General features: G+C 68.3%; 105 protein-coding genes and 1 pseudogene (1 of these 106 running past the window's edge). 54 read left to right on the top strand and 52 right to left on the bottom strand.

What is annotated here, in order from left to right:
• Window positions 1-532, bottom strand: the beginning of a protein-coding gene (locus D0Z08_RS19660) for a tyrosine-type recombinase/integrase (protein ID WP_118926961.1). 602 nt of this gene lie to the left of the window's left edge; the window shows 532 of its 1,134 coding nt (coding positions 1-532); its start codon is at window positions 530-532; its stop codon lies off the left edge, out of view.
• A 1,505-nt stretch (window positions 533-2,037) separates the two neighbouring features.
• On the opposite strand from D0Z08_RS19660, the gene D0Z08_RS19655 reads away from it, so the two are divergent.
• Genes D0Z08_RS19655 through D0Z08_RS19645 form a run of 3 tightly spaced genes read left to right on the top strand, consistent with a single transcriptional unit; the run spans window position 2,038 to window position 6,051 of the window.
• Window positions 2,038-2,877: an aldo/keto reductase gene (locus tag D0Z08_RS19655; protein ID WP_118926960.1), complete on the top strand. Its 840-nt coding sequence runs from the start codon at window positions 2,038-2,040 to the stop codon at window positions 2,875-2,877.
• Window positions 2,870-3,493, top strand: a complete 624-nt coding sequence (locus D0Z08_RS19650) for a histidine phosphatase family protein (protein ID WP_118926959.1) — start codon at window positions 2,870-2,872, stop codon at window positions 3,491-3,493. The genes D0Z08_RS19655 and D0Z08_RS19650 overlap by 8 nt, the downstream gene beginning before the upstream one ends.
• Window positions 3,490-6,051, top strand: a complete 2,562-nt coding sequence (locus tag D0Z08_RS19645) for an SIR2 family NAD-dependent protein deacylase (protein ID WP_118926958.1) — start codon at window positions 3,490-3,492, stop codon at window positions 6,049-6,051. Before D0Z08_RS19650 ends, D0Z08_RS19645 begins: the two co-directional genes overlap by 4 nt.
• 75 nt (window positions 6,052-6,126) lie before the next feature.
• On the opposite strand, the gene D0Z08_RS19640 is transcribed toward D0Z08_RS19645, so the two are convergent.
• Genes D0Z08_RS19640 through D0Z08_RS19630 form a run of 3 tightly spaced genes read right to left on the bottom strand, consistent with a single transcriptional unit; the run spans window position 6,127 to window position 8,482 of the window.
• Entirely contained in the window at window positions 6,127-6,648 is a 522-nt protein-coding gene (locus D0Z08_RS19640) for a hypothetical protein (RefSeq protein ID WP_118926957.1), read from the bottom strand.
• Window positions 6,633-7,676 carry an FAD-dependent monooxygenase gene (locus D0Z08_RS19635; protein ID WP_118926956.1) on the bottom strand — a complete coding sequence of 348 codons (1,044 nt, stop codon included), beginning with the start codon at window positions 7,674-7,676 and terminating at the stop codon, window positions 6,633-6,635. Before D0Z08_RS19635 ends, D0Z08_RS19640 begins: the two co-directional genes overlap by 16 nt.
• The gene (locus D0Z08_RS19630) at window positions 7,676-8,482 is read right to left on the bottom strand and encodes a macro domain-containing protein (RefSeq protein WP_118926955.1); all 807 of its coding nucleotides are present in this window, start codon (window positions 8,480-8,482) and stop codon (window positions 7,676-7,678) included. Before D0Z08_RS19630 ends, D0Z08_RS19635 begins: the two co-directional genes overlap by 1 nt.
• Before the next feature lie 202 nt (window positions 8,483-8,684).
• Between D0Z08_RS19630 and D0Z08_RS19625 the strand changes: the two genes are divergently transcribed.
• Entirely contained in the window at window positions 8,685-9,623 is a 939-nt protein-coding gene (locus D0Z08_RS19625; RefSeq protein WP_147381485.1) for an aldo/keto reductase, read from the top strand.
• 15 nt (window positions 9,624-9,638) lie between these two features.
• Here the strand turns inward: D0Z08_RS19625 and D0Z08_RS19620 are convergent, their stop codons facing one another.
• The 3 genes from D0Z08_RS19620 to rfbA all read right to left on the bottom strand — a co-directional run bounded on the left by D0Z08_RS19620 (window position 9,639) and on the right by rfbA (window position 13,637).
• Window positions 9,639-10,835 carry a cytochrome P450 gene (locus tag D0Z08_RS19620; protein ID WP_147381484.1) on the bottom strand — a complete coding sequence of 399 codons (1,197 nt, stop codon included), beginning with the start codon at window positions 10,833-10,835 and terminating at the stop codon, window positions 9,639-9,641.
• A gap of 5 nt (window positions 10,836-10,840) precedes the next feature.
• The gene (locus D0Z08_RS19615) at window positions 10,841-12,619 is read right to left on the bottom strand and encodes a ribonuclease J (RefSeq protein WP_118927000.1); all 1,779 of its coding nucleotides are present in this window, start codon (window positions 12,617-12,619) and stop codon (window positions 10,841-10,843) included.
• Window positions 12,620-12,752: 133 nt separating this feature from the next.
• Window positions 12,753-13,637 carry a glucose-1-phosphate thymidylyltransferase RfbA gene (rfbA, locus tag D0Z08_RS19610; RefSeq protein ID WP_118926952.1) on the bottom strand — a complete coding sequence of 295 codons (885 nt, stop codon included), beginning with the start codon at window positions 13,635-13,637 and terminating at the stop codon, window positions 12,753-12,755.
• A 156-nt stretch (window positions 13,638-13,793) separates the two neighbouring features.
• Here rfbA and D0Z08_RS19605 point away from each other — a divergent pair, with 156 nt between their 5' ends.
• A complete protein-coding gene (locus D0Z08_RS19605; protein WP_118926951.1) occupies window positions 13,794-15,197 on the top strand; it encodes a sugar nucleotide-binding protein in 1,404 nt (467 codons plus the stop codon).
• A 446-nt stretch (window positions 15,198-15,643) separates the two neighbouring features.
• Here the strand turns inward: D0Z08_RS19605 and D0Z08_RS32240 are convergent, their stop codons facing one another.
• The gene (locus tag D0Z08_RS32240; RefSeq protein ID WP_182481396.1) at window positions 15,644-15,817 is read right to left on the bottom strand and encodes a hypothetical protein; all 174 of its coding nucleotides are present in this window, start codon (window positions 15,815-15,817) and stop codon (window positions 15,644-15,646) included.
• A gap of 216 nt (window positions 15,818-16,033) precedes the next feature.
• Between D0Z08_RS32240 and D0Z08_RS19595 the strand changes: the two genes are divergently transcribed.
• From D0Z08_RS19595 to D0Z08_RS19570, 7 genes are all read left to right on the top strand, one after another.
• Window positions 16,034-16,918: a hypothetical protein gene (locus tag D0Z08_RS19595; protein WP_118926949.1), complete on the top strand. Its 885-nt coding sequence runs from the start codon at window positions 16,034-16,036 to the stop codon at window positions 16,916-16,918.
• Between the two features lie 12 nt (window positions 16,919-16,930).
• A complete protein-coding gene (locus D0Z08_RS19590; protein ID WP_118926948.1) occupies window positions 16,931-17,722 on the top strand; it encodes a hypothetical protein in 792 nt (263 codons plus the stop codon).
• Window positions 17,723-17,725: 3 nt separating this feature from the next.
• On the top strand, window positions 17,726-19,438 hold the full coding sequence (locus tag D0Z08_RS19585; RefSeq protein WP_118926947.1) for a hypothetical protein: 1,713 nt from the start codon (window positions 17,726-17,728) through the stop codon (window positions 19,436-19,438).
• 89 nt (window positions 19,439-19,527) lie between these two features.
• On the top strand, window positions 19,528-19,662 hold the full coding sequence (locus tag D0Z08_RS33465; RefSeq protein ID WP_281271759.1) for a hypothetical protein: 135 nt from the start codon (window positions 19,528-19,530) through the stop codon (window positions 19,660-19,662).
• A 295-nt stretch (window positions 19,663-19,957) separates the two neighbouring features.
• Complete coding sequence (locus D0Z08_RS19575; RefSeq protein WP_118926945.1) at window positions 19,958-21,076, top strand: CHAP domain-containing protein; 1,119 nt, start codon at window positions 19,958-19,960, stop codon at window positions 21,074-21,076.
• Between the two features lie 138 nt (window positions 21,077-21,214).
• Window positions 21,215-21,337, top strand: a complete 123-nt coding sequence (locus D0Z08_RS33460) for a hypothetical protein (RefSeq protein ID WP_281271758.1) — start codon at window positions 21,215-21,217, stop codon at window positions 21,335-21,337.
• Window positions 21,338-21,461: 124 nt separating this feature from the next.
• Entirely contained in the window at window positions 21,462-22,082 is a 621-nt protein-coding gene (locus D0Z08_RS19570) for a hypothetical protein (protein ID WP_147381483.1), read from the top strand.
• Here the strand turns inward: D0Z08_RS19570 and D0Z08_RS19565 are convergent.
• The 7 genes from D0Z08_RS19565 to D0Z08_RS19535 are packed head-to-tail and all read right to left on the bottom strand — an operon-like array spanning window position 22,079 to window position 27,556.
• Entirely contained in the window at window positions 22,079-22,432 is a 354-nt protein-coding gene (locus D0Z08_RS19565; RefSeq protein ID WP_147381482.1) for a hypothetical protein, read from the bottom strand. The genes D0Z08_RS19570 and D0Z08_RS19565 overlap by 4 nt on opposite strands.
• Window positions 22,429-23,106, bottom strand: coding sequence for a hypothetical protein (locus tag D0Z08_RS19560; protein ID WP_118926942.1), 678 nt, complete (start codon window positions 23,104-23,106; stop codon window positions 22,429-22,431). Before D0Z08_RS19560 ends, D0Z08_RS19565 begins: the two co-directional genes overlap by 4 nt.
• Entirely contained in the window at window positions 23,103-23,897 is a 795-nt protein-coding gene (locus D0Z08_RS19555; protein WP_118926941.1) for a hypothetical protein, read from the bottom strand. Before D0Z08_RS19555 ends, D0Z08_RS19560 begins: the two co-directional genes overlap by 4 nt.
• The gene (locus tag D0Z08_RS19550) at window positions 23,897-24,169 is read right to left on the bottom strand and encodes a hypothetical protein (protein ID WP_118926940.1); all 273 of its coding nucleotides are present in this window, start codon (window positions 24,167-24,169) and stop codon (window positions 23,897-23,899) included. The genes D0Z08_RS19555 and D0Z08_RS19550 overlap by 1 nt, the downstream gene beginning before the upstream one ends.
• The gene (locus tag D0Z08_RS19545) at window positions 24,162-24,431 is read right to left on the bottom strand and encodes a hypothetical protein (protein WP_118926939.1); all 270 of its coding nucleotides are present in this window, start codon (window positions 24,429-24,431) and stop codon (window positions 24,162-24,164) included. The genes D0Z08_RS19550 and D0Z08_RS19545 overlap by 8 nt, the downstream gene beginning before the upstream one ends.
• A complete protein-coding gene (locus D0Z08_RS19540) occupies window positions 24,428-27,223 on the bottom strand; it encodes an FtsK/SpoIIIE domain-containing protein (RefSeq protein WP_118926938.1) in 2,796 nt (931 codons plus the stop codon). The genes D0Z08_RS19545 and D0Z08_RS19540 overlap by 4 nt, the downstream gene beginning before the upstream one ends.
• Window positions 27,224-27,556 (bottom strand): hypothetical protein, encoded by a 333-nt coding sequence (locus D0Z08_RS19535; protein WP_118926937.1) that lies wholly within the window; start codon window positions 27,554-27,556, stop codon window positions 27,224-27,226.
• Window positions 27,557-27,714: 158 nt separating this feature from the next.
• Between D0Z08_RS19535 and D0Z08_RS19530 the strand changes: the two genes are divergently transcribed.
• The gene (locus D0Z08_RS19530) at window positions 27,715-28,029 is read left to right on the top strand and encodes a DUF5663 domain-containing protein (protein ID WP_118926936.1); all 315 of its coding nucleotides are present in this window, start codon (window positions 27,715-27,717) and stop codon (window positions 28,027-28,029) included.
• A gap of 13 nt (window positions 28,030-28,042) precedes the next feature.
• On the opposite strand, the gene D0Z08_RS19525 is transcribed toward D0Z08_RS19530, so the two are convergent.
• Window positions 28,043-30,535, bottom strand: a complete 2,493-nt coding sequence (locus D0Z08_RS19525) for a type IV secretory system conjugative DNA transfer family protein (RefSeq protein WP_147381481.1) — start codon at window positions 30,533-30,535, stop codon at window positions 28,043-28,045.
• A 397-nt stretch (window positions 30,536-30,932) separates the two neighbouring features.
• On the opposite strand from D0Z08_RS19525, the gene D0Z08_RS19520 reads away from it, so the two are divergent.
• The 10 genes from D0Z08_RS19520 to D0Z08_RS19475 all read left to right on the top strand — a co-directional run bounded on the left by D0Z08_RS19520 (window position 30,933) and on the right by D0Z08_RS19475 (window position 42,374).
• Window positions 30,933-32,084, top strand: a complete 1,152-nt coding sequence (locus D0Z08_RS19520; protein WP_147381480.1) for a hypothetical protein — start codon at window positions 30,933-30,935, stop codon at window positions 32,082-32,084.
• The gene (locus D0Z08_RS19515) at window positions 32,081-33,934 is read left to right on the top strand and encodes an AAA family ATPase (protein ID WP_118926933.1); all 1,854 of its coding nucleotides are present in this window, start codon (window positions 32,081-32,083) and stop codon (window positions 33,932-33,934) included. Before D0Z08_RS19520 ends, D0Z08_RS19515 begins: the two co-directional genes overlap by 4 nt.
• Complete coding sequence (locus D0Z08_RS19510) at window positions 33,913-34,554, top strand: 4Fe-4S single cluster domain-containing protein (protein ID WP_118926932.1); 642 nt, start codon at window positions 33,913-33,915, stop codon at window positions 34,552-34,554. Before D0Z08_RS19515 ends, D0Z08_RS19510 begins: the two co-directional genes overlap by 22 nt.
• Window positions 34,542-35,126, top strand: coding sequence for an FHA domain-containing protein (locus D0Z08_RS19505; protein ID WP_182481395.1), 585 nt, complete (start codon window positions 34,542-34,544; stop codon window positions 35,124-35,126). Before D0Z08_RS19510 ends, D0Z08_RS19505 begins: the two co-directional genes overlap by 13 nt.
• Window positions 35,123-37,627: a protein kinase domain-containing protein gene (locus D0Z08_RS19500; RefSeq protein ID WP_182481394.1), complete on the top strand. Its 2,505-nt coding sequence runs from the start codon at window positions 35,123-35,125 to the stop codon at window positions 37,625-37,627. Before D0Z08_RS19505 ends, D0Z08_RS19500 begins: the two co-directional genes overlap by 4 nt.
• The gene (locus D0Z08_RS19495; protein ID WP_118926930.1) at window positions 37,624-38,385 is read left to right on the top strand and encodes a PP2C family protein-serine/threonine phosphatase; all 762 of its coding nucleotides are present in this window, start codon (window positions 37,624-37,626) and stop codon (window positions 38,383-38,385) included. Before D0Z08_RS19500 ends, D0Z08_RS19495 begins: the two co-directional genes overlap by 4 nt.
• Before the next feature lie 6 nt (window positions 38,386-38,391).
• Complete coding sequence (locus D0Z08_RS19490) at window positions 38,392-39,180, top strand: hypothetical protein (protein WP_118926929.1); 789 nt, start codon at window positions 38,392-38,394, stop codon at window positions 39,178-39,180.
• A gap of 91 nt (window positions 39,181-39,271) precedes the next feature.
• Window positions 39,272-40,042 carry a hypothetical protein gene (locus D0Z08_RS19485; RefSeq protein WP_147381479.1) on the top strand — a complete coding sequence of 257 codons (771 nt, stop codon included), beginning with the start codon at window positions 39,272-39,274 and terminating at the stop codon, window positions 40,040-40,042.
• Between the two features lie 62 nt (window positions 40,043-40,104).
• Entirely contained in the window at window positions 40,105-41,088 is a 984-nt protein-coding gene (locus tag D0Z08_RS19480) for a hypothetical protein (protein WP_118926927.1), read from the top strand.
• Between the two features lie 56 nt (window positions 41,089-41,144).
• A complete protein-coding gene (locus tag D0Z08_RS19475) occupies window positions 41,145-42,374 on the top strand; it encodes a hypothetical protein (protein ID WP_118926926.1) in 1,230 nt (409 codons plus the stop codon).
• Here D0Z08_RS19475 and D0Z08_RS19470 read toward each other — a convergent pair.
• A complete protein-coding gene (locus tag D0Z08_RS19470; protein ID WP_118926925.1) occupies window positions 42,334-42,633 on the bottom strand; it encodes a hypothetical protein in 300 nt (99 codons plus the stop codon). The two genes, D0Z08_RS19475 and D0Z08_RS19470, sit on opposite strands and share 41 nt — an antisense overlap.
• Window positions 42,634-42,802: 169 nt before the next feature.
• Here D0Z08_RS19470 and D0Z08_RS32235 point away from each other — a divergent pair, with 169 nt between their 5' ends.
• Complete coding sequence (locus tag D0Z08_RS32235; protein WP_182481393.1) at window positions 42,803-42,970, top strand: hypothetical protein; 168 nt, start codon at window positions 42,803-42,805, stop codon at window positions 42,968-42,970.
• Between the two features lie 197 nt (window positions 42,971-43,167).
• Here the strand turns inward: D0Z08_RS32235 and D0Z08_RS19465 are convergent, their stop codons facing one another.
• From D0Z08_RS19465 to D0Z08_RS19455, 3 genes are read right to left on the bottom strand one after another with little or no spacing between them, the layout of a single operon-like run.
• A complete protein-coding gene (locus D0Z08_RS19465) occupies window positions 43,168-44,412 on the bottom strand; it encodes a vWA domain-containing protein (RefSeq protein WP_118926924.1) in 1,245 nt (414 codons plus the stop codon).
• A 10-nt stretch (window positions 44,413-44,422) separates the two neighbouring features.
• A complete protein-coding gene (locus D0Z08_RS19460) occupies window positions 44,423-45,553 on the bottom strand; it encodes a MoxR family ATPase (RefSeq protein WP_118926923.1) in 1,131 nt (376 codons plus the stop codon).
• 37 nt (window positions 45,554-45,590) lie between these two features.
• Window positions 45,591-46,700, bottom strand: coding sequence for a hypothetical protein (locus tag D0Z08_RS19455; RefSeq protein ID WP_118926922.1), 1,110 nt, complete (start codon window positions 46,698-46,700; stop codon window positions 45,591-45,593).
• 296 nt (window positions 46,701-46,996) lie between these two features.
• Between D0Z08_RS19455 and D0Z08_RS19450 the strand changes: the two genes are divergently transcribed.
• Window positions 46,997-47,305 (top strand): hypothetical protein, encoded by a 309-nt coding sequence (locus D0Z08_RS19450; protein WP_118926921.1) that lies wholly within the window; start codon window positions 46,997-46,999, stop codon window positions 47,303-47,305.
• A gap of 417 nt (window positions 47,306-47,722) precedes the next feature.
• Here D0Z08_RS19450 and D0Z08_RS19445 read toward each other — a convergent pair whose 3' ends face one another.
• From D0Z08_RS19445 to D0Z08_RS19425, 5 genes are all read right to left on the bottom strand, one after another.
• Entirely contained in the window at window positions 47,723-48,148 is a 426-nt protein-coding gene (locus D0Z08_RS19445) for an NADAR family protein (RefSeq protein WP_220454263.1), read from the bottom strand.
• 38 nt (window positions 48,149-48,186) lie between these two features.
• Window positions 48,187-48,843 carry an acetate and sugar kinases/Hsc70/actin family protein gene (locus tag D0Z08_RS19440; RefSeq protein ID WP_220454262.1) on the bottom strand — a complete coding sequence of 219 codons (657 nt, stop codon included), beginning with the start codon at window positions 48,841-48,843 and terminating at the stop codon, window positions 48,187-48,189.
• Between the two features lie 454 nt (window positions 48,844-49,297).
• Window positions 49,298-50,341 carry a DUF2510 domain-containing protein gene (locus D0Z08_RS19435; protein WP_118926919.1) on the bottom strand — a complete coding sequence of 348 codons (1,044 nt, stop codon included), beginning with the start codon at window positions 50,339-50,341 and terminating at the stop codon, window positions 49,298-49,300.
• Between the two features lie 214 nt (window positions 50,342-50,555).
• A complete protein-coding gene (locus D0Z08_RS19430; RefSeq protein ID WP_118926918.1) occupies window positions 50,556-52,289 on the bottom strand; it encodes a DUF2075 domain-containing protein in 1,734 nt (577 codons plus the stop codon).
• Window positions 52,270-52,596: a nucleotide pyrophosphohydrolase gene (locus D0Z08_RS19425; protein WP_118926917.1), complete on the bottom strand. Its 327-nt coding sequence runs from the start codon at window positions 52,594-52,596 to the stop codon at window positions 52,270-52,272. Before D0Z08_RS19425 ends, D0Z08_RS19430 begins: the two co-directional genes overlap by 20 nt.
• 242 nt (window positions 52,597-52,838) lie before the next feature.
• Between D0Z08_RS19425 and mobF the strand changes: the two genes are divergently transcribed.
• From mobF to D0Z08_RS19395, 6 genes are all read left to right on the top strand, one after another.
• Window positions 52,839-55,493 (top strand): MobF family relaxase, encoded by a 2,655-nt coding sequence (mobF, locus tag D0Z08_RS19420; RefSeq protein ID WP_245994143.1) that lies wholly within the window; start codon window positions 52,839-52,841, stop codon window positions 55,491-55,493.
• A gap of 220 nt (window positions 55,494-55,713) precedes the next feature.
• Window positions 55,714-55,962 carry a PLC family EF-hand domain-containing protein gene (locus D0Z08_RS19415; RefSeq protein ID WP_118926915.1) on the top strand — a complete coding sequence of 83 codons (249 nt, stop codon included), beginning with the start codon at window positions 55,714-55,716 and terminating at the stop codon, window positions 55,960-55,962.
• Window positions 55,955-56,152, top strand: coding sequence for a helix-turn-helix domain-containing protein (locus D0Z08_RS19410; protein ID WP_118926914.1), 198 nt, complete (start codon window positions 55,955-55,957; stop codon window positions 56,150-56,152). Before D0Z08_RS19415 ends, D0Z08_RS19410 begins: the two co-directional genes overlap by 8 nt.
• 322 nt (window positions 56,153-56,474) lie before the next feature.
• A complete protein-coding gene (locus tag D0Z08_RS19405) occupies window positions 56,475-58,178 on the top strand; it encodes an SIR2 family protein (protein WP_118926913.1) in 1,704 nt (567 codons plus the stop codon).
• Window positions 58,178-58,771: a hypothetical protein gene (locus tag D0Z08_RS19400; protein WP_118926912.1), complete on the top strand. Its 594-nt coding sequence runs from the start codon at window positions 58,178-58,180 to the stop codon at window positions 58,769-58,771. Before D0Z08_RS19405 ends, D0Z08_RS19400 begins: the two co-directional genes overlap by 1 nt.
• Complete coding sequence (locus tag D0Z08_RS19395) at window positions 58,758-61,193, top strand: AAA family ATPase (RefSeq protein ID WP_118926911.1); 2,436 nt, start codon at window positions 58,758-58,760, stop codon at window positions 61,191-61,193. The genes D0Z08_RS19400 and D0Z08_RS19395 overlap by 14 nt, the downstream gene beginning before the upstream one ends.
• Window positions 61,194-61,747: 554 nt before the next feature.
• On the opposite strand, the gene D0Z08_RS19390 is transcribed toward D0Z08_RS19395, so the two are convergent.
• The 7 genes from D0Z08_RS19390 to D0Z08_RS19355 form a co-directional block, all read right to left on the bottom strand.
• Window positions 61,748-62,743 carry a Dyp-type peroxidase gene (locus tag D0Z08_RS19390; RefSeq protein ID WP_182481392.1) on the bottom strand — a complete coding sequence of 332 codons (996 nt, stop codon included), beginning with the start codon at window positions 62,741-62,743 and terminating at the stop codon, window positions 61,748-61,750.
• Complete coding sequence (locus D0Z08_RS19385) at window positions 62,716-63,477, bottom strand: hypothetical protein (RefSeq protein WP_118926909.1); 762 nt, start codon at window positions 63,475-63,477, stop codon at window positions 62,716-62,718. The genes D0Z08_RS19390 and D0Z08_RS19385 overlap by 28 nt, the downstream gene beginning before the upstream one ends.
• On the bottom strand, window positions 63,474-64,412 hold the full coding sequence (locus D0Z08_RS19380) for a hypothetical protein (RefSeq protein ID WP_147381478.1): 939 nt from the start codon (window positions 64,410-64,412) through the stop codon (window positions 63,474-63,476). Before D0Z08_RS19380 ends, D0Z08_RS19385 begins: the two co-directional genes overlap by 4 nt.
• Window positions 64,413-64,866: 454 nt before the next feature.
• On the bottom strand, window positions 64,867-66,105 hold the full coding sequence (locus D0Z08_RS19370; RefSeq protein ID WP_147381477.1) for a hypothetical protein: 1,239 nt from the start codon (window positions 66,103-66,105) through the stop codon (window positions 64,867-64,869).
• Between the two features lie 47 nt (window positions 66,106-66,152).
• Window positions 66,153-67,907: a ferritin-like domain-containing protein gene (locus D0Z08_RS19365; protein WP_118926905.1), complete on the bottom strand. Its 1,755-nt coding sequence runs from the start codon at window positions 67,905-67,907 to the stop codon at window positions 66,153-66,155.
• Entirely contained in the window at window positions 67,904-69,259 is a 1,356-nt protein-coding gene (locus D0Z08_RS19360) for a radical SAM/SPASM domain-containing protein (RefSeq protein WP_118926904.1), read from the bottom strand. Before D0Z08_RS19360 ends, D0Z08_RS19365 begins: the two co-directional genes overlap by 4 nt.
• A complete protein-coding gene (locus tag D0Z08_RS19355) occupies window positions 69,256-71,073 on the bottom strand; it encodes a hypothetical protein (protein ID WP_118926903.1) in 1,818 nt (605 codons plus the stop codon). The genes D0Z08_RS19360 and D0Z08_RS19355 overlap by 4 nt, the downstream gene beginning before the upstream one ends.
• Before the next feature lie 183 nt (window positions 71,074-71,256).
• Here D0Z08_RS19355 and D0Z08_RS33455 point away from each other — a divergent pair, with 183 nt between their 5' ends.
• On the top strand, window positions 71,257-71,394 hold the full coding sequence (locus tag D0Z08_RS33455; protein WP_281271756.1) for a DUF255 domain-containing protein: 138 nt from the start codon (window positions 71,257-71,259) through the stop codon (window positions 71,392-71,394).
• 67 nt (window positions 71,395-71,461) lie between these two features.
• The gene (locus D0Z08_RS19350) at window positions 71,462-72,058 is read left to right on the top strand and encodes a DUF255 domain-containing protein (RefSeq protein ID WP_281271755.1); all 597 of its coding nucleotides are present in this window, start codon (window positions 71,462-71,464) and stop codon (window positions 72,056-72,058) included.
• A gap of 205 nt (window positions 72,059-72,263) precedes the next feature.
• Here D0Z08_RS19350 and D0Z08_RS19345 read toward each other — a convergent pair whose 3' ends face one another.
• From D0Z08_RS19345 to D0Z08_RS19330, 4 genes are all read right to left on the bottom strand, one after another.
• Entirely contained in the window at window positions 72,264-73,982 is a 1,719-nt protein-coding gene (locus tag D0Z08_RS19345; protein WP_118926902.1) for a M4 family metallopeptidase, read from the bottom strand.
• 20 nt (window positions 73,983-74,002) lie between these two features.
• A complete protein-coding gene (locus tag D0Z08_RS19340; RefSeq protein WP_118926901.1) occupies window positions 74,003-74,473 on the bottom strand; it encodes an HAD family hydrolase in 471 nt (156 codons plus the stop codon).
• A 583-nt stretch (window positions 74,474-75,056) separates the two neighbouring features.
• Window positions 75,057-75,797, bottom strand: coding sequence for a UPF0158 family protein (locus D0Z08_RS19335; RefSeq protein WP_118926900.1), 741 nt, complete (start codon window positions 75,795-75,797; stop codon window positions 75,057-75,059).
• A gap of 11 nt (window positions 75,798-75,808) precedes the next feature.
• Window positions 75,809-77,557, bottom strand: coding sequence for a hypothetical protein (locus tag D0Z08_RS19330; protein WP_118926899.1), 1,749 nt, complete (start codon window positions 77,555-77,557; stop codon window positions 75,809-75,811).
• A 186-nt stretch (window positions 77,558-77,743) separates the two neighbouring features.
• On the opposite strand from D0Z08_RS19330, the gene D0Z08_RS19325 reads away from it, so the two are divergent.
• Window positions 77,744-78,253 carry a hypothetical protein gene (locus D0Z08_RS19325; protein WP_147381476.1) on the top strand — a complete coding sequence of 170 codons (510 nt, stop codon included), beginning with the start codon at window positions 77,744-77,746 and terminating at the stop codon, window positions 78,251-78,253.
• A gap of 9 nt (window positions 78,254-78,262) precedes the next feature.
• Here D0Z08_RS19325 and D0Z08_RS19320 read toward each other — a convergent pair whose 3' ends face one another.
• The 3 genes from D0Z08_RS19320 to D0Z08_RS33450 all read right to left on the bottom strand — a co-directional run bounded on the left by D0Z08_RS19320 (window position 78,263) and on the right by D0Z08_RS33450 (window position 79,046).
• Complete coding sequence (locus D0Z08_RS19320; protein ID WP_118926897.1) at window positions 78,263-78,631, bottom strand: DUF5615 family PIN-like protein; 369 nt, start codon at window positions 78,629-78,631, stop codon at window positions 78,263-78,265.
• Window positions 78,628-78,858 (bottom strand): DUF433 domain-containing protein, encoded by a 231-nt coding sequence (locus tag D0Z08_RS19315; protein WP_118926896.1) that lies wholly within the window; start codon window positions 78,856-78,858, stop codon window positions 78,628-78,630. Before D0Z08_RS19315 ends, D0Z08_RS19320 begins: the two co-directional genes overlap by 4 nt.
• 65 nt (window positions 78,859-78,923) lie before the next feature.
• The gene (locus D0Z08_RS33450; protein ID WP_281271754.1) at window positions 78,924-79,046 is read right to left on the bottom strand and encodes a hypothetical protein; all 123 of its coding nucleotides are present in this window, start codon (window positions 79,044-79,046) and stop codon (window positions 78,924-78,926) included.
• A gap of 97 nt (window positions 79,047-79,143) precedes the next feature.
• Here D0Z08_RS33450 and D0Z08_RS19305 point away from each other — a divergent pair, with 97 nt between their 5' ends.
• Complete coding sequence (locus D0Z08_RS19305; protein WP_220454261.1) at window positions 79,144-79,560, top strand: helix-turn-helix domain-containing transcriptional regulator; 417 nt, start codon at window positions 79,144-79,146, stop codon at window positions 79,558-79,560.
• 3 nt (window positions 79,561-79,563) lie between these two features.
• Here the strand turns inward: D0Z08_RS19305 and D0Z08_RS19300 are convergent, their stop codons facing one another.
• From D0Z08_RS19300 to D0Z08_RS19285, 5 genes and pseudogenes are all read right to left on the bottom strand, one after another.
• Window positions 79,564-80,001 (bottom strand): hypothetical protein, encoded by a 438-nt coding sequence (locus tag D0Z08_RS19300; protein ID WP_118926996.1) that lies wholly within the window; start codon window positions 79,999-80,001, stop codon window positions 79,564-79,566.
• A gap of 56 nt (window positions 80,002-80,057) precedes the next feature.
• Complete coding sequence (locus D0Z08_RS19295) at window positions 80,058-81,026, bottom strand: tyrosine-type recombinase/integrase (RefSeq protein WP_220454260.1); 969 nt, start codon at window positions 81,024-81,026, stop codon at window positions 80,058-80,060.
• A 48-nt stretch (window positions 81,027-81,074) separates the two neighbouring features.
• Window positions 81,075-81,248, bottom strand: a pseudogene (locus D0Z08_RS33825) (hypothetical protein); the annotation flags it as partial.
• Between the two features lie 515 nt (window positions 81,249-81,763).
• The gene (locus D0Z08_RS19290) at window positions 81,764-82,462 is read right to left on the bottom strand and encodes a carboxymuconolactone decarboxylase family protein (protein WP_245994147.1); all 699 of its coding nucleotides are present in this window, start codon (window positions 82,460-82,462) and stop codon (window positions 81,764-81,766) included.
• A gap of 112 nt (window positions 82,463-82,574) precedes the next feature.
• Window positions 82,575-83,504, bottom strand: a complete 930-nt coding sequence (locus D0Z08_RS19285) for a TIR domain-containing protein (protein WP_118926894.1) — start codon at window positions 83,502-83,504, stop codon at window positions 82,575-82,577.
• 121 nt (window positions 83,505-83,625) lie between these two features.
• Between D0Z08_RS19285 and D0Z08_RS19280 the strand changes: the two genes are divergently transcribed.
• Entirely contained in the window at window positions 83,626-84,243 is a 618-nt protein-coding gene (locus tag D0Z08_RS19280; RefSeq protein WP_118926994.1) for a maleylpyruvate isomerase N-terminal domain-containing protein, read from the top strand.
• 78 nt (window positions 84,244-84,321) lie between these two features.
• Here the strand turns inward: D0Z08_RS19280 and D0Z08_RS19275 are convergent, their stop codons facing one another.
• Together D0Z08_RS19275 and D0Z08_RS19270 are read right to left on the bottom strand one after the other, a co-directional pair.
• Complete coding sequence (locus D0Z08_RS19275) at window positions 84,322-84,876, bottom strand: dihydrofolate reductase family protein (RefSeq protein WP_118926893.1); 555 nt, start codon at window positions 84,874-84,876, stop codon at window positions 84,322-84,324.
• 60 nt (window positions 84,877-84,936) lie between these two features.
• Entirely contained in the window at window positions 84,937-86,502 is a 1,566-nt protein-coding gene (locus D0Z08_RS19270; RefSeq protein ID WP_118926892.1) for an MFS transporter, read from the bottom strand.
• 142 nt (window positions 86,503-86,644) lie between these two features.
• Here D0Z08_RS19270 and D0Z08_RS19265 point away from each other — a divergent pair, with 142 nt between their 5' ends.
• From D0Z08_RS19265 to D0Z08_RS19250, 4 genes are all read left to right on the top strand, one after another.
• The gene (locus D0Z08_RS19265) at window positions 86,645-87,682 is read left to right on the top strand and encodes an RNA polymerase subunit sigma-70 (RefSeq protein WP_245994138.1); all 1,038 of its coding nucleotides are present in this window, start codon (window positions 86,645-86,647) and stop codon (window positions 87,680-87,682) included.
• A gap of 49 nt (window positions 87,683-87,731) precedes the next feature.
• A complete protein-coding gene (locus tag D0Z08_RS19260) occupies window positions 87,732-88,169 on the top strand; it encodes a VOC family protein (protein ID WP_118926891.1) in 438 nt (145 codons plus the stop codon).
• 46 nt (window positions 88,170-88,215) lie between these two features.
• A complete protein-coding gene (arr, locus tag D0Z08_RS19255) occupies window positions 88,216-88,650 on the top strand; it encodes an NAD(+)--rifampin ADP-ribosyltransferase (protein ID WP_118926890.1) in 435 nt (144 codons plus the stop codon).
• Between the two features lie 128 nt (window positions 88,651-88,778).
• The gene (locus tag D0Z08_RS19250) at window positions 88,779-90,371 is read left to right on the top strand and encodes a calcium-binding protein (RefSeq protein ID WP_118926889.1); all 1,593 of its coding nucleotides are present in this window, start codon (window positions 88,779-88,781) and stop codon (window positions 90,369-90,371) included.
• Between the two features lie 68 nt (window positions 90,372-90,439).
• Here the strand turns inward: D0Z08_RS19250 and D0Z08_RS19245 are convergent, their stop codons facing one another.
• A complete protein-coding gene (locus D0Z08_RS19245; RefSeq protein ID WP_118926888.1) occupies window positions 90,440-91,006 on the bottom strand; it encodes a calcium-binding protein in 567 nt (188 codons plus the stop codon).
• A 140-nt stretch (window positions 91,007-91,146) separates the two neighbouring features.
• On the opposite strand from D0Z08_RS19245, the gene D0Z08_RS19240 reads away from it, so the two are divergent.
• Both D0Z08_RS19240 and D0Z08_RS19235 read left to right on the top strand, forming a co-directional pair.
• Entirely contained in the window at window positions 91,147-91,941 is a 795-nt protein-coding gene (locus D0Z08_RS19240) for a PIG-L deacetylase family protein (RefSeq protein ID WP_118926887.1), read from the top strand.
• A gap of 134 nt (window positions 91,942-92,075) precedes the next feature.
• On the top strand, window positions 92,076-92,654 hold the full coding sequence (locus D0Z08_RS19235) for an AMIN-like domain-containing (lipo)protein (protein WP_118926886.1): 579 nt from the start codon (window positions 92,076-92,078) through the stop codon (window positions 92,652-92,654).
• Between the two features lie 58 nt (window positions 92,655-92,712).
• Here D0Z08_RS19235 and D0Z08_RS19230 read toward each other — a convergent pair whose 3' ends face one another.
• The 4 genes from D0Z08_RS19230 to D0Z08_RS19215 form a co-directional block, all read right to left on the bottom strand.
• Window positions 92,713-95,400: a putative bifunctional diguanylate cyclase/phosphodiesterase gene (locus tag D0Z08_RS19230; RefSeq protein WP_147381475.1), complete on the bottom strand. Its 2,688-nt coding sequence runs from the start codon at window positions 95,398-95,400 to the stop codon at window positions 92,713-92,715.
• Between the two features lie 50 nt (window positions 95,401-95,450).
• A complete protein-coding gene (locus tag D0Z08_RS19225; RefSeq protein ID WP_118926884.1) occupies window positions 95,451-97,187 on the bottom strand; it encodes a S8 family peptidase in 1,737 nt (578 codons plus the stop codon).
• 276 nt (window positions 97,188-97,463) lie between these two features.
• Window positions 97,464-97,979: a VOC family protein gene (locus D0Z08_RS19220; RefSeq protein ID WP_118926883.1), complete on the bottom strand. Its 516-nt coding sequence runs from the start codon at window positions 97,977-97,979 to the stop codon at window positions 97,464-97,466.
• The gene (locus D0Z08_RS19215; RefSeq protein ID WP_118926882.1) at window positions 97,976-98,638 is read right to left on the bottom strand and encodes a nitroreductase family protein; all 663 of its coding nucleotides are present in this window, start codon (window positions 98,636-98,638) and stop codon (window positions 97,976-97,978) included. Before D0Z08_RS19215 ends, D0Z08_RS19220 begins: the two co-directional genes overlap by 4 nt.
• 92 nt (window positions 98,639-98,730) lie before the next feature.
• Here D0Z08_RS19215 and D0Z08_RS19210 point away from each other — a divergent pair, with 92 nt between their 5' ends.
• Window positions 98,731-99,831 (top strand): heparan-alpha-glucosaminide N-acetyltransferase domain-containing protein, encoded by a 1,101-nt coding sequence (locus tag D0Z08_RS19210; protein WP_118926881.1) that lies wholly within the window; start codon window positions 98,731-98,733, stop codon window positions 99,829-99,831.
• Here D0Z08_RS19210 and D0Z08_RS19205 read toward each other — a convergent pair.
• Complete coding sequence (locus D0Z08_RS19205) at window positions 99,828-101,687, bottom strand: adenylate/guanylate cyclase domain-containing protein (RefSeq protein ID WP_118926880.1); 1,860 nt, start codon at window positions 101,685-101,687, stop codon at window positions 99,828-99,830. The genes D0Z08_RS19210 and D0Z08_RS19205 overlap by 4 nt on opposite strands.
• 165 nt (window positions 101,688-101,852) lie before the next feature.
• Between D0Z08_RS19205 and D0Z08_RS19200 the strand changes: the two genes are divergently transcribed.
• The 11 genes from D0Z08_RS19200 to D0Z08_RS19150 all read left to right on the top strand — a co-directional run bounded on the left by D0Z08_RS19200 (window position 101,853) and on the right by D0Z08_RS19150 (window position 115,199).
• On the top strand, window positions 101,853-102,674 hold the full coding sequence (locus D0Z08_RS19200; RefSeq protein ID WP_182481391.1) for a class II glutamine amidotransferase: 822 nt from the start codon (window positions 101,853-101,855) through the stop codon (window positions 102,672-102,674).
• 128 nt (window positions 102,675-102,802) lie between these two features.
• Window positions 102,803-104,740 carry a 2-oxo-4-hydroxy-4-carboxy-5-ureidoimidazoline decarboxylase gene (gene uraD / locus D0Z08_RS19195; protein WP_118926878.1) on the top strand — a complete coding sequence of 646 codons (1,938 nt, stop codon included), beginning with the start codon at window positions 102,803-102,805 and terminating at the stop codon, window positions 104,738-104,740.
• Window positions 104,741-104,768: 28 nt separating this feature from the next.
• On the top strand, window positions 104,769-106,238 hold the full coding sequence (locus tag D0Z08_RS19190; protein WP_118926877.1) for a xanthine dehydrogenase small subunit: 1,470 nt from the start codon (window positions 104,769-104,771) through the stop codon (window positions 106,236-106,238).
• A complete protein-coding gene (gene xdhB / locus D0Z08_RS19185; protein ID WP_118926876.1) occupies window positions 106,235-108,682 on the top strand; it encodes a xanthine dehydrogenase molybdopterin binding subunit in 2,448 nt (815 codons plus the stop codon). Before D0Z08_RS19190 ends, xdhB begins: the two co-directional genes overlap by 4 nt.
• 18 nt (window positions 108,683-108,700) lie before the next feature.
• Window positions 108,701-109,555 carry a xanthine dehydrogenase accessory protein XdhC gene (gene xdhC / locus D0Z08_RS19180; RefSeq protein ID WP_118926992.1) on the top strand — a complete coding sequence of 285 codons (855 nt, stop codon included), beginning with the start codon at window positions 108,701-108,703 and terminating at the stop codon, window positions 109,553-109,555.
• Window positions 109,552-110,835, top strand: coding sequence for a guanine deaminase (locus D0Z08_RS19175; RefSeq protein WP_118926875.1), 1,284 nt, complete (start codon window positions 109,552-109,554; stop codon window positions 110,833-110,835). Before xdhC ends, D0Z08_RS19175 begins: the two co-directional genes overlap by 4 nt.
• 164 nt (window positions 110,836-110,999) lie before the next feature.
• Complete coding sequence (locus D0Z08_RS19170; RefSeq protein ID WP_118926991.1) at window positions 111,000-111,869, top strand: aromatic ring-hydroxylating oxygenase subunit alpha; 870 nt, start codon at window positions 111,000-111,002, stop codon at window positions 111,867-111,869.
• A gap of 5 nt (window positions 111,870-111,874) precedes the next feature.
• Entirely contained in the window at window positions 111,875-113,614 is a 1,740-nt protein-coding gene (locus D0Z08_RS19165) for a Rieske 2Fe-2S domain-containing protein (RefSeq protein ID WP_118926874.1), read from the top strand.
• Window positions 113,615-113,623: 9 nt separating this feature from the next.
• The gene (locus D0Z08_RS19160) at window positions 113,624-114,268 is read left to right on the top strand and encodes a glutathione S-transferase family protein (RefSeq protein WP_118926873.1); all 645 of its coding nucleotides are present in this window, start codon (window positions 113,624-113,626) and stop codon (window positions 114,266-114,268) included.
• A 412-nt stretch (window positions 114,269-114,680) separates the two neighbouring features.
• On the top strand, window positions 114,681-114,893 hold the full coding sequence (locus D0Z08_RS19155) for a hypothetical protein (RefSeq protein ID WP_118926872.1): 213 nt from the start codon (window positions 114,681-114,683) through the stop codon (window positions 114,891-114,893).
• Between the two features lie 6 nt (window positions 114,894-114,899).
• A complete protein-coding gene (locus D0Z08_RS19150; protein WP_118926871.1) occupies window positions 114,900-115,199 on the top strand; it encodes a transposase in 300 nt (99 codons plus the stop codon).
• Window positions 115,200-115,343: the final 144 nt, after the last annotated feature.

Here is a 115,343-nt window from a genome sequence, read left to right as displayed (position 1 = left end):
GCTTGGTCGAGCCGCCCCCGCGGATCTTGGCCGGGTTGGCAGTGTTCAGGATGCCGCGGTCGACGGCCGTGCCGAGGATCGTGCGCAGGAGCGAGTACGCGTGCGCCTGGAGCGTCGGAGCATTCACGGCCGTCCGCTCGTACCAGTCGTCAACGGCCTCGTGCGTGATGTAGCGCAGCGGCACGTCACCGAAGGTCGGGAGGATGTGCTGGTCGAGGAGGGCGCGGTAGTGCGCCCGCGTGCGGGCGGCCAGTGGCTTGCCCTTCACCTTGCGGGTCTCGAGCCACCGCTCGGCGTACTCACCGAAGGTCAGCGACGCAACGCGCTTTCCCGGTGGCCGCCAGGCCTCGGGGTTGTCCTCGATCCCCTTCACCTCGCGGTCGAGCCATAGCCGGGCGGCCTTGACGTCCTCGAACGTGATTGGGGCGGCGTACCGCTTGCCGTCCGGGCCGGTGAAGCGGACGCGGTACTTGCCCGACGGCAGCGTCTCGACCGTGCCGCTCTTGGGCCGTCCGGTCTTCGGTCTCGCCACGCTCGCACCCCTGTCCGTGGACTCATCGTGGACAGAACACACGCTATCCGATTCCGTAGACTTCCGCTCGCTGCCGCGCTACTGTTCAGCGTATTCGCAGGTCAGGACGCTGAAACCGCAGGTCAGGACCAGTGACGCTAGATCTGCTGGATACTGGTTCAAACCCAGTATCGCCCACCACGTTTCCGCAGGTCAAAGGCGGTTTTCTCGAAACCAGATCTCAGACGGGGAACATACGAGGAACAAGGAGCGGCCAGGTCTGGCCGCTCCTGATCTGCACTTGCGGCGTCGCGCCACGCCAGCGCCTGGCTGTGAGGGAGTTGTTCGCCCACGACTGCCGAGGCATGCGCGCCGACGGCGGCAACCCTCCGACCAGCCGGGCCACATGCTAACGGTCAGGTCTGTGGTGACCTGCTCTCCGGACGTGCGCTCAGGTGCGCTGCCAGTGGTTGGTACTTCCCCGGCATTCGGAACCTTCATTGAGCCGATGCTCGGGACGCTACGCGAGCTGGACGCGGAACACGTGCGGGAGGAGGCGGAGGCAGCGAACTACCCGTGGGCGGAGCCGGAGGCGGAGGCGGCATGCTCATGGAGCCGGAGCCTAACTGGCTCGAGACGCGGCGGGTTCAGGCCGCTGCAAGCAGCGCAAGCAGCCACCAGGAATGACGCGAGCGCCACCCGAGATCGCAACATTCCAGGCTCCTCCGAGTCGGCGCATGGTGATGCTGAGTGCTCGACGATACGCCCGATTCCGATGCCTAGACCAACACGAACCTTGAGCCACTTCGACCACACCTCGACCTATCGCCTCTCCCGTTCCTCCATCTCAAGCACACGCGCGTGCGCGAATGGACACGCAATCCAGCGTGGACTTTGCGGCGTGACCACCGCTAACAGCGGCGGCGTGCCTGTGGAGAAGGTGCTACGAAGCGTCGGCTCTGAATCGGCTCGGCGCGTGCGAGCGAAGGTTGGGTCGGCTGTCGTCAAGCTCGGCCATGAACCGCGCGAGGTCGTTGCGCGGCACCCCGCGACCTGCCGACCTTCACGGACCTCAGCTCGCCGCTGGACATCAGCTCATACACCTGGTCTGGCCGACGGCCAGCCGCTCCATCACCTCGGGGATCTTCAGCAGAACCATCTCCATCTCCCACTCCTCGGGATCGGGACCTCGCGCATGAGGCCGATCGAGTGGACATCCGAACTGGACAGAGTGGCACTTTCGGCGTCTCGCCGATCTCCTGAAACACTTGCCAACAGACGTCTCCTAAAGGTGCCGCCGAACGGATTGGGATGCGCCTGGCCGTCTTCTAGGAGCGGCGCTCGCGCACATCGACAACAACCGGCGTAGAGAAGAAAAGTCTGGCCTCGACCGCACGACCGTACGACCTCTGCCAATATTGCGGTGGTCGATGTCGTGGGCGCGCGACGACCCGCGTATCAGGTGACGTGCCTGGTTGACTTGTGTAGCGGCCGGACACTGACCAGCAACCAGCTGGAGGGCATGCATGGCGAACGGGTTAGAGAGTCTGGCAGAACCGCGGGTCGAGTTTTGCGATGGCGCGAGCGCGCCGCAACTCGGACTTGGCCTGTACCGAGTCCTCCCGGGCGACACCGAGCGCGTCGTCGACGACGCTCTGGAGTTGGGATACCGGAGATTTGATACGGCGCCCTATTACGGCAACGAGCGCCAGCTAGGACTGGCGCTGCGTGCGGCTTCGAAAACAGACGTCTTTATTACGACCAAAGTGCCGAACGAAAGCCACGGCTTCCGCGAGGCCATCGTGGCGGTGGAGAAGAGCCTGACCCGGCTCGACCGGACCTCGCTCAACATGGTGCTGATCCATTGGCCACAACCGCGGCTCGACAGGTATCTAGAGACGTGGTCGGCGCTTGAGTACCTGCAGTCAATCGGTCTCGTCCGTTCAATCGGCGTCTCCAACTTCACTTGCGCGATGCTGAGCCGCCTTTGCGCAGCGGCGGCGGTAGTTCCCGCCGTCAACCAGGTGGAACTCCACCCCTACCTACTCCAATCCGAGTTGCGCGCTTGGCACGCAACCCTAGGGGTAGCAACGGAAGCCTGGTCGCCGATCGGCCGTGGGCGAGAGTTGCTGCACGATCCGAAGGTTGTCGCCATCGCGCGCCGCCATGGCTGTACTCCGGCGCAGGCGGTCCTTGCCTGGCACTTGGGACTCGGCACAATGGTGATCCCCAAGTCGGCGCACCGAGAGCGGATGCGCGAAAACTTCGCGGCCACGGAAATCCGCCTGACACCAGCCGCCTGCGAAGAGATGTGCTCGCTCGGCACTGAGACCCGTTACGGACCCGACCCGGACGACCATGGCTGACGAGGACGTGTTGCGCTGCCTACTAATCCGTCACGGCCACACCGAGTCGAACGGCACTGGCTCGTACGTCGGCGTTGACGACCCGCTGAGCGAGTTGGGTCGCGAACAAGCCCGCCTGCTGGGAGCCGCGCTGAACCGAAGCTGCCTCGACACCATTGTGCACAGTCCGTGCCTTCGGGCAATCGAGACGATGATGCCGATCCTTGACGGCGTGTCCGTCCAGCATGTTCTGGCGGAGGCCCGGCTCAGGGAGGGCGATGTTGGCGAGTGGACCGGGCAGCCCATGGGCCTCCGGGCGAAGATGGTGAACGCGACCACCCCGTTGTGGGCCGTCCGACCACCCGGCGGGGAGTCGTACCTCGACATCGACGCCAGGCTCGAGCCGGTAGTGCGGGCAATCCGGGAGGGTGACTATGGAAGCTCGGTAGCGTTGGTCGCGCATGGCCGAGTTAACAGCCTGATCCTGCGCCGGATGCAGGACGTGCCGTGGGAGGACTACGTCGGCAAGCAGATGCGGCACGCGAGCGTCACTGAGTTCTTATTCGGACCGGACGGCTACCGTCTGGTGCGACTCGAGGACGTGGCACACCTCGAGCCGAGCATGGTGACAGTATGACGAACCTCGACGCCTTGGTGAGGTCCGCCGCCGCGCGGCAACTGGTGCCATTCGTCGGCGCCGGGATATCGGAGTCCTTGATCAACCAGAACACCGGCAAGCCTCTGATGCCTTCGTGGCGGGCGTTTCTCCGAGGGTGTGCGATGGACCTGTCGGTCGAGAATCGTGACGCAGTCCTGCAACTCGTCCGCGAGGAGGAGCTGGCACAGGCTGCGTCGCGCGTCAAGCTGGCGGTCGGTACGGCGCACTGGATCGAGCGGCTCAGGACCACGTTCGAGGTGAGCCGCTCGAGCGCGCAAGAGTCCGATGTCGACCTGCTCCACAAGATTTGGAAGGTCTCGCGCGGCCTTGTAGTGACCACCAACTACGACGAGACGTTGCTGTGGGGAAGGAGAGAGAGCGAGCCGCTCCCGACGGTGTACGGGTTGCACGCTCCAGCAGACCTGAGCACCCTGCTTGAGGCGAACCGCGAGTCTCCCGTCTTGTGGCACCTCCACGGAACGATCACCCATCCAAACTCGATCGTGCTCGAGCAGAAGGAGTACGCCAGGCTGTACGACGGCATCAACGCAGAACTCAGTGAGGATGACCCTCCGGCGGAGTTGCGACACCAGGCTGCGTTCATTTGCCTGCAGACGATGGCAGCCTGCCAGAGCCTCCTCTTTCTCGGCTTTAGTCTCACCGACCCGAACGTGAACCGGGTCTTGCGCGACATGCACGCGCTATTCAGCGAGGCACGGGTCGGTCACTACATGGTGTGTCTCGCCGAGGAGGTTGACCACCTCGAGCGGCGGTTTGCCGACGAGCGACTGGAGCACATCAACCTTCTTCCTGTGAGTTCGTTCGGCGAGCCGGTCCGCCGTCTGCTTGACGACCTCCTCGCAGGCGAGCCCTCGGCGATCGACCTCAAAGTGACTGAGCAGGCCTGGATCCGCCGGCGCTGCCGCACGGTCGTAGCTGGCGGCGACGAATTCGTCGCCAGGATGCGACCGCTCATCGCTGAGCATTCCCCTGCTGACGCCGCGGTGCGCCTCTCCGACATCATCATGGACCCGGCCGCCACGCCGTTCCAGCGGGGGATCGCTTCGGCGCTCTGGTCTGAGTTCGAAGTCCAGCTCGAGCGAATGCGCGACAGCACCGCTTCGGCCTTGGCGAGCGAAGGCCTCACCTCCGTCGAGAGGCTCAACCTACTGCTGTTCCAGGCGCTTGCGATGGAGAAGCTCGGACCCGGGACCCAGGTGAGCGCGGCGAAGGTCACCCTCGAGTCGATCATCAACGCCCCGGAGGCGCCGGACGAACTGCGGAGATGTGCCGAGTTCAACCGGGACGTCTGCCGGGAGAAGCTGAACGACCCGACCCTGTCCTTCGCCCCCTACATGTCGGACCGGAGATTCCGATTCAGCTCGCGTGAGTTCCTCTGGACAAAGGCCTGGAACATGGAATTGGTGCGGTGCGGGAGGCGCGGCGAGGCGTTCAGATACGAGTCCATGCTTCAGGACGTACTCAGTGCCGAGATCGATGAAGCGTCGACCGGGTTCGCCAAGACTGTTGCGAATTGGGGCAAGTTCAAGAGGGATCCGCTCGACGAGTCACTCCTCGAGCGGATGCTCGACGTTGCGCGTCGCTCCACGCCGACGCAGAGGGTGCCCCTGCTGTTGTACCTGGAGTCGGTGACCGGTGACCACACGTTGCGCCAGGCGATCAACGATGCCCTGGAGCGGTCCGGCAACAGTGCGACCCTGCGGCGACTGATCCAGACCCGTCGGGTCAAGGGGAGGTACACCCTTTACGGCGAGTATCTGATGCACACGAAGGCCTGGGGTTACGTCGCGCCGACCCCGATGTATCTACAGGGCGCACCCGAGAGCGTCGACGTAGGGCTGAATTGGCTAGGCGAGAGCGACCGGACGCGCACGCTGGTGCGTTCGCTCGGACTTGATGTCCTCGATGACGTAAGTGGGTCGCTGCCGATGGGGCAAGGATTCGCGAGCAGCACGGTTCTTGCCGTCCTGCACTTGGGTGACCAGGTTAGTGCCGAGAAGCGAGCGCAGCTATTGGAGGTCTTCGACTGGCTGTCCCACGGGTTCCCCCCGAGCGGCGTCGACAGCGCGTCTGTCCTGGCTCAGGAGCCCGGATTCTATTTCCGCAACACCTGGCGTCGCGCACCCAGCATTCCCATTAACGCCGTCTTCGTAGCATCGGTGGGGGAACCCACAGTCGCGCTTGCCCAGGCACGGTCGCGCGTCGAGGAACTGAGCAGCCGACTCAAGCCTCTCGCCGAGCAGATGACCACCACGATCAGTTCCGATCAGACCCTTGACCTCGACGCCTTCGCGTCGTACTGCGCACTGCTCCGGACTGCTGGGATCTACACCGACGACCAGATGAACACGTTGGCGGAGGCGACGAGCCTTGGCTTGCATGCCAAAGCCATCGGGGGGCTGGCCAACAAGGCGATGCTGGTCATCGGTGACGACGCACGCCTCGACCAACTGGTAGAGCGTTTCCCGACCGATCGGATCATCGGGCGGCTGGGAAGTTCGGCCACAACCGCTTGACACCCTCGGGCTCCCTACACTTCCGGTGTGCGGTCCTCAAGGTGGCAAGACGAGCGTCGCTAGGAAGCGGCAGCGTCACGGCTCATCCGGGAGCGCGGTCCCGTCAGCGGCGACCCGGAGATGCCACCCGGCGCTCGAACGGACGTCGAGGACTCCGGCGGCGAGGTCCAAGTCGAGCTCCTCCAGATTCCCATTGCGGGGGTCGTAGTAGGCGCGAGACGAGACGTGAGGACAGTCGTGCCGTGCGGGCTGAGGTTCGCGTCCAACCGCATCGAGGTCGGGCCCGGCTACCTTGTCTGGGATAGTGTGCGGCCCGACCGCAGGCAGGAACTTCAGAAAGAAGAAGTTGCCGGTCTGAACCGGCCCGAAACGCACGCGCGGCTCGACGATGACCAACTTGCTTGACGTCCCCAAGGGTTCGATTGTCAGTCCAACAGGGCTGAAGATCAGGTCGACGAAGTGGCGGTGCGCGTGCTCCTCGTACAGTCCGGCCCGGCCTATGCCCATCTCGAGTCCATGAGTCTCAAGTGTCCAGGCGTACGACTTGGCCGAGTCCTGGGACAGCTCGGTGTCGACCAGGATCAACTGAGTGCCCATGCCCGGAGTTCACCCCATTCGAGCTCGTGCAGGTCTACGTAACGGCCAGCGGCGTTACGGCCGAACCGGAGGATACCCAACTCGCCGCACGCGTCGTCCAGCGCTGTCTTGGACGCTGCGTCCATGCTCTCGATTGGATACGCAGAGTGATAAGTCAGGCGCTCGCCAAAGCGGACCAGCCGGGCGCCGAGAAGGTCGCCGAGGGCGTCGGCGATCTGCAAGGGCGCGGCAGCGGCATCCCCCCTGTAGGCAAGAGACTCTTGGACGACCACCACGTGCTCACTGGCGACGAAGGCCCTGAAGACTGGGCTGTCGCGAGAGAGGTCATAGACCAATTCGTTGCGAACGAGGCGCGCGTCGGTCGCGAGCGTCGTGAAATGTGCTGGCGCGCGGCGCGGGATGGCAACGCGGGTACCGATTGCCTCTGAGAGCCGCTCCGGGTCCGATGCGTAGACAAGCTTGTTGTACTCGAGTCGCGCGGTAGTGCCGCTCAGCTCCAGCAGTCTGTCGTGCGGATTCCAGGTCCGGACGGCGGTCACCCCACCGCCGCGCTGAGCGAGGATCTCGAGCATCGGCGCGAGGTACGGCGACAGGCCATCGATGTAGCCGGCGCGCCGGGTCGGCCGGCCCCGGTAGGCGCGCCTCACCTTTTCCTGGACCTGGTCCAGTGGATCAAACAACGCGCGCTCACCGAATTGTTTGACGGCCATTGCGGCAGCGTCGATGTCAGGGAGGAGCATTTCGACGAGCGACGAGTCAGCGACGGGCTCCGCCCTTATCCAGGCTGGCGAGCCCGACCGGCGCACTTGGAGAGCCTGCCTAGTAGGGGTGCTAGGCGGGTAGGTCGGGGCGGGCAGTGTCGGAAAGACCGGGACCAGCGTGATCGGGCCGCACGGCGACTCGACGGGCATGATCGAGGCATCGGTGAAACTCCCGACCAGCACGACGTCGACTCCACTTCTTCGGAGGAGCTCGTAGGCAAAGATGCCGGTGGGGCCTCCGCCGATGATCACGACATCGGTGCGCATCAGTGGCGGTACCCGAGTTCCGCGAGCATCGCGCGAGCGGAACGATACATACGCGGATCGAAGTCGGACTCGTGGATGACTATTCGCAATCGCGAGGTCACGCGCCGTTCGAGCGAGCTGCCGTGGAAGCTCAGGAGAAGGAAGGTCAATGTCCCTCTCGCCGAAAGGTTGGTTCCGGCAAATCCCGCTCCGATGATCGGACAGGTCACCTCCTGCAGGTTGCCCGCACGCAACTGCTCCCAGAGGCGACCGTAGGCCGTGGAAAGGTCGTGCCAGGTCGTCCTGGAGCCGTGCTCGGTGCGTTCGGCGAGGCAAAAAAGCCAGGCCCTCTTTCCTTGAGGACCGCCGAATGAAACGAGCTCACCAAGATTCACCGGGGTGCTTCGGGAGGAGGCGGCCAGCGCCTGTTGTATCTCCGCTGTCAGCGCAGCGTCCGAGCCGTCGTACCACTGTTGGCTCACCTGTCCCACCAGGGATCCGGTGCCGACGTCGCTAGTGAGCGTGGACACCGACCGGTCGGCTGTGATGACGCAGCCGTTGTCGTAGTCGAGAAGGTTGCCCCGGACGAGTTCGATCGACCAGTTGCCCTGCTCATGGACGTACACCGCGGAGGACCCGGGAAGGCTCCGGACGACGGCAATTAGGAGCACCACCGCGCCGAGCGCCAGCCAGATCTGCCACGGTACGTCGCCGGTTTCATCGGGGAACGCGACCGACGAGATGCCCACGGCCGTACCGACGAAGGTGACGAATCCGTAGGCACGGCCGGCAAGCCCGTTGTGATAGGCCTCGGTCAACGCGCCCATACCGCGTCGTCCGCTCAAGTACAACCTCCCAGGACGCAGTCGATCGACGCTCGGGCCATGCGATGGCGCGCTAAAGTACCACGATCGAGAGCCACATCCAGTGACTTAGCGAGCCCGAGGAGCATAGTTGCCCAGCGCGAGTACGCCTGCCCGGAACACGGTCGCCATCCCGCTTGCAGATACGGTTGCCACCGTTCGACGGGTGGGTTTCGGGACGATGGCGTCGTCGGGCTCATACGGCCCCGTCTCCCAGAATGAGGCCCGTGCCGTCGTCCAGGCGGCCATCGAGGCCGGCGGCTGTCTGATCGACACCGCGGACGTCTATGCGGACGGTGATTCCGAGCGCCTGATCGGCTCCCTCCTCTCCAACTCCGAGGGTGCACTCGTAGCGACGAAGGTCGGCCTGGTTCGTGATCCAACCTCGCCTTACGGAGTGGATATCGTGGGGCGGCCAGAGTATCTACGAGAGGCGGTGCAGAACGCTGCACGTCGTTTGGCAGTGCCGCACATCGACGTCGTCTTCCTTCACCGAATCGATCACCGCGTACCCATCGAAGAATCGGTCGGCTGTCTGTCCGACATGGTCGCCGAAGGTCATGTCCGTGGCGTCGGAATCTCCGAGGCCAGCGTGGATTCGATACTGCGAGCCCACGCCACCCACCCGCTGTCCGCGGTCCAATCCGAGTACTCACTCTGGTCGCGCGACGTCGACTCGAGCGGCGCACTCAATGTGCTTCAAGAGCTGCAGGTCCCGTTCATTGCGTCGAGTCCGCTCGGCAAGGGCTTCCTCACCGGCGCGCTGAAATGGCCACCTAGCGAGGGTGCCAAGGACAGCCGGCAGAAGCTTCCTCGTTTCGCCCAGGAGTCTTACCTGGCGAACCGGTCGATGCTACCGACGTTGCGAGGTGTCGCCGAGCGACTCGACGCCTCGATGGCGCAGGTCGCGTTGGCTTGGGTGGCAGCCAAGCAACCGCGGACGGTGGCCATCCCCGCGACCCGGCGAGTCGAGCGGCTGCTCGAGAACCTGGCGAGCGAACAGGTTCAGCTCGATGCGGCGGACGTCTCCCTCCTCGATGAGTCGTTTGCGACCGTCCGAGTCGCGGGCGAGCGCTACGCCGACATGACCTTCGTCAACCGCTGAACTGCTGGCCCGCCGTCACGCGAACGCCATGACCAGACGATCGACCGTCACCGTGGTGCCGCCGTGGAAGCCAAGGTGATCCACGCTCCAATTGGCCCGCGCGGACGCCCGTGCGCGCAGCGCTTCGAGGGTCGCGCGAATCTCTAGCCGGGCCAGCGCGCTTCCGATGCATCCATGCGTCCCGGGCCCGAAGGTCAGATGTCGGTTGGGAATGCGGTCCAGCCGCAGGACGTCAGGATCCGAAAAGACTTCAGGGTCTCTGTTCGCGGCGGCGATAGATGCAATCACGCCTGAGCCGGCAGGCACGAAGACGGCGCCGATTTGCATGTCCTGGGTCGTGGTCCGCAGGGCTGAGTAGCGGGGCACGCAGGTCAACCTTAGGATCTCCTCAGTCGCTCGTCGGAGGTCGAGCGTGTCGTCGGTCAGGAGCCGGTCGAGCTCCTCCACGTCCGTCGCTAGAGCCAGCATCATGAGAGCGAGGGTGTTGCGCGTCGTGAACAGCCCGGAGGTGAAGAGCAGGCCGAAGGTACGCGCGACGGCGACACGATCGATGATCCCTGCCGCCGCGAGACTCTCGATCAGGGATGACGTCGTATCCGACCAGCCGCGGCCGGAGTTCTTCGTCAGGCGGTGCGCGAAGTAGTCCTCGATGACGCCTTGCAACTGCTCAGGCGACACCGAATCGTCCGTCAGACTCGCCCACGATTTCGCCGGGAGCAGGAGCTCCTCGGCCTCGCGGAGAGGCACGCCAAGCCAATGGGCCGAGGTCTGCAGCGGCAGCGGTTCAGCCAGAGTCGTGACGACGTCGGCGGCCCCGTCACGCAGGGTCTCCTCTACGCAGCGCCGTGCGATGGCTCCGACCACCTCAGCTAGGCGGGCGACTGCGTGCCTTCCCAGCGACGGCTGAACCGCGCGGCGGTATCCAGTGTGCTCCGGCGGATCCATTCTGACGAATGCCTGCTGGCCGCGCTTGGTAGCGAGGCTTCTGGAAGTCGGGGCCGGGTAACCCGCGTGGGCGGGCGCGGCTGAGAGCGCCGGGTTGCCCAGCAACTCCGCCACAAGTCTATGCCTCGTCACGAGGTAGGCCGTTGCGGAATTGCGCACCTGGACGAGTGCGGCGTCGGCTGAGCGCCGGGCTTTCGTGTAATCCTCGTGGAGAGCGAGCGGGTCGGCGGACTCAAAGGGCCACGCGCGGAGCTCCCAGGAATCCACGACGTTCACCCGTCGTGGGACGCAGTTTTCGCGCTCCGAGTGTCGAGCAACGACGCAGACACATGGATGGCCGGCATCCGGCGGTGCTCGGACCTGAGCCACCGAACGACCTTGCGCGAAATGGCCACCTCTAGCTCCTCGCGTCCCGGCGCGCCGCTTTCGGTTCCCATAGCGTCATCGCACACCTCTTCGGCGATCTCCCGGACCCGGTCGAGGAAGTCATCGTCACGGTGCAGGCCGCGTAGCGACACACGCGGATGCTCCAACAAGCGGCCGCTGGCCGCGTCAACGTCGACTCCGATGACGAGGATGCCGGCGAGCCCCATCACCCGCCGGTCTCGGAGGATCTGGTCGTCGACCTTGGCGGGTGAGGTGTGGTCGACCATGACGGACTCGACAGCTACCCTGCCAGCGATCCGAGCCTCACCGTCGGTGAACTCGACAACGGTCCCGTTTGGTGCGAATAGCACTCGCTCCGCGCCCAAACCTACTGACTTGGCGATGGCAGCATGGGCGCGCAAGTGGCGCCACTCGCCGTGCACGGGCATGAGGTAACGCGGCTTGATGAGGTTAAGGACCTGTCGCAACTCCCCGGCAGGCGCGTGCCCGGAGGCATGGATGTTGGCGTTGCCGCCGTGGAGCACGGTCACACCGCGTTCGGACAATCCGTTGATAACGCGAAAGACGTCGGTCTCGTTGCCAGGGATCAGGCGCGCAGACACAATGACGACGTCGCCTTCGCCCACCTTGACCTTGTGGTTGTCTCGCGCGAGGCGTGAGAGCACTGCCATGGGCTCGCCCTGCGAGCCGGTACACGCGATGACGAGTTGGGATCTTTCGACCTTATGGATCTCATTGGGGGCAACCAGCAAGCCGTCGGGCACCTGGAGAAGGCCGGCTGCCTGCGCGAGCTTCATGTTCCGCTCCATCGAGCGGCCCACCAGCGCCACGCGTTTGCCCACCTCTGCGGCGCAGGAAATGACCTGCTGGACGCGGTGGACGTGGCTCGCGAAACAAGCCACCAGGACCAGTCCGGGTGCCTCTTCGAAGATGTGAGTGAAGTTGGGCGCAACGTCAACCTCATCGGGCAGATGACCGGGTACATCTGCGTTGGTCGAGTCGGAAAGCAGAACGTCCACGCCCTCCACGCTGGCCCGCGCGAACCCAACGATGTCCGTCAGCCGCCCGTCGAGCGGCTGTTGGTCTAGCTTGAAGTCGCCGGTGTGGAAGATGCGAAAATCGTTGACTTCCACTGACACGGCCACGCCGTCCGGTACCGAGTGGTTGACGGCGAAGAACTCGCAACTGAACGGACCGACGTTAATCACGTCGCCCTCGCTGATCTCGCGCAGGTCAGCGCGGGTTCGGTGCTCTGCAAGCTTCGCGGCCAGCAGGGAAAGCGTGAACTTGGTGCCATACACGGGAATATCGGGCGCGAGCTTTAGCAGATACGGGACGCCGCCGATGTGGTCCTCGTGGCCGTGGGTGAGAACAAGCCCGCGAATGGACTCAATACGATCCTCGATCGGAGCAAAGTCAGGCAAGATGAAGTCGACACCTGGCACATCGCTGGACGGGAACAATAAGCCACAATCCACCACCAACATCCCAGCCGCGGAATCAACCACGGTCATGTTGCGCCCGATCTCGCTGATACCACCCAATGCCAATATCCGCACTGTGGAGCCGACTGGCGGCTCGAGTGGGAGTTCAAGTCTCAACGTAACGTCCTCAGAAGATCGTGAACCGGTCGCGCGCAGCCAGGAACGAGGTGCGTCGGTCATGGCCGTCATTGCGGATTGGCGACGGCACACGGGAACTCCCTCGCCTGCGCTCTCCACATCTTTGCAGACCGCGACGACGGGCCCATCCGCGGCCACGCCCGACAGAGGGCCGACGCAGGTTCGGACGCGCCTCTCAACGGGGCCGCCCGGAGCTCTGCTCCTCCAGCAGTTCGAGCAAGTAGGCGCCGTAGCCACTCTTCAACAGAGCTGTTGCAAGTTCGCGGAGGCCATCGTCGTCGATGTACCCCATCCGCCAGGCGACTTCTTCCGGTGCGCCGATCTTGGTTCCCTGCCGGGCTTCGAGCGCTCGGACGAAGTTGGAGGCGTCGTTGAGATCCTCGAACGTGCCTGTGTCGAGCCATGCCGTGCCACGAGGCAGTACCTCGACTTGCAGGCGGCCCTCCTCGAGGTAGGTCCGGTTGAGATCGGTGATCTCAAGCTCACCCCGCCTGGATGGTCTGAGCAACTTGGCGCGCTCAACAACGTCGCTGCTGTAGAAGTACAGGCCTGGTATTGCGAAGGGTGACCGCGGTCTCGCAGGCTTCTCCTCAAGCGACAGCGCGCGTCCGCTCTTGTCGAACTCGATCACGCCATACTCCGTCGGATTGGCGACGCGGTAGCCGAACACGGCGGCGCCGTCGAGACTGTCGAACCGACGCAGCCGGCTGCCCATACCCGGGCCGTAAAAGATGTTGTCGCCAAGGACGAGTGCAGCGCGCTCCCCAGCGAGGTGGTCTTCGCCGATAAGGAAGGCCTGGGCCAAACCGTCGGGCGAGGGTTGCACCGCATAGTCGACCCTGATCCCGAATCGCTCTCCGTCGCCGAGCAGCCGTCGGAACTGGTTGACCTCGTGCGGTGTGGTGATCAGCAAGATATCCCGGATCCCCGCCAGCATGAGCGTTGAGAGCGGATAGTAGATCATCGGTTTGTCGAAGATGGGCATCATCTGCTTGCTGACGGCGAGCGTGATCGGGTGGAGCCGGCTGCCCGTCCCGCCGGCGAGGATGATTCCGCGCATCAGTCCCCCCAGAATACTTCAGGTCGTACGCACCGTTGCCGAACCGAGTGTTCCCCATATCGTGGGCGCCGTGCGGAAAATGGAGGTCGGCGGCGGTTCCGGACTAGCCAGGCGAGAACTCGGCGGCGGCCGAGGAAACGGGCGGAGCGTGACGGAGTGAGCGTGGGTCCGTCGGTCGCGACAACGCCGATCCCGGGTCTGCTCGTCCTCCGCCTTCCAGTTCACGGCGACAGCCGCGGCTGGGTCAAGGAGAACTGGCAGCATGCGCGGATGACCGCTCTCGGCCTGCCCGACTTCGGGCCCGTGCAGAACAACGTCAGCTTCAATGCCACACGCGGCGTCACGCGCGGCATCCATGCCGAGCCGTGGGACAAGCTCGTGTCGGTAGCGTCGGGTCGGGTGTATGCAGCATGGGTCGACCTCCGCGCAGGCAGCTCGTTCGGCACCACCTTCGCCATCGAGGTTGGTCCGGATACTGCCGTGTTCGTGCCGCGGGGGGTCGGCAACTCCTATCAGGCCCTAGTCGATGGCACCGTCTACATCTACCTCGTTAACGACCACTACGTACCTGGCGGCAGCTACCCGGCGCTGAACCTTGCCGACGAAACGGTTGCGATCTCGTGGCCGATACCGCTTGCCGAAGCAGAGGTGTCCGACAAGGACCGCTCCAGTCCACGACTCTCCGGCGTCCAGCCGATGGAGCCACGGAAGGTATTGATCCTCGGCGCACAGGGGCAACTGGGCCGCGCTTTGACCGCGCTGTACCCGACCGCGACGTCGCTCGACCGCGGTCAGCTCGACCTGACGAACGGCGCGGCCGTCCGAGCTATTCCTTGGCATGACTATGACGTCGTCGTGAACTGTGCCGCGTACACGACTGTCGACGAAGCCGAGACGATCGCGGGACGACGAATCGCCTGGGAAGTGAACGCGGCCGCTCCCGCCGTTCTCGCCCGAACTGCCGCCGAGCACCGGCTGACGATCGTGCACTACTCGAGCGACTATGTCTTCGACGGGAGACAGCTTGGTGGTGGGTATAGCGAGGACGATCCCGTCGCGCCGCTCGGCGTGTACGGACAGACCAAGGCCGCCGGTGACTTTGCTGTTGCCACCGCTCCGCGGCACTACATTCTGCGCACTTCCTGGCTCGTCGGTGACGGCAACAACTTCGTCCGCACGCTGCAGCGGCTCGCGCGCGAAGGCGCCTCGCCGCAGGTAATCGACGACCAGGTCGGGCGCCTGACGTTCAGCGACGAGCTCGCCCGCGCAACCCAGCACCTGCTGACGTCGGGTGCGCCCTACGGGACGTACAACGTCACGAACAGCGGCACCCCTCGAAGCTGGTCAGAGTATGCGCGCCGAGTGTTCACCCAAGTCGGGCGCAGCCCGGACGACATCACGCCGATCAGCACGGAGGAGTACTACGTCGACAAAGACGGAGTCGCGCCCCGCCCTCGATTTAGTGTGCTGTCGCTAGCGAAACTCACAGCGAGCGGGTGGGTGCCGACGGATGCAGACCAAGCCCTTGACGCCTACCTCGCCAAGAAACCGGCGAGGTGACGGCGCTGCTCTGAAGCTGGCTGAGTCTGGGACCGAATGCTGCACCAGCATTTGTCGACCAAGCCTTCTCGAAGCTGGCACCCCGCATCCAATCTGCGCTTCGCGAGTGGCACTCCGCTGCGGGGCCGTCGAGGTGTCCTCAGGTGGGGACGCGGTACGGGAGGTCGTCAATAACGATGACCTGGACCTCGGCGTCCGGGATCCCGCCATCGCGGAGAACCCGTGCGAGCCAATCCTCAGCCTTGATACGAAGCGCCTCGCTAGCAGACCAAGGATCTGTGCTCTCCCAGGCTGCTTGGAGAGCCTCCACCGCGGCAGCGCGCAGGGCCGGCGTCAGGGTCAAACCCCTGGTCTCCAGTCTTGGAGGGAAGGGCTGAGCAGCCTCAGACCCGTAGCGGCCCAAGACTCCAACCACAACACCACTGCCGACTGCCACGGAAGGCAGCCTAGCGCGGCGTCGCATCAACCCCGCACGCGCTCCCGTATCCCCCGATCCCGGGATTCGCGACGCGCGGGAAACGGAGGCGCGCCACGTGCTCGTCCACGCCGCTTCCGGTCCTGCCGTCGAACCTGCCGACGTCGTCGATCGGGACGCACTTGCCCTCCTGGGACGGCGTCATGGGAGGTCTCCATGGCGACTCCGAGGCCTCGGCCAGCGGACGGCAGCGGCGACCTCACATACCGGCTACACCCTCACTTGCGCCGAGCGATGAAAGACCACCTCACCCCACTGCGTGACACCCCAGACTGGCCGGAACGCCCACCTCTAGCATGGGAAACTCGGTATGCTCCGACCGCTCGCGATTTCATCGCATCCCAGGTTGGAGAAGAACTGAATGGTGGGGTCCAGCTCATCTCGGGGTAAGGGCAAGAAGAAATACGCCGGGAAGGGCGGGAAGAAGCCGGCGCGTGGCGGCTCGGGGCAGTACACCACTTTGTACATCGGCGTCGTCGTGGGTGTGCTCGTAGTCGCCGCGATCTTTGCATTCCTGTTCTTCCGTCCGAAGGACGGTGAGACGCAGGGTGCTGCGTGCGCGATCGTCGTTGATCGTACGGGCTCCTCCGTGAATGAAGTCACCCGCGCCAGCTATATCGAGCAGGCGACTCAGATGGTCGACGCGTGCCGAGAGCTGCGCGCGTCGTTCGCGGTGTTCTACTTCGACAACCAGAACGCCAAACTGCAAGAAGCCAGCGACGAGCCCTTCGAACTCTGGCGGCCAGCGACTCGCCGTAAGTCCGTTGGTGAAGAGGAGGTGGCGGAAGAGAAGGAATCGGCGATTGCGGCCGTCGAGTCGGTCTTCGAAACGGATCCTGAGGCGAGCACCGGAGGCCACGGCAGTGACATCGTCACCGCGTTGAGCCTCGCCTCCCAAAGCCTCCACCAGCAGGCGGCGGTCGAAGGAGTGGACGAGACGTACCTCGTCGTGCTGACCGATGGCTATCAGACGGGCGACCTGAGTATGCGGCGAGCCTTCCCCGACCGCGACGCGAAGGTCGGCCCACTCCTTGAGCACACCAGAGATCTCGACCTCATTCCTCAACTCGACGGCGTGGCCGTGAGCTTTGGAGGCGTTGGCGGCGGCGTGGCAAGCGACAGGGCCCAAATTCCCCCGTGGTTCGAGGCGCTCGTGAAGCAGTATTGGACCCAGTTGATTGAAGAGGCCGGGGGCGGCATGTGCGTGTACAACGTCGAACCGGCCTATCTGCCCGGTGTCTGCTAAGGGGATCTGACTGTGCTCGAGCGCTTCACTGTCGACGTCCTTGCTGAGCACGTCGCGACCCAACTGTTGGAGGGCGAGCCGACACCGAAGCTGGTGCATCGGTTCTTCCGGAAGGGCCGCCGCGACGGCAAGCGCGCGCTCGACCACGCCTCCGTCAGCAAGCTCCTTCAGGATGCCGTCCAACTGGCAGCGAGCTCCCTTGTCGAGGAGTTGGTACGGGCGCAGAACCAGACCGAACAGCGCATCGCCGACCTGCAAGCTGAGGTCGACGCCCACGATGAGCTCATCAAGCCGCATGTGCCGTCGGGTTCTTCGACTTTCGAATCACCTGGACCTGACACGACGTCGGAAACGGATTCGGGGCCGTCGGCCGTCGCGGACGTCGCCGACTCCTCGCAACGGCTGTTGGACGCACTCGCGAAGAAGAAGTCTCTGAAGGTCGCTCGGCTCAAAGAAGCCGAGGCGGCCGAAGTCAAGGCGCGAGAAGCCGCCAAGAAGACCGCGCTGGACCTCGCAGAGGAGAAAGCGACGGCAGCTCGCGCTGAAATCCCGCGCCTCCAGCAACATCTCAAGTCGCTCCCGGCAGAGTTCTCGCAGCGATTCGAGAGCATGAAACACACCGGTGAGATCTTGTGGTCGCGCTACTGCAACGGCTTCGTACTCGGCGAGTCCAAGCGCGGGAGCAGGTCCTCGGACGTGGAGACACCTGCCGGCGCATTGAACTTCACGACACCGCCGCCCCTCCAGACAACGACATCCGACGGCACCGCGAGTGCTGACGCGGCGACAACGCCAGGAGAGTGACTCATGGGCCTTCTCGACTTCCTTCGGAGAGGTGAGCGCGGCAGCGGCGGAGGCGGTGTCGACGGCCCCGTCGGCATGGGCACTCACGAGCCGATCCTGGACGAACCGGGCGAGGGCGGCCCCTCGATCTTCATGCCCGACCTCGCATCTCTACGGTGGGCGGCCCAACAAGAGGCGGTCAATGTTGGCCGGATGGACCTCGACCCCGAGCGGTGGACCGGCGGGCGGATGGCGTTCGAGTACGAGCACCAACTCGCGCATGACCACGAAGGGCTTCGCGACCGGCTATCCGACTTCGTCTCTGCCGCGTCGCGTGACGTGCTCACGGATCTCCACGAGATCGCCGCCCGCGTGGCCGAGACACGCGACGACCTTCGGGTGGCGGATCAAGACCTCGCGGTCGTACTCGATTCTTGGAATCGTACGTATCGCGAAGTCCACGAAGACGAGCTCGAGCTGGGCAGGTACTTCCGGCTCAAGTCGAAGCCGTATCAGCTGGGGAAGTGGCTCGTCGCGCTCGCGATCTTCGCCGCCGAGCTGGCGATGTCTATCGCCCTGTTCGACGACGTGATCAAGACCGACGTTCCCGCGATGCCGGTGCTCTTCGCGGTCGGCCTGATCCTGATTCTGATGGTCGTTCCCCACTACGCGGCCATCGGACTCAAGGAGGGAATCCTCCACTACCACGAGGCCGAGCTCGACGCCTACGAGAACTCAGACATCTACACACCGGCGAAGGTGCGCAAGAAGGCCCGACTGGAAGAAGTCGAGGACTGGGGTACGAAGTTCGCGGCCGCAATTCTGGGCTTGGTACTTGTCGCCCTCTTCATCCCGTTGTCCTCACTGCGTGCCAAGGAGCTCGGGACCGAATCAGAGGAGGCGTTCTGGTTCTGGACCTTCATGCTGGTTCAGTTCGCCATCTCGGGCTACTTCTTCGTCCGGGAGTGGTGGGACTACGGGACGGCTTCGGCCAACCTGAAGCATCACGACCTGGCAAAGCGAGATGTCGGACTCGTCAGGGCAAACGTCTTTGCCACCTACACGCAGGTCGTCGGGGAGTTCATGGCCCGGGCCGAGGACCTCACGTTCCTGTACCGCCAATCCCCCCGCTGGGACAGCTACATCATTCAGTCGTACCTGGCGACGGTGCACTACTTCCGGCATTTGGTGACGGTGCAGAATCCTGACCTCGATGTATTCATCAATCTCGCGACGATGCCGTACCTCGGGACGAACTCCGATGAAGAGATCAAGGGGGATGGGACGGACCATTCCCCCGTGTCCGACGAACACCAAGAACTCATGGCCCGCAACGACGCATTCAGTCGCGGGTGGTGGCTCAAGCAGGTCAACGCCGCCCTCGTCGACCCGGTCGGCACCCAAGGCACGGGCACGGCACGGCCAGAGAAGACTGAGCCCACGGACGACGCATCCGAGGCTCAGCGGCCCTGGGCGTTCGAAAGTCCCGAGCGCATGCTCGCGGAGCTACTCGACCGCTATCACCACCTCAAGTTCCCGTATCGGCGGCCCAAGGTCCTCGACCACATCGAAGAGGTCGACGACGACATCGAGCCACGTCCCACCGACGGCGATCCGGACAGGGTCGCTAGTCGCGGTGACAAGGGCGGTGGCGGCCCCGGTGACGCAGGAGTAGTGAAGCTCCGTCGCGGAAGACGCCGCACCACGGAGCCGCCGACCCAAGCGGCGGATGACTGATGTTCTTCAGCAGGTACCCGCGCACCAAGCTCGTCCACACGCGGGTTCTCCAGTGCTTCGGGAGAGAACGTGGTCTCTCAATCCTTCCGGTGCCCGGTCCCCCCGTTGAGCCGCCCGAGGTCATCCACCAACACAGCGCCGTCGTGCACTCGCTTGAACCCGGCATCGTCTATGTCGTCGAGTGGACCGGCGACCAGGTCGAGCTGCACCACGTCCGCCTCTAGACCTGGATTGAGCCTGGAGTCGATCTTGAGCAGGTCGAAAGCCACACAGTAGTCACTTGGTCATGGCTGCGTCTCCCGGCTACGACCCGTCCTGATCGTAATGGTCATGATCCCTTGCATCCTTTCGATCGGTGTGCGCACTCTTCCGCAGCAGCAGACGTCCGGCCCAGACCGCAGCCGGGGAGTTTGCCCCCCGGCGGGGCGGAACCTTCCCCGGCACGCCGAGGTGGACGGTCCCTAACGTGCTGACTCCCGCCAGATCGGCGGGACCAGACACGAAGGTGGGATCCACACCATGGGTACCGTTTCGAAGCTCCTCCTCCGGTCACTGATCGTGGCGCTCTCTGTGGCGCTGTTGGTCCCGACATCGCTGGCCCGGCCGGCGGGGGCGACGGCCGGCTACGGCTACGACCACGCGCGCGACTGCTCGAACCAGTTCGGTCTTTACTCGTGGTGCATCGAGGAGGACGGCCGCGCGGGGTTCACCGACGCCGAGCAGTGGTCGCCGTACGGATTCGGCTACCGCAACTGCACCGACTGGGTCGCGACCCGCGTCCGGCATTTCGGCATCGCTTTCTCGAACGGGATGGGCGGCGGGCGGTTCGGCAACGCCCGCAACTGGGACGACAACGCGCGGACCCTGGGCTGGACGGTGTCCACGACGCCCCGGGTGCGCTCGATCGGTGTCAACGAGTCCAATCACGTCGCGTTCGTCGAGACGGTGAACGCGGACGGCACGGTCAACATCTCCGAGTACAACCGGGGCGGTACGGGCCAGTACGGGACGCGGAACGGGGTGCGGTTCGACTCCTACATCTACGTACCGGGCCTGACCCAGGCTCCCCCGCCGCCGCCGTCGGACCTCTCGCGCTACCGCATCACGATCGTGAAGTGGAGCGGCAGCTCGACCACGGCGTGGTTCGTGACGCCGGACCTCAAGCGGCTCTGGATCCCCGACGGCGGCACCTACAACCAGCTGCGGGCGCGCGGCTTCGCCGGCCCCTACGTCTTGGACGCGGGCACGCTCGACCGCATGCCTGACCAGCGCGACCAGTGGGTGGCGTCGGGCTCGTCCTGGGGTAAGAACCGCACTCTCCGCCGGGGTATGTCGGTCCGCTCGAGCGACGGCCGCTACCTGTTCGCCATGCAGGACGACGGCAACCTGGTGCTCTACGCCCCGTCCGGACGTGCGCTGTGGTCCACCGACCGGCTCACCTCGGCTTGGCGCTCGCAGGAGTTCGTGATCTTCCAGGGCGACGGCAACCTCGTGACGTACGGCGGCGGCCGGGCGATCTGGGCCTCCGGCACCGCCGGTCGCGGCGGCGACCACTTCGAGGTGCAGGGGGACGGAAACCTCGTCGTGTACGCCGGCAGCAGGCCGTTGTGGGCGTCCAACACCGCCGGCCGGACCTGAGCAGGTCTGCGGGTGGGTCGGCCTGGGGGACGACCCACCCGCCGCGACGTCCTGGATTCCCGAAACCGGGCACTCGCCCCCGCCGCCCCCTCTAGGCTCGCCATCACCGGCGCGGATCGACGACAAGGAACATGGACGATGACGATCAGACTCACGATCACGCCGACCCGGGCGCCGAACGTCTGCCGCGGATGCGGCACCGCGATTGCCTATCCGGATCGGTTCCGGAAGTGCCCGGTCTGCGGGATCAAGTACAACTGAGTTGACCCAGGAGCCCGGCGCCCGCGGAGCGTCGTCACGGATCTGCCCCGAGTGCGGCGAGTACCTGGGATCTCGCGGCGTCTGCGCCCAAGGCCACGGATCTGCACCGGTTCCGCTGCAGCCCGTGCCGACCTGGACGCCGGAGCCGCCGGTGGTCCCGCTCCACGACTCCACGCCCCGGCCGCTTCGAGCGCCCACAGGGTCGCTGGCGCGCGGTCCACTGCGCGGTGTCGTTGTCGAGGCGCGGCGTACGTCGGCCGGCGCAGCCTTCGGTGCCCGCCCACTGATGTGGACCGTGGTGACCCTGGCAGTCGTTGCCCTGGCCGTCACCTGGGAGGAGAACGCGGTCGCCGTCGCCACCTCGCTGGTCGGCTGTCTCTGCCCCTTCCTGGTCCTGATCGGATTCGGGATGATGGGGCGCCACCTCATTCCTGGGGCTTCGTCGCTCGGCGGGGGCTTCGGACGCGGCTTCGGCGGACGGGGGTGGTGGCGCCGGGACCCCGTCGCGTGGGACGTGCTCGTCGACACCGGGGCAGGGGTCGCGGCAGGACGGATCGCGGCGAACACTCCCCTCCAGGGCGGCGAGCGGATCACGGTCCGCGGACCGCGTGTCGGATCGGTCAAGCACGCGTGGCTGGTGCGTGTCAGCGCGCCCTACCGGCGGACACGGCTCGGCCGCGGGCTGATCCGCGCCGGCATCGTGACGGCGTTCGGCCTCCTCGCGATCCTCGACCTGCTCGCCTAACCGGCAGAGGCTCCGAGCAAGGCGGCAGCCACCGCGCCGAGCAGAACGAAAGCATCGACGGGGTCCGAGCCGAGCACCTGCCGTGCCCGACCGAGGTCGCTGGAACGCAAGGCCGAGACAACTCGTGCGACAGCGCCAAGGTCAGGCATCCGCCTCGAGGTCACCCCGATGAGCTCGGACTCCGCGCGACCTTCGGCGAGCTGAAGGACAGCCGAGCCCAGCCAGCCGACCACATCGCCCGGAGGGTGCGCCAAGAGAGCCGCCGCGTCGACGACGGGCTGCACGTCGTCAGCGGACGCCAGCGAGCGGACGAGGCGCTCACATGCCTCGGGGAGCTCAATCGAGGTCACCGGCGCCACACATCCCGGAACCGACGGACAACCTCGGAGATCTGAGCCGGCACCACCGGTGCAGCGGTCTCGACTGCGTCCCTGATCCCGCTGTCCCAGCCCTGCGGCAGATCGACGCGAGCACCAGCACTGAACAGCTCCGGGCCCAGCGCCCAGGCGAGCTCTACGCCGACGGCCTTCGCCATCATGACTCCGGCCTGGCGCTGGTAGCGGCCGCCAACGCCGTGCCGGATGCGAGCTTCCAGCGCCTCGACCCCGACGATGCTGCCGGTACCGGCTCCGGCACGTCCAGCGAGCGCGAGCGCCCGCGCGAGCCCGCTCTCGCCTGCCGACAAGGCGGAGCCGACCTCGCCCGCGATCCGGTCGGCCGATCGAAGGGCCTCCTCGCACCGATCGAGAAGCTCCTGCGCATCCGCGATCCGCGCATCGCCCTCATCGACCTGGCGCGCGACCAGGTCACACAGCTCGTCCACCTGGGCATGGACCTGGCTCTGGCGTTCCACGGCGGACCGGAGCGCTTCCATCTGGTCGGCGACGCGCTGCAGGTCCACCTCGGCTCGTCGAGCCGCACCGTCCTGCCACTGGACCCCGATGGCTGACCGAGACTCGCCGAAGTCGGCGAGGGCGGCCGCGGCCGCGCTTACAACGTCGTCGTACGACGTGCGCGCGCTCATCCGAAACCCCGGTCGATGATGATCAGCCGGTCGACCGCCTGGTCGATCGCAGTCTCAGCAGTGCTCGACGCATCGGCCACCGCGTGGGCGGCCTCGGCGCCTTCCCGTTCCGCGTTCGCGACGGACCCGGCCGCGTCGCCGGCCTTGACCGCGTTCTGCCCCGCCTGGTCGGCGAGCGCCTCCGCCGCCGCGACCTCGGCGTTCGACTGCTCGGACAGACCGACCGCATCGTCCAGCGCCGCCCGTGCGCGGGCCGCGCTCTCGACCGCCTCGGCGGCGTGACGCTGCGCGCTCGCGACGATGCCGAGCGCCTGACGGCAGTCCCGTACCGCCTTCTCACACGCGGCCGTCCGCGCGGCGGCCCGCTGCTGCCGTACCCGCGCGGCGGCCCGAGCAGTCGGAGGCGCCACCGCCGCCTGACGAGCGGCGGCTTGCTCCTCCGCGCGAGCAGCCGCCAGCTCTCCCTGCCACCTCACGAGCTCGCGGTCGATCACACGATCGGCTTCGGAGGTCCGATCCACGAGACGCCGTGCCCGGTCGGCCAGGTTCACATGATCGCGCTCGGCCTTCTCCATCCGCGGCTGCACGCCTTCGCACTGGACCCGCTGATCCTCCGCACGGTTCCGCGCCCCGTCGGCGGTCTCGTCCACAGTGCTCGCCGCCGCGTGGGCGTCGTCCGCCAGGTCGCCGAGCGCATCGACGACGGCCTCAGCAGCCCGTCGCGCGTCGGGCAGGGCACCGTTCGAGAAGTCCCGCAACCCTAGGGCGAGCCGGCCGGGATCGACACCCATCAGTCCGCCCGATCGATCGCCGCGAGCTGGTCGATCTTGTCCCGGAGCTGCTCGAGCAGGACCGGGACTCCCTCGTCGTAGGACCTGAACGCATCGGATGCCATGTCCCACGTCCGGCGGAACTGTTGGGCGCCGTCTCCCCCGTAGACGTCACGCAGCGCGGCGTACGCCGACTCGACCTCGCTGAGCGCGTCCCGGACGGCCGCCTGCTTCTCCTCCAGCACCGTGGCGTAGTCCGCGAGCGCCCTGCGGAGCTGGGTGATGTCAGGCACCGGAGAGGTACCCCCGTATGAGCGTGATCTTGTCGTCGAGGAACTCCAGGAGCCCCTCCGCTTCCCCAGTGAAGGTCGCGACCGGAGCAGCGAGCTCGTCGTACTTCGCGACGAACTGGTCGCGGAAGCTGTCCTCCCAGAGTCCGGCGAGCGTCTGCTCGGCCTCGGCCTCGTCGTCGGCCGTGGCCCGGAGCAGGTCGATGAACTCGGACAGCGCATCCCGGAAGGCGATGAGCCGGTCCAGGGTGGCATCGAGCGTCACGCCCGTTCACCCCCGACGTTCACGAAGTCCCGGAGTGCGTCGACGAGCGCGTGGCCCGCCGCGTAGGGCAGGAAGCGGTAGTGCACGCCGGTCTCCCGATGCTGGTACGCCGCCCGCTGCTGCCCGTCGATCCCGGCCGGCGTGACCTTGTTCGCGTGCGAGGCATTGAGGAGTGCGCGGGAGTCGTCCGCCGACATCTGTTGGAAGAACCGGTGGACGAAGTGGCGGTAGGCCTTGTCCGGCATCACCTGGACCCACTGAGCCCGCGAGGTCGTGGCAAGGACCGCATGCACCCCGACGTACGGGCCGGCTGTCAGGACCTGGCGCAGATGCCCGCCGGCTTCCGACGACTCGGGGCCGTACCGGCCGTCGACATTGCGGAATGCCGAGATCCGTTCGAGGCCCGCCGCGACAACCAGGTAGGGGCCAAGCGCGGCTAGCTCGATCGGGGGAAGCGCGTTGCGGCGTTCGATCTCCTCGACCGCTTTCGCCGCCAACATCGCTGCGGACTCGGCCGACTGCGCGACGCGAACGAGGTGGCCGCGTGCCCCCAACAGCTCGGGGAGGTCCCTGGTGAGCAGGCCCGCCCACGCGCCCGGAGGAGGGAGCTCGCTCAGCACGGAGACCGACATCGTGGACCGCGCGGAGGACATCCCAGCCGCCACAAGGCCGGTCAGCATGATCCCGCCGAGCACCTCGGCATCGTTGGCGACCACCATCACGTTGTGATCGGCAGCGCGGTCCACCTTCGCAAAGGCCGATCCGTAGATCGAGAAGCTGCGGCCCGCAAGGAAGGCGAAGGGGTTGTCGTACGGCTGCCACTCGGTGGCGGCCAGGCCGCCACCCCGCGCGTCGGACTCCGCCCATCGCTCCACCGCAGCAGCGTCAGCCACATCGACGGACGCGAGCCGACCCAGCGCCCGACTCGTCCGCGGCACCGCAGGCCTCCTGGCGTCGAAGACCTCCGGCGTCGACTCGAGTCCCGCCACTCGTGCCTTGTCGCGCAGCAGGTCGACCCAGACCTTGCGCGCATCGGGCTCGGCGAAGGCGACGTACCCGGCGACGCTGTGACCGGCAGCACCGCCGGCGTCGTTCCTGACGACTCGTCCACGCTCGGAGCAGTGGCGACGGATGAGGTCGCGCCCCTCGCGATCGAACTCGTCAATCCGATCGATCGCGTCCGTCGGCATCCGCAGGCAGAGCCTGGTCTGGATGTTGTCGAAGAGAGCACCCTGGTTGAGCAGTCCAGTCGCGTGAAACCTCTGCGACGCCAGGAGAAGGTGCACCCCGACCTTGCGGCCCTGCGCTGCGATCTGGCGCAACGCACCGATCGCGACGTCCTCACGGTCGTCCGCGAGAAACGTCTGGTACTCGTCGATCACGACGACCAACCGGGGCATCTCGGTGCCGGGCCTGGCTGCGCGATACTGCCCGATGCTCTCGACCCCCGCCTGCAGGAGCAGAGCGTCGCGGCGACGCAGCTCACTCCCGACGTCCGCTATCACCTGCCGCGCGAGGTCAGACGGCGTCTGGATGCTGACCAGATCGGCGTGGGGAAGCCCGACATAGTCCTGCATGGTCACGCCCTCCTGACCGTCGATCAGGATGAATCGCAGGTCGTCCGGGCGGTAGCGCGTGGCGAGGCTCAGAATCGCCGAGTGGAGCAGGACACCCTTGCCGGCGCCCGGCTCTCCCGCCACGACCATGTGAGACCGCGACGTTCCGCGACCGTCCTGGCCGAAGGCCAGCTCCAAGGGCTGGCCCGCCGTGTCCCGGCCGACCACCGCGCGGGCCTCTCCCGCTGCGGACTCGGACCACCAGAGAGCCGGGTCGTCGGGGTTCACGGCCGCCCATCCCACACTCCCGTCGGAGTCCGCGGTGTTCACGGAGACAGGCAGCCCTTCGCTGATCGCGCCCAGGACGCCGGCATGCGGAGGATGGTCGGCCGGTCCGGAGAGGCTTCCCCAGGGTCCGCTGACCGATCCGGTCGGACCGACATCGATGACGACCGGGTGTTGGAGCCTCAGACCTTCGCCGGGTTCGGGCACCGTCAGGTCGTGGTGGACGATCAGCTGGACACCAGCGGGACCCAGGCGCGCGATCTGGTTGAGGTGCTGGTTGGCCTGGTGACCGTAGCCGCGCGGGTAGTCCATGGCGAGGACGACGTGGAGACTCTCCGCATCGATCTCGCCTCGAGCCAGGTCACGGAACGCGCGCGCGTCGTAGCGGCGCTGGAAATCGAAGCCGGCCTTGATCACCGCGTCGAGGTCGCGTGCGACGTCAGCCGTCCGCGGGGCGTCCTGCGGGAGCGAGGAACGCTCGGGGAATCCGAACCCGCCCTGGTGGGGGTCGATGAGGTGCAGGACCACGCGGTCGCCCATCGCCGCTGCGAGGCGGACGGAGATCGAGCGGAGCACACCTCGCGCGTGTTTCGCGGCTTCCTCGGACTCGGTGGCGATGACGATCGTGGGTTCTCCGAAGATCGGCACGGTCGCCGGGAGCGCACCGCCGGGGTGGGCGATCTCGCCGACCCGGATCTCATCCGGGACCCGACTGGGGCACCGCCAATTCAGCCATCGCCGATCCTCCCAGCTGGCGAACTCCTCGAACCCCTCGCTGACGACAGCGCCCGCCGTCCGTCTGAGCTCTGCCTCGGCCTCCGCGTCCCGCTGCTTGAGTACGGCGACCGCCCCGCTCGCACGTCCGAGCGCGGACGCGATGCCTGCTCGTGCGGCGGCCTCAGCATGCTGCAGGCCGACCACGGCGCCCCGTGCATCCCCCAGCGCACCCACTCAGGCCACCAGCCCCAGCACCAGGAGGAGCGCCACCAGCAGGACGACCCCGAAGCCGACCAGGATGATGCGGCGGTCCTTGACCGCCCGGTCGAGGGCCGCCAGAGCGCCAGGCAGCTGCTGACTGACCAGGGACAGCTGCTGCTGTGCTCGCCAGGCGTCATCGAGCGCCGTCCGAGCGCCGTCCGCCGCACGATCAGTCGGCCCGTCGTACGGGACCTGGGGCGGGAGGCCGTGCATCGCCACCAGCTGGGACAGCTCGTCGTCGAGCCGGCGCGTCCCGGCCGAGGCATTGTCGTCCCCCATCGCGCGCAGCACCTCGTAGAGCCCCACGTGGTTCGGTCCTTCCGCTGGGTGTCGAGCGCAGCGTAGTGGGATTCGTACGGCGGCAGCGGTGAAATCTCCGGGTCCCTGACCGGTCGGAAGCACTAGGGTTTGCCCGCCGGCCGCGCGGTGGGTCGCGCGCGGTTCCGAGCCGAGGAGGCAAGCCGGTGTTCCATCTCAATGACGACCTGCTGGTCGAGCTCGGCCTGGGCGCTCTGGGCGCGGAGGACAAGCGGTCGATCCTGGCGCACATGTACGAGACCCTGGAGCTGCGGGTCGGGATGGAGCTGGCGCGGCAGATGACGAACGCGCAGCTCGACGAGTTCGAGGTCTTCATCGACAACGACGATCAAGAGGGATCGCTCGCCTGGCTGAGCGAGCACTTCCCTCACTACAGGCAGGTCGTCGCCGAGACGTTCGACGACCTGAAGGCCGAGATCAAGGGACAGGCAACGGCGATCCTCGCCGAGGCGGGCTCCTGACCCGCGTCGGTTCCTACACGTCGTCGGCGCCTTCGCTCCGCTTGGCCTTCCAGGAGCTCAGGAAGCTCGGCTCGCTCGGGGCGGACGCACGCGGCTCCTCGACGGTGCGATGGTCGCGGTGTGCCTTCGCCTTCGCTGCAAAGGAGTTGGGAACGGCCGCCCAGCGCTCGACGAACTCATCGGTGATCTGCCCGACAGGGCGGCCCCATCGGGCACGGGACGCGCTGCGCACGTCGTCTGCGGATGTGGCTGACCGGGCGCACGGACCGCAGGTCTCGATCAGAACAGGCGCGGTCGGGATCCCACCCGGAGACAACGCGGCCACGAGATGGTGGTTCGGGAGTCTGCTCAACTCGTCGGGCTCGACCTGCGCCCCGAGCCACTGCGCGAACGCCGGTGCATCGTGCGGTCCGAGCCGGAGTGCCAGCTTGGTGCCGACGTTGCCCAGGAGAGCGTTGCGCGTGTTGACCGCGAGCTGGTCGAAGAACTGGTTGGCCAAGGTCAGGCCGACGCCGTACTTGCGGCCCTCGGCCAGCATCGTCGCCAGCGAATCGGTCGTGACGTTCTGGAACTCGTCGATGTAGAGGAAGAACGGCTCCCGGTCCTCGGCCGCGCGGTTGGTGCGCTCCAGCACAGCGGCCCACAGCTTCATCACGATCACGTGACCGAGCAGCCGTGAGTCGTACTCGCCGAGACTCCCCTTCGAGAGGTTGACGAGGAGGATCTGCTTCTTCTCGAGTACGTCGGAGAAGGAGATCGTCGACCGTGCCTGTCCGATCACGGCGCGGAGGGCCGGACTGGTGCGGAACACCTCGAACTTGGACCGGAACCAGGCGATCACCTCGCCGGCCTCGTTCGATCGCTGGCTGGCGGGGAACTCGCCGAGCCAGAACTCCGCGAGCTGCGGGTCGCTGATGCGACGGGTCAGGAACTCCCGAACTGCCGGATCACTGAACACCGTGGCGACGTCGAGGAAGGAGCCGGGGATGTCGCGGACGTGCTCCAGCAGCAGCATGCAGTTGCGCATCATCGACTCGAAGCGCGGCCCGACGATCCCCTGACGCGTCGGATCGAAGAGCGCGTACATCATGTTCGCCGTCTCGCTGACCAGGTAGCGCTTCTGCGCTTCGGTCTCGGCCTCGATCAGGTTGACGCCAGGGACGGCCACGGCATCTGCCGGGTCGATGAGGACGACGTCGTCGATCCGGTTCGACGGGATGCGCCGCAGGAGGTCCTCGACCAGGTCGCCGTGAGGATCGATGACGCAGACGCCGTGCCCGGCGTCGATGTCCGCCGACGCGAGGTTGAGCAGCAACGTGCTCTTGCCGGTGCCGGTCTGACCGACGACGTAGGTGTGGCGGAGTCGGTCGGTGTGGTCGATCGCGACCGGACGGTCGCGGCCGGCGAGGCTGCCGATCTGCGCACCGTCGGACGGGAGCGCCTGCAGGATGCCCCGGAGCTTCGGCCGATCGTCGAGGTGGTGGCCAGGTGCACCGTCGGATCCAGCGACGGGCAGTCGGAAGAGGTTCGCTGCCTCCCACGCGCCGAGGAGGTGCCGCAGCCGTTCCAGACCCGGCGCTGCGAGCCCGCCACCGACACTCGTCGTCCCCAGGTCGGTGTACGCGGCTCGCAGCGCTGCGCGCTGGGTCTGCCGGACAACGGTGTAGCCACCCGCGAGCACGCCGCGGGGCTCGTGGTGCGGCGTCGGCTCACTGAGCGTGTGCCCGATCATCGACAGCAACGACGCGCTCAGCGGGTCGGGGCTCGCGACGACACACGACGCTTCGAACAGCGGGCGCAGGTACAGCATCGTCTCCAGCGTGTGCAACGACGCCTGGACGGACAGCTGCCTCTCGGAAGCCGCGCCCTGCCGGGAGACCAGGTCCTCCAGCAGCTCGACCTCCTGGGTGGTCAGGTCTGTCGGCGCGATCGTCATCCGAACGCACACCGGCGCCTCCTGCGCGAGGAGCGCTGCGCTCATCCGATGGGTGTCCTGGGACGGCGGACCGAGGGTCCACATGCTCCACAGGTCCGGACGCGGCTGCGGTCTGCGGGTGCCGGACGCCCCGAACCCGAGCGTGGCCGACTGGAGGTCCGGTCGGAGCGGCGCCTCCCTTCGCACGATCCCTGCGAGGTGCGTCGGCACGATCGGGTCCAGCAGCACGGCCAGCGCCAGCTCGTCCTCGACGACCTCGAACCGCCACACGCCCGGCGGTCCGTTCAGCAGGTCGACGACGTCATCAGCGACCTCGTCTATCCGGTCCGGCAGCGACCCGCCGTTGAAGGCGGTGAGGACTGCGACGTCGATCACGCCGTCCTGGGGATCGTTCGGCCGCGGGTCGCACATCCACTGAACCGTGAACGAGCAGTCGGTGTGCCCTTCGAGAGCCGTCACCACCGCGACCAGGTCACGCCGGATCTCGTCGGGGTCGGCGTCGTCGACCGTCCGCATGGAAACCAGCCGGTGGGCGATGATCAAGCGACCGTCGACCTGCTGCACCGCCACCTTCAAAGCGCATCCCCTCGCTCGGTGCGCAGTACAGTAGCGGCGCGATCACGGGCTTGGAGCCGATCGCGGATATCCCTGAGCGGAGGATTCCCTATGTCGGAGGAGCACCCCGAGGATCGCTCCGGTCACGAGCCCCAGACCGCGCCTGACGCTGATCGGCGACGGGGAGCGTTCCTGCTCCGACTCCGACCCGACAGCGATGGTCCGCTCGTGAGGATCGATCCGGCGCCCACGCGCTGAAGATCTCCACCGCCGGAGCTCTCCGATCATCGGCGGTGGAGATTTCCCCGATGAGGGCGGCGTTCGATCGCTACGCTTCGGCTGCCGGACGCTGTGGGGGCGTCAGAAGGGGACGAATCGTGGGGGCTCAACAGGTCGACGGTCGGTGGCGCTCATGAGCGGCCCCAAGGGGTTCAACGCGGTGCTGGCCGAGCGGCTGCGCCGCGAACGTGAGCTGGCCGCGCGGCGCCGTACCTGGCTGCAGATCGTCGAGCAGCTGACCGCCACCGACGCGCGCTGCCGGGCGGCGGGCCTCGAGATCGACGTCTGGCGGGAGCTGGCGGCCGTGGGCTACGACCGATCCCGACTGCAGCGGCCCTCGGATGCCGACCTCGACGCGGTCGTCGATCTCGAACGCGGCCGGGCCGCCGTCAGCCGCCGGATCGAGGAGGCCGCGACCGCCCGCGCAGCCGCGCGCGCCCAGGTCGCGTTGGATCGACTCCGCTCGGCCCTCGACGCCAACGGCGAGCTCGTGGTGACGGCCCTGGCTCCGGTTGCGGCGGCCGCCCCGACCCTGAGCGCGGTGAAAGCTCCCGTCGAGCTCCTGTCGAGCCTCCTGGGGTCGACCGGCGGGCGGCAGGCACAGCTGACCGACGAGCTGGAGCGACTGCTGGACTCCGACCGGGCCGCCGGCCGCCAGGACTGGCTCGAGTACGCCGCCCGCGTCGCCGACGGCGTCCGGGCGGAGCGGGATCGTCATGACCGTGCCGTGCTCAGGGACGAGTTCGTCGCCATCATCGCGCGCGTCTCGGGCCCGGCTGCCGAGACCTTGATCGCGCGGGTCGACGGCGCGCCAGACCGGGCCTCCCTAGAGGCGCTGCGGCCCACCGTTCTAGCGGCTGTGCGTGCGGCCGAGCTCAACGCCGAGCGCGCGTTCGTCATCGCGCAGGCGATCGAGGTGTGGCGCGAGCTCGGCTACGAGCCCGGGCCCGAGTTCAGCGAGGTCGCGCTCTCCGGTGACGCCGCCCTGCTCCCCCACCGCGACTGGACCGCTCACGCCCTCCAGGTCAGGTTCGACGAGGACGGCCTCGGCCTTGCCACCAATGTGGTGGCCACGTCGGAGACCGACCCCCTCCGTGACAAGGAGATCGAGGACGACCACTGCGCCGACATCGCAGCATTCACCGAGAGTCTCGGTACCCGCGGGGTGGACGCGTCGCTCGTCCGGCGGGTCGCAGCCGGCGCGCTCCCGATGCAGCACCTCGACGCCGAGGCGGTCACGGCCAGGCGACGGCGGCGCACGGCCGCGCGGAGGACGAGCGGATGACCCCCGAGGAGCGACGTGAGGTGTTGGGGCGGTTCCCCCACTGGCTCCGGGACGTGGACGCCCACCTGCCGATCTGCGCGCAGTTCATCCTCCACGGCAACGTCCGCGACGACCATTTGGTGCCGGACGGCGAGCACCACCGGTTCCGTCGTACGGTCGACGCGATCGACGCACTGTTGACCCTCAACACGTTCGAGGCCGTCCTCACCTACGACCCGGTGGCAGGACTCCGCGCCAACGAGCCCGAGACGGCCCAGCGAGCACTCCACGATCTCTCCGGCGACGAGACCTGGTCCGCGCCGGACGGGCAGCTGCTGTCGATCGAGCGCCTCACCGAGCTGGTGCGCGTGGTCCAGCCGACGATCCAGCCGAAGCGCCGGATCGCGCTGATCGTCGATTACGTCTCCCAGTTCGCCCCGACCGGCGAGCCTCTCTCCGAGGCGCACCACGCGCTGTTCCGCACGGCTCTCCAGCGGGTGCACAACACCCAGCGCACCTCCGGCGCTGCCATCGGGCGGGCCCCTCTCTTCAACCCGGTGCTGTGGATCGTCGACCGCCCGTCCGATCTCCCGGGGTGGATGGTCGGCACGAGTGACGGCATCCACCAGGTCCCGATCCCGCTGCCGACCCTCGACGCGCGCTCGCAGGCCGCGGGACAGATCGCGGTCGGCCTCGCGCAACAGCCGGCCCCGCCCGGCCCGATGTCGGGCGAGGAGCTGAGCATCTTCGCGACCCGCACCGAGGGGATGACGTTGCGCTCGATGCGGGAGGTGGTGCGCCTGGCCCAGGACCAGCGGATCTCCTCCGGCGACATCGACGACGCGGTGCGCATGTATCGGGTCGGCCTGCTCGAGAACCCTTGGAGCCAGGCGTCGCTCAAGGACAAGATCCGCACCGCCGAGGACTACATGCGCGGCCGCGTCCTCGGCCAACCGAGCGCGATCCGTCGTTCGCTGGACATCCTCATGCGGTCGACCACCGGCATGACGGCAGCGCACGCGGGAGGCACGGCGGCCGGCCCGCGCGGCGTCCTGTTCTTCGCCGGACCAACGGGCGTCGGCAAGACCGAGCTGGCCAAGACCCTCACCGAGGTCATCTTCGGCAACGCTGACGCCTACATCCGGTTCGACATGAGCGAGTTCGGGCACGAGGGCAGCGATCTGCGGCTGATGGGCGCGCCTCCGGGGTACGTCGGGCACGAGGCGGGCGGCGAGCTGACCAATGCCATCCGGCAGCGTCCGTTCAGCCTCGTGCTCTTCGACGAGATCGAGAAGGCCGACCAGCGGATCATGGACAAGTTCCTCCAGATCCTCAGTGACGGGCGCCTGACCGACGGCTCGGGAGCGACCGTCCACTTCAGCGAGTCGCTGATCGTGTTCACCTCGAACAAGGGGATGGCGGACCCCCTCCCCTCCGGCGAGCTGCCCCACCCGGACATGACGTACGACGACCTGGACGACCACGTGCGTCGGGCCATCGGACGTCACTTCACCGAGCACCTGGGCCGACCCGAGATCCTCAACCGGATCGGCGACAACATCGTGGTCTTCGACTACATCCGCCCCGATATCGCCGCCCACCTGCTCGAGGTGTTCGTCCGCAACGCGATCCGTAGGGCGAAGACGCTCCACGGCATCGACGTCCGGCTCTCCGAGAAGGCGATGGCCGTGCTGGCCGAGCAGTGCTGCGCCCATCTCGAGATGGGCGGACGCGGGATCGGGCAGCGGGTCGAGTCGGTGCTGACCAACCCCCTGGCCCGCGCCGTGTTCTTCCACGACGACCCGAACCGGCCGATCCAGGTCGATGACATCGTGCAGGAGGAGGGCGCGTGGAACCTCGTCGTACGGTGACCCTCAGCCGGATCGTCGCCCCGCTCACTGCGCTCGGTCCCGGGCTCCGCGTCGGCGTCTGGGTCCAGGGATGCACCATCGGGTGCTCCGGGTGCGCATCGGTCGACACGTGGGACCCCAGCGGTGGTAGCTCACTCGAGCTCGCCGAGGCGGTCGACCGCGTCGCCCGGGCCTTGACGGACGACATCACGGGCATCACCGTCACCGGCGGCGAGCCGTTCCAGCAGGCACCCGCCGTCGCCGAGCTGCTCACCCGCCTCCGGGAGATCGACCCGCTCCGCAACCACGACGTCCTCGTGTTCACCGGCTACACCGCCTCGCGGGCAGAGCGGCTCGGCCCCGGTCTGTGGGAGCAGGCCGACGCACTCGTCTGTGGTCCCTACCTTCCAGGCCGTGGCGCCGGCGGCTGGCTGCGCGCGTCCGACAACCAGGAGCTCGTGCTGCGCACCCGACGCGGGCAGCACCGCTTCGCCGTACCCGCCGCTCCCGTCGTCCAGGTAGCAGCAAACGACGGCGACGTCACGCTCGCGGGGCTGCCGCGGTCCGGCGACCTCGATCGGTTCCGCCAGCTGATGCACGCGCGCGGCATCGACTTCGAGGAGGTCTCGTGGCAGAGCTGAGCACCGGCTACACGTGCGTCAACCCGGACTGCGACATCGTCTTCAACGTCGATCCCGGCGACTGCATCTGCGGGGCGACCAGCTTCGTGCGGGTCGGCGAGAAGGTACGAACTCCTCCGCCACCACCCCCACCCGTCCGCCACTGCGTGCGGCCCGATTGCGGTCAGGCCCTCCCGGACGGCGCGGGGGCGTGCCCCTACTGCGGCACACCGGTCGACGCCGAGGTCGCCCCGACGGTCGACCCGGCCGTCGAGCCGGCTCCGCCCGGCGGCCTGGCGCTCGTCGCCGCCGACGGGACCCGGATCACGCTGCGCGAAGGCGAAGAGGTGATCCTCGGCCGCGACCCCGGGCAGAGCCCCTGGGCGCGGTTGACCGAGGGCAGCCCCGGTGTCTCCCGCCGCCACGCCAGCATCACGATCTGGCGCGGCGACCTCCACGTGCGCGACCTCGGATCGTCCAACGGCACCTGGGTGAACGGGATCCGGATCGCCGGTGCCGCAGAGCTGCCTGTCACAGATGGGATCCGGATCGGGCTGGGTCGTCGGTTCGAGATGGAGGTGCGGTCGTCGTGAGTGGTGGTGAGCGGACGGAGCTGGAGAAGGGTCCGGGCGGGATCCAGCCGACCGCGCTGGAGGGCGCGGGAGGGCCGGCGGGGCCGACCGAGCTGGAGGACCGGCCGGGAGCGCCGGCCGGTGGGTTCATCGCGCACAACCTGCCGGCACCCTTGGCCGAGGAGTACCGGATCGTACGACGGTTGGGGCTGGGCGGTCAGGGTTCGGTCTACCTGTGCGAACGGATCGTCGACGGGCACCAGGTCGCGATCAAACTGTACTCGGTCGCGATGTCCCGCCTGGACGCGACGGTGATCGAGAAGCTCGCGACCGCACCTGCCGAGCACATCGTGCCGACCACGTTCGGGCAGTGGGGCGAGGAGTGCTGGGAGATCCAGGAATACCTCCCCCTGGGCACCATCGGCGACATCCGCCAACACTTCGCCGGCACCCTGCCCGACGCCGTGGCGCACGCCGTGGTCGCGGACCTGACCGAAGCCGTGGCCGCGGCCCACGCCCGCGAGCTCCTCCACCGCGACATCAAGCCCAGCAACATCCTGATCCGGTCCCTGGACCCGATCGACCTGGTGCTGGCCGACTTCGGTCTGGTCCGCAACCTCCTCGCCGGAGCCCAGGTCGGCAGCCGGTCCGCCACACCCGGCTACCGCTCCCCCGACACCGCCCAGGGCATCTGGCGGCTGGAGTCGGACTGGTGGGCGGTCGGGATCACCCTCTACGAGCTGTTGTGCGAACGGCACCCCTTCGACGACGAGAACGGCTATCGCAAGGACGAGGTCACCATCCTCGGCTACCTGATCGAGAACGAGGTCCCCCTCGACGGCGTCGAGGATCCGCGCTGGCAGCTCCTCCTGCGCGGCCTCCTCACCAAGAGCGCCGACCACCGATGGGGCGCCGACCAGGTCCGCGCCTGGCTCGCCGGGGACAGCCCTACGATCCATCAGTCCACCGCCCCCAAGGTCGCCGACCGCGGATGGGCCTTCGCCGGCTTCGGTGGCCAGGAGTTCACCTCCGTCGACCAGCTCGGCCGGGCACTCGCCAGCCGCTGGGACGAGGCGGCCGAGTACCTCAACGGGCGCGGGAAGACCATGCTCCACAACGCCCTGGCCCAGTCATCGGTCGCCACCGAGGCCCACCGCACCTTCGACCGGCATGACCGCAAGCTCATCACCACCGACGGACTCGTCTTCGAGCTCGTCCGCCTCCTCGCCCCGGACGACCGGCTGGTCTTCCGCGGCCGCCCTCTCACCCCCGACAGCCTCGCCGCCGCCGGCCACAGCGCCGTCAACGGCGACGAAGGCGCCGCCAGCTGGATCAGCGCACTTCGGCGCGAACACGTCCTCACCAACACCATGGGCGACGCCCAACACACCGCGTTCGCGCGGATCGACAACCAGCTCAACAGCTGGTGGGACACCCTCGACGCGACCACGTCGAGGCTCGACCAGGGTCGCCGCTCCTACTACAACCATGCAGTCGAAGGACGGGCACCGTCCGTCGCCCTGCCCGCCACGATCACCCCTGCCCACCGTCGATTCGAGGGTGAGCTGCTGCTCGCGGCCCTCAGCCCGGACCACGCAGAGGCGATCCAGCAGGCGGTGCGCTCGGAGCTCGAGGGCCGGCCCGCCACCGCGGGTTGGGTCGATCCCCTGCGGGTGGCCGTCGACAGCGACCAAGCAGCACCGGTCGAAGCCCTCCTTCTCATGGCGACCCTGTCGCTCGCGGACGAGGACCACGCGCAGGCGCAGGATGCCGAGATCGCCCGGCGGAGGCGGGAGGCAGCGGCTGAGGCGGAGCAGCGCCGGCAGCGTCGCCGTGCGCGGGTCCGGGCGGCCCGTCCCGACGGCGGCGACTACGCGTTCGTCTTCCTCGCCGGGGCGGGGTGCATCACAGTGCTCGTCCCGTGGCTGCTGGGGACCTTCGCGCTCGACGGAGCGTTCGGCAGGGACAACAGCGGCCTGGTCCCGGTCGACGGAGCGCGCAGCTTCGGCACCTACTTCCTTTCCAACTGGATCGCCGGCTGTGCGGCGCTCCTCATGGTCCTCGCAGCCGTCCTCGGGTTCCGCGCGCTGCTCGGGCGACGCATCGGCGCGGCGGTGCTCGGCGTACTCGGCCTGGTCGGAGCACTGATCCTGGTCCCGATCTCCGATGACAAGTGGGACGCGGCGGAGCAGGCGACCGCGAACAAGGCCTACGACCCCGAGTTCGAGAACTTCTTCACCTGTGGCGGCGCCGTGAGTGAGACCGAGCCGGCCTGGTCGGTCTGGACCTTCCGGATCAAGGACTCACCCTTCGAGGGCTGCAACCGGGTACGGCTCTACCGCGGCCTGACCGAGGTCGAGTCGATCAACCTCGACGGCCGGCGGCGCTACCGGTGCTGCGGGTTCGGCAGCGGGTCTCCGGTCAGTGTCAACAACCCTGAAGCGGAACCCTCCTCGCTGATCTTCACCTATGAGGGTGACGGCGGCGCTCCGGTGATCTTCCGCGTGGCGGACTACCAATGATCGTCGCCAGCGTCGCGGCCATCACCCATGTTGGGGTCGTCCGGACGGAGAACCAGGACTGTCTCCACGTCGCCGGCTGGTCGAGCCGACAGTCCGGCGCGCGGCTGACGATGGACCTCGAGGCAGGGGGCGTCCTGGCCGTGATCGACGGGATGGGCGGTCACGTGGGAGGTGCGCTTGCGTCGTGGTCCGCCTCGCGCGCACTGGGCGATCTCCGGCTCGACACGGCGACCGGGCCGAGCCAGGTGAACCGACTGGTACAGGGAGTGTCCGACGCCGTCCGAGAGCAGGGGCAGTTGACCGAGGGCCACGCGGCGATGGGTGCCACGATCGCCGGCCTCGTGCTCGGCCCGGCTGGGCTGCTGATCTTCAACGTCGGCGACTGCTCGATCCTGCGCCTGCGCGACGGGTACGCCGGACAGCTCGCGGTCATCGACCGGGTCGGCGATCCCGACCGGCCCAGCGTGATCGGCCAGTGTCTCGGCGGATCGCCACAGCCGACCGCGATCGACGCCCATGCGGACTGGTTCCACCCGGTCGACGTCGAACGGCTGGTGCTCTGCTCCGACGGCCTCACCGACTGCGTGACGACCAAGGAGATCGTCGCGCTCGCCGAGGCGCCGGTGCCGATCGACGACGCGGCGCGCGCCCTGATTGCGGCCGCCGTCCGGAATGGCGCACCCGACAACGTCTCCGTCATCGTGGCCGACGTCGCCGACCGGTCCGAGGTGGCTGCTGATTCTGACGACAACGGCTGACCAGGCGTGGAGATCCTCTCGCTGCTCGTCGTGTTCGCGGGTGTCGTCGGCATCATGTTCCTGCTGCTCGGGGGCATCCGGCCGACCACGGCGAAGCCGCGCCTGCGCGACTACCGCATGGCCGACGGACCGACCATCGGCTGGATCACGCCGTTCCTGACGATGCTCGCCGCATCGTCGCTGCTCGAACTCTCGGGCAGCCCCGCCGGCGACGCCGCCACGATCGGGGCAGCGTTCGGCCTGCTCGCATTCTTCTGCTCTCTCGGCGGCAGCGGAGTTAGGTGGTTCGTCGACCTCGCTGGAGGCATCGTCGGTGCGATCGCGACGCTCGCGGTGGCGGGGGCGTACGTCGCGGGCACCGCCTGCGCCCCCTCCAGCCCTGGGACCAGGGTGGTCCAGGTGCTCCTCATGGGCACCCTCTTCGTCTGGGCCGGCCTCCACACCATGTTCCTCCGGCCGGAGCAGCTCCCCAAGGTCGGGCTGGCGGCGTTCGGAGCGATCGAGGTCGTGGTCTTCCTGGCGTCACCCCTCGGCGTCGAGCTCACCGGGTGGGGACAGATCGTCTCCATGGTGGCTGCGATGCTGCTCGGTGCCCTCGCCGGCGCGGCACCGGAGATCGTCACCGTCCTCGCCGTTCCGGCCGCGGCGCTCGCGCTGATCGGCACCTCGACGGTCGTGGGCAACGCCTGCACGCTGCCCGGCGTCACCGCCGGCCTGACGATGCTCGTCGGCTTCAGTGCGGCGTACTTCCTCCTGACGCTGCTGGCCTCCCCGTTCCGTCGCGACAGGCCCTGAGCCGATCCGCCCGGCCGATCGGGAAATCACCCCGCCGGCGGATGTACTCCTCGGCGAGGCTGGTCGGTCCGTTACGGGAGGTGGAGGACTGATGGACGATAGAGAGCTGCGCGCGTGGCGGGTGGTCCGCGATGCCGCAGACGCAGACGCGCTCGCGCACCTGAACGCCGCTGATCCGGCGTTGGAGGCGAGCCTGCGCGCCGCGCTGCTGGCGACCAACCGGCAGGCTGGGCTGGTCGGGCTGGTCCAGATCCACCAGCAGCGGCGTTCCCAGACGGCCGATCCGGAGTGGAAGGCCGCGCACGCAGCCGCGATCGCGCACTACGAACGCGAGCGGGCGAACGCCTCCACCGCCGCACGCGCGCTCATGCTCGCCGCGCGAACCACCCGCGACGGCGGAGCCCTCGCGCCCGCACTGGTCCTGCTCGCCGAGCACATCGGAGGTCCGGGCGGGGTCGCGCACTGGGTTCTCCTCGACGCGCTCCGAATCTTCCGTGCACTCGACCTGAACGACGGCGGCTGGGTGGTCGTGCGCCGACTGCTGGCGTTCCACGAGCGGCAGCACGACACGCGCTGGGATCTCTACCGCCGCGGCATCCTCACCCACCGGGAGGCGATCGGCGAGATCTGGTCGCTGATCGCCGACCTGTGGCACGTCGCCCCCGGCGACCTCGAGAAGCAGTCGGTCCGCGTCACAGTGGGTCGCCGGGTCGAGGCTGCGGTCGAGCGCTGTGACTTCGAAGAGCTCTACGACGCGTGGTTGTGGCACGCGCACGTCGCGCACGAGCCGCCGTCGCCGTACCTTGAGGCGGAGTTTGCGCTCGCCCAGATGCGAGTGGTGGAGCGGCTCATCCTCCCGTAGCGATCGGAACCAGTTCCGCGAAAGTGGCCCGCGGGCGGCTCCACCTTCGCCACGATACGTCCGTGGACGTGCTCCTGATCGACGACAAGGACGGCGAGGAGGCCCTGCTCGCGCGCGAGTGGGCCGACGCCGATGTCCGAGTCCTGCATTCCGACGACCTGACCGACCTCGAGGTGATGATGGCCGGCGGCCAGCCCGAGGGGTGGCCGGACGGCCCGTACGACGTGGCGGCCGCGGTGGTCGACCTCGACCTCGGCAATCGCGGCCCCGGACCGGCCGGTGGCATCGTCGCCACCCATCGGATCAGTGCCTGGCTCCGGGACGTACGGCGCTCCGCGCCCATCATCCTCCGCACGGCGGACGTCGACGACGACCGCAGCCTGGCCGCCGTCCTTGCCGCGGAGGTCGCCGAGGGACCACTGCCGCTGTGGGGCAAGACGTCCGCAGATGCCGCCAGTCTGCTCAGCTTCATCCGCGCGTCCGTCGAGGGCACCGTCGAACCAGGCCGGTGCGGCGCCTCGATCGTGCACCCCGTCCGCTTCATCAGGGAGGAACGCGGCGATCAGCTCCTCGGCAATTTCCTGTACGACGGCCCGCGTTCCGACGTGTGGGAGCGACTGCGCGACGGGTTCGACCCGGAGACAGCCGTCCTTTCCACCGGGGTGAAGAAGCACAACAAGTTCTGGGACCACCAGAAGGGCCTCATCGCGGCGATCCTGTACCTTCGCGACCAGGGATCGCCCCTGCACACCATCGGCGGAAAGGTCGTCAGGATTCGCGACATCGAGCGCGACATCGACCTCGCCGTCCTCCACAGCATCAACGTGGCGATCTACGCCGTGGAGAAGTTGCCCGACTCGGCTGAGGCGGCCCGAAGGGACGCTCTCCGCCTGCTCGAGGCGAACCGGGCGGCGTACCAGGAGTGGCTCGAAGGAGAGGGCACACGGCGGCCGTACCAGAACCGCAACAACGACCAGGGCGACTTCTGGGGGACGTTCGGCCGTGTCCTCGGTCACCCGGAGGTCGTCGAACTCTTCCGCCACTGAGCACGGGGACATTTCCCCGCCGCAGGCAGCGTGGACACGGCACCCTCGGTGCAGCCATGGACACCGATGCCCGGATCCGGATGTGCGGGCCCGACGCCGGGCCCGCACCGCGTCGCGGCGCGCTGGTGGTCGAGGTGCCGTGCGGTGATCTTTCCGGCGCCCTCACCGAGAACGCGCATCCCGTGACCATCAGGCCCGACTGGACGGTCGACATCGGTCACGAGCTCGAGGTCGAGCGGGTCGCCGCAGCGCTGGGCGCGGCACCCTCGTGCCTGCACCTCATCACCGACGTAGTCCCGCTGCTGCGGGCCTTCGTGCAACTGGAGCGCCGCCGGGCGCTCCCAGTGCTGCGGCGCCGGACCGCCACGAACCAGTGGTCGCTCGCCGACTGCTCGTGCGCACCCGATGAGCTCGGGCATACCGCACCGCACTTGCACGACGATGTCGCCGCGGCAGTGGAGCACTCGCGCGACCCGCATCACCTGGCCACGACCTGGGCCTGCGACGAACGGCTGCTGCGTCCGCTGCTGGCCGCCGCGGTCACGGCGTACGGCGGTCACTCCCGAGCGCCGCGTGGCGCCGCCGACGGAGTGCTGCTCGAGGACGACGGTGCCCAGATCCTCTGGGACACCGGGCTCCATCCCGGCTGGGCGGTGGCCGCGCACCGACACTTCAAGCTCCCGAGCCGGTCCGTTCCCGCGGCGTTCTTCACTGGCGTCGCGTTCCTGCGTCCGCCTGATGCCTACGTCAACGCGATGGTGGCCGCTTCGGGCGATCCGGACGTGTGGGCGTGGGCGGTCTGGTCGCTCAGGGCCGAGGACTACCGCACCACCAGCGCCCGCGCGGACCTGCTGCGCGCGGGGGTGCCGGTCACAGCCCTCCGCACAGCCCTCGACATCGGCTACACGACCGACGAGATGAGGGCCCTCTCCCTCCACTCCGACCGGTCGCTCCGGGCCTCCGTGGACGCCTTCGCGGCGTGGGCGCGGATCGGCTGCCGACCCGGCGTGGAGGACCTTGCCTGGGGAGTCGGCCGCGTCCTCGCAGATGACCGGCTGGTGCCGGATCTGGCCGCCCTCGACTCGCTCCTCGGCTCCTTGCCCGCGGGCTGCACGCCATCGCGCACCTCGGCCGGCCTGGTCCTGGCCGTCGCTGCCGACGTCGGGGTCGCCCGCGACCTCCTCATCCGAGGGATCCGCACCCCGACCGATGCGTTTGACCAACTCGAGGACCACAGGCTCAAACTCAGAGCCCGCTGCGTCGCCGATCCACACACGCCGTGGTGAGGCTGCAGGAGGGGTTGACGATGCAATCGACCTGGACCCGCCGGGGAGAGCAACAAGCGGCGGCACCCCTGCTCACTGCAGCGACCAGGTCCCTTGCGGTACGCGCGACGAGCACGAGGTCGTCCTGGTCGAACTCAGCCACATTGAAGAGGACCGTGAACTCGACCTCCACGACACCGGTGCCGCTGACATCTGTCACCATCCCGACGCGCGGGTCGTCGCGATGACGTACGAAGTCGCCGTACCGAAACCTGGCCATTCGGCGCACCTCATCTCTACGGTGTGCAACGGCCCAGTCTCTTGCGGTCTACCACCGGACAGCATGTGAAATTTGGTCCGGCCACGGGCTGATCCACCCGCGTGAAAGCGTGCCCGTGACCAGCCCTAGAGAAGGAGCCGCGGCGACGTCGAGGTCAGACGCTCCCCAGGTGAAGTACGACAGCTCCTTCAAGATGCGGCAGAACCCTCTGGACTTCGAACGCACCGACACGGAGACAGACGAGCAGGTCTCCAGCATGCTGACGGAGGCCGTGCTGCAGCGCGTGCCGATCTGCTTGACCGGAGAGCAGAGGGCGTTGCCCTTCGCATCGAACTGAACGTCCACGCGGTCACGGTCACTCGACTCGGCCCGATTGTGGAGCACGAGTCCTCCGGCAGGGTCCTCCAGACCGAAACGCCAAGAATGGTGACGTTCCTGGCGCGCCTCCGCGTCGACCATCCAAGGGCCACCCGGGTCACCTACAAGGAGTTCGAGGAACGGATCGACTGAGGGCTCAGCCCGGTCAGCACGCCATCAGTCGAGCCGGCACTCGATGCGGGTCGCCCAGGCGGGTGTGGGGGGAAGCTGATCGCCTTCGCGGCCGAGGAGGGCGACGATGACGGTGCTGCCGATGGGGGGCTGGCGGGGCCAGGGGGTGTAGCCGTCGGTGAAGACGACGACGACCTCGGGCCGGGGCCGCTCGGCGTCGGCGGCGGCGAGGCCGACGCGGAGATCGGTGCCGCCGCCGCCGGCGAGCTTGGCGTCGCGGGCGCGGCGTACCTGCTGCACGGTGTGGACGGCGGCGTCGCAGGAGTAGACGGTGACGTCGCCGCCGGCGACGTCGAGGGCGAGCAGGGCACCGTCGACCTCGCCGAGCGCGCGGGCGAGCAGCTGGTCGTCGACGCTGCCGGAGGTGTCGATGACCATCGCGACTCGCGGCACCGGGCGGCGCATCCCGGGCAGGACGATGCCCTTGACGCTGCTGGAGCGCCGGGAGGGACGCGTGTAGGTGTAATCGCCGCGGCCGGCGGGCCAGCCGACGGCGCGGCGCACGGCCTGCGCGAGGAGCGGCTCCCACGCGATCCTCGGCTCGAGGATGTGCTGCGCCCAACGCCACGCGTCTCCCGGAGCCCGGCAGCGGCGCTTCGCGCCGTCGAGGTAGTCGATCGCAACCCGACGCCGGATCTCGCGGACGTCCGGGTGGTCCAGGCCGGCCTCGGCGTCGGGCGGCAGTTCGTTGCTGCGAGGGACGCCGTCGGCGCCGCTGCCGCAGCCGTCGTCAGGCCCGAGCTCACCACCGCCGGTCCCGTCGGAGGGAGGGAGCCGCGAGAGCACGGCGTAGTACTCCTCGCTCGTGAGCCCAGGGGCGAGCCGGAGCGACAATACATTCGGCAGCGCCTCAGGCGCGAGCCGGTCGGGCCCGAGAGTGGCGCTGACCGTGACGTCGGTAGCATCCCGCCAGAAGCGCGCTGTCGTGGCGTCGACGTGGATGCTGCGCGCACGATCGGCATGGTCGCCGAGGAGGTGCCACACCAGGTGCACCAGCTCGCGGCCGACGTCCGGGACCGAGGTGGCGTCGTACCACCCCGGATTGACGTAGAGCCGCCACCGCTCGTCGACCGTCATCGTGCGAACCTCGCCGGAGGCGACCGGCACCAGGGCATACAGCGCGGTCGCGAGGTAGGGCAGGTCGCGTGGCGCATCGTTGCCGCGAACACTCGCGGCGGGCGGCTCGCTGATCAACCAGAGCTTGGCCGCGGACAGCTTCGTCAGGTCCATGACGTCGCCGTCAGGCGCCCGGGAGCAGGCCAGCGAGGGCGAGCGCCGGGGCGAACACCTTGATCTCGGGCGGCACCGCCGCACCGCCCGGACGCAGGCCGTCCCGAAGCAGCGCTCGTACGGCGGGCACGGCCGGGTCGAGACCCACCGTCTCCCCCGCTTTGGCGGCGAGCCGGACCGCGTCGGTCCACCGCTCGACCGAGCTGTTGCGTGCGACGGCGGCAAGCACGCCCTGCAGGGTCACGTAGACCCGGTCCGGGCGCATTCCCGCGAAGGCCGCCCCTGCCACATCGGCGAGCAGGTCCTCGGGGTCGGGCAGGTCGAGCGAGCTCACCCAGCTGAGGAACTCGTGCGCGACCGCCTCGCCGATGCAGCCGGTGATGAGCAGTCGGCGTACGTCCTTCGGCGCGCTGACGGCCTGGGCGTAGGCCGAGAGCCGGGCCGCGTGGTCCCAGGTCCGCGGCGTCGGGAACGCCCGCCCCCGGGCGGCCGCGTCGCTCGGGATGGCGGAGAGCTGGGACTCGCGGGCGCGGAGGAATCCCGACACCAGGACCAGCTCTGCGTCGGTCCGCGTCCCGAGGTCGACCGGCGGCTCGTAGACCGGCAGGGTCGGCCACGCACCGGTGACCAGTCCCTCGGCGTAGACCTCCAGCGGGAGGCTCCACTCCACGTGCACGAAGCGCGAGGCTGTCGGCGCCGCGAGCTCCCAGCCGGCGGTCGCGACATCCGCCGGGTTGGCGGCCGCGACGAAGGACACGGTGTCGGGCAGCTTGAGCGACCCGACCTCGTAGTGCGTGAGCGGCCGCAGCGCCGCGGCCTGGAGCGACGGCGACGCCGTCGAGAACTCGTCGAAGAACGCGATCGCAGGTCCGTCCACTGCCGCCAGCCGCTTGGCCCACGACGGCGGCGCCAGATCCACCGAGCCGTCCGGAGTCACGACAGGAAGCCCGGCGAAGTCCGAGGGCTCGTAGTGGCTGATGATCAGTGACTCGACGTGCCAGCCTTGGCCCGCGGCGGACTCGATCACCGCAGTCTTGCCCTCACCCGGGTTGCCCCACAGCAGCACCGGGATCCGCGCGCTCACGCAGATCCCGACAACCTGCAACGCGTGCTCGTAGTCGGTCCTGTTCCTGATGGCCATCCAGTGGTTCCTTCTCTCTTTTCGAATCGCTCGTTGCTCAGGACGCGACCAGGTCGGTCGCGGCGCGGAGCCCGCGCGCGAGCAGGCGCTCGACCTCCGGCACCGACCCGGCGATGGCCAGGACGACACCGAGGTCGGTGCGCGGCACCTCGGCACCCAGGCGCGCCGCGATCTCGCACACGCGGTCGATCGCCGGGCCCGACGGTCGGTAGTCGGAGCCCAGTCCGTGCTCGTCCAGCAACCGGAAGTGCTCCACGCTCGGCAGCGTGCGGGCCTCGGCCCACATGGCCAGGTCGCGGGCGGCTGCTCGCGGGGTGCGACCTGTCTGCGCGGCCAGGTCGAGCGCGGCCTGCGCGGGGACGGTCCGCTCGACCAGAGCAAGGACCTGACGGCGCGACAGCCCGAGCTCGAGCCAGGCACCGACCGCGTCGAGGCTCGCGCCCGCCTCAGGCGTCAGCCAGGCGAGCCACGCGGCGATCGACGGGTCCGGATTGCTCGCCACGGTGCGCCGGAGCCAGTCGAGGTCGACACCGGCGTAGGCAGCACCGAGGTAGTACGAGGCGGGGAGCGGCTCCGTCACTCCGGTCGCGCACGTCGCCAGCGCCGCGATGTCGTCCGGGTGGAGGCCGGCCTCCCACAACTGCTCCACACCGAGCGGCTCCCGCACGAGGCGGCGCACGGTCTCGGCCCGCGGGGGGACCGCGTCGAAGGGTCCCCATACCGTCTCGACCGCGGCCAGGACCTCGGTGAGCTGGCGGCGCTGGACGTCGTACTGGCGCGTGAGGTGAGCGATCGAGCGGAGGTGTCCCGCCGCCGCGCCCGCGTCAGGAAAGGTCCCGGCGCTGCACCGGCACGACCGAGCCGTCGCCACGTGCCACCGAACCCGCTCCCCCACCGGGCCGCTGTGGTCCCGGGTGCGTCGCACGGGTGACGGGGTCCGCCGGAGCAGCACCCCCAGTGCACTGCGCACAGCCGGGACGACTCGGTCGACCAGATCGAGGCAGGAGGTGAAACCACCGAAGGCAGCGGCGATCCGCTCGGCCTCGAGATCGTGCGGCGTACGCACCGACCAATCAGGGTTGATGGTGACGTCGTGCGGCTTGCCCCGGGAGGCAGTACGGCGGGTCCGACACTCGATCGCGAACACCAGCGGCCTCCCGTCCGGGGCCGGCCCAACCTCCCCCACCAGCACGCGGAGCAGACTGCCAGCAACCGCCGACGCTTCGCCGGGAGAATTCCCCCACCGGCTCGTCGCACCCCCACGTCGGGACGACTGACGGCAGCGGGGAAATATCCCGTAGCGATCCAGGCGCCGATGCGAGACAGTTCTCAGCCGACCCCTCACCAGATGGAGCACCGCCCAGTCATGTCGTAGCCCTCACCTTTCGGCCACCTCGCACACGTCGCAGGAGACGTGTGTCCGCAGGTCGAAAGGAAGCAGAGATGAACGACATCACGTACACCCAGGCGGTCGCCCGCACCCTCGCGGGGCGTCTCCACCGGTCCGGTACGGCGTACCGCTGCCGGTGCGGCCAGTGCCGCCACCTCATCCTCACCTCGGCGAGGCGCTCGGGGATCGCGCCGGAACGCCTGCTCTCCGCGCTCCCGCCGGAGCGCCCGGCCCGGCGCGAGGAGCGCCGGGCGCGGCGGCGGTCGATGACCGCGCCCATCGCGAGCACGATGACAGTGCTGCAGGGCGGGCGCCAGCTCAGCGGGCCTGCCGCGGTGCTCCGGATCGTCGGCGCCGAGTAGCCAGCGGGGCCGGCTCGGACACGCTCCGGGCCGGCCGGCTCAGTCCTGCTGGGCGAGGCGCTCCGCAGCGAAGGCGCGCAGGCCGGTGTAGCCGTAGAGGCATGCGGTCCCCTGGTCGATGTCGTCGTCCCACGTCGCCGCCGGCATCGCGAGCAACCTTCGGCGGGGGCGTGGCTGCTGTACCAGGCCGGGTTCTCGAACTGCCGGGCGACGCCCGAGCCGCGTTTCATCTGCACCGGCCGTGGCGATCCAGTGCGCGGCTTCGACCACGCACTCGGGAGCGCGTGTTGCACGAGCCCGCTCGCGATGGTCAACGTGTCGCCCGAGGCACGGACCTCGTCGATCACCAGGACGTTCCGGTCGTCGGGCCAGGTGCGCTGGTCCCAGGAGCGAATCGGTCGCACGCGAGGTCGCAACTCAGGCTGTTGTCGCGCGAAGACGCTCTCGAGTCGACATCAGGCGAGAGCAGAGCTCGTCGGGTGTGAGCACGGTCATGGTCGGGTCTGGCTGGCCTCGACTGTGTGTGAGCTCGGCATCGCCGGTCGCGGTCAGCGCGACCGCGAACCGCCGGTTGCCCGCGAGTGCCGCGTAGGCCCGGTCCAGAAGGCCTTGGTACTGCCGACCGAGGCGCGGGTAGGCCCGGCCCGCCCACCACAACGTCTGAGTGTCGACCCAGGTTGAGCGACGGCCACGGCTCTTGGCCCGCGACCCGACGAGCGAGTAGATCTCGGCCTGCTCGTCGGGGTCGCCGAACTTGAACGCCTGGAGCAGCGCCTCCATCGAGGCACACTCCACCCCGTCGAGCTCGAACCGGTGCGGCGCGAAGTTGGAGAGCAAGCCCACTGGGGAGGGCGCCTTGCTCCATATGTCGAGCGTCGGCGTCATCGGGATCGGTCCCAGACACCGGAAGCCGGCTCGCGCAGCCAGTCCACGACGCGCGGCCAGCTATCGAGGGTGACGACGGACCGCGGCGGCACGTCGATCGGGACCGGGTTGGCCCCCAACCCGCCGGTGAAAAGGATACGTCGGTCGACCGATGCCAGGTGATTGAGGACGTCGAGCCGGTCGTCGATGAAATGTGTAATCCCGAGGCGTTCGCAGACAGGGTGCTTGTCGGGTCGCTTGCGCACGAACTGCACCGCGGCCGGGGAGATCCCCTCGGGTCCGACCAACCCCCGTTGCCCCAGCCACTTCCTGGTCAGGTCGGCGATCTTCGGGCCTGCCTTGGACACTATGAACACGCGATGCCCGAACAGGTCGAGAAGCTCGCGGACCGCCTCCTCGCAGCCCTCGACCGCAGGCGTCTCCATCGGTCGATTGCCGAAGAACGATGTGTCCTCCCCCTCTGCGACACGGTCGACAAGGGCACCGCCAACGTCGATCCCGAGCGTGGGCGGTCGCCGGCGTACTCCCCCCTGCATCGCATCCTCCTGGTAGGTATGGCGACACACTGACGGCTCGGCGACGCCAGCGCCAAGGAAATTGGCCGTCAGTCGCGGTCGCCGCGCCGCTGCCGGCAGGGCTGCGCCCGCCATCATGGGCCGGCTCAAGGACGCCGTCGGCCGCATGGCTGTCCAACACGCTGACCACATGCCTCACATCGAGGTAGGAGCTGCCTCACACCGCGCGGACATATGCAGAAACACCGCCGTACGCACCGCTTCGCAGGTGCTGGTGAGCGCAACGCTTGCTGACATTGTGCTGACATCGGCCCTCTATAACGACCAGAGGCGGCCCCCGGATATCTCCGGAAACCGCCTCTGACCTGCTACTTCACTTTCCACTATCGCCCACCACGTTCCCGCATCAGAGGCGGTTTTCTGAAAACCGGATCTGAAGCGGGGAACATTCAGGGAACAAGGAGCGGCCAGGTCTGGCCGCTCCTGTCCTGCATTTCGGGTCGCTGGCTGAGGTGCGGCGAGCCCTCGATACTTCTACCGATTGATGCTTGCGGTATCAGCGACGTCAGCTGCGGATCGGCTTCCGGCGACCTCAAGTCCCCTCCTGCGGCCGTACCGAGTCGAGCCACCGCTGAGGAACATCGGCGGTACGAGCGACGCGGACGGTCACCTCCGCGCGCAGGTCGGATCCCTTGATGATCGCCCGAGCGACTGGAAGGCGCCCAAGGCCGTCCACGTAGGCCACCAGGTCGACGATCTGGTCGCTGATCGCTTTGGACATGACCCCGACCCGCTGCCCGTCGAGCCGAACCTCAACCTGCCGCACCGCTGCGCCGGTCTTCCGGGGCTCGTCGACCACATGCAGTGTCGCTGCCACGTTGCGCGGGTCCGAGCCGAGGGAGAACCTCCGCAGGACGTCCATGTGATTCTCCTCCCCACTGATCTGCGCCGCCTTCCCCCAAGGCAGCAACACATGAGGCTCGTCGGGGAGATCGTTGAACGGGGTGATGCCGGCAACATCCGGGATCCTGACGGTGACGCTGCCGGTGGGGATCCTGCGGGACTCGCCGTCGTCGTTCCACTCCTCGTGGTAACCAATCCAGACCCGCGCGGGAACCTGAAGGTAGGTACCGGGGTCGAAGGTTGACAGCCGCTCGAAGTAGATTCCCGCAACCGTCTTCGGCAGGTGCCCCACCAGGTGACGCCCGTTGATCCACACCGCGACAGCAGACGAGTCGTATGGGTTCTCAGGATCGGGAAGGATCGCGGCGACCGGGTCGACCAGCTCGACACCCCACTCCGGAATCGAGCCGTGTCCGTCCTCAGCGGCCAGTGCGTTGAACGACTCCAGGTGGAACGATTCGCCGACGATCGCTTGCGCCTTCAGGTCCTCAGACCACGGCGCGACCCCCCGGCCGCCCGGAGCGCCGGCGGGCTTCTTCGCGGAGGGAGACCGCTCACGGCTCTGGAGCCTGTCGCGGAGAGCGCCGAGCGACCGCCGAGCGTTCGGATCAGATCCTCTGGTGTCTGCCTGCGCCATCGGCGCAGTCCGTTCGGTCCACTGCAGACCGTCCCACCAGCGCCACTGCGTGGGGTTGTGCGGGTCAGGGTGCCAGGCAGGCGGGGGGTTACTCACAGGTGTCCCTCCATGGGTCGGTGTCAGTCGATCTCTTCGAGAACTCGGAGCGGGTGGTGCAACTCGGACAGGTGTAGCCCCGCGCAGTGCCAGGCGGAGCAAGTACTGCCGCGGTCACTCCGGAGGCCCGATCGCGTCTTGAGCTCCTCGACAACGTGACCCTCCGGTTCGCACCGCCTTCGCGCGATGGGTGACGGATTCTTCATCACGCCGCTCAACGCGACAGCCTCTCTGCCGACGCGCCAGGAAAGTAGAGGCGCAGGTACTCGCGCAGGTGCGGGTCGACTGCGTAGACATACGTCCCGCGAATCCCGCGGGTGAGCAGCACGCTGTAGATGTTCTGGACGTACTCGAGGAGGTCGGCGTCACTCAGTTTCTGACCTGGGTTGTTCTGCTTCCCCTTCTTGTCGTAATAGTGCTCGCGATCGAACTTTAGGCTGGCGCTGACCGGGTCGTAGCGCAGATCCCGACCGATGATCACCCCGGCGTAGTTGAGGTCGTAGCCCTGGATCGTGTGGATCGAACCGACCTCGTCGACCGACTTCGGGGAATCCACCCAATCGACGACCCTGCTGTTCCACTGGAGCTCGATGTTGGGGAAGACGATGTCGGCTCGCAGACTGTCCTTCTTGCTCTCCCATGACCAGGCGTAGCCGGCCAGGAGGCGGGCCAGGCCCTCGTCTGCGTTGCGGCTCTTGATGGCGCTAATCATCTGGCCAATGTCGTCGAAGAAGCGAACGTCGTACTCGCCGAAATCAATGGGCCGTGTCGGCGGAGCTGGACTCAGGATCCGTCTCACGTAGTCGACGTAGTCCTCGCCGGCACGCACGCGCATCTGCGAGGTGAGGCGATGCAGGCGCCCTTGGGACAGCGCCTCGGAGCACACTTCCGCGAGCATCGACGCGTCGAGATCAGCCGGACGGACGCGTTGTTTGACGTCCACCAGTAGCACCTGCTGATGGCTCAGTTCCTTGATCCAGTCGAGTTGTGTGTGTTCGGGACCGTCGCTCCCGAAGAGCTTGACGTTGATCTCAGCGAACTCACGATTCTTCTGCGCTGACGTCTGGTTCGCCCGCTGGTTGAGCCGGTGGGTCTCGTCGACGACCAGGAGATCCCAGGGACGCTCGCTCTTCCCGACGTCGAACGGCGACAGGACCATGTCCGCTGTCAGCCCCGGCGTCTTTGCGAAGACAGCCTGGATGGACTTGCGGAGCGATTGCTGCGGGACGACGAGACCGATCCGCAATCCTTCGAGTGTTGCGGCGTTCTCGGGCGTGAACGTCCCCGACAAGTAGGTCTCCGAATCGAACGGCTCGCCGTCCCAACTTCCGATGTCACGGAGCATCTTGACGAGGAAGATCGCGACCACCGTCTTGCCGGTCCCGGGTCCACCCTCGATCACCGTGCCGCTGCCGGGAGCACCTCGAAGGTCCGCCAGCAATCCCTGAACAATCGAGACGACCGCATCACCTTGCTGCTCAGTCAGCGACTTGAACGGCGACAGTTTGAAGAGGTCAGAGTTCTCGATCTCCTCGATCGTCGCCTCGAAGAGGCCGTCGGCACGTAGGTGCTCGAAGATCTCGCGGAATCGCTTGCGGTAGCGCTCTCGCTGGAAGTAGCTGCCATCCACCACGCCGGCGTTGCCATTGAGGACCTGCCTCCCGTCCCCGTGGAACAACTGGATCAGATACGACTCGAGATCCAGGCACGCAGACTTGTTGAAGGTGTCATCGATGATGACCCTGGCTTCCACCAGTTGTGACTTCTTGCGCTGATCAAGGTGCTGGCGCAGACGGCCGCCCGCGTCGAGCGACTCGCCGACGTACACCTCGTTGTGGTTGTTCAGTGTGTACACAACCGGCCAGTCGCGATGCTGATGGTTGCGCTGTCCCCAAACGCCGACCGCGGCCTGGTTGAACTGCAGTCGGTCAATCCGGAAGTCGGTCATACTTCGAGCTCCGACCGTGGGCCTTATCGACGGGGTACTTCTGTTTCGTCGACTCCAGTTTCGCAAGGACAATCTCGTCCGGATCGAGTCCGAGCTTGTTGGCCAACAACAGGCAGTAGGTGAGGACGTCGGCCAGTTCGTCGCGAACATCGTCCTGGGCAGCTTGATCCGACCATTGGAAGCACTCGAGCAGCTCAGCGGATTCGATGACTATCGACCGCGCAAGGCTGGCGGGCGTGTGGAACTGGTCCCAGTCGCGTTCACTGACGAACTCTCTCAATGCGGAGAGCACTGACTCGTCGACCACACGGTCACCCTAGTGCCGATGCCCCGCACCCATCGCCGAAACCAGACCCTCCGCGCCATCTCAGCTTCCTCAATCACCACACCCCGTGACGACCACTGACGACTTCCGCACCCGACCCCCAGCCACCATCACGACCGCCTTCAAACCGAGCGGCACGCATGCTACGAAGGTCCGTAGATCGGTCCGCCCGCCTGGGCGGGCCGAGCGTCATTTCAAGGCTAGTTGACGAGTAGTGACGGGCGGTGTCTCGGGCAATGCACGGTGGGGTCAAGTTCTACCGCGGCTCGGCGGCCGCGGCCCGCTCCTACGTGGAAGCGGACCGTTCCCGGGTGGACGACTACTACCTCGCCGAAGGCACCGGGGTTGCGACCAGGTACGTCGCCACCGCTCCGCCGGCGGTGGATGGGCACGAGGGCATCGCCGCAGTTCAGAAAGGGGGGACGCTGGACGGCGACGCCTACGAGTGGTGGGTCGCCGGGTATGACACCAAGGGGCAAGCCAAGGGCCGGCTGCGCACAGGCGAGCGTGGTCTGCGGTTCGTCGAGGTCGTGGTTAATGGTCCGAAGACCTGGTCGCTGGCAGCGGCGATGCATCCGGAGATCGCCGCCGCGTACGACGCCGCCCAGGACCGCGCCGCGGTCGAGATCATCGGCTGGCTGACCGAGCACGCCACCACCCGGGTCGGGCCCCGTGACAACCAGGTGCAGGTGCCGGTCGAGAAACTCGAGGCGGCAGTGGTGCGGCACTACACCTCCCGCGCCGGAGACCCGCACCGCCACCTCCACCTGCAGATCAACGCCCGCGTCTTCGCCGCCGGCAAGTGGCGCGGCCTGCACTCGGTCGGCGTGGTGGACAGCATCGAGGCCATCAACGGAATAGGGCACGCTGCCGTCGCCTGCGACCCCGAGTTCCGACAAGCCCTCGCCACCCACGGTTACACCCTCGTCCCCGACACCGGCGAGGTCACCCAGCTCGCGCGGTACTCGGGTGCTTTCAGCGCCCGCGCCGCACAGATCAATCGGAACGTCGACCGATACGACGCCGAATGGCGCGCCGAGCACCCCGGGGAGGAGCCCGGCCCGGCATTGCTACGCGCCTGGGACCGCCGCGCCTGGGCCGAAGCCCGACCCGACAAGGTCGTGCCCAAGGACGGCACCGAGCTCCGCCGCCGCTGGGTCGAGGGACTCGGTGAGCTCGGCTTCACTCCCCCGGCCGGCTCACAGCAACACACCAGTACGGCGATCGGCAGGGTCAACCGGGACGCGGTGGCCGACCTCGTCCTGACTCGGTTGGGTGCACGCCGGTCGAGTTGGAACATCGCCGACATCCGCGGCGAGGTCGAACGGATCATCGCGTCGGTGGACATCGTCGCCACGACCGCGGTACGACGTGAGCTCGCCGAGGACCTGACCGATCGGACCGTCGGGCGATGTGAGCGGTTGCTGGAGCGCGACGACGTACCCGAACACGTGCGTGCATTCACCTCACGTGAGGTGCTCGACGTCGAGGCCGACCTCGTCGCCCGTCTGTTCGCGCGGACCGAGCACCAAGGCGCACCCGATCGGGTCGGCCACGTCATTGCCGGGCGCCGGCTGGACGCTGCCCAGCGGGAGGTTGTCGCCGGGTTGGCCGGGACGCACCGATTGATCGTGATCGAGGGCGCTGCCGGTGCCGGGAAGACCACCACGCTGGCCGCGGCTCGCGAGCTGTTGGAGCGCCGGCACCGGCGGTTGGTCGTGGTCACCCCAACCCTGAAGGCGGCTCGAGTCGCCGAGCAGCAGCTCGGCGCCGACGCGTTCTCAGCAGCGTGGTTGATCCACCAGCACGGGTACCGGTGGAACGACGACGGCGACTGGTCCCGCGTCCAGGCCCAACCCGATGCTCGGGCCCGACTGCTGCCCGGCGACGTACTCCTCGTCGACGAGGCCGGCATGCTCGACCAGGACACCGCCCGCGCCCTGCTCACGATCGCCGACCAAGCCCGCGCGCGGGTCGCGTTCCTCGGCGACCGGCACCAGCTGCCCGCCGTCGGCCGCGGCGGCGTCCTCGACCACGCCGCCCGCTGGGCACGACCCGAGGCCTCACTGACGCTCGAGACCGTGCACCGCTTCGCCGACCCGGAGTACGCCGAACTCAGCCTGCTCATGCGCACCGGCGAACGGAGCGGTGAGGTGTTCGACGCGCTGGTCCGGCGCGGTGAGGTCGTGGTCCACGCCTCCGAGGTCGAGCGGCTCGCGGCACTCACCACCTCGCCCACCACAGGTGAGGAGATCATCATCGCCGACACCCGCGAGCAGGTCAGCGCCGTCAACGCGTCCATTCGGGACCAACGCCTCCTCTCCGGACAGTCGACTCCGACAGGTTCAGTCACGACGGCTGCCGGTGAGCGCCTCGGGCCCGGTGACCGGATCGCCACCCGCCGCAACAACCGAGACCTCGGCGTCGCCAACCGCGACTGCTGGACGGTGACCGGGCTCGACCCCGACGGCAGTCTCCATGTGCAAGGGCGGGCCGGTGACCGAGTGCTGCCTGCGGCGTACGTCCGCGACCATGTCGAGCTCGCCTATGCCACCACCGTCCACGGCGCCCAAGGCGAGACGGTCCGCACAGCTCACCTCGTCGTCGGCGAGACCACCGGCGCCGCTGCGGCGTACGTCGGTATGACCCGCGGCCGCGACCGCAACGTCGCCCACCTGGTCGCCGACAACCTCGACGACGCCCGGTCGCATTGGATCGCGGTCTTCAACCGCGACCGCGCCGACCTCGGCCCCGCTCATGCCCGCGGCCGCGCTCTCGATGACATCGACCGCTATGGCCCCAACGCGCCCCGCCGCCAGCGCCGGCCGGAGCCCTACCGCCCGCTGCAGACCCGGTCCGATCACGGGATCAGCATCTGATCGACGACTTTCGGGGGAATGCCCGTGACCTGCGCAAACACCGCGTACCCCCATCGAATCCGAGCGGCAGGGGGTACGGAAGCGGTGACACTCCCCCGGCATGGTCAGGGCAGCCCAGGCATCGACAGCCACGATCCGCTCGCGACCGATGCGGCCGGATTGATCGCCCCCGGCACCGCGACGGACATAGGTGACCAGGAGACCAGCAAAGGAGTGACCCGTGCAGCCCATCCAGATCCCGGCCGAGTGGAACGACAGCGGCCTGCTCACCTTCGAGGAGTTCTGCGCCCTCATCCGTACCCCGCAGCGCACCGTCCGCGACTGGCGACGACGTGGTGTGGGACCGCGCTGGGCGCGGTTCAACGGCTGCGGCCGGCTCTACATCACCGTCGCCGAAGCCCGCCGCTTCCTACGAAGCGCGACCCCGACCGCCACCAACCGACGCGCTGAGGAGCGACCCCATGTCTAGGAAGAGGGACCTGCCCGTCTACGTCAGCCTCGACGAAGCCGCGGAGATGATGTCGATGTCGACCCGCACCATCCGCCGACGGATCAGCGACGGCACGATCCCGGCGTACCAGTGCGGCCGGCGCGCCATCCGCATCCGCGTCGACGAGCTCGAAGCCGCGCTCCGCCGCATCCCGTCAGCGCGGCGGTGATGAGCCCGCACGGCGCTGCAGTCCGCGCACAAATGACGGCGCACTCGCCCACACCTCGCTACGCAAATCGTAGGTTTGGGTCGGTCGAACGCACACTCGCCAGCGGGGCTGGACATAGCGTGCGCCAGCGAAAGGCAGAACGGCAGTGTGCGAACACTGGCCGGCCGATGCCGCACCACGTGCGCGGGCCGTGTTCGTCCGATTCGACCGTTGATCGAGTTCAGACTCGGTACGGTAGTCCACGTGCGGCCACTGGCTCCGGGACAGGGCGCCGCTGAACCAAGCCGCTGCCCCGGTCGTCGATAGTTGACAGGTGGTTGGAATGCCGATCGCGACCGTTGGGGAGGCGCTCGCGAGCCTACGCGCCAATCACCCGAGTCTTCTCGACGATCTCAACCGCGGCGATCGCGCGTTCTGGGTTGGGTCGGGTGTCTCATTCGATCAAGTGCCAGGCTTGGGCGAGCTCCTCCACAGGGTTCTCGAATTCCTTCGGGCGAACATCGACGCGGCCGCAACCGATGACATGCACCGCGACGCTCTCGACAGAATCATCGAGGAGCACCTTCCCAGCGAGTTGGCAACCTTCCGAGCGGACCCGTGTGCGTGGCCTATCCCTACGGATCTGTCAGAGCTGGAGACTTCTTATAGCGAGGTGCTCGGCACGGAGGTCGGCGACCGCCCGCAGGATTACCTTCTCTGGGACGCAGTGGATGTCCGACAGACATACGGCTCGCCCGACATCAACCCAGGCCCAGATCATCAGTTGATCGCGTTTCTCATCCATGAAGGCGTTCTCACCGACATCGTGACGACCAATTGGGACGGTCTTCTTGAAAAGGCGGTGGAGGAGTCGGCGCCCGCCGGCAATCCGCCGCCGCTAGCAGTAGTCATGTCCAGTGAGTCCTTCCGGACTGCTCGTGGCAGGTGCACCCTGTACAAGGCCCACGGCTGCGCCGTGCTAGCTCGCGAGGACGAGGCGAATCGTCAATACCTGGTAGCCCAGACAACTGACATCGCCAAGTGGCTGAACGCCGCGATCTACGCTCCGATGGTCGAGCGCCTTCGCACGCTCGCGCGCACTCGACGCTCCCTGATGTTGGGACTGTCTGTCCAGGACTACAACCTGCTATCGCAGATCGCTGGTGCCAGTGAGGACCTGCCATGGCATTGGGATCCGAGGGACCCCGCATACCTGTTCGCTGAACTAGTGATCAAGACCAGTCAGCGCAACGTCCTGCAGGTCGCCTATGACAACTACACGGAGCACCGAGTGCCGATCTGCGGCAACTCGGCAACCGGCATGTACTCGGGCCTGTTATTGGGCGCCAGCGTTGTCCATGTCGTGACGGAGAAGATGAGATTAGGGATTTCGTACGCCCCAGCCTTCGCAGGCTCAGCAGCCGTTGTTGACGGCTTAGGAGCGGGGGTAACGCGTCTCGAGACAGGAATCGTCGAGGATGCGTCTGGCAACCTGGGCCGTCTCGTCGAGTTGATCCGGGCCGGTATCTCCTCGATGACGAATCGATACTTCGACCCCACGTCCACTCTCGGAGACGACGAGTACGCCCCGTTCTACGGGCAACCGCTGGGCCTCGGAGTCGATGACCATTTCAAGCGATCGGGGCTGCCCGAGCTATCAGTCGCACTTGGCTTGCTTGGACTCGGCGTCGAGCGCCACCATTGGACGATGGCAGTCGGAACCGGGACAGCCGTCGAGTCCGGCGTCATCGAACTGACGTCCGGTCATCTCTCGCGCAAGCCATCCAAGGTGGTGTTGACGCGCGACTGGACCGCCACCAACGCGTTGACGGCGTCAGACCTCTGGACGTCTGACCCTGGCGATATCCTGGTGATTCAGGCAACTGGGGACCACGAGATCCGCTACGCGCGCGGGGTCTCGGGCGGGATCGGCAGCGGTCGGACCGCGAAGCACGACCGCAGGCAGATCTGGTTGACAGATCTTGAGTCCCACGCGGGCGACATCGACGCCTTAATGGACGCGTTTCGAGCCGAGGTATCTGTCTGATGACACCCGAAGCGAGAGATCAGACCCTCGTTCAGATCGATCACGTCCTAGGCGAGGCAGGGTACGTAGCCCTCGACGGTCCTCTGACCGTGGGCGGAGTGCCGTTTGAGGTCACACGTGCATATGCCGCTGGCCTCGGGTTCATAGACCTCGTGGTCGTTGTCGACGCGACGGATGGCACCACCAAGCAGCTTCAGCGCGGATACTGGCTGGTTGAGCGGATCGCTCGTGCCCTCGACCAGGCCGAATCTCGCCGACCTTTGACCGTTGTGCTGCTCCACGATGAGTTGGCAGCACGCGTCAACACGGAGGACTTCCTTCGCCTGGGGCGTGTGCTGCTGGTCACCGCTCCGGACAGGGTCTCGGTTGAACTAGCTCCAATACTCCCGATCGTGATCGAGCCGACCGCTGAACCAGGCCCGGATCCGCTCGACCAGTTGGTCAGGCGGCACGGCGGAGGTCAGGACGCCCCGAGGAAGGTTGAGATGATCGAAGCGGCCAAGCTAGGTCCTGAGCAAGTGCAGTCACGGCTTCTGAAATGGATTGACAACGCCTTCACCGACGAAGGAGGGCGCGAGGATGTTAAAGCTTGAGTCGCTTCGCCTCCGCGACTTCAGGAGTATTTCTGGCGAGTGGGAAGTCCCGTTGGACGCCAATGTGGTGCTAATTCACGGCGCGAACGGCGCGGGGAAGACGAGTTTGCTATCTGCGCTGGAGTTGGCCGCGACAGGCGGCATCTCCTATCTCGATCGATTGAGCGACGACGGCTATCGAAGGCACCTCCATCACAGGGGCACGAAGTCCGGGCAGATCACGCTGCGGACGTCCGGCCTCCGGGAACGGAACGTCGGGTCTGCATCGTTGACGGAGGCCGGGGCCGATTGCGAACCGCTCTTGGATGGGCCCCTCGCCGAGACCTTCGTCGAACGCTGCTTTTTGCCTCAAGCTACGTTGAGCCGCCTGTTTGAAGTTTATGCACCTAAAGACGCCCGCGATGCCGACACGCCCCTGATCCGGTTCGTGAAAGAAGTTCTGGGATTGGACGCTCTCGATGCTCTGATCGACGGCCTCCATCCTGCTGGCGACATCAGGCGCATACGGAACCTTAGCCGTGGTTGGCAGGGCGCCGAAGACCGCAGAGACGCTCTTGAACGAACGCTTCGAAATGCGCTGCAGGTCCAATCCACCGCCCAATCTCGCGCTGACGCCCTCACGGCTGACCTAGTCGCGCGCGTAGGTCTCGAGGAACCTTCCGATGACAGCCAGATTCAGACGGCAGTCGGTGACGTACTTGAGGCTCGGGACGGATACGACGAGACAGGAGCGCGGCTTCGCCAGGCTGCGTTACGCCTGGATGCGGTCGAACTAACGCTGGTCCAAGAGCAACTGATAACCGTCGACCCTAACGAACCAGAGGATGATTCGGGCCTAGCGGCAGCGGAGGCCCGCTTTCGCGATTGGAGCGAATCCCGGTCCCGCCCACTTCGCCAATGGTTTACGTCCCGCGCCAGCCAAGGTGCGAGCGAAGAATCCGATCCCGACCCGCAGACGATGCTGCGCGCTCTGCGACGCGAAATCGAGGATGTGGAGGCTTCGTTAGATGAAGCCGAGCGCAAGCGGACCGGAAATGCACAGATAGACGAACGGGCGGCCGTAGTTCGTGGAGCGGTGGCCGACATCGATCGTGAGATAGCCGATCTCGCAGATGAGCGGGACATAGCCTCCAGCGGCTCGGCTGCTGCGGCCTTGGCTTCAACTCTGGTGGGGGTACTCGAACACATTGACGGCGAGTCATGCCCAGTGTGCGATCAGCACTTCAGAGGCGCCGGTCCGTTGCGCGAGCACGTCATAGCGAAGGTCGGTGCTCTAAACTCGGATGCCGCGCGACTCGTAGCGATGGAGAATCGTCGAAGCCAACTCGATTCTCGCCGAAATGCGCTCGTCCGTGAACTAGAAGATCTTGGTATTCGTCGGCAGCAGATAGGCGACGTGCGAGCGCTCACCAGCGAAGTGCAGGCTCGTACCGCCCAGCTTAGGAATCTGCGCGCGTTGGAGCCGATCGGCGACGCCGGACGGTTGCTCACCACCGAGATAGCACGAATTCGTGACGTCCGAGCAATGGCGGCGCGAAGTCGAAAACTTCTCGACCGCTGCTTGGCGGATCTAAGCGACATTGCTCAAATCTTGGGCGTGACCCCTCCGCGCGGACTGCTCGCCCAGCAGGTCGCAGCGCTTCGAGCCTCGGCCCAAGCCGATCTTGAAGAGGTAACGAGCCAGCAGCACCGAGTTTCGGAAGTGCTCCGCCTCCAGGAGGCGTTGGATGCCACCAAGCATCAGTTGCTGGATGCCGCCCACTCTGTAGCGGCCGTGGAGGCCGACCTTGCACGGTTGGATCCTCACGTCGCCGAAGCCAGGCGGCGGAAGGAAGTTGCGTCGCGGCTCCGAAGATCCGCTGAGGAACTGCGCACGGCAACGACGACTCGGGTCTTCGATGAACGTCTGAATGGTTCGTGGGCAAGGATCTTTGGCGCCCTGGTTCCCTCGGAGCCATTCGTCCCACAGTTCAAGCCCATTCCGGCGGGGTCGCGACAAGTAACCGTCGACATAGAAACCCTTCATCGCGACGGACTCGAGGGAGCCGCGCCCGCCGCGATGTTGAGCCAGGGCAATCTGAACACCGCGGCTCTATCGCTCTTTGTCGCGCTGCACTTTGCGGTTGCTGCGCAACTACCTTGGCTCGTGTTCGATGATCCCGTGCAGTCGATGGACGACCTGCATGTGTCGAACTTCGCGGCGATGGTGAAGCAGTTGACGCGTCGACACGACCGCCAGATTGTCGTTGCAGTCCACGAACGCGACCTGTTTGAGTACTTGGCACTAGAGTTGACGCCCGCATCGCCAGGCGAAGAGGTAATCAAGATTGTCTTGGACCGGACGTACGGACGGACCGTGCTTACTCACGACCGCTTGCAATACCGAGAAGACACTGCGCTTACACCAAGTCCGGCGGCGTGAACCCTCAGAAGGTCTCGATCCGCTCCAAACGCGGAACCCGATAAAGGAAATGTCTGAGCACCCGAGGCTTGTCGCTTCACCCCGAATGAGCTGGGTGGTTGGTTCGCCCCTGACTCAGCGCATATGACCCACGATGTTGCCTTCCGTATCCCGAGCCGGCCAGCAAACTTGTCGCTCTATGGGGACTAGCTCGTCGGCTGTAAAGCGCCAACTTGTGGCCATGGGGGGAGGGCTCGAGTCGGGGTCCACGCGCTCGGGTCGCACCGTCAGAGTCCGATTCCCCTCGTCCACGGATTCGACCAGAATCTCATTTGGCGACGTTTCGAAGTGTCGGTGTAGCAAGGTGATGCCGAAGCGGTCGATCGCACCGTGACGCAGGAGCACCTCTCGTAGTTCGAGGAATAGGGCTTCGTCGTCGGAGCTAAATGGTTCAACGTTCTCAAATTTGTCCTCTGGACTCACGTCAGTCACCTCGCAGCCCTGCTCGCATCTCTGTTAGGCGATCGCCGGTCGGACGATGTGCCATCCTTCGAAGTTTCGCGCCCATCTCCGCCTTAGAGCGGCTTCCCGATCTTGTCGCCGGCCAGGACGCCGGCGACGGCCGATATGGCTGGAGAGAAAAAATAGCCCCCGCCGGTGGGCGTGACCCATTCTCGGTCCAATACGAACGTCTGCTTGTCACCAGACACCGACAGTAGTTCGACGGTTCGTTGGCGATCACCGTGCACATCGCTCTGTCCGATGATTGGGTCGTGCCCAGTGGCGTTCGGCTGCTTTGACGAGTTCGACCAGCGCCTGATTACGAACTCGAACTGGTCCTGCACGGAGGACATGTACGCCACGAACATCAGGCCTCGCTCAGCGGTCACAAGCTCCGGAGGCGGCGAATGGACTCCGGCAAGCACCTCCCCGTACGGGATCCCTCGCCGAAGCATCAGCCTCAGGAGCGTGTCGGCGGGAGCGCCGAAATCAGTTCCACTGTCCCGCGGGTTCACCTTGCGGATATGACCGGCCAGCGGGCATGCATGCCCAAAGATGTCGGATCGCGCGCGCGGATGGCTGTCTCCGGGGTACCCACCATCCAGAAGCTCCTTGGTCGGGGTCCAGTCGCGACTGTCGTCCTCGAACAAGAAATAGTTGTGCGCAAACTCGTCGCCAGCGAGGTCGAGGTCGTCCTTCTTCGGCGACCTCGATATCGGAGCGCCGCTCGGCCAACGACCGACGAGCATCGAAGCGAAGTGAACCGGATCGGAGCCGTACTGTTCGCTGGCTGCGGCGGCGAAATCCCAGAACGCCATGACATCCTGGTTCAGGCGTCTGCACACCAGGTACGAGCCGTTGTTGGCCCAAGCGGGGAAAACACCGCCGTCATCTGGGACGAGCGGATCGGCTGGGTTCTGTCGCGGCCAACCAGCAATGAACTGTCCTGGCCACACGAGCGGCTGCCCGGCTTTGCCGAATATGTGCGAGTGGGGGTTGCGTGGATCGATGTAGCGAGGCGTGATGAAGTCCCCATCAGCAGTCACGCCTCTGACGCCGGGTTGCGACACGCCGTCCTTGAACCCGAATGCTCGTGTCCCGCCAGCTCTCCGGGCAGGTTCGCGCACGCCTGATCAAAGGTGATCGTCAGGCCATTGCTTGCGGCGCGCTCCAGGATCTCGGCAGCGGCCGCATTGAGGTCCTCCGGCGTGTCGGCGGCGACGATCACAAGAAAATCGGCTTCAGAGTCAGTCCCGCCAACGCACCAACCGTCGCGATGACCGGGAGTTGCGGGCTGCGTAGGGTCACCGAGGTATGTCGATCGAGAGGCCATTCCTTGACGGAACGCCTCGTCGCCCATGTCGCCGAGTGCTTCCTTACCCAAGAGTTTGACGATCGCAGTGCGCGACACGGCGAACGCCGTCCAGGTGGCAGCCTTCGATGGGTCCGTTTGTCCCGTCAACAACCGCTCGCGCCGGAACTCACGTCTGAAATCCAGCACTTCCTGCATGCTTGAGAGTCGCGGCGCCAACCAGTGAAGCCAGGATCGGGCGGCCTCCACCTCGGACAGCGAGAGGAAGAGAAACCGCTGGTAGTCTTTATTGAAGCCGGGGATTACGTTGCCTTGAATGTCTGCGGTGGCGGCAGCATCGAAGACGGGTTCGCCCGTCGGTGCGGCATCAGCGATCGCCTTAAGCGAATCAATAGACTGGCCCGCTGCGGCCTGCGGCAGGTCGATGCCTGAGAGTCGCTGGACGCCACTGCCGATGAGACCGGCGAGCGCCTCTGCTCCTTGGTCGCTCATTCTGCCGCTCCAGACACGACGTGGGCAGACATGGTGATGTGCTCGGCGATATGACCGCCGAACTCGATGGGTCGACCGCCGATGAGGATGTCACCGACCTGGAACCCCGCCCCTTCGGGCACCTCGTACGTGACTCTGAGCGCGCCCCCTCTAACGCCACGGTCCACGTTCCAGTAGTCGTCCACGGGGTCGCCGTTCGGCTTTGTCCACCCCGAGTCGTCCCATCCCAGCATGTACAGACCGGGTGGGTTGTCCGCGGACACTTGCAGGCCCTGTCGCGACATGGCCCAGATGTCGAAGTTGATCCGCGCATCAGCTCCCGTGGCTCGAGAGTATGGGAGGGCGTCGAAACCATCATGGGCGTGCTGCGAGGGCTCGATCTCCTGGGAGACCCCGAGGAGATCTTTCATCGAATTGATGCGCATGACGTAGTGCATGATCCCGTGGGTGGTGTTCCACTTGTTCTTTGGAAAGTAGGTGTCATTTTCCGGGAACAGGTCTTTGTGGGTTACGTCTGTAGAGACATAGCGCTGATAAAGGCCCAGCACCACTTCAGGATGCAGCTCGGCCAAGAGATTCCAGTACTCGGGTGTCTCGGTCGTGAAGGTGACGCGCGAGATCTTGTCGTTCTTCTTCTCGACGTGCCACTCAAGGTACTCGATCTGCACGGCGCGATTCTCGGCCAGCTCGTAAGCCTTGCGGCGATCGTCCCGATGCTCCTGGAGCAACGGGCGGGACAATCCGGTCCAGGTAATCGCCCGTTCATGATCGCGGCGCTGGTCCCGCAGTGCCGGGTTCACGTAGGCGCCTCGACCACTGACTTCCGTCGACTCAACGACAAGCTTGCTGACCTCGTGATGCCACTGATCGTAAAAGGCTGAGTCGTCACCGACGTCCATGAGATTGCCGGGAGTTGAGAATCGAAAGGACGTCATATTGCGAAACCTAGCAGTGGTGTTCCGTTTTCGGAACGACCAAGGGTCGACTCCCGGGCGTCCTTAACGAGCTCCCGAACGAAACTCCAGAGTGCGGAGCGGGGGGTGACATGTGTGACGCGCTCAGCCGCATGCTGGTTCGATGCCTATCGACTCCAAAGGCCATGAAGACTGGAGGCACTCGACAGCTCGATCCTCGAGCCACCGGCTCATGCATGGCGGGCTCCGGGCTCGTGTTCCCCACGTGCGTGATCACCCTCGCCCACCGGGGCCAGGTGTCGGCCCGCGCGAGGACGCCGAACAGGTCGTCGGGTGAGAGCGCGACGTCGATGCTGTTGCTGAACTGCGACGGCGCTCGGTCCATCCAGTCGAGCCCGGACCTGCTGGCAGGGGTGCAGCGTCTTGGTCATGTGCTTCGGCACGATCCGAATCTAGCGACGATCTAGAATGTGTTCTAGTTCGGACCGGGCGTCCTCACCTCGCGGGCGGTTCCGCTCGGAGATGCATAGCGGATGAGACTGTGGCGCAGCGCCCACGCAAGCAGCTGGCTGGCCGCGGCTTCCGGAACTCCCGACGCGGTGAGCCCTGCGGTGGCCTCGCGCGTCGTGGCACCGCCACGGAGCAGGTCGCGCAGGAGCAACAGGTCGAACCCCCCAGCGCTCCTCACCAACGCGTCGTCGGGGAGCACGCACACCTCGCGGGACACGATCAGGCCCCCGACGTTCGCAGGCCGACGGTGGACCTCGGCCGCGAAGACGAGGTGACGTTCGACGTCGAGCACCGGTGTCTCCTCCGGAGCCTGCGCTGATCCCCCCTCCGGATCCTCTAACGCGACCAAGCTCGTCAGGTGGCGCCTCCTCGCCGCGGCGACGAGGTCGGTGTAGTAGGCGGTCGCCGTGTCGTAGTCGCCGGTGGCCCACGTATTCACGACGGCCCCGGCAGCGATGGCGCTGACCAGACCGAATCGCACCCCATGGCCACCGATCGGGCTGCACGCGAGCGCCGCGTCACCGACGGAGATGCGGCGCCCCTCGACGGGGCGTGACGACCACTGGACCCCCGCGGGGCGCGTCGCGACCTGCGTGAACGCCGACGCGTCGATCTCCAGCTCCGCGGCGAGCGCCGGGGTAAGTCGGCGGCCGGCCGGCGTGGCAGCCACCACCCCGACCGTCGTCAGATCGGGATGGTCCAACCGGTAGGCCCACCCCGCCGGGGTGCGGGTGACGCGTCCTGGCCGTGCCCGCCCGCGGCCAGGGCCGGCGTAGACGGCGGCCACCTCTGCGCCGTCGCGGCCCACCGGTCGCGAGTGACGGGCCGCCCGGCCCGTGGCGTCCACGACCGCTGCTGCGTCTGCGTCGATCGCTGACCGCGCGCCAGCCGGCGCGAGCCTCGCGCCCCGCCGGCGGGCCTCCAGGAGGCATTCCGCGGCGAGGCGCTGCCGGTCCACGTGGACCCACGTGCCGTCGAGGACCCGAGGGGTCTGGGCGTGGAGGTTCTCGAAGCCGTTAACCCCCACGGCGCCGGCACTGACCAGCTCGGCCTGCAGACCGAGCTCGCCCAGGAGGTGCGTCGTGGCGGCCGGCAACGCCTCGACCGCCGCAGCTTGCCGTGCTCGCGCGCCGGACCCCCGGCTGAGGATGACCGTGTCGAAGCCGGCGTCCAGCAGGGCACACGCCGTTGCGGCCGCTGCCAAGCCGTCCCCCACCACCCGGACACGGCGACCGCCCGAGTCATCCACCCTCACTGCCAGGGTGACAGGAACGGGATCCCCAGACCCTCCTTGGCCAGGGCCTCGCCCCGGGTCTGGAGGTCGAACATCAGCGCGCGTGCCTCGGCGAGCGCTTGCTGGTTCTCAGGCTGGTTCAGCTCGTAGCCGGTCGTCAGGGCTCGGGTGATGCGGAGGTAGAGGTCCATCGCCTCCGCGACGCGGGGATCTGCCGGGTCGGCGGGCACCACGGGCCGAAGGTAGACGTGCTCGTCGGTCCCGTAGTTGCGCAGTGCCGCCTGGATGTCGCGGAAGTTGAGGAAGTGCTGCTCGCCGTCGTTGGCCACGTTGGACGCCAACTGGTAGAGGTGTGGTGGGTAGTCGGGCTGGCGAAGCGTCGCCGTGACACGCGCGTACTGCCCGTCGATGTAGCCGCTTCCGCGCTCGATGTCCACGAATAGCTGGAGCGTCTCCGGTGTCAGGGGCTGCAACTGTGCCGGAACGGCGGGCTTGTCCTTGCCCCTGGCCGGGACGATGAGCGCCGGAGGCACGACCACGGGCGAGAATTGGTCTTTGCCGTGGTGCACCGAGAGCCCCCACAACAGGTGGTTCGCGATCCTGAGGTGCTGCATCTCGCCCGTCGCGACCTCCAGCAGGACGCTCCTGGCATAGGTCACGTCGTTGGCCAGCTGCGGCCAGGTGCCCTTGCTGACCTCCTTCGCGTCGTCGGCATCCAGGAGGGAGAACCTCGCGTACAGGTAGAGGAGGGCGACGAGGTGCTCCAAGCCGGCCAGCTCCACGATCCGCGCCCAGAGCTCGTCATCGGTCGCGAAGGGCTCGGCCCAGTCACTGCCCTTCGAACGAGGGACATAGGTGCCGTCCACCTCCCGGCCCTCCAGGACGACGGCCAGGTCCTGCCACTCGCGGTTGATCTGGAAGTACGAGATCTGGAACGGCCGGTTCGACCCCTGCGACGGCAGGGCTTCAGGGTGCAGAACGCTCAGGTCGGGGTCCCTCAGCCAGTCCACCCGGACGCTGTCGGCGAGGTCCTCCGACGCCCCGCCGGGAAGGACGGGCTCGCCGGGCTGGACAGCCGGCATGACGATGTCGGGGTGGTTCGATGCCCAGTAGGTGCACGAGCAGTCGCGGAAGTCGTGGGTCCAGGGCGAGCACAGGCTCTGCGTCAGCTCGCCCGGCTGGTAGGCAGCGTCGATGACCCCGGTCTGCGGGTCGGTGTAGGTTCGCCGCCACCCGTCGAGCTGGACGGGACCCGCGTACTGCCCCTTCGCTAAGCCCCGCTCCACGACCCGCACCGAGACCGGGCCTGGGCGCAGGCTGCGGACGAGGCGCCAGACGACGAGTCCATCCAGCGGCGAGCCGTCGGAGCCGTCAAGCGAGATGGTCGTGCCGTCTTGGACGATCGACTCGAGGAACCAGGATCGACCCGAGAGGTTGCCGGATAGCCGGGCCAGCGACGCTCGGAGGGCCTTCACGGCTTTGTCGTCGTGGCATTGAGGTGGCCTGCCCAGGTCTGGGTCGTCCGTGTCCACTGCGACGACTCGTGCTCCTCGGCGACCCAGGTCGGGAGACGCTGCGTCGTCCTGCGAGGCGAACTCGACGACCAGCCCGGGGAAGAAGCGTCGGTCCAGGTTGCGGTGGTCGTACTCCAGGCCCGGGTAGCAGTTGCCGACCCCGCTCTCCGGCCGGGTGCTGGGGGGATTGCCTGCGACGTTGAACGACGCCCGGGCCGTGAGGTTGCGCGGGAAGATGCGGTTGACGCTGTCGGTCACGGCGACACCTGCTCCATCTGGGAGAACAGCTCCGGAAACGTGGACTGGGCCTGCGGGTACCACATCAGGCATTGCTCCAGCCAGCCGCGGATCATGTCGCAACCGTGCCGACCGGACTCGATCACCTCGGCGTGGCACCCGCCCCCGCAGAGGTAGCGGGCCCAGCACGAGCGGCAGGGTTCTTGCTTGTCCACCAGTCGCTCCTCGAGGAAGGTGCGTCGAGCGGCGTCGGACAGGGCGCCCGGACCTCCCAATGCGAACCGTGGATCCCCGATGGTCCGATGGCACGTGGCGTACGACCCGCCCGCGTCGACGGAGACGTAGCCGTACGCAGCCCCGCAGGGGAGCGGGCGGCAGGTCCCGCGGTGGATCTCGGTCAGGGCGGAGGACAGGTTGGAGAACCGCCATCGCCGTATCCCGGTCTCGCCGCGCAGGCGGGCGAGCTCGTCCTCACCAGCGTCGATCATGCTCGTGAGGTAGGCGTTCCAGTCGCTCGGCTGGATGAGGAGGCTCGCGTCGGGCCCGGTGCGAGCGGGGCTCACGCCGATCTCGCGGAACCCGACGGCGCCCAGGGCCGCGACGCGCCCGGCGATGTCCAGGTCGTCGCGGGTGACGGTCGCGCGCGCGGACACGTGGGACAGGCCGGGCTCCTCGAGCAGCGGCCGGATCCGGTCGACGGCCCGACGCCACGACCCGGAGCCGTTGCGGCCGCTCCGGTGGCGGTCGTGGGTCGCCTCGCTCCCGTCCAGGCTCACCGTGACCGCGAAGGGGTGGGACCGGAACAGGTCGAGATCCGCAGCGTCGATCACGGTCGCATTGGTGGTGATGGAGAAACCGACGACCACGCCGCTCTCGGCGGCCCGGTCGGTGGCGTGACGGACTGCGTCGTGCACCACCGCGCGACCGAGCAGCGGCTCGCCGCCGATGAAGCCGACCGTCACCCGCTCGCCCGGGTGGGCCCCGGCCACGAGGTCGTCGATGGCGCGTCGGGCGACCGTCACGCTCATGTGGACCGGTGTCCCGCCGAACCGGCCCTCGTCGGCGTAGCAGTAGTTGCACGACAGGTTGCATGACTGGGCCACGTTCAGCGAGATCGCGCGCGGCCGTGGAAGCGGGCCGAGGCCTTCGAGCTCGTCGGTTCGACCGTCGACCGATCGCGCGAGCTCGGCCTCGGCGGACGGATCACCCGCGGCCAGCAGCTCCGCGAGCGACGGATCGACCTCGAACAGGAGCGACCCGGCCATGACCAGCACCATCGGGGCGGCGCCGTCGAGGACGTGGAACCACGGGGGCTCGGCCGTCGACACCAAGGCCTCCGGCCGCGTCGTGAGGGTGAGCGGCACGGGGTTCACTGCTGTGGCTCCGAGTTGTCGGCCGCGGCCGCCATCCGACGCAGCCGCGCGCGAATGCGTCGCCGAGCGGGCGTCTCGAACGCGGCGGGCGCCTCGAACTCGGCGAACGCCTTCCACCCGGGGGCTGCCTCGGCCGCCAGTGCCCGGGCACCTTCCGGTGCCGAGCCCGCGCCAGCCGCCGAGGCGGCGTCGGCCGCCGCCACGTAGGTCATTAGCTCCGCGTACTGACGTCGTGTCAGGCCCAGCGCCTGAGCCATCTCGTCCCGCATGTAGGGAGGCATCCGCATGTCGTGCAACAGGTCGCGCAGGATGCGGGGATCGCGGAACGTCGGGTCGGGGGCGTCGTCGGAGGCGACCTCGGGGCGTAGGTCGGCGAAGGCGCCGTAGGCCGGGCGGACCAGGTCGCGCACCCTGTCGCCACGCCCGATCAGGAACCTGATCAGCTCCTCCTCGTCCGCCAGGGGGTTGTGGGCCAGGGCGACCAGGCTCGAGAAGACCAGGCCCACCTCGGGGTCGGGCACACCTCGCGGGAACGCGGCCTGCACATTTGCATCCGCGAACGGGGCATCGTCCGGAAGCATGCTTTTCTTGCCGACGTGAGGGGGCTCGGAGTGAGGGGGCTCGGAGTCCGGAGCCCCGGGAGTGATGGTGCCCTTGTTCTGGGCCAGCGCGCGGGCGCGAATGGCATCTAGGTTGATCAGCGACGCGGTCTCCCAGACGCGCGCGAAGATGTCTGCCAACCGGGACTGGGTGTCCGGTGCCTGTGCCTCCGTCAGGAGAGCCGAGAGCGACGAGGGCTCGAGGTCGCGGTCTGCCAGGTCGTCCGCGAGCGACACGAACGGTCGTCGGTCAGGGGCGTAGTCGGGGGGTCCGACCGAGATCCGCGCGGAGGCCGTGTAGCGCTTCGTGCCGATCACGACCGCTGCGGTGATGAGCCCGTCGCACGTGTCGTCGACAACCCCCCAGGAGACGTTGCTGTGCTGGTCGGCGCCGTCGTAGGTGTCCCACGGCTCAGGGTTCACCCACAGCGGGTTCTCGTAGGCGCCGTCGTACGAGAGCCAGGTCGATCGCGGGTTCAGGATGCGGTTGGGCTCAGGCACGATCTCGTGGAACTGCTTCGTCGCATCGTCCTGGCCCAGCACGGCGGTGGGTGGTCCGTAGACCTCCCCGCGCGCCGGTGTGAAGCGGACCCGCACGGTGCCCAAATCGGCGCCGGACACGTGGACGGGGGTGGGTCGGATGATCTGGAACGAGCCCAGCGGGACCGGGCTGCCCTCCTCGACCAAGGGCTCGCCCGCCGGCTGCGGCGGGGTGAACGCGTGAAGCGGGTGCTTCGCGTGGTCCGTGCCGGCCACTTTCACGTAGGCCTCGAAGCCGTTGGCCGGGTCATTGGTGCGGCGCGCCGCCTTGAGGTTGGCGACGTGGACGCCGAACGACATGGCGGACAGGTCCGCGCCGAGTCGCTTCAGGAGGTCCAACGACAGCGCGGTGTCGACCACGCTGCCCGCCTCCTGACCACCCTGAGTCACCTCGGGATCGTCAGCGCCCAAGACCACGCTCGCGTGCACCTCGAAGAAGGGTGCCACCGGTTTCAGGAGGCCCTCTTCGCGGAACGTCAACACCGACGGGACGAACGGGAGGAGGCTGCCGTCCTCGAGGACCTGGAAGGTCAGCGCCGGATCGAGCACGTTGCGCGCCACCCCGTAGATGGTGGGGTCCTCGACCCAGACGTAGTTGTCCATGGGTGTCGGCGCCCCGCCCAGTCTGGCGATGGCGAGAGGTGGCTCGAAGTAGATCGCCTGCAGCGTCACCATGGAACGACCCCCATTGGAAGTGCGGTGGCGACGTGCCACCAGGCTGCTCACGGAGCATTCTCGACAGCGCCGCGGGATGTCAAGGGGGGCACCTCACCTGCTTGGCTGGAGTCGTGGCCAACCGCCTGCAGGACGCGACCTCGCCGTACCTCCTCCAGCACGCCGACAACCCCGTTGACCATTGTGAGTGGGGAGCCGGCGGCGTTCGAGGAGGCGCGGCGGCGCGACGTACCCATCCTGCTCTCGGTCGGGTACGCCGCGTGCCACTGGTGCCACGTGATGGCGCACGAGTCGTTCGAGGACGAAGCGACGGCGGCCTAGCTCAACGAGCACTGCATGAGCATCAAGGTCGAACGCGAGGAGCGGGCCCGACGTCGACGCGGTCTACATGGACGCGACGACGTCGATGACCGACCACGGCGGCTGGCCGATGACCTGCGTCCTGGACCACGACGGCAACCCGTTCTTCGCGAGCACCTACTTCCCCGACCAGCCGCGGCACGGCGAGCCGAGCTTCCGTCAGGTGCTCGAGGCGATGGCCGACGCATGGCGGACCAAGCCCGACGACGTGCGCCGGGTCGCCGCCAACCTCCGCGAGCACCTCGGCCGGGCCACCGCGCTGGCCGCCGGCTGCATCACCGAGGAGACGCTGGCGCAGGCGGTCAACGCTGCTGGAGGGGGGAGTACGACGGAGTGCACGGCGGCTTCGGCGGCGCCCCCGAAGTCCCCGCCGTCAATGTGCTGGAACTCCTGCGCCGTCGAGGGCGAGTTCTACGCCTGGAAGGCCGCCGAGCTCCGCGAGGACCGCCATTGGACCGCGGTCACGCCGCTTCGCCAGTGCGGGAGAGCTTGCAGAGGCTCTCCCAGGCGGTCGATAGCACCCAGCAACCCGCGTCCTATCGCCGCCAAGGCGGCCACGTCATACCGTCGCCAGTCGGCGCGGGCAAGTTCTCGATGTTGCCGAGAATCTGCCAGCCCCTGCTAGGTCTGATAGACGAATCGGTGCCGACCGTCGGCGCCCGAAGCGATGTGTGCGAGCTCGCGGACGACGTCTTCGTTCGGCGGCACGATCATCAGGTCGGGCAAAAGGTCGGAGGCAGGGGCACTGCGGCCTTCCGATCGAGAAGGCCTGCCACAACTCGTGGTCGGATCGAGCACGCCTTCTGCGCAGCCCTAACCCGCTACCAGCTTCACAGCGTGGCGATCCCCACCGCCTCGAACGCCGCCTCGACAGCCGTGATCTTGCGGTCCTGCTCATCGGTCGGCAACGTGCGGAATAGCGTGCGCGCACTGGTGACCACGGCCCGTCGACTGTCGGCGAACTGCGAAGTGCGCGACAATCGCTGGGTGAGGGCAAGGTAGAAGACGGCAGCCACCTCGGGCGAGGTGAGCGTCAGTGCGCCCGCCTCGTCCTCCGCGGTGAGCATGTTGAAGGCCGCCTTGTTGTGAATTCCGCTGTTGATGTGCACGCCGCCCCAGTCACCGGCACGAGTGTTGGGTAGCACCTTGAAGTCGTCCATGTGCCCCGGCTGGCCGAACGCGGGAGGATTCGACAAGTCGCGGAAGGGCCGGTCTCCGGGAAGGAGCTTCTCGCCCAGCAGCCAGTCCCACGTGCGGGGATCCTCGTTGCCGTAGTTGGCGATGATCGTCCCGAAGATGTCGGAGTAAGACTCGTTCAGCGCCCCCGGCTGGAAGGCGTACTCGAGCCGCGAGGTGTGGTCGGTGACGCCGTGGAACATCTCGTGCGCGACGATGTCGATGTTGGCCGACAGCGACATCAGCACGTCGCCTCGCAGCACCTGACCGTAGACCATCTGGCGCCCGTTCCAGAACGCGTTGACCCACTGCTTGGGCCCGGGGCTGGAGTCGGCCACGACGCAGTTGACCGTCGAGACCATCACCCCGCCACGGTCGTCGATGTTGTTGCGCAGCAGCACTGTCTGCATGAAGTCCGACACGGCCACCGCATTGGCGTGGGAGCTGACCGCGGCCGGCTCCCAGTCCGGAGGGTTGACGATCGTGTCGCCCGGAAGCCGGGCACTGTCGACGGAGGGATCACCGAAGCTGAAGTCGTAGGTCTCCACGTTGTGGACCGGATCCCTGAGGACGAGGCCGTTGCCTCCGTCCTCCTTGTTGGCCAGGAAGGTGCGTTCCTCACCGAAGGAGTCGACGGCTGTCTGTTCCTCGCCCGCGGTCATGCTCGGCGTCCGTGGCAGCACGACCACGATCTGACGGGCGTGGGCGTCCACCACGTAGTCGACGAACCGGGGCGGCTCAAGGTCGCTGCCCCGGTCAGCCTCGGGCTCTGCCGTGCGGTCCAGCTTCACCGGCACATCCTCGAGGATGTAGACCAGCCGCCACTGGGACGTGCGAGTGTCGAAGTAGAAGCTGAGGACTGGAACCACGCCGGTCAGCGTGGGCACGTAGCCGTCGGGCGCAGTAGCGGCCGCCTCGAGCGCCTGGGCGGGCGAGACGGCGGCAACCGGGTCGACACCTTCGGGGTCACCGAGAACGGAGTCCATGCTGATTAGCTTGTTGGCCTCGTCGAGTTCGACGGTCACCAACGAGCCGTACACCGGGATGTCGTGCAGCGTCTGGCGGAACTTCACGATGCGCGTCGCGGTGAGCGGCACGGTCTCGGTGGAGATCGTCTTGAACTTGCTGGCGGTCCCGTAGACACCCGGCACGGTCATGGACGGCACCGCCTCGCTCGCCAGCGCCTGCTGCAGGTACCGACGAGCGACGGTCTCAGGATCCAGGTCGCTCTCCGCCACGACCGCCTCCGGGATGAGGCCGGGCTGGGCATTGCGCTCCTCACCTAGCTGCTCGATCGCGCCGGACGAGGACTCGTCAAGGGCGTGGAGGGACAACGTGGTCATGCCGTTGCCGGCGTCCTGTCCATTGGGCATCAGATACTCCTCGAGAGTGGTCAGACGTGCGGATTGGTGGAGCGCTCGGTCTCGACAAGGTGCAAAACATGGAGCGGGTGCGGCGAGACCCGGAAACCTACAGACGCCGCAATCGCGCGCTCCGCCGCGTCCTCGCCGACGAACACGCAGCTCGCGGCTGACACATCGGCGCGATCTCGGGCGAGCTCGAAGAAGGCTGGTTGGGACTTGTCCAGGCCCTCGACCGAGCTGAACAGGCAGAGGTCGGTATCGACCAGGGCCTGGAGTCCTGACTCGCTGAGCAGGTCGTTCATCATCGCCGCCGTGGCGTGGCCGGTGTTGGAGATCAAGCCCACCGCCAACTCGACGTCGTCGCCGCCCGCGGCCCGCAGCCGGGCCATCACATCCGGGACGAACGGGTATACGGCCAGCCGGGCAACGAGTCCAGCTTCGAAGACCGGGCTCGCCAACGTGTCGCCGATGTCGAAAAAGACCGCCCGATTTTCGGCCATTCCTCCCCGCCTCTCTCCGCTTTTCATCATGGCACTGGTTCCGGCTGTAGAGCCAGACCGGTTTGGACCTGGTGGCGCGCGGGCGGACAGGCGGGCGTCACTTCGCCGCCTGTCGGCGCTTTGGCATCCGGTCATGCAGACGGGAACGGGTTTCGTCGTCGAACTGGAGCTCGGACGCCCCGGCGCTTGTCGACGGACACCGACCAGGACAGGCTCACGCTGGCCGTCGTCGGGCTTGTGATCGCCGTCGGGCTCGTCCTCGTCGCGATCGGGCTGCTGTTTTGGGCGGAAACCCCGTCGAACACGGACTTCGAGCAGCTGATCGAGATCGCCCGGAACGACGGCTCCCGCGCCCAGGTGGCGGCGGACACCTCTCTCAACCGCAACACCTGCAGTCTGGCCCTGCTCATAGCTGCCCTAGCGGCCACGCGCGAGCAGTACTACCCACTGAGGCAGGAGCAGTACGACGCAGCACTCGCCGCGGCAGGTGCCACCGCCGAGGCTGACAAGCGAGCGCAGGAGCAGTTGCGTGACCTTGCCGCCGCGAAGTTGAAGGTCGTGAACGGCCAACTCAACCAGTACCTCACCGCGCTGCAGCGCGTCTCCGACCTGACCTCGTTTCTCCGCAGCCGTCGTCGGTATAGCCCTCGTCCGCCAACCATCTGCGGGCTCGCCCGCGTTGGCGGTCGTTCGAGAACGTGTGCCAGCGGGTGATCAGCCCGGGGCGTTCGGAGAGTCTTTCCTTGAACCGCCGGAAGGCGCCGCTCCCGGCGATCGCCCGGGCGAGCCGATCGGCGAAGTCGGCGTCGTCGAGATCCTCGATGAACCACTCCATGTCGCGGTAGCCGGGGCGCGATCCTTCGGAGTCGACCCACAACCACCGGTTGGGGTCGTCATCGTACTCTTCGCCAATCTCCCCGACTTCCTCGGCGTATTCGATCGCCGCCTGGGGCCACACCTCACCCGTGCGCAGGTCAATCCGCCCGCCCCCGTGGATAGGATCGCCCTCCAGGATCATCGACAACTCCTCCAGGTCCACCGGCAGCGGGCGAAGCATCGGAGCCGGGCCGGTGCCAAGGGCCGCCTCAAGGGCGTCCGCCAACTCCCGGTCCCCGTCCCAACGCCGCTCCCCCAACGCAATCACGCATGCGCGCGACAGTTCGACCGATCCGTCGGTCCCGCCCCGGACGGCCGCCACCAAGCCGTCGCCGATGAGCTGCAGGGAGTCGGCCGGCCAAGGCGCGGCGTTCAGGGCCGCAACCAGACCTTCGACATCGCCGCGGAGCACGAGCGAGCGCAGCTGCGTCAGCGCTGCACGATCCATCGTGAGCCCCGTCAGTCTTTCGCCAACGTCCGGTCACGATCATCGACGAGGTCGCCGCGCCGTCGAGAGATCAAGAGACCGGGATCTCCGACCCGGAGCGAGCCGTAGGTCAGGTTCAGGTCGATTCCCGCCGCCCTGATCAGCGACTGCGCCCGCTCCGAGACCGACCCGGTGATGTCGAAGTGGCCGAGCAGGTCCTTGCCGGTCATCGGCGATCGATAGGAGCCGATGGTGCGGTTCGCAGTAGCGATCACCCACGCGACCGCACCTGCGCCGCGAACCGGCGATCCCTTGCGACGGAACAGCTTCGGGTTGTTCCGGGCCGCCCGCGCGAGGAAGCGCCGCATCGCCGTACGGTGCTCGATGTCGAGCATCGCGTCAGCACAGGCGTCACATTCGTCAATGATGGCCTGCACCGTAGGCCGGATCTCCTCGTCGATGCCGGCCCACTGGAACTCCTCGTCGGGAAGCGGCTCGGCGTCGAGCTTCATCAACGCGTCCACGCCACCGACCTCGTCAGCGATGTACTCCAGGTGGATCTCCTCATCGCTGAGATCCTCGAGCCGCTGGGACTCGAAGAGCGCCTCGGCGAGCCCGGCCATGGCCTTCTGCCGGTCGCTGTTGATCAGCTGCAGATACTCCGGCTCCCACTGGTCAACCGCGGCCAGGGTCTCCTCGGTCAGGTCGCCGCGGATGCCGTTACGGTCGTGGCAGTAGCCGATGTAGGCGCGCACCAGGTCCGGAAGCTTCGCCAGGTACGCCGGCTCGGCGATCACCTTGCGCGGGAACCAGTCCGCCAGCAGCATCTCCACGGTCACCGGGCTCCAGCGGAACGGGTCGCCGGTCGCGTACGACGTGCCGAACCACAGCACGCTCCCGAGCAGGTCCCGCTCGTCGGCGTGGTCCAGCGGGGCGCCGTACGACGATGCGAAGAACCCCTCCGCGATCGCAGCGCGCTCTTCCTCCGGCCACTCCCGTCGGTCCGGAGCCTTGCCCCCGGTGGGCAGCATCCGCAGCATCCACTCCACCAGCGGCCGGCACATCGGCCAGCTGTCGGATGTCAGCGGCGGGTACAGCTGGGAGCCGAAGTCGATCGCCGCCTCGACCACCGCACGCGTGGTGGCTGGGTCGGTCCGCGTCAACGACTGGTCCGCGTCGTCGATCATGGTCCCCATCTTGATCGCCAGGTCCTCCAGCGGCTCCGGGACGATGAACGCGTCCTTGACCACCGTGCCGAGGTTGTGGTCGACGTACACCAACGCTGACAGCGCATGCCCGGACGGCAGGGTGACGCCGAGCAGGTAGTCGTCGCCGTCTCCGAGCACGTGGGTCATGAACCACACGTCGGGATCGATCCGCGCCCGGTCGAGCCCCGTCAGCCAGTCCGGCATCGGCTGTCGGCGCGTCTCCAGCTCTCGGACGATGCGCGCGGAGAGGACCTCGTCGACGCTCAGCGCCCGGATGGCGGTCAGCGCGGCGGTCGTCTCGGCGTACGACGTCCCGATGAACGAGTCGACCAGATCATTAAGACCCGCCCGCTGCTCGTCAGGAGCGAACGGGTCGCGACCCCGCGGGTCCGTGACCTCCAGGAACCCGCTGATGATGGCCAGGAAGTCCAGCGGCTCCCCCGAGCGCAGGGCCTTGCGCAGCGTCTGGAACAGCTCCTGGTCCTCCGGGCCGCCGTCTGCACGCCTCGGCTGCGACGAAGGGCGTCGTCGCTGCGGCTGCCGTCCCCGACCGCGTCCATGCTTCTTCGGCACAGGCACGACCCTACGAGCCGGGACACCGGTCTCGGACTGCGGCCCGAAAATCAGGTGCGCCAGTCGACTGACGGCCGCACCATCGGAGTCATGCCAGGCCAGGAGGAGCCCGACGACCTCAGCGAGCTCGAGAGCGCGCAGTGGAATGCTGCGAGCTCAACTGTCCGCGCCCTGGCCGAGCGGGCCATGAACGGCACGCTCGATGACGACGACGTCAGCGCCACGCTCGCTCAGCTCCGGCAGATCCCACTTGATCACGAGCGCTTCCTCAACGCCATCCACCCACCGCGGGATGCCGGCGAGTACGCCAACGCGCTCATCGGCATCATGAAACGGATCCCCGACGGATGGGGACGCTGGATCGAGTGCGATCGCGGCTGGTTTCCGCTCGTCACGGACCTCGACAGCAAGCTCGCCGGCCTGTGCCCCGAGTACACGCTGCACCAGGTCAAGGAGAAGTACGGAACGCTCCGCTACTACGCCGACCCGTGCGGGAGGCACCGCCACATCGACGACGATTTCGAGGAGCTGATCCGGCAGGCAGAGGCGCAATCCGCGAAAATCTGCGAGGACTGCGGCGCTGACGGCAATCACTGCCGCTCCGGGCGCTGGTACCGCACTCTCTGTTCCGCATGCATCGAACGGCACCTCAAAGAGGGGCGCGGGCGGTACGAGCCGGTCGCGCCCCGGCCATAGGGACTGTTCTCAATTGCCGACGGGCAGGCTGCGGATCCGAATGTTGTCGTTGGTGAACACCACGATGGCGCCGGCATCCAGGTCTTCAGCGATGTATTCGAGGTTCCCGAGCAGCGTGGCGGCGTGGTGCTCCGGACCACGGTTGCCTTGCCGAAACAAGACGAGGCTGGGCAATGCGGCACCCTGTCTCGCGAGGAGCTCGCCGAAGTCGGTGTCCGCGGAGACGAGAACTCGCTCCTCGGCGCGAGCGGCGTCCAGGACTTCCTCGTCAACGTGTCCGCCAAGGCCGCGCTCTGAGACGTGAGCGACGTCGTGCCCGGCGTCTGCCAGCAACGCCACGAGCCGCGCACTGATGCACTCGTCGAGGAGGAACCTCACGCCGTGGTGCGCAGCGGAACCTGCCGCTCGCTGACCGCGGCCGCCGCGAACTCAAGCGCTGCGCGTACGTCGGCAGCAGACAGTTGCGAGTAGTCGGCGACGATCTCGTCGACCGAGCGTCCCTGGGCGACGAGGCCGACGATCGTGGCAACCGGAATCCGGGTGCCACGAATGCAGGGCACACCGCCCATGATGCGGTGGTCGGCGACGACGCGGGACTCGGACATGGATCGAGTGTAGGCCGGCAGTACCGCCCTGCGAAGGATCGCTGTCATTAGCCAAAGGGGCGGCGCTACTGCGTCTCGCCCCCGGCAAGCTCGGAGAGCCGCCTGGCGATCTCAGCGTCACGGTCGGCAGCGGCGTGCTGGTAGCGCATCGCCGCGCCGGGCGTCGAGTAGCCGAGACGTCCCATCAACTCCGCGAGCGTGGCCTGGGCTCGCCATCCTTTGGGCTACCGCCGCTTTCGGCCGCAAGCGTAACATATATGGTACGCTCGCCGCGAGGAGATGAGGATGATGACGAAGCACACTGCGTTCTGGGACGACCTGGCCCACGATCTTGAAGACCCGGAGTTCCTGCGGGAGTACATCGCGGAGTCGATGCGCATCGCAACGATCGACGCGATCGTCAACGCCCTCGACGACGCCCGCGAAGCCGCTGGACTCTCCAAGGCGGAGCTCGCCCGAGCTATCAAGGCCGAGCCAGCCACAATCCGGCGGCTCCTCTCCTCTACCAAGACGAACCCCACTCTCGGCACCCTCGCCGAGGTCGCGGCCGCTCTCGGCCTACGGATCACTCTGGAGCCGCTGCCGAAGGATCAGCGCGCCCAGGTCACCGCTCCGCTCCTCGATGGGCGGACCGCCGATCCGAACAAGTTGGCAAGGCATCTTGACGAGCTGCGAACCACCAAGGCGAAGGCGTCGGCCTGACCCTCACGCGAGCGAGCGGGGGTTCCCCTTGCGGTACTCCTCGCCGAGGACGCGGACCTCGGCGTAGTCACTCTCCGAGAGCACAGTGCGGAACGGCTTGTCGCGGCCGTCAATCACCGCGAGCAGCGGCTTCGCCTCACCTTTGGCGTCGTAGTCGAGGAGACAGAAGAGCCGATAGTGGTGCCGGCGCGGGCCGTCGATTCTCAGCTCGAACCACCCGCTCATATCGCCCCTCATGGCCTCCCAGTAGCCGCCGCCCGCGAACCGTTTCGGAGGCGCGGTCGCGACGGCAATCAAGACGGCACGCATCTTGGCCCGTACTGACGTCGGATAAGAGTCGAGCGCCGCACGCCCAGGAGCAGCCTGATGGGGGTCGTCCTCCCTGTGTCGCTTGAAGAACACGATCTCGTGCTCATCGTCGGCGGACGGTCCGGTGCACACGGCCGGACGCTTCGGCGCCGCCTTCTTCTGCTTGCGTCGATCGCGGGGGGCCGGGCTCACCGATCGCCATCGTTGTTGCGAGCACCAACAGATCCAGCCATCTCCGAGAGCCGGCGGGCGATCTCGGCGTCCCGGTCGGCGGCGGCGTGCTGGTAGCGCATCGCCGCGCCAGGAGTGCTGTGACCGAGGCGTCCCATCAGCTCGGCGAGGGTCGCGCCGGTCTGGGCGGCGAGGACGGCACCGGTGTGGCGGAGGTCGTGCCAGCGGAGGTCCTTGCGGCCGGCGGCTTCACGAGCGGCGTAGTAGACCTTGTAAAGCGTCGATGGCTGCATGTGCCGGTTGGTGTTGGCCGATGACGGGAAGACGAGCGAGTCAGGCTCGGAACCGACGTAAGTGAGCAGGTGGTACTCGACCGTAGGCATCAGATGGGGCGGGATGGCCACGTCGCGGATCCCGGCGTCGGTCTTCGGCGGTCCTACGATCATCTGTCCGCGCACACGGACCACCCCTCGTCGGATCTGGATCCGCTTGTGCTTCACGTCGATATCACCGCGTCGAAGCTCGGCGAGCTCGCCGAACCGCATCGCGCACCAGGCGGCTAGGAGAGCCATAAGCCGGTACTTGTCCGGGAGGTTCTTCACGAGAACCTCGAGCTCCGCAAGCGTGGCTGGCTTGACCTTGTGGGCGGGCTTCACGTTTCCAGCTCCGCGGATATGGGCGGGGTTGAACGCGATGAGGGGCTTCGGTCTTGTCGATGCGGCGGTGCCGAGAATCGTGCGCAGCAGGCTATAGGCGTGCGCCCGTTGAGACTCACGGCCCGGCGCAGCCGTTTCGTACCAGTCGTTGACGTCATCGACCGAGATTTCGTCAATCGGCATTCGCCCGAAGGTCGGGTACAGCGTGCCGTCGAGGATGTACTGGTAGTGATCTCGCGTCGTCGGGCGCAGTGGCTGCCCCTTCGTCTTGCGCGTGCTGAGCCATCGCTGCGCATACTCCTCGAAGGTCGGCACCGCCCTCTTGGCCACGCTCCGATCGACGATGTCCGGGGCCCACACGTTCAGCTGGATCTCGGCGCGGCGCGCCGCCAGCCACGCGATCGCGTCGTCCTTCGAGTCGAAGGTGGAGGGCGGTCGATGAAGCTTCCCGTCGGGACCGATGTAACCCGCCCGGTAGCGACCCGACGGCCGCAACTCGACTCGACCGAAACTACGGCGCGTCTGCTTCTTCCCCGAGGTTGAACGCGACACTGGGAATCACCCTGTCTCTTCCGCCCCCGCTGTTCCCGTTGTTCCCCGAACACACTGGAAGTGATTTGGGAGGATCCCAATACACACTGGAAGTGGTTTGGCAGGGAACTAATCAGGAACAACGAAGGCCAACTTTGTCCGTTAATGTCGACGCCTGTCACAACGCCTGCGATGCTCAGAACCCCCATTCTATGGGGGTTTCACGCTCATCGGAACCGACATGAGGCCGAATTTTCGGGTCCCGCGTCCAGGGGGTTCAAACCCAGTATCGCCCGCTAAAACATGTGGCCCTCGACCTGCGGAACGCAGATCGAGGGCCTTTTGTAGTCCGTGCCGACAGACCGCACCAAGGTGATCGGACTACATACCCGATCAGGTGTCGTACCTGACTCCGAGTAGTCGCCGGATCGCGGTGGCGTCTTCGTCGCGGTGCCGCAGCGAGGCGACCGTCAGATTGGTTCGTGTTCCTTCGCGGGGGCGTTGGGCTCGGACCAGAGCCCGTCGAACGGTTTGGATCAGGTGAGGGTGATCGCTTCGCCGCCCCATGGTGTGGCGACGTCTCCCTCGTGGAACCGCTCGGGAAGCTCTTCGATCATGTTCCAGGTGGCTCCGAGCCGGCCGAAGCCGACGCAGAAGGCGCAGTAGCTGCCCAGTTCGACGATCTGCTCCTCGCTGAAGTGCTGGCGCAGGTCGTCGTAGACGGCGTCGTTGATGGCGAGGTGATCGGTGGCGAGCAGTTCGCCGTAGCGGATCGCGGCGCGCTCGGCCTCGCTCAGCTCGTTCGACTCGTACGGCTTCTCGAGCGAGCAGACGAGCTCCTCGGTCAGGCCGTCGGCGATCGCGCCGGGGTAGCGGACCGCCATGCAGGTGCGGCACTGGTTGAAGAACGCGATCCGCAGGCGGACGAGCTCGAGCAGGCGGTCGGAGAGCAGGCGGTCGGTCCAGAGCGCGGCGTGCAAGCCCACGATCGCCCTCGCATGTGAGGGGCGATGGGCGTGCACGCGGAGCAGGCCGAGCTCGAGCGGTGTCCTTTGGTCGGCGGCGACCAGCTCACGCAGTTCGGGGTCGAAATCCTTTACCGGCACCATCGTCAAGCGGGTTCCGCTCAGGTCTGTCTGGCTCTGGTCTTCTGTCAGCATGCGCGTCTCCACCGCTTGGGCCGGCGTATCCCGGGGATTTGAACTGATCTCAGTTAGATTAGGGATGCAGCCCACGTGCGTCAATGACCTGATGTACGCGGGTAGGCAACAAGGCCAAACGCTCACGTCCCGGTGCGCCGGTGTGTGGGTTCCAGCGCGTCATCAGGTCGGTCGTCGCCGTCCCGTGTCAGGCGTTCGCCATCGACTGCCAGTCCCTCAGTCGTTCGGCGATCAGCTCCGCGCGCCGGTCCCCATCGCTTCCGTCCAGGATGGCCATGTCCCCAGGGTCCGCGCGCAAGTAGACGCCGGCGGTGCGCGTGTTGAGCCCTGGGTCGGTCTCCGAGCGAGTAATCCAGTACCCGGTGGCGCGATCGGCGGATTCAAGGCGGATCTCAGCGGTTCCGTGCAGCCGCGGCGCGTCGCGGTGCCGAGGCCGCTCGCCGTTCCAGTAGTAGAAGATGCTGGACGGGTCCTTCTTCTCCTTCGACGCTTCGCTCCAGTATCGCGACGACAGCGTGCCGTCCTCCTGCCACGCGCGGCCATTGACCTCCAAGGTCCCGAACCGGTCTCGAGAGATCCGCAGGAGGCTGACCGCCGACGGCTCGTCCTCGCTGCGCTCCGTCAGGGAGAACTGCCACCACAGGCCTTCCAGGTGCGCAACACTGCCCTCCGCCTCGATCGCCTGACGGAGCTTCTGGTTGATGGCCCTCATCTCGGCCGCGGTCATCGCCTCGCCGTACCGCACGCAGGTCAGACCCAGGAGGTCGCTCGGCAGCTTGGCGCCGTTGGCGTGGAGGATGAACGTACGGCGCATGCCGAGCGCCCCGCCGAAGAGGCCTGCCTCAAACACCACGTTGTCCCGTGGAGAGGCCTGTCCCGAGCCGTTGGAATCGGGTGAGGGCGGGCTACCGGCAGTCCAGTCATCCTGCGCGAACACGAACGCGGCGAAGTCCACCTCACGGGTGAGTTCGACGAGCCGCTCCAACGTGGATGTCCCGGGGCTGAACGAAGTGGTCCACGGCTCGACGTGTGCGACGTCTCCGAGTCCGCGCGTGAGCGCCTTCAGCAGCTTCTCCTGCTTCCCTGAAGAACCAAGGAAGATGCGAGGCTTGTTCATCCGTTCCTCCCGACAAGTCTTTGCGCTACCAGGACCTGTCCTATCACGGCCCATCCTCCGCTGACGTCTACTGAAACCCGTAGCAGCGGGCCGGACACGAATGTTGTCTAGCCTCCGGTACATGGATCTCTCATGGGTGAATTCCCGTCGGGCCTTCGCCGACGCCGCGGAGTGGTTCGTCAGCACCGCAGCCCTCGTCACTGAGGACGGCTGGACCAGCCCTGGCCTGGGCGAGTGGGACGTCCGCAGCCTGGTCGGTCACACAAGCCGTTCGCTTCTGACGGTGGAGGCGTACCTGTCTCGCCCCGCCGAGGCCATTGAGGTCGAGTCGGCGGCGGGATACTTCCAGGCGACACGGGCCATTTCCCTCGGCGCGGATGTGGCGGCGCGTGGACGCGAAGCCGGCGACGCGCTCGGTGAGGACCCGGCTGGCGCGGTCGCAGACATCGCCGCTCGCGTCCTCCCACTGGTCGATACCCACGACGGCAACGAGCTGATCACGACGATCGTGGGCGGGATGCGGCTCAGGGACTACTTGCCGACCCGCACGTTCGAGCTTGTCGTCCACACCGCCGATCTCGCGACGGCCCTTCACCTGCCGCCAGACGTGCCCGCGACGCCTGCGGCACAGGCACTCGAGCTGGTTGCTCAGCTCGCCGTCGCGGAAGCCCTCGCCGGACCGCTCCTGCTTGCCGCCACCGGCAGGCAAGGGCTTCCGGCTGGATTCACCGTGCTGTGACGCCGCTCGGCTACTGCCACCCCAGCCAGCAGGACACCTTCACGGCCGCCTCACAGATCTGTCGGTGATCCGATGCGCCTATGCGCCATCCCGGCCGACCGAGTAGCGCAACACCGTCATGCCACCTTCGACTTGGGAGGAGATGGGGTCAAGCTTCACCGCGGTTCCGCCAGGGTGCTCGAAGAGGCGAACGCCGTCGCCGACGAGAACCGGTGCGACGTGGATGATGATTTCGTCCAGAAGACCGGCCTCAAGACATTGCCGGGCGACGTTGGCGCCCAGGACCACGACATTGGCACCCTTTGCCGTCTCCTTCGCGAGCGCCACGGCCTGCTCGATCCCCAGCTCGATGAACCGTCCGGTGACGCCCTTCACGACGGGCGGATCCGAGGGTGGATCGTGCCGCAGGACGAAGAACGGCCCACGATAGGCACCGCCGTAGAAACCGGGTTGGACCCGGTCCTCAACATCCTGTGTTCTCCGGCCAACGAGCAACGCGCCCGACGATTCCACGACGTCACTGACTGTCTGGCTTGCCCCGCCTTCGACGCCGAAGACCCACGACATGTCGTCGTTCGGCCCTGCGATGAAGCCGTCGAGGCTCATCATCGTGTGCCATAGAAGCTTGCCCATGCCTGTGCTCCTCGCATCGGTTGTCTGATCTTGGTCACTCCGCCGTCGACGGGTGGACCCTCAGTCGCTGCAGGCGACGGGCTCGTCGACCGGTTCCGGCTCCTCGGTGATCACGCCGACCCGGCCACGGGCGAGGACGAAGCCGGCGAGGGCCAGCGACGAGATCGCGGCAATGAGCGCACCGAGGTGGAGGCCGGTGGTGAACGCCGCCTCGGCGGCGGTCACCAGTGCCTCCCCGGCCGCCGAGGGCAGGCCGGCCGACACCTCGAGAGCACCACCGAGGGTGCCCTGGGCTGCTTCGGTCTCCCCCGCAGACAGCGTGCCGGGCAGGTCGTCGTCGATGCCGCGGCGGTAGACCGCCACACCGATGCTGCCGAGCACCGCGATGCCGAGGGCGCCACCGACCTCGGCCGCGGTCTCGGAGACGCCGGCCGCGGCACCTGCCCGCTCCGGCGGGGCGGACCCGATGATCAGGTCGTTGGTGAGGGTGAAGGCCGGTGACATGCCGAGCGAGAACGCGATCGAGCCCAGGACGATGAGCGGGAGCCCGGAGCCGGCCTCGATGCCCAGGAGCACGCCGAACCCGAGGGCGGCCAGCACCAGCCCGCCGCCCATCAGCCAGGCCGGGTCGATCCGGCGGGCCAGGATCGGCGTGACGTTGGAGCCCACGATGAACGACAGCGCCCACGGCAGCGTCCACAGCCCTGCCTCGAGCGGGGTCATGCCGAGCACCAGCTGCAGGTACTGCGGGATGAACAGGAAACCGCCGAAGACGACGAAGATCCCGATGCCGTACGTCGCCAGCGCGGCGCTGAACGCCGGGATCCGGAACAGCGACAGGTCGATGAGCGGGTCGGCCAGCCGGCGCTGGCGTCGTACGAACACGAAACCCAGGCCCAGGCCCGTGAGTGCGGCGACAAGAGCGGTGGGTGTCGCCCCGTCCTGCGCGACCCGCTTGAGCCCGTAGACGAGCGCGAGCATCGCGGCCAGCGAGAGGGCGGCGCTGGGCAGGTCGGCGCGGCCGGCGTTGGGATCGCGGTACTCCGGCAGGAGCCGCGGCCCGAGCACGAGCAGCGCGACCATGACGGGCACGTTGAGCAGGAACACCGCGCCCCACCAGAAGTACTCCAGGACCACGCCGCCGAGGACCGGGCCGACCGCCGCGCCGGCCGAGAAGCTGGTGATCCAGATCCCGATCGCGGTGGACCGCTGCCGCGGGTCGTGGAACATGCTCCGGATCAGGGAGAGCGTCGACGGGGCCAGCGTCGCGCCGGACAGGCCGAGCAGCGCCCGGGTGGCGATCAGCATCTCCGGCGAGGTGGAGAAGGCCGCCAGCACCGAGGTGACCCCGAACGCCGCGGCCCCGATCAGCAGCAGCCGGCGGCGACCGATCCGGTCGCCGAGGCTGCCCATCGTGATCAGCGAACCCGCGATCATGAACCCGTAGATGTCGATGATCCACAGCATCTGCGCGCTGCTCGGCTGCAGGTCGGCGCTGAGCTCCGGCACGGCCAGGTGCAACACGGTCAGGTCCATCACGTACAGCACGCAGGCCAGCGCGATCACAGCCAGGCCCAGCCACTCGCGTCGCCCGGCCCGTGCGGTCGTGCTGGTGGGCTCGGTCATCGATCCGTCCTCTCGTCGCGTCCTTCGATACTGACCGCTCCCGCCGACATAGCTCATCGGTCGCCGGCGACTCCCGACCGATCAGTTCTCCCGCGCTCGGCCGTCGACATCAGGTAGCAACCCTGCGACCTTAGGAGACACCGTGGAGACGACCGAGACCCGACCGGCGAGCCCGATCGGCGCCGATGAGGCCGAGTTCATGAACGTGGCGCGCAGCGGTGACGCGGGCAGGTTCGCGTTGCTCACCGAGCGCTATCGACGCGAGCTGCTGGTGCACTGCTACCGGATGCTCGCGTCGTACGAGGACGCCCAGGACCTGACGCAGGAGACGTTCCTGCGGGCGTGGGCGAAGCGGGAGTCGTTCCAGGGTCGGGCGTCGCTGCGCACCTGGATGTACCGGATCGCCACCAACGCCTGCCTGGACTTCCTTGAGAAGCGCCGGGACCGGACGCCGGTCCCCATCGAGCTGCAGGGCGACGGCGGCACAGGAACCGAGGTGCTCTACCTCCAGCCGTGGCCGGACAGCGAGCCGGACGGACCGCACGAGCGGGCGGTGGCCAGGGAGACCATCGAGCTGGCGTTCATCGTGGCCGTCCAACACCTGCCCGCGCGGCAGCGCGCCGTACTGATCCTCCGCGACGTGCTCGGCTGGCCGGCCCAGCAGACGGCCGACACCCTCGAGCTCACCCTCGCGTCGGCCAACAGCGCCCTCCAACGGGCCCGGGCCACCATGCGCGAGCACCTCCCCGACGGCCGGCTCTACTGGAGCGCGCGAGCGAAGCACGAGCTGAGCGCCGACGAGCAGAGGCTGGTGTCGGCGTACGTCCGCGCGCACGAGACACTCGACATCGACGGGCTGACCGCACTGCTCCGCGCGGACCTGCGGTTCGCGATGCCCCCGGAGCCAGGCGTCGTCTGGGTCGGCCGCGAGGCAACCGTCCAGAGCTGGATCGACGGCGGCTTCGGCCGGGGCGACTACGTCGACTGGAAGTGCCGGACCACGACGGCCAACGGCCAGCCGGCGGTCGCGGCGTACCTGCGCCGGCCCGGATCGCAGGCCTACGAAGCGTTCGCCATGGACGTGCTGCGCGTCGAGGACGGGCTCGTCGCCGAGATCGTCACCTTCGGCAGCGACGTCTTCGAGTGGTTCGGGCTGCCCCCGCGGCTGGAGGCCAGCTGATCCAAGCGCCGGCCCGGCGGCGAGCACCGCTCAGTGGAGGATGGACCACATGTCACACGTGAAGCGTTTCGACCACATCGGCATCACCGTCGCGGACCTCGACTCGGCGACGGCGTTCTTCGTCGGGCTGGGTCTCGAGGTCGAGGGCACCGGATCGGTGGAGGGCGAGTTCGTGGAGACCGTCTGCGCCATCCCGGGCGCGCGCTGTGAGATCGCGATGTTGAAGTCGCCCGACGGAGCCCGGCTGGAGCTCGCAAGGTTCGTCACCCCCGACCACCTGCCCGGATCGCCGAAGGCGATGGCCAACGAGCTGGGACTGCGCAACGTCTCCTTCGAGGTCGGCGACCTGCAGGCGGCGGTCGACGCGGTGGCTGCGGACGGGTACGGGCTCGTCGGCGGCATCGGCGAGTACGAAGGCAGTGTGCGGATGGCCTACGTGCGCGGGCCGGAGGGCATCGTCGTGTGCCTCTTCGAGCAGCTCGGCTGACGCACGCCATTCCGCGTTCGCGCTGATCAGACGGAGGTCGCAGAGCATGAGCGTCGCGAGGGAGCCCGTGGCATTCGAGGTGTACGACGACGGCGTCTACTTGCACGGCACCAAGGCGGATCTCGCTGTCGGCGAGCTGCTGGTGCCTGGCCGCGAGTCGAACTTCGAGGAGGGTCGGGTGATGAACTACGTCTACTTCACCGCGACCCTCGACGCCGCGACCTGGGGCGCCGAGCTGGCAGCCGGTGCGGGCCGCGGGCGCATCTACATCGTCGAGCCCACCGGCGAGTTCGAGGACGACCCCAACGTCACGGACAAGAGGTTGCCCGGGAACCCGACGCAGTCCTTCCGCACCCGCGAGCCACTGCGCGTCGTCGGCGAGCTCGTCGACTGGGTCGGTCACTCCCCGGAGAAGGTGCAGGCCATGCGGGACGGGCTCGATGCGTTGAGGCAGCGGGGCGCAGCGCAGATCGAGGATTGAGCCGAGTTCTGCGCAGAGTCGAGCGCGACGAGGAGCAGGTGCGCAGCGTTCGTTCTTGAGGATGATCTTCGGGTCGCTCGTGCAACTTTCCCGTGGCGAACCGGTATCTATTCACCGTGAGAACTTCTATGCCCGTGACGGGCCGCGCCGTACTGACCGCCACCGTTGCCGCGTTCGCGCTGGTCGCAATCCCTCATGCCCAGGCCGCAGCACCGCCTCGCTGCCAGGGCGAGACCGCGACCATCGTCGGCAGCGCCGGTCGCGACACACTGACCGGAACGAACGGTCGTGACGTGATCTGGGCCGGAGGCGGGAACGACCGTATCTCCGCACGCGATGGGAACGACCTGGTCTGCGCCGGCGCTGGGACCGACCACGTCCACGCCGGCAACGGCGCCGACCGGATCCTCGGCGAGGGCGGCGACGACGAGCTCGACAGCGGCACCGGCCACGAAGACCGGGTCGACGGTGGCACCGGCGCCGACACCCTGATCGGCACCAGCGCCGGCGCGCAGCTGGACGGCGGCTTCGGCGACGACGAGCTCACCGGCAACGAGGAGGGCGTGATCCTCCTCGGCGGCGCCGACGACGACCGGCTCCTGGCCCGGTGGGTCGGCCTGGTGCTGCGGGGCGGGGACGGCAACGACTTCATCGACGGATTCTGGGGCCGCGACTCCGACGTCAGCGGCGGGAGCGGCAACGACACGATCGAGACCGGCGGCGGCCCCGACGGGCTCCCGAACAGGCCGGTGCGCGGTGGCTCCGGGGCCGACACGATCCTCGGGCAGGGCGCGCGCGACTTCATCGACGCCGGGCCGGGCAACGACACCGTCGACCTCGGCGAGGGCGAGGGCGGCTGGGCGCTGGGCGGGACCGGGAACGACACCCTGACGACCGGCTCCACCAGCGCGACCTTGCTGCGCGGCAACGACGGCAACGACACGCTCACGCTGACCGAGATCCACTCGGCGGCCGACGGCAGCGCCGGCGCCGACACCGTGAACGGCAGCCTCTGGGACGACCAGCTCGGCGGGGGCGACGGCCCCGACCTGATCCAGGCCGGCGAGGGTGACGACACCCTGACCGGCGGTGCCGGCGACGACGACCTGTTCGGCGAGGAAGGCGTCGACACCTGCGCCGGCGGGAGCGGGTACGACGAGTGCGACGGCGGTCCGCTCGGCACATCGGAGCCGAGCTCGGAGGACCCGGACCTGTGCCGGTCCGACGTCGAGGTCAAGCGCAACTGTTGCGCCGAGAGCGCGGCCTGGTCCGGCACCGCCGACGGCACGCTGGTCCACTCGGGCGGCGTGACGGAAATGTGGTCGGCGACGGTCGAGATGGACGAGCTTGCGGCCGGCTACTACTGGGCGGGCGACGCGGACATCGCCTGGCGGGTCGGCGGCACTGACGACGCCGGCTGCACCTACGACGGCGCCGCGAACCTCGACGGCCGCGCGGAGCTGGCGATCTTCGACTGGGAGGGCATGTACTCGCTCAGCCTCTGGCGCACCACCGTCCACGTCGAGGTGACGGTGGACTGCCCCAACAGCGCCCCTGAGACCGTGCTCTACCGGCCGATGAACACCAACGCCGCGGAGGCGGACGACCAGCCACTTCCGGAGGCGCCCGTCACGGAGCTGGCAGGTACGGCGTCGTACGTGCCGCAGCACGCCCCGGAGGGCGAGGTCACCTGGAGCTGGAGCCTGACGCGGGGCCGTTGACCAGCGCCAGGGCTGCGGATCCGCGCCACCCTCGGATGGTCCCAGGTGTGGCGCGGACCCGCATGACATCAGTTCCAGTTGACCTCTTCGCAGTCCAAGGCGACGAAGTCGCCCGGGTCCGCCCAGGCCACGTCGTAGCCCGACCCGCACCCGATGTCGTCGAACCCGCCGTAGTCGGCGAAGACGGTGTCGTTCCCACGGCCGGCACGCAGGTAGTTGGAACCGGCCCTGCCGTCGAGGGTGTCGGAGCCGTCGAGCCCGTACAGTTCGTCGTTGCCGCCACCGCCGTTGAGGTAGTCCGACGACGTGCCGCCGTAGGCGATGTCGCGGCTGCCCCCGGCCCAGACGGTGTTCGAGCCGGTGCCGGCTTTGATGATGTCGAAGCCGGCGCCGCCGTACACGGTGTCGTCGCCGCCCCGCGCGTCGATGTCGTCGTCGCCGTCCAGGCCGCACATGACGTTGGCCGCGTCGTTGCCGTTGAGGGTGTCGGGGCCGACAGTGCCGGTGTAGGCCGGCTCGCAACTGGCGGCGTCGGCCGAGGCGATGGGCCCTACGACCGGGAGCAGCGCACCGGTGGCGGCTGCGGCGAGGGTGGCGATCGCGACGGCGGCCCGACGCTGAGTGATGGTGTTCATGAGGTCCTCCTGGGAGCTCGAGGGGTTGGTTGACCTCACGGTTCGGCTAAGACGCGCTCAGCGCGTCCGGCAATCCCCTTACTTCCTCGCGGCCACGGGGAGTACGGCGGTGCGCGGTTCGCGGGCGATACCTTGGGGCCGTGTCCCGCAACCGGACCCTTGCTTGCGTCTTCGCGCATCCGGACGACGACGCGTACGGGGTTGCGGGCAGCGTCGCTCGGCACGCCGACGACCCGGACTTCAGGTTCGTCCTGATCCACGCCACGTACGGCGAGCACGGGGATATCCGGGACGGATTCCCCGCCACCCGCGAGACGCTGGGGTCCATTCGCCGGGGAGAGGACGAAGCCGCGTGGCGAGCGCTGGGCCGGGTGCCTGACCGTCACGAGTGGCTCGGCCTGCCGGACGGTGGCGTCGCGGAGGTTCCCTTCGATGACGTCGTGGCGGCGGTCTCGCGGATCCTCGACGAGGAGGATCCCGCCGTCGTCGTCACGTTCGGGCCCGACGGCATCTTCGGGCATCCCGACCACATCGCGATCGGTGCAGCCACCGATGAAGCCTTCGCGCGGCTACGCTCCGGCGACAGATCCGGCTTCCAGCGGCTCGCGCATGGTGCGGTCCCGCAGTCGGTGTTCGAGCGGTGGAACCGCCAGCGGGTCGAGCTCGGTCTCTACCCCTTCGACCCGACCCTCACCTACCACATGCGCGGTGTCCCGGACGAGCAGATCGGGATCACCGTCGACTGTCGGGAGTCCGCAAGCCTCATCGTGGCCGGCCTTCGCGAGCACAAGACCCAGCTGCACGTCATGTCCGACGACCCGACGAACACCGCCCAGTGGGAGCGGCGCGTCGGGCGTGAGTGGTACGCGATCGCCTGGCCCGAGCGCGAACCCGCTGCGCCCATGCTGACCGACCTGTTCGAAGGCCTCCCCTGACTCGCCTGCGCCACGCGGACGCGGCGCGTCAACGATGAGGGACGGATCGCGGCCGAGGGGAGAAATGGGCGCCTGCTTCCGTAAACCAGGTCTGCCCGATGCGCGTGAAACAGGCGTCACGAAAGGCGGACATCATGAACCGTTCCCAGCACATCGTCCTCGCGCTCGTCGTCACCCTCACGGCGAGCATTGCTCCGGCCACCCGGGTCGCCGCAGCCGCCTCAGCGCCGACGACGTCGGCGTCAGCCTGCGAGGCGGCGTGGGGGTCGCTGGTGAAGAAGCGGGCCTCCTACACCAGCAAGCAGATCACCAACGTTCGATCCGGACGGCACCGCTGCTTCGACAGGCTGGTGATCGACGTCAACGGGACGGGCAGGGGCGAGGTGGGTTACCAGGCCAGGTACGTCGAGAACGTCACCGAGGACGGGTCCGGGGCCAATGTGTCCCTCCGCGGCGGCGCGAAGCTACGCCTCATCGTCAAGGCGCCTGCCTACGACGACAACGGCGGCCTCACCTACACGCCCGCGAACTGGGACGAGCTCGTCGACGTCGCCGGCTACCGGACCTTCCGGCAGGTCTCATGGGCCGGGACCCACGAGGGTCAGACCACCATCGGCCTCGGGGTCCGCGCCAGGCTCCCGATGCGCGTCGTCGTCCTGAACGACCCGGACGGTGGGCGCCGCGTCGTCGTGGATGTCGCACACCGGTGGTAGCGACACCGGCGACCGGAGCGGGTCGCCATGGTCGAGGGCCGGCTTCTCGCGCCCGTCGTCAGGCGGACTGCCGGTGCACAGGCGGCTGGGTCCGCCATGCATCGGCGAACGTGGAGGCCGGCTGCGGCTTCGCGATCAGGTATCCCTGGATGAGCGGGCAGCCGAGCTCGGCGAGTGCCCGCCGCTGCTCGACGGTCTCCACGCCTTCAGCGACCACGGTGATGTTGCACGCCGCCGCCAGCCGGACCACGGCGACGAGGATCTCTGAGTCGACCAGGTTCTGCCCGAGCCCGGCGGTGAACGACCGGTCGATCTTGACGATGTCGACCGGGAACCGCTTCAGGTAGGAGAGCGACGAGTACCCGGTGCCGAAGTCGTCGATGGCGACACCGACGCCGAGCGCCTTCAGCTCCTCGAGGGTCGTGATGGTCAGCTCCGTGTCGGTCATCATCCCGGTCTCGGTGATCTCCAGGCAGAGCTGCTGAGGCGGGAGCCCGGTACGGCGCAGGATGTCAGCTACCTCGGCAACGACGCTCGACCGGCTGAACTGGAGCGCGGAGAGGTTCACGTTCACCTTCAGAGGCGTCCGCTCCGGGTGGGCGATGGTCCATTCGCGGGTCTGCCGGCATGCCTCCTCGAGCACCCACGCGTCGAGCCGGACGATGAGGCCCGTCTCCTCCGCGACCCGGATGAACTGCAGCGGCGTCACCACGCCGCCAGCCGAGTTCCACCGCACCAGCGCTTCCGCTCCGACGATCTCGTTCGTCACCGTGTCGACCACCGGCTGGTAGTAGAGCTCGAACTCACCGTCGTCGAGGGCCCGGCGCAGCGCCGCCTCCAGCTCGAGACGAGCCCGCGGATCCTCGGCGGCCGCCGGAGCGAACAACCGGAAGCTGCCTCCGCCCGCCGACTTCGCGACGTACATCGCGGTGTCTGCTGCCGCGACGAGCGACTCGAGGGAGTCGGCGTGGTCCGTCGTCGCGACCCCGATGGACGCGCTGACGAACACCTCGTGTCCGCCGATGACCGAGGCCTTCGCCACGTCGGCCAGGATCCGCTCGGCGACAATGACCGCCTGTTGAGGGTCAACGATGTCCTCCAGGAGGATGGCGAACTCATCGCCGCCGAGCCGCGCGCAGGTGTCTTCGGGACGCAGGTTGCGTCGTAGCACGGAGGCCACGTGGACGAGCAAGTCGTCGCCGATCGGGTGACCGTAGGAGTCGTTGATCAGCTTGAACCGGTCCAGGTCGAAGACCAGCAACGCGTGGCGGGACTTGTGTCGGCGCACCCTGACGAGTGCGTGCTCGACCCGGTCCTGGAAGAGGCGTCGGTTCGGCAAGCAGGTCAGCGGGTCGTGGAAGGCGAGGAAGGACAGCTTCTCCTCGAACGACTTGCGCTCGGTGATGTCGTGCAGCACCAGGGCGACACCTGTGTGCGGAGCCGGTAGCCCCGCGGCCGTGAACGCGACGGGGATCCGGTTGTCGGCGACACGCAGTACGGCGTCTTCGTCACGGACGCTCTTGTCGGACCCGGACAGCGCCGACAGCTGGAGCCCACCGCTGGACCGCTCGATCGAGAAGACGTCGTCGGCGACCTGACCCAGCAGGCCGTCAGGATGCCTCAGGAGCGCGCACGCCGCAGGGTTCGCGAACGTGATGACGCCCGCCGAGTCCAGAGCGAGGACGCTCTCGGACTGACCGTCGGTGATCGCTGTCATGTGGGCGAGCAGCTTCGCGTTGCGCAGTGCCTCCGCGCCGACGTTCGCGAGGGTGGTCAGCGCGTCGCGCTCGGCGTCGAGCCACGTGCCGCCGCCGACGCGATCAGTCACCCGAAGGTCGGTCTCCTCGTCGATCTCGACGCGCAGCTCCCCCGAGACCCTCGGCTCCTGCGGGGACACGTACGTCGCCACGTCGGCGTGCAACACCTCCCTGGCTGCGGCGAGCAGATGCTCACGCACCGCATCGGGGTCCCCGGAGCTGCGGACCGCGACGACGCCCATCTGCAAGGCCTCGGCCGCGAGTCGTCCTTGTCGCTGCACCACGACGGCGACGTACGCCGCCTCGATCGTCCAGCCGAGGGCGATCGCCAGCACGGCAGCCCCCGGGTGGTCGCGGACCACGACACCGGCGACGACGCCCAGCAGGAGCGCGCCGAAGGACGCGAGGCCGCGGGTGCGCCACTGGTCCCACAGGCCGGCGAGGACCGGCTCCCCCACCGCGAGCCGCACGATCCCGGCGACCGCGAGCGACGAAGCCAGCGCGAAGACGAGACCGCCGACACCGCAGGCCACCAGCGCGGCTCCACTGACCGGTGCCGAGGTGTCGGAGGTGATGAGCCCGGCGGCCGCGTAGCCGGCCAAGCTGGCCAGGACCGTCTGCCCGACGTTGAAGACAGTCTTGATCGGCGTCCGTCGCGCGGCGAGGTTGCCCGCGACGGTGGCCACCAGCACCGCGACTGCCACGTCGAACGGGCCGAGCATGAGGATCATCGGCGGCAGCAGCGCCTCGTCCAGGTGGTCGGACTCCACGCTGCCGTGCCGATGCACGAGCCGGGTCGGCCGGAGATGCGTGTAGACGAGCAGCAGCGTCAGGACCGCGAACGTGACGGGATGGGTGAAGGCCGTCGTACCGCCGAGGAAGGCTGCACCGACAGTCGCCGCTGCGGCTGCGACGCCGACGGCGAGACACAGGGCCGTGAGACCTGACGGAGACAGGACCCTGCGGGTCCTGGCCGGCGTTTGCCTCATGCTCTGGCGCTCCTCATGTCGGTTGTGGCGTGCGTCGGATCCGCCGCCGGTCAGTTCCAGGCCGCCGACCAGAACCCGGTCGATGCCCAGCCACCCGCGTTCCACGCTGCCGAGTTCCAGGCTGCCGAGTTCCAAGCAGCGCTGCTCCACGCGGTCGAGTTCCAGGCCGCCGAGTTCCAGGCGGCGCTGTTCCACGCGGCCGAGTGCCAGTCGTAGCCGTTCCAGGCAGCGCTCGACCACCTGTACGCGTTCCAAGCCGCGGACTGCGTGTCGGTGTCGGCACCCCAGGGCGCCGAGTTCCACGCCGCGCTGTTCCACGCCGCGGAGTTCCACGCCGCGCTGTTCCAGGCCGCGGAGTTCCATGCGGCGCTGTTCCACGCCGCGGAGTTCCACGCCACGGTGTCGCGGGGCGGACCACCGGCGTGGACCAGCGAGCCCTCGGACTTGAACGGCGACCCGGATCCGTCGGAGCGTCCCAGACCCTGGTTCGCGACGGGGCCGGTGGGAGCGGCGAGCAGCGCCCGGATGTCGAGCGCGCCGGCCCCCTGGGCCGTGGCCGCGACGCCCGGCAGCGGGGACGCGGTGGTGGTCAGCAGGCCCTTGACCTGGTTGTTCGTCAGGCCTGGGCGCTGCTGCAGCAGCAGGGCGGCCGCGGCGGAGACCTGCGGCGCCGAGAACGAGGTGCCGGATCCGCGGAAGTAGATCGGGTCGACCCGCGACGCGGGGAACTCGGTGTCCGCCGCCGACCCGAGCGCGCGGGTGGAGACCAGGTGGGCGCCGGGGGCGACCAGGTCAGGCTTCGCGACACCGGCGGAGGTCGGGCCGGTCGACGAGAAGGAGGCGACGGTGTCGTCGCCGGAGTCGACCGTGGTCGCGTCGTCGGTCGAGCCGACCGTGATGACGTACGGGTCGTCACCGGGCTTCGTGATCCCGCTCGCGCCGGCGTTGCCCGCAGCGACCGTGACCACCATGCCGGCGCGCCACGCACCCTCGACCGCGGCGTTGAGCGGGTCGATCGTCCAGCTCTGGGTGGAGTCGGTGCCGAGGGAGAGGTTCAGGACCCGGATGTTGTCCTTGACGGCGTGGTTGACCGCCCACTGGATCGCCGAGATGACGCGGATGACGTCGCTGGAGCCGTCGGCGCCCGCGACCTTGAGGGAGACGAGGTTGACCCCCGGCGCGACGCCCTTGACCGCACCGTTGGAGGCGTTGCCCGAGCCGGCGATGATGCCGGCGACGAAGGTGCCGTGGCCGAAGCTGTCGGTCGTGTAGCTGCCCTCGCCGGAGAAGTCGAATCCGTCGATGACCCTGCCGGCGAGGTCGCCGGTGTTGCTGATGCCGGTGTCGACCACGGCCACGCCGACGTTCCTGCCGTCGAGCCCGCTCGCCCACGCGCTCGGGGCGCCGTCGACCTGCGGGTACACGGCGGAAGCCTCGTGGCTGCCGGCTCCCCAGTCCGCGTCGGTCACGGTGACCTTGGCGTTCTCGGAGACCTGCAGTCCCGAGGCCTCGAGGGCGTCGACCTGCTGGCTGGTGAGGTCGGCGGCGAAGCCGCCGATGATCGGGAGGTTCTGGTAGCCGGCGGTGTCGGAGGCCAGGTCCCTGGCCTCGCGTACGTCGGGGCGCGACCCGGTGACGAGCACCGTGTGCGTTCCCGTCTCCGCAGCGGACGCGCCGGAGGGGGCGGCAGGGGCCGGCCCTCCCAGCATGGGCGCAGCCACCAGCGACAGCACGGCCGCCAGAAGCGCGGGTGCCGCCGACCTGACGCGATGCGAGCGAGAACGCATGCTCGGACTCCCCCTCTTTCCCCGGGCACGCAACGGTCATCAGCGATGGCTGATGTGCTGGCACCACACGCCTCAGTGCTGGGTCACTGAAGCTCCCTCGAGGTCAGTGTGATGCAAGTCGGATCCCGCTCGGGCTCAGTTGACGAAAACTGTCCGATCGGTCCCCGCCGGATCACCCCGACGGATCACCCCTGTAGGTCGAACACGATCAGGTCGCGCCCTTCCTCCTTGGCGGTGGCCGCTCGCTCGGAGGTGCGGGAAACCCGAGCGTCCTGGCTACAGCACCTTCGTGCCGTACATTTCCCCCAACGGGTCGGCGATCAGCTCGAGCCGGGCACCGTTGGGGTCCCGGAAGTAGATCGAGGTGCCGCTCTCGCTCTGGTAGTCGACGCCCGCCTCGTCGAGGTTCGCCTTGAGGCGCTCCCACTTCTCCGGCTCGACCGAGATGGCGATGTGGTGGAGCCCGCCCATCACCTCGGCGTACGGGCCGACGTCCAGGCCCGGGAAGTCGAAGAAGGCGATCAGGTTGTCGTTGCCGATGTCGAAGAAGAAGTGGTTCGAGCCCTGGTAGTCACGGTTCTCGAAGATGTCCGTCAACGGGAACCCGAGCACGTCCTGGTAGAACCGCACCGTCTCCTCGACGTCGCGCGCCACGATCGCGAAGTGGTGCAGCCCGCGGGCCGTGGAGCGTGGCCGCGTCTCGGCCGGCTTCAGGTACGTCGCCCGGATCCGCTCGCGCTCGGCGTCGATCGCCGCCAGGTCGATCTCCGGCTTGTCCGAGCCACTCGTCACGACAGCGGCCCACCTTCCCAGTTCTCGCGTCGGGTCAGGTCCTCGACACTAACGCGGGACAGCTTGGTGAGCTGGCGAACCGGCTTGCCGAGCGGCACGACGCAGGCGACGGCGTACTCCTCGGGGATGCCGAAGAGCGCGCGGACCCGCGGCTCCTCCGCGATCGCCATCGTCGTGATCGTCCCGCCGAAGCCCTCGTGCCGGGCCGCCAGCAGGATGTTCCACACCAGCGGGTAGACCGAGGCTCCCCCGACGATGCCGACGCGCTCCAGGGCCTGGTCCACCGCGGCGACCACCCGCAGGTCGACGCACACGACCAGGACCACCGCCGCCTCGAGGAGCGGGGTCGTCCAGTAGTCCGGTACGTCGGTCGCCGCGATCTCGTCGTCCGACAGCCGGGTCGGGATGACCGGGTTCCACGGTCCCTCCCCCGCCTCCCGCTGCGCGGTGTAGCGGCGCGCTCCCGGGATCGTCAGCTCCGCCAGCCTCCGTCTCGCCCCCAGGTCGCGCACGACGAGGACCTGGGTGCCCTGACGGTTGCCGCCGCTCGGTGCGAACCGCGCGTTGTCCAGGATCGTGCGGAGCACGTCGTCCGGTAGCGGCTCGTCGGTGAACTCGCGTACGGCGGACGTCGTCCGCATCACCTCGTACAGGTCCATGTGCGTCCTCCCGCGGTCGGTCGCCGCAGAGTATCGAGCCGGCGGATCGCCGTGGACTTATCCGAGCAAGGCGACCGTGCCAGAGTGCCGGGATGGCGCGCGATCGGCTGGTGGGACTCGACGTCGCCCGCTGCGTCGCTCTCCTGGGGATGGTCGCCACGCACGTCCTCCTCGACTTCACGCCCGAGGGCGACCTGTCCTTCAACCAGTGGCTGGCCGGCGGTCGGGCGTCGGCACTGTTCGCCGTCCTCGCCGGGGTCAGCCTCGCGCTGATGACCGGGAGGCGCGACCCGCTCCATGGCCGGGACCGGATGCTGGCATCCGCGGGACTCGCCATCCGGGCGCTGTTGATCGCCGCGCTCGGCCTCCTGCTCGCTGTGCCGGACAGCGGTCTCGCGATCATCCTCACCTACTACGGCGTGCTGTTCCTGCTCGGACTGCCGTTCGTCGGCCTGCGCGCCCGCACTCTCGCGCTCTTCGCCACCGCGTGGGTCGTGCTGGCTCCGATCGTCTCCCACCTCGTGCGTCCGGAGCTTCCCGATCGCGGCTTCGCAAGCCCCGCCTTCGACCAGCTCGGCGATCCCTGGCAGCTGGCGAGTGAGCTGCTGCTCACCGGCTACTACCCGGCGATCCCGTGGCTCGCCTACCTGCTGGCGGGCATGGCCCTCGGTCGCTGCGACCTGCGGGACCGCCGCCTGCTCGTCGCCCTCGCCGTCGGGGGTCTGGCACTCGCGATCCTCGCGACCCAGGTCTCGCGCGCGGTGACCGACCCCGCGGTCAGCAACAGGTACGCCCGCGGGATGTTCGGAACCCCGCCCGCCGACGGCGACTGGTCGTGGCTGCTGCTGGTCGCCCCGCACAGTGCGACGCCGTTCGACCTCGCGCAGACCATCGGAAGCGCGCTGCTGGTGATCGCGACCTGCCTGCTCCTCGAGCGCGCGCTACCCGCGGGTGGCGTGAGCTTCCTCGCCGTCCTGTTCGGCGCCGGCACGATGACGCTCACCCTCTACAGCCTGCACGTCGTCCTGCGCACGCCGGACGTGTGGCCGCCGGACGATCCGCGGGCCTACGGCTGGCACATCCTGGTGCTTCTGGCGGTCGGCGCGGCTTTCGTCACCTGGGGCCGACGCGGACCGCTGGAGTACGTCGTCGGCCTTCCGCGTCGCGCGCTCAGGTCGAGCGCCGCAGACTAGCGACCGCCGTCCTCGGCCTCGATCTGGGCGAGCATCCTCGCCATCCCGAGCGCCCGAGCCGTGTCCTTGGCCTCCGCGAGCCGGCTGTCGGCTCCTTCGATGTCACCCGCCGACCGCAGGGCGGAGGCGAGGTGGACCCGCGCGCGGGTCGCCCACGGCAGAGCGGCGATCTCGTCGAAGTCGCCGACGGCGCGCGCCAGCCGCTCCAGGGCCTCGTCGGTCCGCCCGAGGCGCAGAGCGAGGAGGCCGAGCCGCTCGCCCACGCCGCCTCCGAAGGTCGGTCCGACGCACGCCAGGAGATCCTGATGCGGGAGCAAGGCGTCGTACAGCCGCTGACAGGCCTCCGCCGAGCCGACCTCCGCGGTCGTCTCCGCGGCCAGGACGGCCGAGAACAACCAGCGGTAGCCCGACGACGTCAACAGCGGCGGGAGGGCCCGGGCCAGCTCGGTGCGTGCCTCGTCCCGGCGCCCGAGGGTCAGTAGCACCCAGGCGACATCGGCCTCGTAGAAGTTGCCCGGCATGATGCCCGTGAGCTCCCTGAGCATCTCCAGGCCGGCCTCGAACAGGTCCGGCCCGGTCCCGCAGTCCCGCTCGATCGGGAACAGGTGCGACATGCGCAGCCGCTCCGCGTCAGGCATGCCGGCAGCGACCGCGTTCGTGTACGCGATCTCGCCCTGGCGGGCCTGCTCGTCGTACCGGCCGCTGATCTGCGCCAGCATCCCGCGCCGCGACGCCACGAAGACGTTCAGCTCGGGTCGATCGAGCCGGGCCGCCAGCCTCGCGTACGTCGCGAGCTCGAGCCCGGCGTCGTGGATGCGCCACACCTCCACGAGCGCATGGAGGCGGGCGAGACGGGCCTCCAGCTCGTGGTCGACGTCGTTGGTCCGCCGGGTGAGGGTGATGACGCGCTCCGCCGCACTCAGCCGGTCCAACGCACCTGTCGGCTCCCAGAGGGAGTTGACCGTGGCCAGGAGGGCTTCGGACGCGGCCTGCGCATCGCCCGCCGACTCCGCAAGCTGGGTGGCCAGGTCGAGCAGGTCACGCCGGTCCTGGGCCGTGGACGGATCGCCGCGCAGCTCGAAGGCGAGCTTGGCAGCCGTCCGCGAGCGCGTGACGGCGTCGTCGGCAGGGAGGCGGTCCAGGACGTCCTGCAGCATCCGGACCAGCGTGATGTCGACATCGAGGAACTCCACCCGGCCGCCCGCGGCGAGGAGGGCCTCGGCCAAGGTGGCTGCGTCGACCTCGGGAGCGATCTCGGCAGCCTCCTCGTAGCGGCGCTCGCGCAGCAGGCGGGTGACGGCGTCCCTGTCGTCGCCCACGGGCAGAGGGGCGGACGCGACCGGCGGCGGCGAGGCTTGCCGGATGGCGAACGCATGGACCGGGACCGGGACCCCCTTGAGGCTCAGCTCGCCGCGGTCGTCGTACGTCTCGGCGGCCGGGGAGGCGAGCGCCTGCACCGTGGCCGAGACCACGGTCTCTCCCGACCCGGCCGATCCCATCAGTCGCGCTGCCACATGCACGGCCATCCCCGCGACGTCGAGCCCGCGACGCTCCACCTCGCCGGTGTGCGCCCCGATCCGGAGCGTCACGCCGAGCTGACCGGCGGCGGCATGCAGGGCGGTCGCGCACTCGATCGCCGCGGTGGGGCTCGGCAGCAGCATCAGCGCCCCGTCCCCCGTGGACTTGACCAGCTCGCCGCCGCGTCGCCGTACCTCGGAACGGCTCACGGCGTCGAGGGCGTCGAGCAGCCGGGCCCAGACCTGGTCCCCGCTCTGTGCGAGCTGTCTCGTCGAGTCGACGACGTCGGTGAAGAGCACGGTCGCCAGCTGACGGGTCGGCAGCGACCGCGATGACATGGCCGCAGTATCCCAACGCGCGCCCCGCACGGCGAGTGGGTCGATCCACCCGTGCGGCGCGGACGAGGATCTGCGCCGCTAGGCGCGGGTTGCCAGCGCACATCGTGCGCGGGATTCTGGACAAGGGCCGCGAGTCGGCTCGGAAGCCATCACGAAGGACCCGGTGTGTGTCGTCTGCTCGGCTTTGTCGGCCGCCGTCCGACCTCGGTGGTCGAGGTGCTCGGACAGGAGGACTTCGACGCGTTCACCGCCCTCACCGCCCTGCACGGCGACGGCTGGGGCATGGCGTGGCTCGATCCGGACTCCGGCACCATCCGCAGCACGATCTCGGCCGAATCGGCCATCCACGACCCGACGTACTCCCGGCTTGCCCGGGAGCCGCTCGGCCGTGCCGGCATCGTGCATCTCCGGTGGGCGAGCCCGGGCCTACCGGTGACGCCGGACAACACCCATCCGTTCGTGGAGGGCGGCTACGCCTTCGCTCACAACGGGCACATCGCTCCCGTCGAACGGCTCGAGGGGCTGCTCACCCGGGACGCTCGGGGGGCGCTGCGTGGCGACACCGACAGTGAGCGGTACTTCCGCTTCGTCCTGCAGTGCATCGCCGAGACCGGCGACGACACCGACGGGCTCCAGCAGGCGCTCGGTGTACTGACCAGCGAGTTCCCCGAGGCCAGCCTGAACTCGCTCCTGATGACCCCGACCCACATGTACGGCGTCCACATCAACAGCCACGCTCCGGCGCCGGTCAAGGGGATCCGCGAGCTGTTCACCTCCGAGGACGAGATCCCCTACCGCCACACCGACGAGTACTTCGCGATGGACTACCGGCTCACCACGGACACCGCCCACATCATCTCCAGCGGCATCGACGCGGAGGGCTGGACGCCGGTCCCCGAGGACACCGCGGCCATGGTCGACCTCGCCACGCTCGAGGCCACCCGCCTGGACGGGTGGGCAGCCGAGCGTGGACGGACTCGCCCGTAACCCGATATCAACAAACTGTTGACATTGGTGACGCGCGCCACATAATCTTCCACGATAAGTAATCCAGTTTCCGCTAGGCGGAAATCTCTCGTCACAGGCTGATGCCCCTCGCCCCGAGAAGGTGCCCCATGAAATCCAGGAACAAGGCAACCGACGGATCGCCGGCCCGCCGCGCCCAGCACCCCGTGGACGAGGTGCTGCCGGTCCACAAGCTGGCGGTGTACGGCGCCCAGCACGTGCTGGCGTTCTACGCCGGAGCCGTGATCGTGCCGATCCTCCTCGGCAACGCGATCGGCCTGTCCGACGAGCAGCTGATCCACCTGATCAACGCCGACCTCTTCACCTGCGGCATCGCCTCGATCATCCAGAGCGTCGGCTTCTGGAAGGTCGGCGTCCGGCTGCCGCTGCTCCAGGGCGTCACCTTCACCGCGGTCTCCCCGATGATCGCGATCGGCGCAGCGGCGGGCGGCGGGACCGACGGCCTCCTCACCATCTACGGCGCCGTGATCGTCGCGGGTCTGCTGACCTTCCTGATCGCCCCGTTCTTCAGCAAGCTGATCAGGTTCTTCCCGCCGGTCGTGACCGGCTCGGTGATCACGATCATCGGCATCGCCCTGCTCCCGGTCGCCGCGATGGACGCCGCCGGCGGAGGCGGACCCGCCCTGGATCCCACCAGCGGCAAGAACCTCGCCTACGCGATGGGCACGCTCGCGTTGATCGTCGTGATCCAGCGCGTGTTCAAGGGCTTCATGGCCACGGTCGCCGTACTGGTCGGGCTCGTCGCCGGCACCCTGGTCGCCTGGGCCCTGGGCGACGCCCACTTCGACGCCGTCGGAGGCTCCGGCTGGGTCGGCGCGACCACGCCGTTCCACTTCGGCTGGCCGCAGTTCTCGCTGGCCGCGATCGTCTCGATGTCCGTCGTCATGCTGATCACCGCGGTCGAGACCACCGGCGACGTGTTCGCGACGGGCGAGATCGTGGAGAAGCGCGTCGGCCGCGAGGACATCGCCCGGGCGCTGCGCGCCGACGGTCTCGCCACCACGATCGGCGGCGTCTTCAACTCCTTCCCCTACACCTGCTTCGCCGAGAACGTCGGGCTGGTGCGGTTGACCCGGATCAAGAGCCGGTACGTCATCGCCGCCGCCGGCGTGTTCATGATCCTGCTCGGGCTGATCCCCAAGGCGGGTGCGATCGTCGCCGGGATCCCCCACCCGGTGCTCGGTGGTGCCGCGCTGGCGATGTTCGCCACCGTCGCCGTCGTCGGGTTCCAGACCCTCTCGCGGGTGGACTTCAACGACCACCGCAACGTCGTGATCGTGGCGACCAGCGTCGGGCTGGCGATGTACGTCACCGCACAGCCGCAGGTCGCCCAGGCGGTGCCGGACTGGGCCGAGATCATCTTCGGCAGCGGCATCACCCTCGGCAGCCTGACCGCGATCGTGCTCAACTTCGTCTTCCACCACGTCGGCAAGGACTTCGGCCCCGCGGTCGCGGGACAGCCCGGCGACTCGGTCCGCCTGGACCAGGTCAACAAGATGAGCCGCGAGCAGTTCGTGGAGACCTTCGCCGGCCTGTTCCAGGGACCGCGCTGGGTGGTCGAGCGTGCCTACGACCAGCGCCCGTTCCGCGACACCCACCACCTGCGGCGGTCGTTCCAGGAGGCCCTGTTCAGCGCCTCCCGGGAGGAGCAGCGCCAGCTCATCGAGGCCTACCCGCAGCTCGGCTCGGCCGTCGTGGCCGAGGGGCTCACCGGTGAGGAGTCGCTGCGCGACCAGTCGGCCCGCGGTCTGCACCGGCTCGGCGACGTCGAGCAGGAGGAGCTCGCCGAGCTCACCGAGGCCTACCGTGACCGGTTCGGCTTCCCGCTGGTGATCTGCGTCCGCGACGCCGACTCCTTCGACAAGATCGTCGACGAGGGCCGTACCCGGCTGGCGAACTGCGAGAACCAGGAGCACGCCGCCTCCCTGCTGGAGATCGCCAAGATCGCCGGGCACCGCTTCGACGACTTCCTCGCCGAGGCCAACCCGATCCACTCCGCCCGGACCCGGCCGGTCGGCAAGCGCTGACCGGCCGTCCCGAGAGGAAGTCACCGCCATGGAGTCACCGAGCGTCACCGTCAACGGGAGGACCGTCCCGCTCGACGCGGTCGCGCCCCACACGTCCGCGCTCGACTGGCTGCGCGGCGAGGGCCTCACCGGGGCCAAGGAGGGATGCGCCGAGGGCGAGTGCGGAGCCTGCTCCGTCCTCGTCGCCCGGCCGGGGATCACGACCCCGACCGAGTGGACCCCGCTCAACGCGTGCCTGATGCCGGCCGCATCCCTGGACGGCCAGGAGGTCATGACCGCCGAGGGACTCGGGACGGCCAAGGACCTGCACCCCGTGCAGCGGGAGATGGCGGTCCGCGGCGGCTCGCAGTGCGGCTACTGCACCCCTGGATTCGTGTGCAGCATGGCCGCGGAGTACTACCGGCCCGGCCGCTGCGCCCACAACGGCGATCCCGGGGCCGCGAGCGGCGGCGACCATCACGACGGGGAGCACGGCCCGAACGGGTTCGACCTGCACGCCCTCAGCGGGAACCTGTGCCGCTGCACCGGCTACCGGCCGATCCGGGACGCCGCGTACGCGCTCGGCGAGCCGGGGCAGGACGACCCGTACGCCGCCCGCGCCGACCAGGCGCCGCCGGCGCCCCGGGCCACGCGGGTGGTGGTCGACGACGCCGCGTTCGTCCGGCCGGTCGACCTGACCGAGACCTTCGCGCTGCTGGCGGAGCGACCGGACGCAGCATTGGTCGCCGGCTCGACCGACTGGGGCGTCGAGGTCAACCTGCGCGGCACCCGCGCGCCGCTGACCGTCGCGATCGACCGGCTGCCCGAGCTGCGGACCTTCGAGGTCACCGACGAGCACGTCGAGATCGGCGCCGCGCTCAGCCTGACCGAGGTCGAGCGCCGGCTCGACGGGCGCGTGCCGCTCCTGGACCAGATGTTCCCTCAGTTCGCCTCCCGGCTGATCCGCAACGGCGCGACCCTCGGCGGCAACCTCGGCACCGGCTCACCCATCGGCGACACACCTCCCGCCCTGCTGGCGCTCGATGCAGTGGTCGTCCTGGCGTCGGCAGACGGTGAGCGGCAGGTGGCACTGGCGGACTACTTCACGGGCTACCGCCAGAGCGTCCGGCAGACCGGCGAGATCATCCGCGCGGTCCGGGTCCCCCTCCCCCTCGCCCGGCTCACCGCCTTCCACAAGATCGCCAAGCGCCGCTTCGACGACATCTCCAGCGTTGCGGTCGGGTTCGCCCTCGATGTCGAGGACGGCGTCGTACGGCGGGCGCGGATCGGTCTCGGAGGCATCGCCGCCACGCCGATCCGGGCGCTGCGGACCGAGGAGGCGCTCACCGGCCAGCCCTGGCGGGACGACGTCGTACGGCGGGCCGCGGAGGTCATGTCCCGGGAAGGGACTCCGCTCGACGACCACCGGGCCAGCTCGGCGTACCGCGCCGCGATGCTGGGCCAGTTCCTCCTCAAGCTCTACGCGGAGAGCCCGAGTCCCCAGGAGGTGCCGGCATGAGCGCCCTCTCCGAACGCCCCGCCAACCCGGTCGTCGGACTGTCGATGCCCCACGAGAGCGCGGCGGGTCACGTCACCGGCGAGGCGCTCTACACCGACGACCTCGTCCTGCGCAGCCACCGCGTGCTGCACGCCCACCCGGTCCAGGCGCCGCACGCGCACGCCCGGATCACCGCGCTGCGCACCGAGCCCGCCTACGACGTGCCCGGCGTGGTCCGGGTGCTCACCGCGGCGGACGTGCCCGGCGTCAACGACGCCGGCGTCAAGCACGACGAGCCGCTGTTCCCCGACGAGGTCATGTTCCACGGCCACGCCGTGTGCTGGGTGCTGGCCGAGACCCTCGAGGCCGCCCGGCTCGGCGCGGCCGCGGTCGACGTCGACTACGAGCCGCTGCCGTCGTTGGTCACCGTCCGCGAGGCGATCGAGGCCGACAGCTTCCAGGGCGGACAGCCGCACCTGGAGCGAGGCGACGTCGGGTCGGCGTTCGACGCCGCTGAGCACGTGTTCAGCGGCGAGTTCGAGTTCTCCGGCCAGGAGCACTTCTACCTGGAGACGCACTGCTCGCTGGCGCAGGTCGACGAGAACGGCCAGGTCTTCGTGCAGTGCAGCACCCAGCACCCGAGCGAGACCCAGGAGATCGTCGCTCACGTCCTCGGACTCCACAGTCACGAGGTGACGGTGCAGTGCCTGCGGATGGGCGGCGCGTTCGGCGGCAAGGAGATGCAGCCGCACGGGTACGCCGCGATCGCCGCGCTGGGGGCGACCCTCACCGGTCGGCCGGTCCGGCTCCGGCTGAACCGCACCCAGGACATGACGATGTCGGGCAAGCGTCACGGCTTCCACGCGCGGTGGCGGGTCGGCTTCGACGCGGACGGACGGTTCCAGGCCCTCGACGCCACCCTCACCTCCGACGGCGGCTGGAGCCTGGACCTGTCCGAGCCGGTGCTGGCGCGGGCCCTGTGCCACCTCGACAACTCCTACTGGATCCCCAACGTCCGCGCGAACGGGCGGGTGGCCAAGACCCACAAGACGTCGCAGACCGCGTTCCGCGGCTTCGGTGGACCCCAGGGGATGCTCGTCATCGAGGACATCCTCGGCCGGTGCGCCCCGCTGCTCGGGATCGAGCCCGACGAGCTGCGGGCGCGCAACCTCTACCGACCGGGACACACGACGCCGTACGGACAGCCGGTCGGGCACCCGGAACGGCTGCACGCGGCCTGGGAGCAGGTGCTGGCGTCGGGTGACTTCGCGGCGCGCACCCAGGAGATCGCGCGCTTCAACGCCGCCCACGCGCACACGAAGCGAGGGCTGGCGATCACGCCGGTGAAGTTCGGGATCTCCTTCAACCTCACCGCCTTCAACCAGGCGGGGGCGCTGGTGCACGTCTACAAGGACGGGTCCGTGCTGATCAACCACGGCGGCACCGAGATGGGGCAGGGCCTGCACACCAAGATGACCCAGGTGGCGGCCACCGCGCTCGGCGTACCGCTGGCCAAGGTGCGACTGGCGCCGACCCGGACCGACAAGGTGCCCAACACCTCAGCGACCGCGGCCAGCTCCGGCGCGGACCTCAACGGTGCCGCGATCAAGAACGCCTGCGAGCAGATCCGGGAACGGCTCGCGCAGGTCGCGGCGACCCGGCTCGGCGTGAGCCCCGCGGACGTGCGGTTCAGCGACGGCGAGGTGCACGCGGTCGCGTTCTCCGGTGAGCGGGTCTCGTGGGAGGAGATCGTCCACGCGGCGTACTTCCAGCGGGTGCAGCTCTTCGCGGCCGCCTTCTACCGCACCGAGGACCTGCACTGGGACTCCTCGGTGATGCACGGCGAGCCGTTCAAGTACTTCGCGTACGGCGTCGCCGCCAGCGAGGTCGAGGTCGACGGCTTCACCGGCGCCAACACGCTCCGTCGGGTCGACATCGTGCACGACGTCGGCGAGAGCCTGTCTCCGCTGATCGACATCGGCCAGGTCGAGGGCGCGTTCGTGCAGGGCGCCGGCTGGCTGACCCTGGAGGACCTCCGCTGGGACGAGAGCGACGGACCCGGCCGCGGCCGGCTGCTCACCCAGGCGGCGAGCACCTACAAGCTGCCGAGCTTCTCGGAGATGCCGGCGGAGTTCAACGTCGCCCTGCTGCAGCACGCGCCCGAGGAGGGCGCGGTCTACGGGTCCAAGGCGGTCGGCGAGCCGCCACTGATGCTGGCCTTCTCCGTGCGGGAGGCGCTGCGCCAGGCGGTCGCGGCCTTCGGCCCCGCCGGCACCAGCGTCGACCTCGCCTCGCCGGCCACCCCGGAGGCCGTCTGGTGGGCGGTCCAGCAGGCACGCCGCAGCGTCGAGCACGGCCACGTCGCGGAGGGGTCGCCGGGCGTCGTACCGGACCAGCCCGCGGCGGACGCCCACGAGTACGAGCCCGAGTCCGAGCGTGTGCAGCACCAGCTGAGCAGGACCTGACCAGGAGCTGAGATGGCCATGGAGTGGATGAAGGCGGTACGCCGGCTCCGCGAGACCCGCCGGCCGGGAGTGCTGGTGACCGTCGCGTCGGTGCGCGGCCACGCGCCCCGCGAGGCCGGCGCGAAGATGGTCGTCGGCGCGGAGCGCAGCTGGGGCACCGTCGGCGGGGGCAACCTCGAGGCGGTCGCCGAGGAGCGGGCTCGGGCGCTGCTGGAGGACCCCAGCCCGACGGCCGAGCTGGTCACGCTGTCCCTGTCGGACAAGGCGCCCTTCCAGCACGGCGTCCAGTGCTGCGGCGGTGAGGTGACCCTGTTGCTAGAGCCCCTGCCCGTCGTACCCGCCGTGGCGATCTTCGGGATGGGCCACGTCGGGATCGAGCTCGCACGGATCCTGGCGCGCCACGACCTCGAGCTGCACCTGGTCGACTCGCGGGCCGACCAGCTGACCCCCGAGCGCCTGGCTGTCCTCGACGACGCCGTCGCCACGGTGCACCCGCACCAGGTGCCGGTCCTGCCCGAGCTCGTCCTCGCCGAGCTGCCGCCCGGCACCCATGTGCTCGTGATGACCCACGACCACGCCGAGGACGCTGCGCTGTGCGACGCCGCACTCCGAACCCCGCACCTGGGGTCCATCGGCCTGATCGGCTCCACCGCCAAGTGGACGCGGTTCCGCAGGAAGCTCGAGGACGAGGGCCACTCCCCCGACGCCGTCGCCCGGATCACCACCCCCATCGGCCTGCCCGACCTCGGCGGCAAGGAGCCGGCGACGATCGCGGTCAGCGTGGCCGCCGCGCTCCTGCAGATGTTCCAGGCAGAGCGCGCCGGGCGGACCGGCCGGACCCAGACCACCAGCACAGCGGAGAGCACACGATGACGATCTACCGGGCCACGGTCCTCGACACCCCGGACGACCCCTTCGCAGGTGGGGCGCTGCGGGCCGACGACGACGCCGGGATCCTCGTCCGGGACGGGATGATCGCCGACCGGGGGGCGTTCGACCGGATCCAGGCCGCCCACCCGGACCACGACGTCGTCGACCTCCGCGGCGGGCTGCTGCTGCCCGGGTTCGTCGACACCCACGTGCACTTCCCCCAGGTGCGCGCGATCGGCGGCCTCGGCCTGCCGCTGCTGGACTGGTTGGAGCGCTGCGCACTTCCCGAGGAGGCCAGGCTCGCCGACCCGACGTACGCCGCTGCTGTCGCCCGCGAGTTCCTCTCCGGCCTCGTGCAGGCCGGGACGACGACGGCGCTGGTGTTCGGCTCCCACTTCGCCGCCGCCGTCGACCTGCTGTTCACCGAGGCGCAGCGGGTCGGCCTGCGCGTCACCAGCGGCCTGGTCGTCAGCGACCGCCTGCTCCGCGACGAGCTGTTGACGACGCCCGAGCGTGCGTACGACGAGGGCCGCGCCCTCGCCGAGCGCTGGCACGGGGTGGGCCGGAACCGGTACGCCGTCACCCCGCGGTTCTCGCTGTCCTGCGGCAACGGCCTGCTCGACTCCTGCCGGTCACTGCTGCGCGACGTCGAGGACGCGTACTTCACCTCGCACATCAACGAGAACGGGCGCGAGATCGCCACGGTCGCGGAGCTGTTCGGCCTCGACACCTACCTCGACAGCTACGACAACCACGATCTCGTCGGACCGCGCAGCGTGCTCGCGCACAACGTGCACCCCACCGACGGGGAGCTGAAGGTCCTCGCCGAGCGCGGCGCCAGCGTGGCGCACTGCCCGACGAGCAATGCCTCGCTCGGTAGCGGCCTCTTCCCCCTTGATCGGCACCTCGCGTACGGCGTCCCCGTCGCGCTCGGGTCCGACGTCGGCGCGGGCGCAGGCTTCTCGCTGCTCAAGGAGGGGCTGCAGGCCTACTTCATGCAGCAGCTGCTCGGCGAGCAGGGCTACCCGCTGGTGCCGGCCCACCTGCTCCACCTCGCGACCTCGGCCGGCGCCCGCGCGCTCGGGCTCTCCTCCGAGGTCGGCGACCTCGGCGTCGGCAAGCGGTTCGACGCCCAGTGGCTGCGTCCCAGCGCCGGGACGACGCTCGACGTCGCCCTGCGCCACGCCGCCGGACCCGAGGACGCCCTCGCCAAGGCCTTCACCCTCGGCACCACCGCCGACGTCGACACCGTCTGGGTCGACGGCGAGGTCGTCTCTCCCTAGTCCGCATCAACGTCCTGTCCCCTACCGAGAGGAGCACGAAGGAAGCCTGGTCCCGCACCGGGGTGAACACCCAGCGTCCGACGTTCTGCTGTGCCCGCGTCGGAACGCTTCCGGTCACCGACCGGCAGGCGATGCACAGCCAGCTTCGAGAAATCGAGACCGTCATGCCTACATTTCTCTGCACCGACCCCGTCGTCCTCAACCTCTGGCACCCGCTCGCCGCCATCGCGGAGACCGCGCCCGGACGGGACCACACCACCACCCTGCTCGAGGAGCAGATCGCCTACGCTCTGCCGCCCGATGGCGGAGCACGCGCCTGGCGCCAGGGGGCTCCGCAGCACCCGCTGCCGACCCTCGTCCGCTACGGCTACCTCTGGACGTCCCTCGGCACCCCACCGGAGGACCTCTTCAGCATCCCGGAGTACGACGAGCCCGACCGCCGGAACATGAACGCCAGCACGATCGGCGTCCACGTCTCCGCGCCCCGCGCGATCGAGAACTTCCTCGACATGGCGCACTTCCCGTTCGTCCACACCGACGTCCTCGGCTCCGAGCCGCACACCGAGGTCGTCGAGTACGGCGTCGACGTCTCGGCCGAGCGCGACGAGGTGCGCGCCACGCGGTGCCGCATGTTCCAGCCGAAGGCCTCGGCCTCCTCCGCGGACGGCGCCGAGGTCGAGTACGTCTACCGGGTGCCGCACCCGTACTGCTCCGTGCTCTACAAGACCAGCGGTGACGACCCCGACCGGCAGGACGTGATCGCCGTCTTCCTGCAGCCCGTCGACCAGGAGCACGTCCGCGCGCACCTGCTCCTGTCCGTGCTCGATGCCGCGCACGAGGACAAGGAGATCCGCAACTTCCAGCAGTCGATCTTCGGCCAGGACAAACCGATCCTGGAGAACCAGTTCCCCAAGCGGCTGCCTCTCGACCCCCGTTCGGAGACCCCGATCCGGGCGGACAAGTCCGCGGTCGCCTATCGCCGCTGGTTGAGCGGCAAGGGGATCACCTACGGCGTGATCCCGGCGGGGAGGTGATCCGGATGACCAGCATCCAGCCCGGCCGCGCCTGGCACCCCGTCGCCTCGTCCGGTGACGCCGTCGTCCGGCACGTCTTCCAGGGTCGCCTGCTCGGGCGCGAGCTCGCGGTCTGGCGGGCCGACGACGGCTACGTCAACGTGTGGGAGAACCGCTGCCTCCACCGCGGCGTCCGGCTCTCGATCGCCGTCAACGACGGTCGCGAGCTCAAGTGCCAGTACCACGGGTGGCGCTACTCCAACCGCACCGCGGAGTGCACCTACATCCCCGCTCACCCGGCCGACGCCCCCGCGCGGACCATCTGCAACAGGACGTTCGCCGTGGTCGAGCGGCACGGTCTGGTCTGGACGACGCTGGAGCTCGACCGTCCGGAGGATCTTCCCGTCCTCCCCGACGACGGGCGCCCACTCGCGCTCCGCCCGATCACGGTGGCGGCGCCGGCGGCCCAGGTCGTGGACGCTCTCCGCTCGTACGACGCGGGCGAGGACCTGCGCCTGGCCGCCGAGGCGGAGCTGCTGTTGCGCTTCGACCGCGGGACCGCACCCGGTCTCACGATCCTCGTGCAGCCGTCGGACGCCACCACGAGCGTCGTCCGTGGCGTGCTCCACGGCGTCGCCGTGGTCGACAGGGACCGTCCGCCGCTCGACCTGCTGCGCCTCCACAACCGGGCGCTGAACCGGGTCCGAGCCCGGGTCGAGTCGGATCTCGGCCCCCTCCAGGCTGAGCAGCAGGAGCCGGAGCTCGAGCTCCTCTCCGAGGAGCTCGCGGAGCTGCCGCCCCTGAGCCGCCCGGGCAGGTCCGCGAGCCTGCGGGTCCGCGTGGAGCGCAAGTGGCCGGCCGGCGCGGACGTGGCCGGCTTCGCGCTCGCGCCACTCGCCGGGCACCTGCCGGCCGCGCAACCGGGCGCGCACGTCGACGTACACCTCCCGAACGGCTGCGTGCGGCAGTACTCCGTCGTCAACGCTCCCGGCGAGGGCGACCGCTACGTGCTCGGCGTGAAGCGGGAGCCGGACTCGCAAGGAGGATCCTCCTGCCTGCACGACGTGGTGCGGGAGGGCGACGTACTCGCTGTCTCCGAGCCGCGGAACAACTTTCCGCTCCGGAGGGACGCCGAGCACACGCTGCTCGTCGCCGGGGGCATCGGGGCGACGCCGCTCCTGGCGATGGCGCAGACGCTGGCGCACCACGGACTCGACCACGAGCTGCACTACTTCGCCCAGACCGAGGACCACCTGGCCTTCCGGGACCGTCTCGCCACCCTCGGCGGGTCGGTCCGACGCCACCTCGGCCTGGATGTCGCGGCGACGAAGGCGCGGCTCGGCGAGATCCTTGCCGGCTACGCGCCGGGGCGCCAGGTGTACCTCTGCGGACCCGGCCCGATGATCGAGGCGGCGCGGGAGGTCGCGGCGCAGTGCGGATGGCCGGTCGAGAAGGTGCACTTCGAGTACTTCAAGAACGCCCAGGAGATCGACAAGGAATCCAGTTTCGAGGTCGCCCTCGCGCGCTCCTGCCTGACCGTCAAGGTGCTGGCCGGGCAGACCATCCTGGAGGCCGTCCGCGAGGCCGGAGTCGCGATGCCGTCGTCGTGCGAGCAGGGAGCCTGCGGCACCTGCCTCGCCCGGGTGATCGAGGGTGAGCCGATCCACCAGGACGTGTACCTGAACGACGCCGAGAAGGCCTCCGGCGAGGCGATCATGACCTGCGTCTCCCGCTCCGCATCCCCACGACTCGTCCTGGACCTGTAGGAGGTCGCCATGATCACGCTTTACGACTACGAGCTGTCCGCCGACTGCTACCAGGCGCGGCTCGCGCTGGCCGTGCTCGGGCTCGAGTACTCGAGGGTGGACGTCGAGTTCTACCCGGGCAGGGAGCACGAGACGGAGTGGTTCACCGAGCTGAGCCCGCTGCAGCAGCTGCCGGTGCTGTGCGAGGAGGAGACGACGCTGTACGACGCGCCGGCGATCCTCGTGTACCTGGCCTCCCGCCACGATCCCACCGCATCGTGGTACCCCGGCGGGGACCCCGCGCTCGCCGGTCAGGTCACGCTGTGGCTGGGTTTCTCGCGCGCACTGGCCGGCTCGGCCGGTGCCGCGCGACTCCACGAGAGCCTCGGCCACCTCACCGACATCGACGCGGCCCGGTCCCGGGCGCACACGCTGCTGAGGGTCCTCGACGAGCATCTCTGGTTCGGTGAGCAGGAGGGTCGCGACTGGCTGTGTGCCACGGACCGCCCCACCATCGCCGACCTCGCGGCGTTCCCGGACGTCGCGCTCAGTGAGGAAGGGGGCGTGTCCCGGATCGACTACCCGGCGGTGCGTCGCTGGACCGACCGGGTGAAGCGGATCGACGGCTTCGTCGCGATGTCGGGCATCTTCCCGGCCGGCCCCGTCGCGGCATGAGGAGGGCGTGACCAGCGCGCCGTCGCTGGTTGCGGCGCGGTTCCCTGGCCCTGCCTGGGTTTCGGGAGGCCTGGGCTGCTCGCTGTGGTTGCGGCCGCGGAGGTACGGCGGGTGGTTGCGGTCGGCTGGCGGCCTGCGGGCGAGAATGTCCGCCGAGCTTGTCGAGGTGCTGGTCGAGGTGCGACGGGGCGGGGTGCCGTCGCTGGTTGAGGTGCGAGCCAAGCGAGCCTCGAAACCAAGCCAGATTCCCGGCCCGTTCCCTTTACCATCGGCTCGAACTGGTGTACGATTAACGGTAGGTTCGAAGGCGGGACGCATCGAGTGGTCCCGGGCTCCGGAGAACGAGTTGCGACCGGCGACGCCATCGGCGTCACCGCACCGGGATCGGTGCCTCCGGCGGGGCGAGCAGAAGATGACCGTGCTCGCCGCCGAGGAGAACCCCGCGATGTCCGACCAGCCGCAGGACCTGCACCCGATCGTGGATGCGGTCGCGGCCGCGCGGGAGTCGTTGAAGGGCGTGCGGGACGTGCAGCCGGTGTTCATGTCCCCGGCCGCGCAAACCGAGGCGGTCACCTCGATCTGGGCTTCCCCTCGTAGCGTGGAGACATCGCCTTTGAGGAGATGAGCGGCGATGACGACGAGGAACTATCGGAAGTACGACGAGGACTTCAAGCAGGGCGCGGTGCGGCTGGTCATCGAGACCGGGAAGCCGATCGCGCAGGTGGCCCGAGATCTTGGCATCAACGATGGGACGCTGGGCAACTGGTGCGCCAAGGCCCGCGCTGAGGCCGGCGAGGGCAATGGAGAGGTGAGCGAGTCCGAGCGGGCTGAGCTGGCCCGGCTGCGGAAGGAGAACACCGAGCTGCGGATGCAGCGTGATGTGCTCAAGCGCTCGGTGGCCCTCTGGGTGGACGAGGCGATGGGCCGGTAGCCGTGGCCACCTTCATCTGAGGTTCCCCCCGGACCGTAGAGGCATCGACAATGAGGATCGAGATGCCAGAGAAGCGGAAGAAGTACGACCGGGAGTTCCGTGAGGGAGCTGTCCGGATCGTCGAAGAGACCAACAAGCCGATCG

The organism is Nocardioides immobilis (genome assembly GCF_003515065.1).
GTDB lineage: Bacteria > Actinomycetota > Actinomycetes > Propionibacteriales > Nocardioidaceae > Nocardioides > Nocardioides immobilis.
The sequence above is the reverse complement of the archived record's forward strand: the minus strand, read 5'-3'. Positions and strand labels throughout refer to the sequence as shown.

Coding starts and splice junctions, on each gene's coding strand:
- D0Z08_RS19655 (WP_118926960.1), top strand. CDS start 2,038: ATGGCGAACGGGTTAGAGAGTCTGGCAGAACCGCGGGTCGAGTTTTGC.
- D0Z08_RS19650 (WP_118926959.1), top strand. CDS start 2,870: ATGGCTGACGAGGACGTGTTGCGCTGCCTACTAATCCGTCACGGCCAC.
- D0Z08_RS19645 (WP_118926958.1), top strand. CDS start 3,490: ATGACGAACCTCGACGCCTTGGTGAGGTCCGCCGCCGCGCGGCAACTG.
- D0Z08_RS19640 (WP_118926957.1), bottom strand. CDS start 6,648: ATGGGCACTCAGTTGATCCTGGTCGACACCGAGCTGTCCCAGGACTCG.
- D0Z08_RS19635 (WP_118926956.1), bottom strand. CDS start 7,676: ATGCGCACCGATGTCGTGATCATCGGCGGAGGCCCCACCGGCATCTTT.
- D0Z08_RS19630 (WP_118926955.1), bottom strand. CDS start 8,482: ATGGGCGCGTTGACCGAGGCCTATCACAACGGGCTTGCCGGCCGTGCC.
- D0Z08_RS19615 (WP_118927000.1), bottom strand. CDS start 12,619: ATGACCGACGCACCTCGTTCCTGGCTGCGCGCGACCGGTTCACGATCT.
- rfbA (WP_118926952.1), bottom strand. CDS start 13,637: ATGCGCGGAATCATCCTCGCCGGCGGGACGGGCAGCCGGCTCCACCCG.
- D0Z08_RS32240 (WP_182481396.1), bottom strand. CDS start 15,817: ATGACGCCGTCCCAGGAGGGCAAGTGCGTCCCGATCGACGACGTCGGC.
- D0Z08_RS19595 (WP_118926949.1), top strand. CDS start 16,034: ATGGTGGGGTCCAGCTCATCTCGGGGTAAGGGCAAGAAGAAATACGCC.
- D0Z08_RS19585 (WP_118926947.1), top strand. CDS start 17,726: ATGGGCCTTCTCGACTTCCTTCGGAGAGGTGAGCGCGGCAGCGGCGGA.
- D0Z08_RS19575 (WP_118926945.1), top strand. CDS start 19,958: ATGGGTACCGTTTCGAAGCTCCTCCTCCGGTCACTGATCGTGGCGCTC.
- D0Z08_RS33460 (WP_281271758.1), top strand. CDS start 21,215: ATGACGATCAGACTCACGATCACGCCGACCCGGGCGCCGAACGTCTGC.
- D0Z08_RS19560 (WP_118926942.1), bottom strand. CDS start 23,106: ATGAGCGCGCGCACGTCGTACGACGACGTTGTAAGCGCGGCCGCGGCC.
- D0Z08_RS19555 (WP_118926941.1), bottom strand. CDS start 23,897: ATGGGTGTCGATCCCGGCCGGCTCGCCCTAGGGTTGCGGGACTTCTCG.
- D0Z08_RS19520 (WP_147381480.1), top strand. CDS start 30,933: ATGAGCGGCCCCAAGGGGTTCAACGCGGTGCTGGCCGAGCGGCTGCGC.
- D0Z08_RS19515 (WP_118926933.1), top strand. CDS start 32,081: ATGACCCCCGAGGAGCGACGTGAGGTGTTGGGGCGGTTCCCCCACTGG.
- D0Z08_RS19495 (WP_118926930.1), top strand. CDS start 37,624: ATGATCGTCGCCAGCGTCGCGGCCATCACCCATGTTGGGGTCGTCCGG.
- D0Z08_RS19485 (WP_147381479.1), top strand. CDS start 39,272: ATGGACGATAGAGAGCTGCGCGCGTGGCGGGTGGTCCGCGATGCCGCA.
- D0Z08_RS19475 (WP_118926926.1), top strand. CDS start 41,145: ATGGACACCGATGCCCGGATCCGGATGTGCGGGCCCGACGCCGGGCCC.
- D0Z08_RS19470 (WP_118926925.1), bottom strand. CDS start 42,633: ATGGCCAGGTTTCGGTACGGCGACTTCGTACGTCATCGCGACGACCCG.
- D0Z08_RS19465 (WP_118926924.1), bottom strand. CDS start 44,412: ATGGACCTGACGAAGCTGTCCGCGGCCAAGCTCTGGTTGATCAGCGAG.
- D0Z08_RS19460 (WP_118926923.1), bottom strand. CDS start 45,553: ATGGCCATCAGGAACAGGACCGACTACGAGCACGCGTTGCAGGTTGTC.
- D0Z08_RS19450 (WP_118926921.1), top strand. CDS start 46,997: ATGAACGACATCACGTACACCCAGGCGGTCGCCCGCACCCTCGCGGGG.
- D0Z08_RS19440 (WP_220454262.1), bottom strand. CDS start 48,843: ATGATGGCGGGCGCAGCCCTGCCGGCAGCGGCGCGGCGACCGCGACTG.
- D0Z08_RS19430 (WP_118926918.1), bottom strand. CDS start 52,289: ATGACCGACTTCCGGATTGACCGACTGCAGTTCAACCAGGCCGCGGTC.
- D0Z08_RS19410 (WP_118926914.1), top strand. CDS start 55,955: ATGTCTAGGAAGAGGGACCTGCCCGTCTACGTCAGCCTCGACGAAGCC.
- D0Z08_RS19405 (WP_118926913.1), top strand. CDS start 56,475: ATGCCGATCGCGACCGTTGGGGAGGCGCTCGCGAGCCTACGCGCCAAT.
- D0Z08_RS19400 (WP_118926912.1), top strand. CDS start 58,178: ATGACACCCGAAGCGAGAGATCAGACCCTCGTTCAGATCGATCACGTC.
- D0Z08_RS19395 (WP_118926911.1), top strand. CDS start 58,758: ATGTTAAAGCTTGAGTCGCTTCGCCTCCGCGACTTCAGGAGTATTTCT.
- D0Z08_RS19385 (WP_118926909.1), bottom strand. CDS start 63,477: ATGAGCGACCAAGGAGCAGAGGCGCTCGCCGGTCTCATCGGCAGTGGC.
- D0Z08_RS19380 (WP_147381478.1), bottom strand. CDS start 64,412: ATGACGTCCTTTCGATTCTCAACTCCCGGCAATCTCATGGACGTCGGT.
- D0Z08_RS19355 (WP_118926903.1), bottom strand. CDS start 71,073: ATGGTGACGCTGCAGGCGATCTACTTCGAGCCACCTCTCGCCATCGCC.
- D0Z08_RS19350 (WP_281271755.1), top strand. CDS start 71,462: ATGGACGCGACGACGTCGATGACCGACCACGGCGGCTGGCCGATGACC.
- D0Z08_RS19345 (WP_118926902.1), bottom strand. CDS start 73,982: ATGCCCAATGGACAGGACGCCGGCAACGGCATGACCACGTTGTCCCTC.
- D0Z08_RS19340 (WP_118926901.1), bottom strand. CDS start 74,473: ATGGCCGAAAATCGGGCGGTCTTTTTCGACATCGGCGACACGTTGGCG.
- D0Z08_RS19335 (WP_118926900.1), bottom strand. CDS start 75,797: ATGGATCGTGCAGCGCTGACGCAGCTGCGCTCGCTCGTGCTCCGCGGC.
- D0Z08_RS19325 (WP_147381476.1), top strand. CDS start 77,744: ATGAACGGCACGCTCGATGACGACGACGTCAGCGCCACGCTCGCTCAG.
- D0Z08_RS19315 (WP_118926896.1), bottom strand. CDS start 78,858: ATGTCCGAGTCCCGCGTCGTCGCCGACCACCGCATCATGGGCGGTGTG.
- D0Z08_RS19305 (WP_220454261.1), top strand. CDS start 79,144: ATGATGACGAAGCACACTGCGTTCTGGGACGACCTGGCCCACGATCTT.
- D0Z08_RS19285 (WP_118926894.1), bottom strand. CDS start 83,504: ATGAACAAGCCTCGCATCTTCCTTGGTTCTTCAGGGAAGCAGGAGAAG.
- D0Z08_RS19280 (WP_118926994.1), top strand. CDS start 83,626: ATGGATCTCTCATGGGTGAATTCCCGTCGGGCCTTCGCCGACGCCGCG.
- D0Z08_RS19275 (WP_118926893.1), bottom strand. CDS start 84,876: ATGGGCAAGCTTCTATGGCACACGATGATGAGCCTCGACGGCTTCATC.
- D0Z08_RS19270 (WP_118926892.1), bottom strand. CDS start 86,502: ATGACCGAGCCCACCAGCACGACCGCACGGGCCGGGCGACGCGAGTGG.
- D0Z08_RS19260 (WP_118926891.1), top strand. CDS start 87,732: ATGTCACACGTGAAGCGTTTCGACCACATCGGCATCACCGTCGCGGAC.
- arr (WP_118926890.1), top strand. CDS start 88,216: ATGAGCGTCGCGAGGGAGCCCGTGGCATTCGAGGTGTACGACGACGGC.
- D0Z08_RS19250 (WP_118926889.1), top strand. CDS start 88,779: ATGCCCGTGACGGGCCGCGCCGTACTGACCGCCACCGTTGCCGCGTTC.
- D0Z08_RS19245 (WP_118926888.1), bottom strand. CDS start 91,006: ATGAACACCATCACTCAGCGTCGGGCCGCCGTCGCGATCGCCACCCTC.
- D0Z08_RS19235 (WP_118926886.1), top strand. CDS start 92,076: ATGAACCGTTCCCAGCACATCGTCCTCGCGCTCGTCGTCACCCTCACG.
- D0Z08_RS19230 (WP_147381475.1), bottom strand. CDS start 95,400: ATGAGGCAAACGCCGGCCAGGACCCGCAGGGTCCTGTCTCCGTCAGGT.
- D0Z08_RS19225 (WP_118926884.1), bottom strand. CDS start 97,187: ATGCGTTCTCGCTCGCATCGCGTCAGGTCGGCGGCACCCGCGCTTCTG.
- D0Z08_RS19215 (WP_118926882.1), bottom strand. CDS start 98,638: ATGGACCTGTACGAGGTGATGCGGACGACGTCCGCCGTACGCGAGTTC.
- D0Z08_RS19210 (WP_118926881.1), top strand. CDS start 98,731: ATGGCGCGCGATCGGCTGGTGGGACTCGACGTCGCCCGCTGCGTCGCT.
- D0Z08_RS19205 (WP_118926880.1), bottom strand. CDS start 101,687: ATGTCATCGCGGTCGCTGCCGACCCGTCAGCTGGCGACCGTGCTCTTC.
- uraD (WP_118926878.1), top strand. CDS start 102,803: ATGAAATCCAGGAACAAGGCAACCGACGGATCGCCGGCCCGCCGCGCC.
- D0Z08_RS19190 (WP_118926877.1), top strand. CDS start 104,769: ATGGAGTCACCGAGCGTCACCGTCAACGGGAGGACCGTCCCGCTCGAC.
- xdhB (WP_118926876.1), top strand. CDS start 106,235: ATGAGCGCCCTCTCCGAACGCCCCGCCAACCCGGTCGTCGGACTGTCG.
- xdhC (WP_118926992.1), top strand. CDS start 108,701: ATGGAGTGGATGAAGGCGGTACGCCGGCTCCGCGAGACCCGCCGGCCG.
- D0Z08_RS19175 (WP_118926875.1), top strand. CDS start 109,552: ATGACGATCTACCGGGCCACGGTCCTCGACACCCCGGACGACCCCTTC.
- D0Z08_RS19170 (WP_118926991.1), top strand. CDS start 111,000: ATGCCTACATTTCTCTGCACCGACCCCGTCGTCCTCAACCTCTGGCAC.
- D0Z08_RS19165 (WP_118926874.1), top strand. CDS start 111,875: ATGACCAGCATCCAGCCCGGCCGCGCCTGGCACCCCGTCGCCTCGTCC.
- D0Z08_RS19160 (WP_118926873.1), top strand. CDS start 113,624: ATGATCACGCTTTACGACTACGAGCTGTCCGCCGACTGCTACCAGGCG.
- D0Z08_RS19155 (WP_118926872.1), top strand. CDS start 114,681: ATGACCGTGCTCGCCGCCGAGGAGAACCCCGCGATGTCCGACCAGCCG.
- D0Z08_RS19150 (WP_118926871.1), top strand. CDS start 114,900: ATGACGACGAGGAACTATCGGAAGTACGACGAGGACTTCAAGCAGGGC.